Genomic DNA, 100,993 nt, shown 5'->3' with positions numbered 1-100,993 from the left:
GTCTGCTCGACGGCCTGCGCGGCGACCTCGGAGAGATCGACCGGTTTCTTGTCCACGACCTTGTTCTCACTGCGGGCGAGCAGCAGCAGCCCCTCCACCAGCTGCTCGCTGCGCTCGTTCGTCGCCAGCAGCGTCTTGCCGAACTGTTTCATCTCGGACGACGCGTCCGGGTCGGCGAGTTGAACCTCCAGCAGCGTGCGGTTGATCGCCAGCGGGGTACGCAACTCGTGCGAGGCATTGGCGACGAACCGCCGCTGCGACTCGAAGGCCCGGTCCAGCCGGTCCAGCATCTCGTCGAAGGTGTCGGCCAGCTCCTTGAGCTCATCGTCCGGGCCGCCCAGCTCGATCCGACGGTGCAGATCCGAACCGGCCACCCGCTGCGCGGTACGCGTGATCCGGCCCAGCGGCGACAGCACCCGCCCCGCCATCGCGTAACCGACGGCGAATGCGACGACGGTCAGGCCCATCAACGCCATCAGGGAACGATTCCAAAGAGTGTGCAGAGCAGCAGCGCGATGCTGCTCGAAGCAGCCGTTCAGGGCGACGTTGATGTCAGGGAGGGAAGCAGGTGAAGACCTCGGTGGGCATCCGCCGACGCTCACCGTGATGCCCCTACCGGAGACGCCGAGAGGCGGGACGCCGTCCTCAAGGGCGCTCGCAGCCGACATGTAGATGATCACGAGCAGCACGATGCCGGCCATCAGGAACATGCCGCCGTACAACATCGTGAGCCGCATCCGAATCGTCGGGCGCAGCCAGCGAGCCGCCCGGTCAGATGGTTTGGGATCCCATGTCGGTTTCGCAGGCGCAGTCAACGGTGGTGCAGATGGGGAGGATACAGCCATCGCCGGTCAGCCTCGGCAATCCGAGCCGGGTGCGATGACCAAAACCGGGATGATACGTGAACGCACTACTGATCCTCTCTCATGCGCCTTGCAGCAGAATGGCGTTATTTGCCCTCCATCCTGCTCAGACCAGCCGTAAACCGACGGTAAGAAGCCCCGTCAGCAAGACACCGACCGCCGGTTCACGGTCACGGATGTCCGACCACTGCGCCGGGCCTGCACCTCATACTGGGGCCACCAGTCCCGCACTTCCGGGCTGGCCTCGTTCAGTTCCTCGATCAGTCGGGTGTACCGCGGGTCCCCCCGGCGCCTTCACCGGTCTGGGAGACATCGCTCTCATGGAGCGCCCAGAGCAGTCCGGGACGCTGACGGGGGTGGAGGCCAGTCCAGTTCGGATACGGGCTGCGATGCTGGCCCAGCGGTGGCCGCCCCGCCGTCCGGCGCGGCCACAGCAGGATTCCTGCACACCTGCCTCAGGGCGTACGGTCCAGGACGCGGACGCAGGCCGTCCTCAGCCCTCCTCCAGTACCGCCATCGCCGCGTTGTGCCCGGGGATCCCGCTCACTCCCCCGCCGCGCACCGCTCCCGCCCCGCACAGCAGGACGTTGGCGTGCCCGGTCGCCACGCCCCACCGGCCTGGAACGGTCGCCCGGACGCCGTCGCCGTCGGTGTCGTCGTCCGCGTACGGGAATGCCAGGTCGCGGTGGAAGATGTTGCCGCCCGGCAGCCCCAGCTCGCGGTCCAGGTCCAGGGGGCTGCGGGCCTCGATGCACGGGCGGCCGTCGGCGTCCCGGGCCAGGCAGTCGGCGAGCGGTTCGGCGAGGTGGGTGTCCAGCTCGGCGAGGGTGGCGGTGAGCAGCCGTTCGCGGGTGGTGTCGTTGTCGGCGGTGAACAGTCTCGCCGGGGTGTGCAGCCCGAAGAGGGTGAGCGTCTGGTAGCCCTGGCGGACCAGTTCCGCGCCGAGGATGGAGGGGTCGGTCAGGGAGTGGCAGTAGATCTCGGAGGGTGGGGCGGTGGGCAGTTCGCCGGATGCTGCCTGCTGGTAGGCGGTCTCCAATTGGCGGTAGCCCTCGGCGATGTGGAAGGTGCCGGAGAATGCCTCCCGTGGGTCCACCCGGGTGTCCCGGAGCCGCGGCAGCCGGGTCAGCAGCATGTTGACCTTGAGCTGGGCGCCTTCCGCGGGCGGCGGCGGGTCCTCGCCGAGCAGCCGGGACAGTTCCCGTGGCGCGGCGTTGACCAGGACCCGGCGGGCGCCGACCGCGCCGTGGTCGGAGGTCACCTCGGCATGGCGGCCGTCGGTGGCGATGGCGTTCACCGCGCAGTTGGTGACGATCTCCGCGCCGGCGCGGCGGGCGGCATCGGCCAGGGCGTCGGTGAGCGCGCCCATGCCGCCGATCGGGACGTCCCAGTCTCCGGTGCCGCCGCCGATGACGTGGTAGAGGAAGCAGCGGTTCTGGCGCAGGGACGGGTCGTGGGCAGTGGCGAAGGTGCCGATGAGGGCGTCGGTGAGGACCACTCCGCGGACCAGGTCGTCGGCGAAGGCCGCCTCGACCGCCTCGCCCAGGGGGCGTTCGAAGAGCGCGTGCCAGGTGGCGTCGTCGTCGATCCTGGCGCGCAGCTCGGCGCGGGTGGGCAGCGGCTCGGTGAGGGTCGGGAAGACGCGTTCCGCGAGCCGGTGCGTGCTGCCGTAGAAGCGCTGCCAGGCGGTGAACTCCCGGTCGGAGCCGGTGAGTTCGGCGAACGCCTTTCGGGTGCGGTACGGGCCGCCGCCCACCAGCAGGCCGGTGGGGCGGCCCTCTCGTACGACGGGGGTGTAGGAGGAGACGGTGCGTTTGCGGACCGCGAAGCGCAGCCCGAGGTCCCGCACGATCTTGGGCGGCAGCAGGCTGACGAGGTAGGAGTAGCGGGACAGCCGGGCGTCGACGCCGGCGAACGCCCGGGTCGACACGGCGGCACCACCGGTGTGGTCCAGCCGCTCCAGCACCAGCACGCTGCGCCCGGCGCGTGCGAGATAGGCGGCGGCGACCAGTCCGTTGTGCCCGCCGCCGACGATGACCACGTCGTACGAAGTCCGTTCCGGCATGCCTCTTCGTAGCACGCGGTGATCGTGCTTGCCAGGTGCAGGCGGCTGAAACCTCCGGCGCGGCCGGTGGGGCTTCTTGACCGGGCAGGGGCCGGATCCTAGCGTCCGGCCGGTGCGTCGTTGCGGCACCGCCCGTGGTGCGGCGCTCAGGCCGTCCCGCCCCTCCGTGAGGTGACCCGTGTCCCACCCGTCGGTACCCCGCATCGGCCGCACTTTCGCCGGACTGACCGCCGTCGCCGCCTGCTCGGCGGCGCTCCTCGCGGCGACCGGCCCCGCGTCCGCCGCCCCCGAACCGGCCCGTGCACCGGGCGCCAAACACGCGGACCTGTACCGGAAGGCCCATCCACAGGCCCATCCACAGGCCCATCCGAAGGCATATCCGCAGGCACATCCGCAGGCGTATCCGAATCTTGCCCCGACACCCCCGATGGGGTGGAACAACTGGTCGTTCTACATGTGCGACGTCAACGAGAAGGTCGTCCTGGACAACGCGCGGGCGCTGGTGAGCACCGGCCTCGCGGACAAGGGCTACGACACCGTCACCGTCGACGACTGCTGGATGGCCAAGGAGCGCGGCCCGGACGGCGAACTGGTGGCGGACCCGGCGAAATTCCCGCACGGAATGGCGTACATCGGCCGGCAGCTGCACAGGATGGGGCTGCAGTTCGGCATCTACGAGGACGTCGGCACCCTCACCTGCGGGAAGTACCCGGGCAGCCTCGGTCATTTCCAGCAGGACGCCGATCAGTTCGCGCGCTGGAAGGTGGACTACCTCAAGGCCGACGGCTGCAATGTGCCCCTCGCCCCGGGGCGCACCAAGGAGGAGACCTACCACGACCTGTACCAGCAGCAGAGCCGTGCGCTGGCGGCCACCGGCCGGGACATCACCTTCTCGGTGTCCGCGCCCGCCTATTTCCAGTACTCCGGCGACCGCGTCTGGCACAAGGTCATCCGCTGGTCCGGCGAGCTCGGCAACCTGTGGCGGGGCGGCCGGGACATCGCGCTGGAGAAGCAGTCACGGGCCACGAAGTGGTCCTCGATCGTCTACAACTTCGGCTACAACGCGGGGCTGGCCGGTCTTCAGCGGCCCGGCCGCTGGAACGACCCCGACTTCCTGCTGGCCGGTGACTCGGGGCTGACCCGGGACGAGATCCAGAGCCAGATGTCGCTGTGGGCGGTGATGGCCGCGCCGCTGATCTCCAGTACGGATCTGAGCGGCCTCTCGCCCGCGGCGCGCAAGGTGCTGGGCAACAAGCGGGTCATCGCCGTCGACCAGGACCCGCTCGGCGTCCAGGGGGAGGTCGTACGGCAGGGCGAGGGCTTCGCGGTGCTGTCCAAGCCGCTGGCGAACGGCGACCGGGCCGTCGCCCTGTTCAACTCGGGCGACGCGCCGCGCACGCTGTCCACGTCGGCAGAGGCGGCCGGGCTGCCGGACGCCGGTAGGTACTGGATGCGCGATCTGGTGACCGGGCGCACCCGCCACAGCGAAGGGGACATCGTCGCGAAGGACGTGCCGCCGCACGCCACGCTGCTCTACCGGGTCGGCGCGGACTGAACCGGGCGTCCTGCCGGGCGCTTCACCGGGCGTCTTGCTGCCGCCCGTTACCGCCGTCCCGCGGCGCGCTCCCGGCGCAGCGCCGCGACCCGGCGGTAGAGGGCGGCAGCGTCGGCCGCGCGGCCGAGCTGGTCCAGGCACTGGGCCTCGTCGCTGCGGCTGGCGAGCGCGTCCAGATGCGCAGCGCCCAGGACCCGTTCGCGGGCGTCGGCGACCTGGCGGTAGATGCCCAGTGCGTCCGCCCAGCGGCCCAGCCAGCCGAGCGCCACGGCGATCTCGCGGCGGCTGACCAGGGTGTCGGGGTGGTCGGCGCCCAGCACCCGCTCGCGCGCCGCGGCCACCTCGCGGGCCTCGACGAGCGCCTCCTCCCAGCGGCGGAGCCGCCCGAGGTTGACGCCCAGGCCGTGCCGGGCGCGCAGCGTCTCGGGGTGGTCGGCGCCCTGTGCGCGGGTACGGGCCGCCACCAGGTCGCGGTAGACGGTCAGGGCCTCGGCGCCGCGGCCCAGCCGGCCGAGGCTGATGCCGACCTCGTAGCGGGCGGCGAGGGTGTCGGGGTGGCCGGCGCCGAGCGTCTCGGTACGTGCCGCGGCAACCTCCTGGTACGACCACAGCGCCTCCGTCCACCTCCCCAACTGGCCCTGCACGAAAGCGAGTTCATAGCGGGTGGCGAGGGTGTCGGGATGGTGTGCGCCGAGCACCCGGGCGCGCGCCTCGGCCACCTCCCGGGCCATGGCGCAGCAGTCCTCCAGCCGCCCCAGCCGGCCGAGGTTGCACGCGAGATGGTGACGGCAGCTCAAGGTGTCGGGGTGGTCGGGGCCCAGCGCCCGCTCGCGTCCGGCGAGCACCTCGGCGGCGATCTGGTGTGCCTCGAAGTGGCGGCCGAGCCTGCCCAGTGCGTAGCTGGTGTCCAGGCGGGCGGTGAGGGCTGCCGGGTCATCGGGGACGTCGGGTGCGTCGGCGGACGGTGCGGGGCGGGCGGTTCCGGCGACCGGGGACGCCTCGCGGCGCTGTGTGCCGGGGCCGCCGGTCCAGGCGTCGGTGAGGACGGTGGCGGCCCGGTCCGGCAGGGTCCGGCGGGGCGGCCGGGCGCCGCTCGCCGGCGAGCCGCTGGTCATCCCCCGGGTCCAGGACGGCAGCCGCACGGTGGGCGCCGTCGCTTCCGCAGCGCCACGGCCGCCCTGCCGGTGCCGTGCGTCGGCGAGGCGTTTACCCAGCTCATCGGCGTCCCTTGGCCGGTCGTCCGGGTCCTTGGCCAGCAGGTCGAGCATGATCCGCTGGTAGGCCTCGGGCAGGTCGGGGCGCTGTGAACGCGGGGGTTCCGGGGCGGTGTCGCGGTGTCCGACGAGCACCGACCAGGCGTCGTCCTGGTTGAACGGCGGGGCCCCGGTGGCGATCTCGTACAGCACACAGCCGAGGGAGTAGAGGTCGCTACGGTGGTCGACGGAGCCGGCGCCGATCTGCTCGGGCGACATGTAGTGCGGGGTGCCCATGGCGACGCCGGTGCCGGTCAGCCGGGCGGTGAAACCGATGTCGTGGTTGAGGCGGGCGATGCCGAAGTCGCAGATCTTGACCGTGCCGTCGGTGGTCCGCACGATGTTCGCCGGCTTGAGATCGCGGTGCACGATGGCTTGTTCGTGGGTGTAGGCGAGCGCGGCGGTGAGCTGCTCGGCGATCTCGATGACGTCGGGGACGGGCAGCGGCGCGCGCCGGTTGTCGTCCATCAGCTGGCTGAGGTTACGGCCGCTGAGCAGCTCCATGACGATGAACAGGGTGCCGTCGTCCTCGCCGAAGTCATGGACGACGGTGATGCCGCGGTGCTGGAGGGCGGCCGCGACCCGGGCCTCGCGGCGGAAGCGCTCGCGCAGTACCCGCAGGAACCCCGGTTCGTGCCGCGGCCCCATGGGCTTGAGGCATTTGACGGCGACCTGGCGGCCCAGCGATTCATCGAGGGCCCGCCACACCTCGCCCATGCCGCCGCGCCCGATGGTGTCGAGCAGCCGGTAACGCCCTTGTACCAGCCTGTTTTCCGCCATCGCGTTTCCCCGCCCCCGTCCCCGTGTTCAGTCGCGCAGCTCCCCCTGCGTGTCCTGCCCGCCCAGTATGGCGGCGGAACGGCGCAGCTTGTAGGGCGCTGGGCGGGTGCCGGGGCCGAGTCGCGCCACCGCGCGCAGGATGTGCCGGGGCGGGAGCTGCCAGCGGAGGGTGGGGGGAACGGCCCGCAGGATGCTGCCGGTGTCGCGCAGCCTGCGGGTGACGGTGGCGGGCGGGGGCGCCGGGCGCCCGTACAGCTCATGTGCGGACGGGGGCAGTGCGCCGTAGGCGAGCTCCGCCACCCGCCGCCACAGCAGCTCCCGCGCCGGGACGAGCGGGGCGGGGGTCGGCGGGCTGCGGAGGAAGTCGTCGACCTGGCGGGCCTCGGGGGTGAGCGCGAGCTGGGGCCGTACGCGCGCGAAGTAGGCGGCGAGCGCGGCCCGGTCGCCGGGGACCTCGGCCGGGTCGAGGCCGACGAGCCGGGCACTCTCGCGCTGCTCGTCGAGATACGCGTCGGCCTGGGCGTCGCTGACGGGGAAGCCGGAGCGGCGCAGTACGTGCAGGTAGGAGTCCACCTCCGCGCAGTGCACCCACAACAGCAGCGCCGGCTCGTCCACGCCGTAGCGTTCGCCGGTGGCCGGGTCGGTGGCGGACAGCCGGCGGTGGATGCCGCGGACCGTGGCGCCGGCCCGCTCGGCGGCCTCGGTCGTGCCGTAGGTGAGGGTGCCGACGAAGTTGGCGGTGCGCATCAGCCGGCCCCAGGCATCTCTCCTGAAGTCGGAGTTCTGCATCACGCCGCGCATGGCCCGCGGATGCAGCGCCTGGTAATACAGCGCGCGGACGCCCGCGATCCACATCATCGGATCGCCGTGCATCTGCCAGGTCACCGAGCGGGGGCCGAAGAGCCCTGGGTCGCCTGCCATCACCGCACCTCCCGAAGCCGTCTCAGCGCCGTACGCGGGGCATCCCGAGGCCGATCCAGGAGATGATCTCGCGCTGGATCTCATTGTTGCCGCCACCGAAGGTGAAGATGACGGCCGAGCGGTAGCCGCGCTCCAGTTCGCCGTGCAGCACGGCGCCCACCGAGCCCTCCTTCAGCGGGCCGGCCGAGCCGACGACCTCCATCAGCCAGGCGTAGGCGTCCCGCCGGGCCTCGGAGCCGTAGACCTTGACCGCGGAGGCGTCCTGCGGGGTGAGCGTGCCCTGCTGGAGCGCGTCGACCATCTGCCAGTTCAGCAGCTTCATGGCGTCCAGTCTGGCGTGGGTACGGGCCAGCCGTCCACGGACCCAGCCGAGGTCGATGACTCGGCGGCCGTCGGCGAGCTTGGTGTCGGCGGCCCAGCGCTGGACGTTGTGCAGCGCGCGGATGGCCATGGTGCCGTGGGCGGCGAGGGTGACGCGCTCGTGGTTGAGCTGGTTGGTGATGATCCGCCAGCCCTTGTTCTCCTGGCCGACGCGGCGGGAGGCGGGGACGGTGATGTTCTCGTAGTAGCTGGCGGTGGTGTCGTGCGAGGCGAGGGTGTTGATCAGGGTGCAGGAGTAGCCGGGGTCGCTGGTGGGGACCAGGAGCATGGTGATGCCCTTGTGGGGCGGGGCCCCCTCTTCTACGGGGTCGGTGCGGACCGCCAGCCACACCCAGTCCGCGGTGTCGCCGTTGGTCGTCCAGATCTTCTGGCCGTTGACGACGTAGTGGCCGGTCTCCTCGTCGCCCACCCGTACGGCGCGGGTCTTGAGGGCGGCCAGGTCGGTGCCGGCGTCGGGTTCGCTGTAGCCGATGGCGAAGTCGATCTCGCCGGAGAGGATTCTGGGCAGGAAGTACGCCTTCTGCTCGCCGGTGCCGAACTGCATGATCGTCGGGCCGACGGTGTTCAGCGCCATCAGCGGCAGCGGCACTCCCGCCTGCGCCGCCTCGTCGAAGAAGATGAACTGTTCCATCGGGCTCATGCCCCGGCCGCCGAACTCCTTGGGCCAGCCGACCCCGAGCCAGCCGTCGGCGCCGAGCCGGCGCACGGTCTCGCGGTAGAAGCGCTTCTGGGAGGCGGGGTCGGCATACCGGGCGTAGGCGTTGTCCGGCACCAGTCCGTCGAAGTACGTCCGCAGCTCGGCGCGCAACTGCTGCTGTCCGGGGGTGTATTCGAGGTGCACGGCCCCTCCAGTTCGTCCGGTCCGAATCGCCCGGCCTCCCCTGACCGCTGACCGCCGGGTTTCTGACGGGCCGTCGGGTGCCGGATCGAAGGCACAGTAGAACTTGTTCCAGAAATACGGAAGGGTGCGGGCCGTGGGCCGTACCGAACGCACACAGGACCCGGCCCCGGTACCCAGAGGTATCGAGGCCGGGCCCTGCATCCATGCCACGAGCGCGCCGACGGCTCCCCGGCCGCCAATCGGGACCGCGGGTCAGCCCTTGGCGTTCTTCGCGACGCCGCTGGGCTCCACCCGGTTGCGCGACAGGTCCTTGCAGTACTTGACGAATCCCGTATTGGTCATGTACTTCGCCGAGACCCAGCTCTTACGGTCACGGGTCAGGTACCAGACGGTGTTGCCCATGACGTTCTGGGCGCGGACCTTACACGCCAGACCGACCTGCGCACGATGGGGCAGGAAGCCCTTCACGGAGGAGTCCGTGCTGGGGTACTGACGCTCATTCATGCCACCCTTGGCCGCGACGGTGCCGTACGGCTTCGACTTCGAGGGAGTGGCCTGGGCCGGCGCCGCGGCGAGCAGCGTCGCACCGAGGGTGACAGCCGTGGTCAGCGCGCCCGCTCCGGCGGCGAGCCGCTTGCCTCGGGCCACGAGGATGTCGGTCGTGGACATAGGGGTCTCCTGTTCTCGACGCACAATGGCCACCCATCGGCGCGAAATGGACATTACACCCATATCAACAGATAAGCGTGACGACCCTTCGACCGGGCGGCCAAGAGTGTGACGGAGGGTCAACCCTCGCCGTCGGCGCTGTGGATACCGAACACGGCGCCCTGGGGGTCGCGGATCATGGCGATCCGCGGGCCGTCGGGTACGTCCGTCGGGGGCCCCAGCAGCATGCCGCCCGACTCGATGGCGCGGGCCGCCGTCCCGTCGACGTCGGAGACCGCAAAATACGGCAGCCAGTGCGCGGGGACATCGTCCGGATTGCGCTCGTCCAGGGAGCGCATACCGCCGAAGTCGGCGCCGTCGACGGCCCACTGCGTGTAGGAGCCGTGCACGCCGGCCGTCCAGCCGAAGACCCGAGGGTAGAAGGACGTCGCGCGCTCGGGGTCCCGGGTGGCGAGTTCGACCCAGCCGAGCGAGCCCGGAGCGTTGAACAGGGCTGCCCCGGGGAAGGAGCGGGCCTGCCAGAGGGAGAAGACGGCACCCTCCGCGTCGGCGGCGACGGCGAAGCGGCCCACGTCGAAGACGTCCCTGGGCTCCACCAGCAGCTTCCCGCCCGCTTCGGTGACCGCGGCGGCGAGTGCGTCGGCGTCACGGACCGCGAACGACACGGTCCAGGCGGTCGGCTGCCCCGGTGCGTAGAGAGGAGTGACCGCGGCGACCGGGGCAGCGCCCAGGGACATGACGGTGTAGCCGCCGGCTTCCGAACGCGGGTCGGTCTCGGCGCGCCAGCCGAAGACCTCGCGGTAGTACACGAGGGCGGCTGCCACGTCCGAGGTGCCCAGCTCCACCCAGCACGGCGCTCCGGGCGTGGGCTCAGTGATCTTCACCTGTGGTCCGTCCCTCCGCGCCGAGCCGCCTTCGTACACCGTGGTCGGACGCCGTTGATCGTTTCCGTACGGTGCCGATCGTGCGACGGGCGCGACGGGCCCGCAACCGGAGGGGCGGACGGGTGCCGGGGTGTCAGGCCCCGAAGTCGCCCCAGCCGTCCTTCAGGAGCGCGAAGATCCGGTCCACCGCGCGGCCGGGGTCGTCGCTGCCGCCGGCCAGTCGCGGGGCGACCAGTGCGTAGTGGGCCAGCGCGCGCACCGTCACATCGTCCGCGGTGGTGCCGGTCTCCTCGGCGATCGCCTCGGCCAGGGCGGATTCATGCCGCATCCACATCCGGTGCGCGTACTCACTGAGCGCCGGCGTGCCGTCGACCAGTTCGCGGAACGTCCGGAACTCCGCCGCCTCGTGGACGGTGACCAGCAGCCCCCGGAGGTGGGCGTGCAGCCCGTCCAGGACCGACCGGCCCGGTTCGCGGTCGCGCACCGCCGCGACCAGATCCGCGCCGTGCTCGGTCTCCCGGTCGAACACCAGCGCCTCTTTGCTGGGGAAGTGCTTGAACAGCGTGGTCACCGACACATCTGCGGCGTCGGCGACGTCCTTGACGCCCACGTGGTCGTAGCCGCGCTCCAGGAACAGCCGGAGCGCGGCGTCGGCCAGCGCTTGGCGGGTCTGGGCCTTCTTGCGTTCGCGGCGGCCGGTTGCCGGAGTCGTCGGAGTCGTCGGACGGGTCATGACGTCAGATTATCTTTCACGGGTGAACGAGCTGCCGGCGGCTCCTGCCATACAGTTCCTTCAACTCGTGGTGTTGGCACGGGAGTTGGGTCGGTCAGCGGTGACGGAGACGGTGGCGCAGGTGGTGCAGGGCGCCGCGCGGTGCGTCGTGGGCGAAAGCGTTGTCCAGACCGCGGGCGGAGCCCTCGGCGGCCTTGGCGGAGCGGGGCAGCATCGCCGCCTCGTACGCGCGCACCGCCGCGTCCAGGTCGGCGACGGGGGCGCCTCCCGCGCCCTTGAGGCTACGGGGGAGGGCAAGGGCACGGGCGAGTTCGCAGCCGTCGAGCATGGCGAGGTTGGCACCCATGCCGGAGAACGGCGTCATCAGGTGCGCGGCGTCCCCGAGCAGCGTCAGGCCGGGGGTGTGGGGCCAGGCGTGGGGCACCGGCAGGGCGAACAGCGGCCGGTTGATGAACCCGCCGTCGTTGTCCTGGAGCAGGGCCAGCAGTTGACCGTCCCAGCCGGTGAACGTTTCGAGCAGCGCGGCGCGGACGGCCTCGGTGTCGTCGAGGTTCAAGCCGCGCTCCGCCGCCCAGTCCTGGGAACCACGGAACGCGGCGTACACACGGATGCGGCCGCCGCTGTTGCGCTGGGCGATCAGCCCCTTGCCGCCGGACAGGGCCATCATGCTGCCGTCGCCGACCAGCCGGGCGACGGCCGGGTGGCGGGTGTCGGCGTCGTCGAATCCGGTCTCCACGAAGGTGACGCCGGAGTAGTGGGGCGTGGCGTCGGACAGCAGGGGCCGCACCCTGGACCAGGCGCCGTCGGCGCCGATGACCAGGTCGAATGTCGCGGTGTGGCCGTCGTCGAACTCGGCCTTGTGGGTGCCGTCGCCGATGGGGTGGAGGGTGCGGAGGTAGTGGCCCCAGCGCACGGTGCCGGGGGCGAGGGAGTCCAGCAGCAGGCGCCGTAGTTCTCCCCGGTCGATCTCGGGGCTCTGCTCCTCGTCGGGAGCCGGTGTGCGCTGGAGGAGCACGGTGCCGGTGCGGTCCAGCAGACGCATCTCCTGGCCCTCGGGGCGGGCGAGGGCGCGGAACCCCTCGTCGAGACCCGCCTCTTGCAGCGCCACCTGCCCGGAGTGCGGCTGCATGTCGAGCGTGCCGCCTTGCGGGCGGGCGCCGGCGGAGGTGTCGCGGTCGAAGAGGGTGACCGGCATGCCGTGCCGCTGGAGGACGCGGGCACAGGTCAGCCCGCCGGGGCCGGCGCCGATGATCGCGATACGCGGGGTGGTGGGCTGCATGACGCTCCTCAAGTCGGCCTCGCTTCCAGACTCCCTCCAACCAGAAGAGCACACCCACTACGAAAGTGCAATCACTACACTTTCTTAGTTGGTTAACCCATGCGCACGAGAGTCGCCGCGGCCGCGATCACCCCGCCAACAGCCCCCGCTCGCAACAGCTCAGCAGGTGGGCGGCCGTAACTGACCCCAGGGTCGACAAAAGGGAATTGTTGATCGTTTCACGGACTCGGACTTGCAGATTTAGGTATGCCTAACCTAATGTCACGACGCGTGTCGACGACCAAGCCACCTGCCACCGCACCCCCTGTGCCCGGCGCACGCCCCGCCGCGAAAGCCTCGCGGAGCATCCCGCTGTTCGCGGCCGGGCTCTGCGCGCTGGCGGTCTGTGCGGCCCTGAGCCTCGCTCTGGGCGCCCGATCCGTGCCGCTGTCCACCGTGCTTGACGCACTGTCAGGCGACGCCCACGGGCGGGACGCCATTGTGGTCACCGGACTCCGGGTGCCGCGCACCGTCGTCGCGCTCGCGGTCGGCGCGGCGCTCGGCGTCGCCGGCGCGGTCGTCCAGGGCATCACCCGCAACCCACTCGCCTCGCCGACCACGCTCGGCATCAACCATGGCGCCGGATTCGCAGTCGTCATCGCCATCTTCGCGCTGGATCTGACCCGCCCGGTCGAATACCTCTGGTTCGCGTTCGCGGGAGCGGCGGGCGCCGCGCTGTTCGCCCAGGCGCTGGCCCGGCGGGCCGGCGACCTCGACCCGGTACGCCTCGCCCTGGGCGGCACCGTCCTCCAACTCGTGCTGCTGTCCTGGACCTCGACCGTGATGCTGGCCAGCAAGCGCTCGCTGGACGAGGCCCGCTTCTGGCTGGCCGGCTCGCTGGCCGAACGTCCCCTCGACGTGCTCTACCCGGTGCTGCCGACCCTGGTGATCGGCCTGGTCGTCGCGCTGGCCATCACCCCCGCACTCAACGCGCTCGCCCTGGGCGACGATTCCGCGCTGGCGCTCGGGGTGCCGGTGTCCCGGATCCGGGCGGCCGGCGGCCTCGCGGTGATCCTGCTCGCCGGTTCCGCGGTGGCCGTGGCCGGTCCGCTCGCCTTCATCGGCCTGGCCGCACCCCACCTGGTCCGACAGCTGTTCCGCTCCTCCGACCACCGCATCGTGGTGCCCGGCTGTCTGATCGCGGGACCGCTGCTGCTGCTCACCGCCGACATCCTCGGACGGGTCGTCATCCGGCCGTCCGAGCTGCAGGTCGGCATCATCAGCGCGTTCCTCGGTGCGCCGCTGCTGGCCGTGCTGGCCCGGAAGGTGGCCCGATGAACAACACAGCCGACGACACAGCCAACAAGACCGTGGACGGCACCGTACGGGCCAGGAAGCCGCTCGGCGGCGGATCCCCGACGGCCTCGCGGCGCCCCGCGGGACGCCGCACTCCGATGCTCGCCATCGGCGGCGTCCTGGTGCTCCTCACCCTCGTCACGGTGTCCGTGGCCAACGGCGAGATGCCGCTGCCGCCGGCCGACGCCCTCAAGGGCCTCATCGGGCTCGGCGATCCGGGCACGGTGCTCGTGGTCCAGGAGTTCCGGGCCCCGCGGATGGTCGCGGCGGTCGTCGCCGGCACCGGGCTGGCGGTGGCCGGCGCCCTGCTGCAACGGCTGTTCCGCAATCCGCTTGCCTCCCCCGACGTGATGGGAGTGACCGGCGGCGCCTCGTTCGGCGCGGTCGCGATGCTCGCCATGGGTGCCTCGCAGGCGCTGATTCCGCTGGCCGCGCTCGGCGGCGGGCTGTTCGCCGCGGTACTGCTGGGGGTGTTCGGCTGGCGCGCCGGCGTCAGCGTCACCCGGCTCGTACTGGTCGGCCTGGCCGTGCAGGCGGGCCTGACCGCCGCGGTGAACTTCATGGTCGTCAGCTTCCCCACCGAACTGGCCGGCTCGGCCCTGCAGTGGACCACCGGCTCGGTGTACGGACGGACCTGGACCGAAGTGTGGGCCGCGGGCGGGGCGGTGGTGGTGGCGCTCGCCGTCGCCTTCACGCTGCACCGCCGGCTGGCCGTCCTGGACCTGGGCGACGACTCGGCCGGCGCGCTCGGCCTGAACACCAACACCGCCCGCCTCCAGGTCCTGGTGACCGCCGTCGTGCTGGCCTCACTGGGCGCCGCGCTCACCGGCCCGGTCGCCTTCGTCGCACTGGCCGTCCCGCACATCGTCCGGTTCCTGGCCGGTCCGCCGACGGCCGGGACGCTGGCCCTCTCCGGCCTCGCCGGTGCCGTACTGCTGCTCGCCTCCGATCTGGTGGCGCAGTATCTGCTGCCGGTCAGCGGGCTGCCGGTCGGGGTGGTCACCGCCACCCTGGGCGCGCCCTGGCTGCTGGCACTGATGATCCGTCAGAGCAGTTCCGTGAACAGGAGTGTCCGATGACCGCCAACCAGCTCTCCACGCACGGACTCGATCTGCGCTACGGCGACCGGCTGATCGTCGGCGGACTCGACCTGGTACTGCCCGGCGGCGCCGTCACCGCCGTCGTCGGCCCCAACGCCTGCGGCAAGTCCACCCTGCTGCGCGGTCTGACCCGGCTGCTGGCGCCGGCCGCCGGCACCGTCACCCTGGACGGCTCCGACATCCACCGGATGCCGGCCCGTGCCCTCGCCCTGCGGATGGGCCTGCTGCCCCAGCAGCCGGTCACCCCCGACGCGATCACCGTCGAGGCGCTCGTCCGGCTCGGCCGCTATCCGCACCAGCGGCTGCTGACCCCGTGGTCGGAGACCGACCAGCAGGCCGTCGAGGAGGCGCTGCGGCGCACCGGCACCGCCGAACTGCGCGACCAGCCGGTGGACCAGCTCTCCGGCGGCCAGCGGCAACGCGCCTGGATCGCCCTCGCGCTGGCGCAGGACACCGACCTGCTGCTGCTCGACGAGCCCACCACCTTCCTCGACCTGCGGCATCAGCTCGACGTCCTCGACCTGGTGGCCGCGCTGCATGCCGAGGCGGGCCGCACCGTGGTGATGGTGCTGCACGATCTCGGGCAGGCCGCCCGGTACGCGGACCACCTCGTGGTCCTCAAGGACGGGCAGCTGGCCGCGGCCGGCGCCCCGGCGGAGGTCCTCGACGCGGAGCTGGTCAAGTCCGTGTTCGACGTGGACTGCCGGGTGATCCCCGACCCGGAGACCGGCACCCCGCTGGTCATCCCCAAGGGCAGCGCGCTACGGCACACCGCCGTCTCCGCCTGACCCCCGAAGCCCCCACAAGCGCCACCCCCCGCTCCGTCAGGAGCATCAGTCCTCGCCCCCGTTAAGGAAGTCGAACGCTCATGTTCAGCAGATTCACCCTGCGCGGCGTCAGCCGGCTGCTCGCCGCGCTGCTCGCCGTCGTGCTGGGCACCGCCGCCCTCGCCGCCTGTGGCGACAAGAAGTCCTCGGCCGACGACGCGTCGAAGGCCGGTGCCTCCGGCGCCTTCCCGCGCACCGTCAAGACCGTCAAGGGCGACGTGAAGATACCCGCGCAGCCCAAGCGCGTCGTCGTCCTGGACACCGGCGAGCTCGATGACGTCACCATGCTCGGCATCAAGCCGGTCGGCGCGGTCTCCCCGCACATGAAGACCGAGGGCGGCTTCCCGGCGTACCTCAAGGACAAGGTCAAGGACGTCACGGACGTCGGCCCGCTGCTGGAGCCGAACCTGGAGAAGATCGCCTCCCTCCGGCCCGACCTGATCCTGTCCTCCAAGGTCCGGCACGACAAGGTCTACGACAAGCTCCAGAAGCTCGCGCCGACCGTCTTCACCGAGACCACCGGCGGGCCCTGGAAGGCCAACCTGAAGGTGCACGCCGAGGCCCTGGGCCTGGAGAAGCAGGCCGCCAAGCAGCTCAAGGCGTACGAGTCGCAGGCCAAGGCCCTGGGTGAGGTCATCAAGAAGAAGTACGACGGCAAGATGCCGTCCGCCTCGGTGGTCCGCTTCGTCGCCGGCCCGACCCGCCTGTACCAGAAGTCGTCCTTCAGCGGCGTCGTCCTGAACGACATCGGCCTGGCCCGTCCGAAGTCGCAGAGCTCCACGGACCCGGTCAATCCGATGCTCAACGTCAGCCCGGAGGAGATCGACAAGGCCGAGGCCGACCTGGTCTTCGTGACCGTCGCGGACGAGCCCGACAAGACCCAGAAGAAGGACGTCACCTCCAACCCGGTCTGGAAGGACCTGGGCGCGGTCAAGAACGACAAGGTCTTCGACGTGCCGGACGAGACCTGGATGTCCGGCATCGGTGTCCAGGCCGCCAAGCACATGCTCGCCGACGTGGCCAAGGCCGCCGGTGTGAAGCTGCCCAAGGCCTGACCGACCGTCACAGGGGGTGGGCCGCCGGAGAGCCTCCGACGTGCGCCTCCGCTTCCTTGGGCGCCGGCCCACCCCCGCCCCGCTGTCCCCCGCACCACCCCCGATCCCGAAGGGGCCCCCGCTCATGCGGATGTACCTGCTCGCGCTCAATCCCACCGACTCGGTCACCGATGGATTCCTGCCCGCCGCCGCCCGCCTCGGCCTCGATGTCACGGTCCTGACGGACCAGCCCGAGGCACACCGGCGCGTCTCCCCTCAGACCGAGGTCCTGGAGTGCGACGTCCACGACTTCCGCGCCGTCATCACCCGCATCGCGAACCACCACCCGGCCGCCGCTGTCTTCACCAACAGCGACCACCTCCAGACGCAAGCCGCCCTGGCCGCCGAGTACTTCGGCCTGCCCGGCAAGGACTGGCGGGCCGCGCTGCGCACCAAGAACAAGGCCGAGATGCGACGTCAGCTGACCGCCACGGGAATCGACCCGGTGCGGTCCGCGGAACTCGCAGTCGGCCAGGACCCGTCCGCGCTCGCCGCCGCCGGCCTGCCCTTCCCCTGCGTCGTCAAACCCCGCGAGGGTGTGGCGAGCGAGGACGTGGTGCTCGCGGCGGACCCGGATGAGCTGGTGATGCGCGCCAAGGAGATCCAGGCGCGGCGCCCCCAAGCGGCCCTGGTCGCCGAGGAGTTCCTCGCCGGTGAGCTGTACACCCTGGAGACCTTGGGCGACGGCCGCACACGGCATGTCCTGGGCGGATTCCACACCACCGTCTCCGCCCCGCCGACCTTCATCGAGGAGCGGCACGAATTCGTCGCCGCCCACCCCGAGCCCGTGGTCGCGCAGGTACTGGCCCAACTCGACGCGCTGGGCGTCGGGTTCGGCGCCTGCCACACGGAGTTCGTGGTGCACGAGGGACGCGCACGGCTCATCGAGGTGAACTACCGCGTCATCGGCGACCAGTGCGATCTGCTGCTGGCGCAGGTCCTGGACATCCCCCTCTTCGAGCACATTCTGCGGACGCATCTGGGCGAGCCGCTGCCCGCCGACCTCGGCGCGCGACGCGACGGGGCGGGGCGGCTGGAGTACGCCCGCGCCGACCGGGCCGGGACGCTGACCGCGGCGCCCGCCGCCTCGGACCGGACGGTGGACGGCGTGCGGCTCTCCTACCGGCCGCTGCGTGCGGTCGGCACCGAGCACCCCTACTACCGCACCAACCGCGACTACCTCGGCGTCCTGCGGGCCACCGGCACCGACCAGGGCGCCGTGGACCGGGTGTCGGACGGCTTCTTCGCCACTGAGCGCTGGGAGATATCGTCATGACCGTCGCACTCGACACGGCGGAGAGTGCCGGCACCGGCACCGGCACCGGTCAGGCCGGAGCCACCGAGGAATCCGGGCTGCTGCTGCGCGTCCTGGGCGCGCTGCTGCGTGAGGACGTCGTCGGCCTGCGCACCCGCGGCACGCTGCTGGAGCGGCCGGACGGCCCCTGGCTGCGGCTGCCCGCCGACGAGGCCGCCGGTGCGCTGCTGCTGCCCCTCGGCGAGGACGGCTACCAGAGCGAGTACGCGGCCCGGCTGCCGCTGCTCGTCCGCGAGTCCGACGGCGCCCGGCTGACCACGATCGACGAGGTCCTCACGGCGCTCCGTGCGCTCGCCGACCCCGTCGACCATGAGGGCTTCGACGCCTTCGCCGAGGAGTGCCACCAGACCCTGGCGACGATGCGGCTGCACGCCCGGACCCAGGACGAGGTCGATACCGAGCTGACCCGCCGTCATGGTGCCGAGCCCGGCGACTGGTCGGGGCTCGACGGCGGTCTGGCGTACGACACGCTCGCCGCCCGGCTCGACCACCCCGTCTACCCGACGGCCCGTGGCCGGTCCGGCCTGGACGAGGACCAACTGCGCGCGTACGCACCCGAGTTCCGGCCGGACTTCGCGCTGCGCTGGCTGGCTCTGCCGCGCGCCGCGGTCACCGTGCCGGGCGGCGAAGCGACGCTGCCCGAGTGCTGGCCGAAGCCCGCCGACCTGGGACTCGGCCATCTCGACGGCAGTCATCTCGCCCTGCCCGTCCACCCGTTGACGCTCGGCGACCCGCTGCACGGCGCGCTGCGCGAGACCGGCCTGGAGGGCGATGCGGTGCTGTCCGAGCACGCGGTGCTCGACGCGGTGCCGACGCTGTCGATGCGTACCGTGGCGCTCGACGGCGACCCGCGGCTGCATCTGAAGCTGCCGCTGGCCACCGCGACGCTGGGCCTGCGCAACCGGCGCACCATCAAGCCCCGTACGCTCATCGACGGCGCCGAGGGCCAGCGGCTGCTGGACGTCGTGATCGCCCGCGAACCGCGCTTTGCCGCATCGATTCTGCAGGCCGACGAGACGGTCTACGCGCACGCCGGCCACGAGCTGCTGGCCGTGCTGTGCCGCCGCTACCCCGCGGGGCTGGACGGCAGTGCCGTGGTGCCGATGGCCGCGCTGCTGAGCCGGGCGCCCGGCGGGCGGCTGGTGATCGACCACCTCGCGGACCGCTTCTACGGCGGCGACCCGCTCGCGCTGCTGGACGCCTGCCTCGCCCTGCTCTTCGACTGGCAGACCACCCTCTTCGGCTACGGCATCGCGCTGGAGTCCCACCAGCAGAACATCTCGCTGGTGCTGGACGGGACGGCGGACGGCACCCGGCTGCGGCTGCTGTTCAAGGACAACGACGCGCCGCGCATCAACACCGTCCGGCTGCGCGACACACTGGGCGACGACGCCCCGGACCCCGAGGTCTTCGCCGACCCGCGGATCTTCGCCGGGAGCGACCGGCCGGTGCTGGACCTGTTCGCCACCATCACCGTCCACCTGTGCGCCGGTTCGTACGCCTTCGGGCTCGCCCGGCACGGCCGCGCGCCGCTCGCCCGGCTGCTGGACCTGGTCCGCGGCCGGCTCGCCGAGGCCGTCGAGCGGCTGGGCACCGCCCCGGGCGACCCGGGAGCCGCGCTGCGCGCGTACGTCCTGGACGCCCCGCATCTCCCGATCAAGGCGATGGTCAGCGCCGGAACCCTGCTCTCCAAGGAGCGTTCGGGTGCGGCCGACATCAACAAGCACTACGCGACAGGCCCCAACTACCTGCAACGAATCGGGGCCCACCGGTGAAGACCCTGAGGACCCGCACCACTCGGCAGTTCGAGCCGGCCGCCATCGAGTCCAAGGACCGCCCGGGGCTCGCCCGCCGCCAGGTGCACGCCGTGGCCGGCTGCTACTTCGTGGCGTCGTTCGCCGCCCTCGGCCTGCCGCCGTACCTCACCGAGATCCTGCCCGAGCTGGGCGACGGCGCCGCCCGCTGGGCCGGTCTGCTCTACATCGTGCCGACCATCTTCGGGGCCATCGGCGCCCCGCTGTGGGGACGGCTCGCGGACCGCTTCGGACGCAAACGGCTGCTGTTGCGCGCCCAGTTGGGGCTCGCGGCGGCGTTCCTGCTGGCCGGCTGGGCCGACTCGATCGGCACGTTCGCCGCGGCACTGGTCCTCCAGGGCGTGCTCGGCGGCACCTTCGCCGCGTCGAACGGCTATCTGGGTGCGGCACTTGAGGGCAATGCGCTGTCCCGGGCGCTGACGCTGATGCAGGGCAGCGCCCGTGCGGCCCTGGTCTTCGCACCGATCGTCGTCGGCGCGCTGACGCCCTGGCTGTCGCCGCACCGCCAGTACGCCCTGCTGGCCGTGCTGCCGCTGACCGCGGCCCTGATGCTCGCGGCGCTCCCGGAGCCGCCGAGCGCCCCGGCCGCCGCGGCGAAGAAGGCCGAGGCCGCTCGCGAGATCGATGTCACTAAGACGCCGGAGGCGGCGACGGACGCGGCGGAGACGGCCGGGCGTACCCCGCTCGGGTCCCTGCGCGCCCTCTACGCCCTGGAGTTCGCCTTCGTCTTCGCCACCGTCATCTCCTTCCCGTACCTGATCTCCCTGATCAAGGAACGGATCCCCGGCACAGGACCGCTGGTGTCCGGCGTCCTGTTCGCCCTGCCCCACATGTGCTACCTGGTCGCGGCGATGGCGGTGCACGCCGGCTTCCGCACCCGCCCCCGGCTCGGCATCGCGCTCGGCTTCGGCTGTATCGCGCTGGGTCTGGCCGGACACGGCCTCGCCGACTCGCTGACCGGCTTCATCGCGGTCCGTCTGGTGCTCGGCGCCGGGCTCACCCTCGGCCTGGTCTGTCTGTCGGTGCTGGCCGCGGCCTGCGCCAAGGGCCGGGCCCCCGGTGGGCTGTTCGGCTCGATCGAATTCTTCTCCAAGGCCGGCGCGGTCGCCGCCGGCTTGGCCGCCGCGGCCGGAAACGACTGGTTCGGCCCGGCCGCGCCCGTCCTGACCGGCACCGCGATCGCCCTGGCCACCGTCCTGGCGACGACCGCCCCTGTTCTGCTCGCCCGTCTCCCCCGCACCCGCTGGAGCCCTCGATGCCCCCGCTGACCAACACCCCCGGCACCGCCACGCGCCACCCCGGGCATGCCGCCCCCGCCGGTCTGCCCACCGCCGACCAGGCCGTGGCGCACACCCTCCTGAACTGCCTGCTCCGCGAGGTCTCCGGCCCCGAGCACCAGACCGCCGTCGACAACGGCCATCTGCTGCTCCGGCTGCCGCGCCGCGGTGTGCTGCTGCGCGTCGCGCTGCGCCGTACCTCCCTGCTCGGCGCGCACCGGTTCACCGGCCCGGTGACCGAGCAGTCCGCGGACGGCTGGGCCGAGGTCGGCCGGCACCGGCTGGCCGAGTATGTGCATGCCGAGCTGTCGCTGCGGACCGGGGTGGACAACGAGGAGTTCCTGGCGCAGATCGAGTCCAGCCACCAGGCCGTCTCGGCCGCGCTCGCCGCCCGTACGGCGTCCGGCCCGGCGACCCCTGACGACGGCGTGGACGGTGACGACTGGCAGGCCCGCTACGTGGCGTCCGAGCAGTCGCTGATCCTCGGCCACCGCTTCCACCCCACGCCCAAGGCCCGCACCGGCGACCCCGCCGACTGGCAGTCGTACGCGCCGGAGACCGGGGCGTCCTTCCCGCTGCTGCTGCTCGCCGTCCGCGACGGTCTGATCGCCGAGGAAGCCGCCGTACCCGGCGCCACGGCTCCCCTGGACGCGCTGCACGCCGATGTCCCGGACGGCTACCGGCTGCTGCCGGTCCACCCCTGGCAGTACGAGCTGCTGCGCGACCACGCGGGCCTCCAGGAGGCGCTGGACCGCGGCGACATCCTCGTCCTGGGCCACAGCGAGACCCCGTTCGCGGCGACCGCCTCCGTCCGCACGCTCTACGACGGCGAGTCGTTCCTGAAGTTCAGCCTGAACGTCCGGATCACCAACTGCCTCCGTAAGAACGCGAGTTACGAGCTTTCCGGTGCGGTCGCCCTCACCCGGCTGCTGGAGCCGGTCCTCGCCGACCTGGCGACCCGCTTCCCCGGCAGCGCGGTGCTGCGCGAGCCCGCCTACCGCAGCCTCGCGCTGCCCGCCGCCGACGGGCGGCCGGACAACGAGCTGCTCGAAGGGTTCGGCGTGATCATCCGCGAGGGGCTGTCGCAGCGGCTGCTGCCCGGCACCACCCCGCTGCTGGCGGCCGCCGTCGCCGACGAGTACCCGACCAGCGCGGCCCACGTCTCCCGCCTCCTGGGCGGCACCGGACCGCAGGCCGCGCTGGAGTGGTGGGCGGCGTACCTCAATCTGCTGCTCCCGCCGGTGCTCGCCGCGTACTTCGACCACGGCATGGTGCTGGAACCGCATCTGCAGAACGTGCTGGTCTGCGTCGACGGCGACGGCATGCCCGCCCAGGTCCTCTTCCGCGACCTGGAGGGCACCAAGCTCGTCCCCGAACACCACACCGACCTGCTCGCCTCACTGCCCGCCGCGATCGCCGGGCCGATGACGTACGACGCGCAGCGCGGCTGGGACCGCGTGGTGTACTGCCTGCTGGTCAACCACGTGGCGGAGATGCTGGCCGCGCTCGCCGACCTGCACCCGGACACCGAGGCGGAGCTGTGGGCGCAGGTCCGCCGCACCCTGCAGACATACGCGGACCGCTACGGCTGCCCACCGCGGCTGGCCGCCCTGCTGGCCGGAGTGCCGCTGCCCGCCAAGGCCAACCTCCAGACCCGCTGGGAGCGCAAGGCCGACCGCGAGGCCGGCTATGTCCTGCTGCCCTCACCGCTGGCCGAGTCCGTCCTGTCGGGCGCCGTGCGCGCCGACGACACCGCCCCCTGGAGCGCACGATGACCCACCCCACCCCCGCGGTCCGCGAGCACGCCCGCTCGCTCCGCCCCGAGGAACTCCCCGCGTACCTCTACGACATGACGGCGCTGCGCGCCCACATGGCCGAGGTACGGGCCGCGCTGCCCGAGCGCGTGGAGCTGTACTACGCGGCCAAGGCCAACCCGGAGGCGGAGGTACTCGCCGCGCTGCGCCCGTACGTCGACGGCTACGAGGTCTCCTCGGGCGGCGAACTGGCACACGTCGGCAAGGCCGTACCCGGCGCGCCGCTGGCCTTCGGCGGTCCGGGCAAGACCCCCGCGGAGATCACCCAGGCACTCGAAACCGGCGTACAGCGCTTCCACGTGGAGAGCGTGTACGAGCTCCACATGCTCGCGAGCCTCGCCGCCGACCTCGCCCCGGAACGCCGTATCGCCGTACTCGCACGCTTCAACCTGCCCGTCGACGACGGTTCCCTGGACGGCAGTTCGCTCGCCATGGGCGGCCGCCCCACCCCCTTCGGGCTGGACCCGGACCAGGCGGACGAGGTCGTCGCGCTGCTCACCGACGGCACCTACCCGAACCTCGAACTCGTGGGCGTCCACGCCCACTTGGCGAGCGGCCTGGAGGCACCCGAGCAGCTGGCCGTCTCCCGGGCCATCGTGACCTGGGCCGCGCAGCTCGCCTGGCGGCACCGGGTCAGCCTCTCCGAGGTGACCATCGGCGGCGGTATGGCCGTGGACTACGCCGCCCCGGAACGCCGCTTCGACTGGGCGGCGTACGGCGAGGGCCTGGCCCGGCTGGCCGCCGCCCACCCCGGTCTGACGCTGCGCATCGAGCCGGGTCGTGCACTCACCGCGTACTGCGGCTGGTACGCCACCGAGGTGCTGGATGTGAAGCACAGCCACGGCGAGGAGTTCGCCGTGGTCCGCGGCGGCACCCACCACCTGCGCACCCCCGCGACCAAGGGCCACGACCAGCCCTGCACGGTCCTGCCGTCGGACGAGCCCTGGCCGCACCCCTGGCCCCGCTCCGCGGCGCAGGGCGACCGGGTCACGCTCACCGGCCAGCTGTGCACACCCAAGGACGTGCTCTCCCGCAATGTCCCGGCGCCGGGGCTGCGGGCCGGTGACCGGGTGGTGTTCGGTGTGGCCGGGGCGTACGCCTGGAACATCTCGCACCATGACTTCCTGATGCACCCCCGACCCGGCTTCCACTTCCTCGGCACGGCGGAGGAAGGCTGATGCTCCGCCCCAACGAGGTCAGACGGAAACTCGCCGCGGGCGAGGAAGTCCACGGCCTGTTCAGCACGCTCCCCGAGCCCGCCATGATCGAGATGATCGGCTGCGCCGGCTACGACTTCGTCATCCTCGACACCGAACACACCCTCGTCGACCCGCAACGACTCGAAAACCTGATCCGGGCGGCCGAGACGACCGGGCTGACCCCGTTCGTCCGCGTCCCGGAGGCCGACCCGGGCGCCGTGCTGCGCGCCCTGGACGCCGGGGCGATGGGCATCGTCGTCCCCCACGTACGGCAGCGCGCGGACGTGGACGCCACGATCCGCGCCGCCCGTTACGCCCCCGAGGGCATGCGCTCCCTCAACGGCGGCCGCGGCCCCGGCTTCGGCCGTATCGACCCGGCCGACTACATCCGGCAGGCCAACGCCGAGATCATGGTCATCCCGCTGATCGAGGACGTGGAGGGCGTGGACGCGATCGACGAGATCCTCGCCCCGGGCGGCATCGACCTGGTCCTGCCCGGCCCCGGCGATCTCTCCCAGTCCTACGGGGTCCCCTGGCAGGTCCGCCACCCCCGCGTGCAGGAGGCGGTCCGCACCCTCCGCGCCGCCTGCGGCCGCCACACCGTCCCCTTCTGCGCCATGTCCACCACCCCGGAACGCCGGGCCGAGTGGCGCGCCGACGGCGTCACGGCCTTTGTCCTCGGCGAGGACCGCGACCTGACGGCGCGGGCGCTGCGCGGGCATCTGGAGCGGGCGGTGGGGCAAGGGTGACGAGGCACTTCACCGCCTGAGGCACTGCCGGCACCGGCCGGCCCCACCTCCGACCACACCGCCGGCCCCACCTCCGACCACACCGCCGGCCCCACCTCCGACCACACCGCCGGCCCCACCTCCGACCACGCTTCCGCCCCCTTCCGGCCCCTTCTGCCCCCTTCCAGCCACTTCCGACCACACCTTCGGCGGTACCTGCCCGGCAGGCCGGCGGGTACTTGATGAGCTGGACGTACCCGGGGTCGCGTACGGCGGCATGGTCCACGTGGGCTCCGGACAGGGCAGACAGGGAGCTGAGCGGGCATGGCCGGGAACACAGCATTCATGATCGTCGGAGCGGGCCTGGCCGGTGCGAAGGCCGCGGAAACACTGCGGGCGGAGGGCTTCGACGACCCGATCGTCCTGCTGGGTGACGAGCGCGAGCGCCCCTACGAGCGCCCGCCGCTGTCGAAGAGCTACCTCCTGGGCACGTCCGAGAAGGAACAGGCCTTCGTCCATCCGCCCGAGTGGTACGCCGACCACCGGGTCGACCTGCGGCTGGGCACCACGGTCACCGGTATCGACCCGGACGGCCACCGGCTGACCCTCGCGGACGGCAGCCACCTCGGCTACGCGAAGCTGCTGCTCACCACCGGCTCCGCGCCGCGCCCGCTGCCGGTGCCGGGCGCGGATCTCGACGGGGTGGTCTATCTGCGGCGCCTCGCGGACAGCGACCGGCTCAAGGAGACGTTTCGCGCCGCGTCCCGGGTGGTGGTGATCGGCGCCGGCTGGATCGGCCTGGAGACGACGGCCGCGGCCCGCACCGCCGGCGTCGAGGTGACCGTGCTGGAGACGGCCCAGGTGCCGCTGCAGCGGGTGCTCGGCCGCGAGGCCGGCCGGATCTTCGCCGAGCTGCACACCGATCACGGGGTCGATCTCCGCTGCGACACCCAGGTCGCGCAGATCACCGGCAGCGACGGCCGCGCGGACGGGGTGCGGCTGGCCGACGGCACCCGTATCGAGGCGGACGCGGTGATCATCGGTGTCGGCGTCACGCCCAACAGCGGGCTGGCCGCGGCCGCCGGCCTCGACGTCGGCAACGGTGTCCACGTCGACGCGCGGCTGTGCACGTCCCACCCGGACATCTACGCCGCGGGGGATGTCGCCAGCGCCTTCCACCCGCTGCTGGGCAAGCACATCCGCGTCGAGCACTGGGCCAACGCCCTCAACCAGCCGCAGACCGCGGCCAGGGCCATGCTGGGCCAGGACGTGGTCTACGACCGGCTGCCGTACTTCTTCACCGACCAGTACGACCTGGGGATGGAGTACACGGGCTATGTCGACCCCGACGCCTACGACCGGGTCGTCTTCCGCGGCAGCACCGGGACCCGGGAGTTCATCGCGTTCTGGCTCGCCGGCCGACGGGTCCTGGCCGGTATGAACGTCAACGTCTGGGACGTCACCGACCCGATCCGCGCGCTCGTGGCCTCCGGGCAGACGGTCGACGAGGCCGCCCTCGCGGATCCGGATGTGCCGCTGGCCGAGCTCCTCGTGTCGCCGTAGACCTGGACCGAGCTCCACAGGCCCGGCGGTATGGCCTGATCCGGATCTCACGTCGGGGTGCGGGCGAGTGTGTGACCGACGTAACGGCCGATGATCGCCCGGTGTGACACAGGGGAAACGGGCGATTCGTACCGTCGTGTGCGGAGCACCGACACGAAGGGACCGCCCGTGACCGCACCGGAACCGCAGACAGACAGCGCCGGCACCACCGCCCAGGTGCGGACGGCGTGCTCGTACTGCGGTGTCGGCTGCGGGATCGTCCTCGATGTCGAGACCGGCGCGGACGGGCGGCGTACGGTCCGCAAGGCGTCCGGCGACAAGGCGCACCCGGCGAATGCCGGCCGCTTGTGCACCAAGGGCGCGACCAGCGCCGATCTGCTGGCCGCGCCGGGGCGGCTGGATACCGCGCTGGTGCGGGCCGAGCGGGGCGATGAACCGGCGGCCCGTGCGATGGACGCGGCGGTCAAGGAGACCGCACGGCGGCTGCGCGCGATCATCGATGAGCACGGCCCGGACGCCCTGGCCTTCTACGTGTCCGGCCAAATGACCCTGGAAGCCCAGTACTTGGCGAACAAGCTCGCCAAGGGCTTTGTGCGCACCAACCAGATCGAGTCCAATTCGCGGTTGTGCATGGCGAGTGCGGGCACCGGCTACAAGCTGTCGCTGGGCGCGGACGGCCCGCCCGGCTCGTATGAGGACTTCGAGCACGCGAATGTCTTCTTCGTCATCGGCTCCAACATGGCCGACTGCCACCCGATCCTGTTCCTGCGGCTCATGGAGCGGGTCAAGGCGGGCGCGAAGCTGATCGTGGTCGATCCCCGGCGCTCCGCCACCGCGGCCAAGGCCGATCTGTTTCTGCAGATCGAACCGGGTACGGATCTGGCGCTGCTGAACGGTCTGCTGCATCTGCTGGTGGAGAACGGCCACACCGATCCGGAGTTCATCGCCGAGCACACCGAGGGCTGGGAGGCAATGCCGGGCTTCCTCCGGGACTACCCGCCCGCCAGGGTCGCCGAGATCACCGGTATCCCGGAGGCGGACATCCGCCGGGCCGCCGAGCTGATCGGCGCGGCGGGTGAGTGGATGAGCTGCTGGACCATGGGCCTGAACCAGAGCACGCACGGCACGTGGAACACCAATGCGCTGGTCAATCTGCATCTGGCGACGGGGGCGATCTGCCGCCCGGGGAGCGGCCCGTTCTCGCTCACCGGTCAGCCCAATGCGATGGGCGGCCGCGAGATGGGCTACATGGGGCCGGGTCTGCCCGGTCAGCGGTCGGTGCTGGTGGCCGAGGACCGCGCGTTCGTCGAGGAGTTGTGGGGTGTCGGGCCGGGGACGCTGCGGGCGGACGGGACCGGCAAGGGGACCGTGGAGATGTTCCAGCGGATGGCGGACGGGGAGATCAGGGCCTGCTGGATCATCTGCACCAATCCCGTCGCCTCGGTCGCCAACCGGAAGACCGTCATCGAGGGGCTGGAGGCGGCGGAGTTCGTCGTGTCGCAGGATGTCTTCGCCGAGACCGAGACCAATGCGTACGCGGATATGGTCCTGCCGGCCGCCATGTGGGCGGAGTCCGAGGGGGTGATGGTCAATTCGGAACGCAATCTCACGCTGGTGCGGCAGGCCGCCGATCCGCCGGGCGAGGCGTGGCCGGACTGGCGGATCATCGCGCGGATCGCCTGCGAGATGGGGTACGAGGACGCCTTCGGCTACCGCAGCGCCGAGGAGATCTTCGAGGAGATCAAGCGTGCCTGGAATCCGCAGACCGGCTATGACCTGCGGGGTGTGACGTATGAGCGGTTGCGGCGCACTCCCGTGCAGTGGCCCAGCGCGTCCGCCGACGGGCCCGACCGCAATCCGGTGCGCTATGTCAACGACGGTGTCAGCCAGGCGGTGGCCGAGCGGCCGGACGGTACGCGGCCCCGGCTGTCCTTCCCCAGGGCCGGCGGCCGGGCGGCGTTCTTTGCCCGTCCGCACCTTCCCGCGGCCGAAATGCCCGACGACGACTATCCGTTCGTCCTGAACACCGGCCGTCTTCAGCACCAGTGGCACACGCTTACCAAGACCGGCAAGGTCGCCAAGCTGAACAAGCTCAACCCTGGCCCGTTCGTGGAGATCCATCCTCGGGACGCGCAGGGTCTGGGCATCACGGAGGGCGACGCAGTGGAGGTCGCCTCCCGGCGTGGCCGGGCGGTTCTGCCGGCGGTGGTGACCGACCGGGTACGGCCCGGGGGCTGCTTTGCGCCGTTCCACTGGAACGACCTGTTCGGCGAGTACCTCAGCGTGAACGCGGTCACCAACGATGCGGTGGATCCGGTGTCGTTCCAGCCCGAGTTCAAGGTGTGTGCGGTGTCGCTGGCCAGGGTGGCCGCGGGGGCAGGGGGTGGCGGCGAGCAGGGTGAACGTGCGGGGGCCGTTGCCGGTGGTGGCGGGGCGGCGGGGTCCGCGGTGGCCGGTGCGGTGACGGTGCTGGCCGATGTGTTCCAACTCGGCGGAGTCGCCCCGCCGGTGCTGACCGACCACGAGCGGCGCTATCTCGCCGGTTTTCTCGCCGGGCTCGGATCCGGCGGCTCCGGGACGGCGGGCACGCCCGTACTGCCGTCCCACGCGCCGTTCGGCTCCGAGAGCACGCTGTGGGTCAACGGGGTGCTGGCGGGGATGTTTTCCCGCGCACCAGGCACCGTGGCGGCGTCGCCGGTGGCGGACGTGGTGACGGACCTGGTGACGGACGTGGTGGCGGCGCCCGCCGGTCCACATGCCGCTACGGAGCCCTCCCCCGGACGTGAGGTCATCGTCCTCTGGGCGTCGCAGACCGGGAACGCCGAGGAGGTCGCCGCGACAGCAGCCCGGCGGCTGACCGACACCGGACGGACCGCGAAGCTCCTCGGCATGGACGACAGTTCGCTGGCCGCGCTGCCGCGCACCGCCGATCTGCTCATCGTCACCAGCACCTTCGGTGACGGCGACGCCCCCGACAACGGATCGGGGTTCTGGGAGACCCTCAGCGCGCCCGACACACCGCGCCTGGACGGAGTGCGGTACTCCGTCCTCGCGCTCGGCGACTCCTCGTACGACGATTTCTGCGGCCATGGCCGCCGTCTCGACCAGCGGCTCGACGAGCTGGGCGCGGTCTGCCTGGTCCCGCGTACCGATTGCGAGCCGGACTACGAGCAGCCCGCGGAGCAGTGGCTCGATCAAGTGCTCAGCGCGCTGGGTGCCCCCGCGGTTCCGGACGCCGCGGCACCGGCCGCTACTGCCACGGCACACCCCGGTGCGGGCGCCGCGCCGCCGGCGGATGCCCGCCCCTCCAAGGCCGCGCCCGCCACCGCCCGTCTGGTGGGGAATCAGCTGCTCAGCCGTCCCGGATCGGCCAAGGAGGTCCGCCGCTTCACGTTCGACACCCGCGACGGGGAGGGCGCGCCGCTGGTGTACGAGGCCGGTGACGCGCTCGGCGTCCGGCCGCTGAACTGCCCGGATCTCGTGGCGGAGTGGCTGGCCGTCACCGGTCTCGATGCGGGCGCCACCGTGGATGTCGCGGGGGTCGGGGCGGTGCCGCTCGGCGAGGCCCTGTACCGCCATCTGGATATCTCCAGGGTTACCCCGGGTCTGCTCCGGCTCGTCGCGGAACGTACCCAGGACCGTGTCCTGAAGAAGCTGCTGCGCCCGGACAACAAGGGCGAACTGGCCCAGTGGACGTGGGGCCGGCAGGCCGTCGACGTCATCGCGGAGCATCCTGTCCGGGCCGGTGCCTCGGAGTGGGCCGCCGTGCTCCCCCGCCTGCAGCCGCGTCTGTATTCCATATCGTCGAGTCCTCTGGCCGACCCGCACCTGATCGGTCTGACCGTCTCCGTCGTCCGGTTCGACAACCGGCACGGCCGCCCGCGCAAGGGTGTGGCGTCCGCCTTTCTGGCCGACGCGGATCCCGGCCGTCCGGTGCCGGTGTTCGTGCAGCGTGCCGCGCACTTCCGTCCACCGTCCGATCCCGCCACTCCGATGGTGATGGTGGGCCCCGGTACGGGCGTCGCCCCGTTCGTCGGCTTCCTCCAGGAGCGCCGCGCGCTCGGCCACCGCGCCCCCAACTGGCTCTTCTTCGGTGAGCAGCGCCGCGCCACGGACTTCTACTACGAGGACGAACTCGACGAGTTGCGCCGTGCCGGGTTGCTCAGTCGGCTGGACACGGCTTTCTCCCGTGATCAGCGCGCCAAGGTCTACGTCCAGGACCGGATGCGTGAGCACGGCGCTCAGCTGTGGTCGTGGCTCCAGGACGGCGCCCACTTCTATGTGTGCGGCGATGCGTCCCGTATGGCGAAGGATGTCGACCGTGCGCTGCGCGATATCGCGGTCGCGCATGGCGGCTTGGAGGAGGAGGCTGCCGCCACGTACGTCAAGCAACTCGCCGCCGACAAGCGCTATGTGCGTGATGTGTACTGACCGGCCGTTTCCTCGCCAGTTACGACATGGACACGCCACTGAACTTCCCGCGGTTGTCGTTTTGACTTGAACGGCGGCGTTTATGGCGCCCGGCCGTCGGTTAGCCAGCAGGAGGACAAGAGGAGGGAAGTCCCGTGGCCGCCACACCGAAGCCCAACGGACCGGGCCCTGTACCCAGCGGACCGGAGCCCGTGCCACGTGATCCGCATCCGCCCGAGCCGGAACCGGAAGAGCCGGAACCACCCGGGACGAAACCGCCCGAGCCGGAGCCGTCCCCGGAAGAACCACCCGACTGACCTACGCGCACGGCGGGCGGACAGGCCCGGGATCCGTGCGCCGTATGTGTCCGGTTGCAGGCGCCGCGTGACCGTCGCAAGGTGGGAGCCACTCGGTTCGGGCGCGATCTCCACGCGCCGTCGTAGCTCCCCCGGTCACCCGGGCTGATGTCGGGAGATGACGGCATGCTGCTGCCGGACAAGAATGAGCTCGCTGCACTCCTGCGGCGGTACCGGGTGTGGGAGCACCTGGTCCACACACAGCCCCGTGATCCGGCGCGGCGCCGCGGGCTGGAGGACGTCGCGTACACCCTGTGTGTGCTGATGGGCCGCCGCACCGTCCGCGAGGCGGTGATCGCCGCGGAGCTCTATCTCGAAACGGCCCAGGTGTCCGCCCGGCCTCCCGCCGAACGGTCCGGTGACGGCTGACCCGGTGTCCGGGGGCCGGGGGCCGGGCCGGAGACGAAGCTGCTGAGGAGATGCGCATGCGCGACGCGGGCACACCGGCGACACCGTCAGGGCCCGGCCACCTCGACCCCGCGGAGCTCCGGACGCTGGACGCGCACTGGCGGGCCGCCAACTACCTCTCCGTCGGGCAGATCTATCTGATGGCGAACCCGCTCCTGGAGGAGCCGCTGCGGCCCGAGCACGTCAAGCCGCGGCTGCTGGGCCATTGGGGTACCTCGCCCGGTCTGAATCTCGTCCATACGCACCTCAACCGCGTCGTCAAGGCCCGTGATCTGGATGCGCTGTGTGTCTGGGGTCCGGGTCACGGGGGCCCCGCCGTGGTGGCGAACTCCTGGCTCGACGGCACCTACGCCGACACCTATCCGGACGTGAGCCGGGACCGGGAGGGCATGGCGAAGCTCTTCCGGCAGTTCTCGTTCCCCGGCGGGGTGCCCAGCCATGTCTCGCCGGAGACGCCGGGCTCCATCCATGAGGGCGGCGAGCTGGGCTACTCCCTGGCGCATGCATACGGCGCGGCGTTCGACAACCCGCAGCTGCTCGTCGCCTGTGTGGTCGGTGACGGTGAGGCGGAGACGGGGCCGCTCGCCGCGTCCTGGCACGCCACGAAGTTCCTCGACCCGGTGTACGACGGTGCCGTGCTGCCGATCCTGCATCTCAACGGCTACAAGATCGCCAATCCGACGGTGCTCGCCCGGATCCCGCAGGACGAGCTGGACGCCCTGCTGCGCGGCTACGGCCACAACCCGATCCATGTCGGCGGCGACGATCCGGTGGCCGTGCACCAGGCGCTGGCCGCCGCCATGGACCGGTCGCTGGACCGGATCGCCGACATCCAGCGCCGGGCCCGCGCCGAGGGCGAGGTGGACCGGCCGCGCTGGCCGGTGATCGTGCTGCGGACGCCCAAGGGCTGGACCGGTCCGCATGACGTGGACGGACTGGCCGTCGAGGGGACCTGGCGTGCCCACCAGGTGCCGCTGTCCGGCGTACGGGAGAACCGGGACCATCTCCACCAGTTGGAGGAGTGGCTGCGCTCGTACCGGCCGGACGAGCTGTTCGACGCGACGGGCCGACCGCGGCCCGAGGTCCTCGCCTGTGTACCGGAGGGGCCGCGGCGGCTGGGCGCCTCACCGCACGCCAATGGCGGTCTGCTGCTGCGGGACCTGCCGGTGCCTCCCCTGGAGCGGCACGCGGTGCACATCGACAAGCCGGGCGGTGCCCTGCACGAGCCCACCCGGGTGCTCGGGGGGCTGCTGGAAGCCGTCATGAAGGCCACCGCGGAGCGCCGGGACTTCCGGGTGTTCGGGCCGGACGAAACCGACTCCAACCGTCTGGAGGCCCTCTATGAAGCGACCGGGAAGGCCTGGCAGGCCGAGACGGCCGGCGGTGACGAGCATCTGGCGCGCCACGGCCGGATCTTGGAGGTGCTCTCCGAGCACATGTGCCAGGGGTGGCTGGAGGGCTATCTGCTCACCGGGCGGCATGGCCTCTTCTCCTGCTACGAGGCGTTCGCGCACATCGTCGACTCGATGGTCGGCCAGCACATCAAGTGGCTGCGGACCACGCGCCGGCTGCCCTGGCGGCGCCCCGTCGCCTCTCTCAACTATCTGCTGACGTCGCACGTGTGGCGGCAGGACCACAACGGTTTCTCGCACCAGGATCCCGGTTTCGTCGACCATGTCCTCAACAAGAGCCCCGAGGTCGTGCGGGTCTACCTGCCGCCGGACACCAACACCCTGCTCGTGGTGGCCGATCATGCGCTGCGCAGCCGCGACCACGTCAATGTGATCGTGGCCGGCAAGCAGCCGGGCTTCGACTGGCTCTCGCTCGACGACGCCCGCGCCCATTGCGCGCGCGGCGCGGGCGTCTGGGGGTGGGCGGGCACCGAGGTGAGCAGCCGTGACCCGGATGTCGTGCTGGCCTGTGCGGGGGACGTCCCCACCCAGGAGACGCTGGCCGCGGCGGATCTGCTGCGGCGGCATCTGCCGGAGCTGGCGGTGCGGGTCGTCAATGTCGTCGACATGGCCCGGCTGCTGCCTCCCGGTGAACACCCGCACGGCATGCCGGACTTCGAGTACGACGCACTGTTCACCCGCGACAAGCCGGTGATCTTCGCGTATCACGGCTACCCCTGGCTGATCCACCGGCTCTGCTACCGCCGCGCGGGGCACGGGAACCTGCACGTCCGCGGTTACAAGGAGGAGGGCACCACCACCACGCCCTTCGACATGGTCGTCCGCAACGATCTCGACCGGTACCGGCTGGTGATGGATGTCGTGGACCGGGTGCCCGGCCTCGCGGTGCACGGCGTTGCGCTGCGCCAGGCGATGGCGGATGTCCGTACCCGTCACCACGCGTGGATCCAGGAGCACGGCACGGATCTGCCCGAGGTCGCCGAATGGACGTGGACGGGCTGACGGTGCGGTGGGGCGTGTCCGCAAAGGCCCGTCGTTCGGGGCCGCACCGGATCCGGTGCCCCCTTTGCCTGCCCATCGGACAGACCCTTAGCACCATGAGCACCACGAATGTGCGCTAACTCCCGCTATGACCAGGTCAATTGACAACAACATCGGCATCACGCGATCCTCTCCCACCATGGGATGGCACACCTCGGCGCTCTTCGTACGCAACCGCTCGATCGGCGATGTCGTGGGATTTCTCCCGGACGTGTTTACCTACGAACCCACGTCCGAGCAGGTGAGTGGCGACTGGGGATGGGGGTGCCATTCCGGTGACCGGCTCTATCTCGCGGAGAAAGGCGGCTGGGCCCAGTTGTGGGATCCGGACTGCCGGTTCGTGCCCCGGCTGGAATCTCTGATCGCCACCGACGGGCCGGGCCCGCTGAAGGAAACCCAGGCGCTTGCCGTCGCATTCTCCGATGTCGCCTTCTCGCTCTACGACGACGGCGAACTGATTCGGCACGTCGCTTTCAGCGGCAGGGAAACGGTGGCCGATCACGGAGCGCCCTTACCCGTCGAAGGGCGGATCGCACTGCCCAGCTGGGGGCCGGACGAAAGCTTCCTGTGGTCCGTGATCGAGGATGTGACCGGGGTGGAAGGCGATTTCGACCAGCTATTTGATGTGTATGACGTGGTCGTGGGCCAGGAATAGGGGCAGGAGCGGCGGCAGGTCCAGAGCCGGAAGTGATGAGCGGGTAGCTCCGATCGCGGAATTCGGGCACCCCGCTTAGCATGGTTTTCGTCATTCGCCCTACGCCGGTTCGCACCATGAAGGCGGCCCCTCATGCGCCCCACGGCGAAGTTCTCCATCAGCTTCGGCCTGGTCACGATCCCGGTGGCCGCCTACACCGCCACGGACAGTTCCGCGTCGGTCAGCTTTGTGCGGATCCACACGGCGGACGGCGGACGGGTGCGCAATCAGCCCGTCTGCTCCCTGGAAGGCGCCGAGGTCGCAACGGACGAGATCGGCCGGGGCTACAAGGCCGGCGGCGACACCGTCGTACCGCTGAGCGACAACGATCTTGACGCGCTGCCGCTGCCGACCGCGAAGACGCTGACGATTCTCGCGTTCGTCGCCGGCGGCGACATCGACCCGTTGCAGCTGGACAAGGGCTACTACCTGGGCATCGACGGGCCTGCCGCGGCCAAGCCGTACGCCCTGCTGCGGGACGCGATGGAGCGGCACCAGCGCGTGGGACTCGGCAAGATCGCGCTGCACGGGCGGGAGACGCTGGCGATGCTGCGTCCGGTCGGGGACACACTCGTGATGCAGGTCCTGCTGTGGCCGCACCAGATCCGGCCGATGGACGGGGTGCTCCCCGAGCGGGAGACGAAGGTCGCCTCCAATGAGGTGGCGGCCGCCGAGGCACTGATGGATTCCTTCGGTGCGCTCTCGGAGGACGACGTCCACGATCATTACCGCGAGGCGCTCGAAGAGATCGTGGCGGCGAAGCTGGCGGACCGCGAGCCGGAATTCGAGGCCGGCGAGGAGCGGCCCGCCGGTGAGGTGATGGACCTGATGGCGGCCCTCCAGGACAGTGTCCGCGCCGCGAAACGGTCGCGCGGCGAATCCGGTGAAGGTGGCGAAACAGAAGCGAAGAAGACCACCGGGTCCACAGCGAAGAAGACGGCCCGAACGCCGAAGGCCACCGGCGGCAAGAAGTCCACCAGCACTGCTAAGAAAACCGCCGCGAGGGCCGGAGAAAAGTCTGCTGCAAAGACCGACGAAAAGACGGGCACGAAGACCGCGGCCAAGAGCACCGCCAAGAAGACGGCCGCTACGAAGAAGACCGCGGGCAGGGCACGCCGGGCGGGCTGAGCAATTTCCGTGCCGACGTCACGTCACGGTCACTGACGCGTGGAACCGTCCCCGACCGGCAGTTCATGCAATGTGTCGCACGCGACTTGCGCGGACGCGACAATTCCCGTGATGAGGGAGGTCAGTTCGGCCAGGGACGCGGGCGGCAGCCCTCCGGGAGACGAGGTCCGCAAGGCCACCGTCTCCACCTTCCCGCGGCGCAATTCCTTGAGGGTTTCCAGTTCGGAATTGACCTCCCCGAAAACCCGCTCGTCGAGAAAGTACGCCCAGCGCTGGATGCCCAGGCTGTGCGCCACCTTCACCAGTGTCCCGATGGTCAGATTCGTGCCGTCCGACGATTCGGCCGATGCCAGCGTGCGTTTGGAGACGCCGGCCCGTTCCGCGAGCTTGGCCAGGTGAACGGGCCTTCCGGATGGTGCTGCCGGATGCACCGGAGCCTCGCGGCGATGGCGGTCTTGGCTGCGCGCACCTGGCCGTCAAGGGAGTGGGCCGTCGACCCGGGGGATGCATCGTGCTGATGGTCCATGGGTCACCCACCTCTCATCGCAGAATACTGCGATGAGACGCAGCATGCCGCAACGATGCATTGCGATGCCAACTGTGCAGCAGGTGTTGCTGAGGGCCCGTCAGTGAGCTGACGGACCCTCCCAGTTGGCAGGACCCGCTGCCGCGCGGCCCTGCGGCGCCCACGCCCGGACGCCCCGGCCGGTGTTGGCCCGGGACGCCGCGACGGCCCTGCCCGCCGCCGAAGCGTTCCGCAGTTTCTGCGGCACCCGGTCGAGCCCCTGACGGATCCGGTCGCGGACGTCCTTCGCCGTGGCGACCGCGATACCCGCCAGCGCGGCGATGTCCCGCAGCGAGGCGTCGGGTTTCTCGGCCACCAGCCGGCCTGCCAGCTCACGGCCGGCGGCCGCGTTGAGCGGACGTACCCGGCCGTCGCGTCCCATGCGGGTGTTCAACTGCGGCCCGGCGTCAGTTGAACCATCGCGCAAGGCGGCCACCGTCCTGGTGGACAGGCCCGTCGCCGAGGCCACCATCCGGTCGGACCACTGCGGGTGGGAGCCGATGATCCGGGCGGCGGCGGCCGCGCGGTCGGCCGAGGACAGCGGCAGCCCGTGCGCGCTGTTCAACCCGACGGCGAGCACGAACGCGTCGACCGCACTGCCTTCGAAGAACGTGGCGCCACATACTCCTCGCCGCGGAGGACGGCCGCGCGCACCCGGTGCATTCCGTCGACCACGCGCATCGTCGGCCGGTGCACCACGATCGGGGGCAGCGGAGTGGTCAGCTCGGCGAGCTTGCGTACATGGTCGCTGCTCTCACCGGCGGTCCGCGGCGAATCGGCGGGCCGCAGGGCAATGATGGGGACCATTGCCGTCGGCCCCTGACCCTGGTTTCCCTCGCGGTCGGCGGTCCGCTGCGTCGCAGCCGCCGCGAGGCCGTCATCCAGAGTCGTCACAACTTCCCCTGATCGCAGACAGCTCGGCGGCCGTTCCTCATCTCGCTGGGGCCCCCGGACCCACCGGACTACACGCACGACGCTAATGGCTCGCTGTGCGCGTTGCAGTAACATGCGCACAGCGTGCAACATGCTGCACTCGGCGCGGGGTGGCGCCTCCGGGCGACCTTGATGAAGGCATGAAGCAGCGGACCCTCACCGGGCGGTGAGCATGATCCAGACCTGCCCCCGGGCGAAGTTCAGGGGCTCCCCGGACGGTGTGGTGAACGTCGTGCCGCCCCGCTCCCCGTCCCGGCTCCACCGGGCGTCGTACGCCTTGCCGTCACGCAGGACCAGGGCCTGGCCGGAGCCCACCGTCTCCGTGAACGGCGAGACGCTGCCCCACCGGTCCCGGAACTCCGAGTCGCGTACGTTCACCTGCTGGACGACGACCGTCGAGGCGGCGGTCCGGCCGCCGTCGGTGGTACGCGCCGCCGCACCGTCCATCGCCACCAGCCACTTCTTGTCGGCGGGCGACCAGGTGAAGTCGAACCTGGAGGCCGGGTAGCGCACGGTGTGCTCCGTCTCCTGCCGCCCGCCCGCAGGCGCCGCCCCGAACCGGAACCCGATGTCCGCCGCCTCGGACGCCTCCGGTGCGTGGCCCAGGAGCCGTTCGGGCCGCAGGTAGAGATTGTGCGGCGCGGACCGGCTGCCGTCGCGGAAGTACGCGTCGGAGGCCTGCCCCGGCGGCACGGCGTACAGCGGCGCGGCCGTGAGCAGCGGTGTCAGCCTGGACTGCACCCCGGAGTACGCGAGCGCGGGTCTGCCGAACTGCCCCAGCAGCTCGACATCCGATTCGCGGGCACTGCGTACCGGCCCCAGCTTCGGGGGCAGCCGGGACGAGAGAACGGCGAGTATCCGGGTCTGACCGCCCTCCACCTGCTCCACGTAGCAGATGTCCGCCGCACCGAGACCGGTGTGCGGCCGCGCCGGGCCGACATTGTCGATCTTGACGGCGAGCACCGGTCCGGACTCCGCCGGAAGCCCCGTGAACGGGGAGGCGGCCCTCCCTCCGGGCTTGGGACCGGTCTCCTCCCCGGAGCCGGAATCCGTACAGCCGGCGAGGCCGAGAGCCATCACGGCCAAGGCCGGCACGGTCACGGCAGTACGCCGCGCCACGGTCACGATCAGCTGCAGGACGTCGGCGAGTTGACGGCCCGGCCGGAAACGAAGGTGCACCACCGATTCGTCCACATGTCCAGGATGCCACCGCGGCCCGGGAACATACCCGGACGTGTGCGCCCCGCCCGTCCCCTGGTTGGATCCCTCCGGCCGGATCCCTCCGGCTAGATCCCTCCGGGCGTCTCCCAGATCTCGAAGCCCCGCAGCCCTTCCGGGTCTTCCTCCCGCACGTACACGGCGTCGACGATCGCCGTGGGCGGGCCGTCATGCGCCCAGTCCACCAGCTCCGCCACCCGCTCGGGGTCCCCCTCGAACACGGCCTCCACCGTCCCGTCCAGAAGATTCCGCACCCAGCCGGCCACTCCGTGCTCCCCCGCCGTGCGCCGGCAGGTGTCGCGGAAGAACACGCCGTGCACGTCTCCGGAGACCACCACCCGTCTGCGGATCATCCGTGCCTCACCTCGTTCGCTCGCCGGGGCGGTACGAGCGCAGATATATCCCGGTCCCGCGGTCAGCAGGCGTTGCCACGCCCGGACGGCGTACGGCTCACGGAGCGGCCCGCGGCCGAGGCGGCGCGGGCGAAGCCGGTGGCGTCGAGGACGGCCGCCCCGCCCAGGTCGTTGTTGAAGTACGTGTGGACATCGGCCTGGTCCGGCCAGGTGTCGGCGATCCGCCGCGCCCAGGTGGTGAGCGCCTGCCTGCCGTAGCGCGGCCAGGGTTCGGCACGGCCCCCGTGGAAGCGCAGATACCCCCAGTCGGCGGTCCGCCAGAGGGGCGTCACGGGCCGGGACTCCCGGTCCGCCCAGCACAGCGCGGCGCCCCGGCGCTCCAACACGGTACGCGTCTCCGCGGTCCACCACGATGCGTGGCGGGGCTCGACTGCGACTCGCGTGCCGGCGGGGAAGCAACCGAGGCAGGCGTCCAGTAGCGCGGCGTCCGCGTGCAGTGTGGGCGGCAGTTGGAGCAGGACGGGCCCGAGCCGGGAGCCGAGGGCGGCGGCTCGCGACATCAGCCGCGCGACCGGCTCCTGCGGATCGCGCAGTCGCTTGATGTGCGTCAGATAGCGGCTGGCCTTGACGGCCATCACAAAATCGTCGGGGGTCCGGTCCCGCCAGTCGGCGAAGGTCTTCTCCTCGGGCAGCCGGTAGAAGGCGGCGTTGCTCTCGACGGTGGCGAACTGCCGCGCGTACTCCTCCAGCCACAGCCGCTGCGGCCGGTCCCGCGGGTAGAGGACATCGCGCCAGTCTTTGTACTGCCAGCCGGAGGTTCCGACGAGGACGGTCATGCCGGGATCCCTGCCCGCCGGGGGGCGAGCCGTATCAGCCGCCGCTCGTGGCACGGTGAACGAGCGTCCTGGTCCCCCGCCCTCCGCAGGGGCACCGAGGGAGAATCACGCCATGGAACTCATCGTCTGGGTGGACAACTGGCAGATGCAGTGCTGCGGCGACCCGTTCAGCATCGGGTCGCGGGTGTCCTGGAAACTCATCGACGCCGACAAGGAGTGGCTCGCCGACGTGGTGGGCGCCCACGTCGCCGACCGGATAGACGGCGCCGAGGAGCACCACGGCGGGTCCGCTGACGACGCGATCACGGAGGGGACCGTCACCGGGATCAGCGCGGTGCACTGCCGGTACGCGCCGCGCCCCGGGAGCGCCGACCGGACCCGCTGTCCGGTGCCGGGCTCGGGCACACGTACCGCGCTGACCTCGGCGGACGGATGGACGCCCGACCACGGCGAGCTGCAGTTCGCCGGCTACCTCGTCGAACTCACCGGCGTGCGCGGGTGACACCGGACCATCCGCTCCCCGCCCTCGGGGAGCGGATGGTCGGCCGAGACCGGCGAGGTGGGGTCAGTTCAGTCCGAGGGACTTGCAGGCGGCGGCGAGCTCCTTGGTGCAGATCCAGTTGGCGGGGGCCACGCCGTCGCGGATGACGGTGTCCTCCATGTTGTCCTTGGTGACGATCTGCGCGTTGAAGAGCCTGGCGGGGATGCCGGTCTTGCTCTTGCTGTCAGCGGTTTCCGGCGTCAGGGACTTGATGCTCTTGCCCCGGAGAAGACGGAAGGCGATCTCGGCGGCGGTTTCGGCCTCCGGCCTGACCTGCTTGTAAATCGTGAACGTCTGAGCGCCGCTCACCAGGCGCTGCAGAGCCGGTAGTTCGGCGTCCTGGCCACCGAGCGGAACATTCTTGAGGCCGGCCGACTTGAGCGCTTCGGCGGCTCCGCCGGCCATGCCGTCATTTGCCGAGTAGACGGCTTCGAAACCCGCCGCACCGAGGTCCTTGATGGCCTCGGCCATCTTCTTCCGGGCTTCCGCCTCGGTCCACCCGGGGATGTCCTGCTCGTAGACAATCTTGTGGACCTTGCCGTCCAGGACTTCGTGGGCGCCCTTCTTGAAGGACGGGGCATTCGGGTCGGTCGGCGAGCCGTTCAGCATGACGACATCGGCAGTGGCCGCTCGGGAGCCGAGGGCGTCGAGGATTCCCTTGCCCTGGAGCCGGCCGATCTTCTCGTTGTCGTAGGAGACATAGGCCGCGACATCCCCCTCCGCGAGCCGGTCGTACGCGATGACCTGCACGCCCTTCTCGGCGGCCGCGTCCACCCAGCTCCTGGCGGCGTGGGCGTCGACCGGGTCCAGGATGATGACCTTGACGCCCTTGTTCACCAGGGCCTCGAACTGCCTTTTCTGGATGTCGGACCGGGCGCCGGCGTTGCGGTACTCCAATTTGCATTCCAGGCAGAGCGTCGAGAGTCGGCTCGAAATGATGCGGCGATCGAATGCCTCATAGCGGCCCGCCTTGTTCTCCGGCAGGAGCAGACCTATGGACTCCTGATCGGCACCTGAGTCGTCGGATCCGCCTCCGCAGGCAGCCAAAGGTGCCGCAAGGGCAAGTGCCATTGCCCCGGTGATTATACGACGCAGCTTTGCATTCATTTTCAGGTACCTCCGCATGGGGCCGCCCTGACCGGCCCGGAACGGCTGAAAGTGAACGTCACCGTCACCCTCATCGTCAAGAATCGAACCAATCAGCATGAAATCACGCTGTGCGCGTTGATGCTCCAAACACAGACGGCGGCCTCAGGCCTTTGCCCATGAGGCCCGGCCCGCAGTCCGTGACCCGGGGCGGCGTTGGCTCGATACTGAGTCGGACCGACGGTTCCTCGCCCGGATTTGCCTGACACTTCATCAGCAAGGTCGGACCAGGTTGGCGCCGGACTCGTCGGAGCCCGCTCCGGAACCGCTGCGAAAAGGCAAGATCAATAATCCACCAAACCTAACCTGACCTGCGTATATTCAGGGCCCAGGCCCACCTGCTAACCTCGCCGGGAGGTACCGATGAAGATGCTGATCAATGTCGCCGAGACGGTCGTGACGGACGCGCTGCGCGGAATGGCGGCGGCGCACCCCGATCTGGTGGTGGACACAGAGAACCGGGTGATCGTGCGGCGGGACGCGCCGGTCGCCGACAAGGTGGCGCTGGTGTCCGGCGGTGGCAGCGGGCATGAGCCGCTGCACGGTGGGTTCGTCGGGCCCGGGATGCTGGACGCCGCCTGCCCCGGTGAGGTCTTCACCTCTCCCGTGCCGGATCAGATGGTGCGGGCCGCCGCTGCCGTGGACAGCGGCAACGGCGTGCTGTTCGTCGTGAAGAACTACACCGGCGATGTGCTCAACTTCCAGATGGCGGCCGAGCTCGCGGAGGACGAGGGGGTGCAGGTCGCCAGCGTGCTCGTCAACGACGATGTGGCGGTGACCGACTCGACGTTCACGGCCGGGCGGCGCGGCACCGGGGCGACGCTCTTCGTCGAGAAGATCGCGGGGGCCGCGGCCGAGGAGGGGGCACCGCTGGAGCGGGTCGAGGCGCTGGCCCGGCAGGTCGTCGACAGCTCACGCAGTTTCGGCGTGGCGCTCGGCGCCTGTACGACACCCGCCAAGGGCAGCCCGACCTTTGAACTTCCGGCCGGGGAGCTGGAGTTGGGGGTCGGCATCCATGGCGAGCCGGGGCGGGAACGCCGGGCGATGATGACCTCGCACGAGATCGCGGACTTCGCGGTGCACGCGATCCTGGAGGACCTTCAGCCGAGGTTGCCGGTGCTGCTGCTGGTCAATGGCATGGGTGCGACGCCGCTGCTGGAGCTGTACGGCTTCACCGCGGAGGTGAAGCGGGTGCTCGACGAGCGCCAGGTGCCGGTGGCCCGTACGCTCGTCGGCAACTATGTGACGTCCCTGGACATGGCGGGCTGCTCGGTGACGCTGTGCCAGGTGGACGGGGAGCTGCTGCGGCTGTGGGACGCGCCGGTGGAGACGCCGGGGCTGCGTTGGGGGCGCTGAACCCGGACAGATCCGCTTCGGGACCTGCGGCAGGCCCTCCTTCCAGGCCCCGCTTCCAGGCCTCCTCAGGGCCTACACCACGGGCCTACACCACGGGCCTACTCCAGATCCCGTCTTCCGGGGCCCGCTTCGCCCCCTTCCTGCCCGAATTGAACGAACCAAAGGAGCAGCCCATGTCCGGAACGGCCCTGGATGCCGCGTTCTTCGTCCGCTGGATGACGGTGTCGGCCGCGGCCGTCGACCGGGAGGCCGACCGGCTCACCGAGCTGGACTCGGCCATCGGCGACGCCGACCACGGCAGCAACATGCAGCGCGGTTTCGCCGCCGTCACCAAGGTGCTGGAAGCGGAGCAGCCGGCCACACCCGGTGCCGTACTGATGACCGCCGGACGGCAGTTGATCTCGACCGTCGGCGGCGCGTCCGGGCCGCTGTACGGGACGCTGCTGCGGCGTAGCGGCAAGGCGCTCGGCGACGCGCCGCAGGTGACGGCTGAGGAGCTGCGGGCGGGCCTGAGCGCGGGCGTGGACGCGGTGGCCAAGCTCGGTGGCGCGGCCCCCGGCGACAAGACGATGCTCGATGCCCTGGTGCCGGCCGTCGAGGCACTGGCCGGTACCTCGGGGTCTTTCGACGCGGCGGCCGATGCCGCCGGCAAGGGCGCGCTGGCGACCGTACCGCTGCTCGCGAAGAAGGGCCGGGCGAGCTATCTGGGGGAACGCAGCATCGGGCACCAGGATCCGGGGGCGACGTCCTCGGCGCTGCTGTTCACGGCCCTGGCAGAGGTGGCGAAGTGAGCGCGACGAACACGCCGGCGGCCGACGGGACGGCGCTGGTCGGAATTGTGCTGGTGTCGCACAGCGCGGCGGTCGCCGAGGCTGTCGCGGAGCTGGCAGTCGGGCTGGCCGGGGGCGGCGCCAAGGCGCCGGTCGCCGCCGCGGGCGGTACGCCGGACGGCGGGCTCGGTACGAGCGCGGAGCTGATCGCCGAGGCGGCGCGGTCGGTGGACCACGGCGCGGGCGTGGCGCTGCTGGTCGACCTCGGCAGCGCCGTACTGACCGTCAAGGCCCTGATCGCCGAGGGGGACGAACTCCCCGAGGGCGCACGGCTGGTGGACGCGCCGTTCGTGGAGGGCGCGGTGGCCGCCGTCGTCACCGCCTCGGCCGGCGCGGATCTGGCCGCGGTCGCGGCGGCGGCCGAGGAGGCGCACGGCTATCGCAAGGAGTGAGGGCGGGGAGGTGCTGGGGCGGGGCGGTGAGGGGCCCGGCCCGCACCGGTCCGCCCGTGTGACGGGCCCCTTCTGACACTGCCCCGGCCCCTCGTCAGGGCTTGCGGGCCATCCCCGCGTAGCAGCCGGCCTCGGCGTCGGTGACATGGGTGGCGTCCTCCGGGTGGTCGGGGCGCCACTGGTGGGGGAGCGTGACGCCCGGCGCCAGCAGCTCCCAGCCGTCGAAGAAGCGGAGGAACTCCGCGCGCGAGCGGAACTGGAGGCTGGTCCCGGCGTCCCGGTAGATCTTGATGATCTTGCGCATCGCCTCGGGGTCGAAGTCCGGCGTCGCATGCGTCATGGCCAGGACGCTGCCGCTGGGCAGCGCGTCCTTGAGGGCCTCGACGATGGCGCGGGCGCGGTCCCGGCCGTCGTCGGTGACAAAGTGCATCAGGGCGTTCAGGCTGAGGGCGACCGGCCGGCTCAGATCGAGGGCGTCGAGGAGCTGCGGCGCCTCAAGGATGCTCGCGGGGTCGTTGACATCGGCCTGGAGGTACGCGGTACGGCCCTCGGGGGTGCTGCGCAGCAGGGCGGCCGCGTGCGCCAGGACGATCGGATCGTTGTCGGTGTAGAGCACCCGGGCGTCGGGGACGATTCCCTGGGCGATGTCGTGGAGGTTCGGCGGGGTGGGGATGCCGGTGCCGATGTCTAGGTACTGCCGCATTCCCGACTCCGCGAGGAAGCGGGTGGCGCGGTGCATGAACTCCCGGTTGATGCGGGCGGCGACCAGGGCGGACGGGAGGACGCCCAGCACGCTTCCGGCGGCCATCCGGTCGGCCAGGAAATTGGTCTTGCCGCCGAGGAAGTAGTCATAGATACGGGACGAGTGGGCCCGGTCCAGCCGCAGGTCCACCACGGGCTCGTGGTCGCTCATCGTGCGATGCCTCCCCGGTAGGACCTGCCGCGCTTGGGGCCCCCAGTGTGGGCCTGGGGAGCGTCCCGGCTTCCGTCGGCGCTCCGCGTGCGCCCCGCGGCGCGCCGTATGCCGTCGCCCGCCGGGCTGTTGGTGCACTTCCCCGTCCGGTCCGGATCATGCGGAAAGCGCACCCGGCGCCCCGGCGCTGACCGGCCGCGCGCACCTTGGGCGCATACGCCCGGCGGTGCCGGGGCGCACGGCCGGAAATCCTGACTATGCCCGAGTCATGAGTAGTCATATGAATACACAGAGCAAGATTTCTTGCGGCCAGGTGCCACAAAAGGGCCCGGTTTCCGGTTCATTGGTAGGGAGGGCAAACCGTCCTCCTGCTGCCGGTGGTCCCGATGCCCCGGCGGCGGTGCACGGCGAACGGAACGAGGACGGCTCGTGAGCTCAGACCGGGACCGAATCCTGCCGGCGTGCGCGAAGGCGCGCGTCATCCCCACGGACTTAGGTCCGGTCCGGCTGATCCACCCGGGCCCACGTGGTGGAGCCCCCGGTCCACGGCGGCTCCCAGATCCACGGCACACCACCGGCAGCACGTTCCGGCCCCACGGCCTCCGCGGTGGTGAGGGACGGACATGACGCGGTCCGGCACCTCCCGCGCGGTGGTAGCGCCGCCGTCACAGCCCGGCCATACGGGATCGGAACGGTCCGGCCCGTCGAGCCACCACCCCTCCAGCCATCTGTCACCTCACCACCCAACCAGTCGCGACCTGTCCAGTCACCACCCGTCACCTCACCACCCGACACCTAACCACCCGTCACCTCGCCACCCGTCGAGCCGCGACCCGTCGAGTCATCACTTGTCGATAACCTTCGAGGCCTTCCACGCGACGCACTCCCGGAAGTGGCTGACATACGCCTATCTGCACACCGGCAGCGAGGCGGCGGCCCGCGAGGTCACCCGCGCCGCCTACCGCCGGCTGTTCCGCCTCTGGCCGCATGCGCTGCGCCAGGCATCCGTCGAGGCGTTCGCCTGGTCGGTGCTCAAGGAACGCGTCGTGGAGTGGCTGTACGACCACCAGCAACCCACCGCGCTCACCGAAACCGCCGCCTTCGCCGTCGTCACCCAGGCCCTGCTGCGTGAATGCCAGCAACAATTCGCCCTGCTGGAAAGCCAGTTAGGACTCTACGCGGCCATTTCGCGGCTCCCGGAGCGGCAGTGCGATGTGATCGTGCTGCGGCATGTCATCGGGTACGGCGACGGACAGATAGCGGCACTTCTCGGTGTGGACGAAGCCACCGTCCGCTCCCACGCCAGCCGGGGCAAGCGCAAGCTCGCCGCCGCGCTCGGCATCGACCAAGGAACCACAAGGGGGAAATGACCATGACGTACACCCATCACGCGGACCGCCGGGACACCGTCGAAACGCTGCTCAGCGCCGCCGCCGATGTGGCCGGAATCAACGGCCTCGCCGCCTTCGGCGACCTCGATGACGCGGGCACGCTCGACGGCCTCGGCTGCTTCGACGATCCCCCCGGGGCAGGGTGGGGAGCAGGCCCCTCCCCCAGGCCGATGCCGGTCCGCGCGGACCGTGGCGCGCCCAGCTCCTACCCCAGCGCCCGCGACGAAGCGACCCGTGAACTCGAACTCGCCTGTGCACTGGTCGTCAACGCCGCGGCCGCCGCCGCCAGCCTCGACCGACTGGTCAATGACCACCACATCGACCCCGAGGGCGCCCTGGTCTTCGCGTGTCTGCTGCACATCACCGGGCGGCACGACGCGGCGCAATTCTGGTGGCACTTCGGCGCGGGCGCCGGCAGCCGGACCGCCGCCTACTGCCTGTATCTCTCGCACCGCCGCAACGGCGAGTACCGCGACGCCGCCTTCTGGCGCGGGCAGGCCGCGCACGCGCCCGACGAGGAATGCCGGGCGGAGTCTGCGTTCGAGGTCGACGACAATCAGCTGCTGCCGGACGCGGCCCGGCACAACCTCCTCGTCCAGTGGCACAGCGGGCTGGCCCCGACGCTGCCCGCCGCCCTGGAGAACGTGATCAACCGTCTTGTCGTGGACAGCGATGACGAGGACTTCGGCGAGATCCCCCGCCCGTCGCCCACGCTCGTCCAGGACCTCGGGCGCGCCCGATGAGGCGGCGCGCGTACCGCCCGGCCATGACCCATCGGACAGACCCCAGTGCCCCCCGGCTCACAGGAAGCTGACGCCCTGGGCCAGTGGCAGGTCCGCGGAGTAGTTCACGGTGTTGGTGGCGCGTCGCATATAGGCACGCCAGGCGTCGGAGCCGGACTCACGACCGCCCCCGGTCTCCTTCTCGCCGCCGAACGCGCCGCCGATCTCCGCCCCTGACGTGCCGATATTGACGTTGGCGATACCGCAGTCGGACCCGTCGGCGGCGAGGAACCGCTCGGCCTCCCGCTGGTCCCTGGTGAAGATGCTGGAGGACAGTCCCTGGGGGACGCCGTTGTGCAGGGCGATGGCTTCTTCGAGGGTGCGGTAGGTCAGGACGTACAGGATCGGTGCGAAGGTCTCGGTGCGGACGATCTCGGTCTGTTCCGGCATCCGGACGACCGCCGGCCGGACGTAGGCGGCGTCCGGTGCCTCCGCCGCGAAGCACCGGTCGCCGCCGGCCAGCAGCTTCCCGCCGGCGCGCTGCGCGGTGGCCAGCGCGGCGGTCATCGCCGTATGGGCGGCGGTGTTGATGAGCGGGCCGACCAGCGTCGCGTCGTCGAACGGGTCGCCGAGGGGCAGTTGGCCGTACGCGTGCGTGATCCGCTCGATGAGGTGGTCGGCGATGTCGTCGTGGACGATCAGCCGGCGCAGCGTCGTACAGCGCTGGCCCGCGGTGCCGGCGGCGGAGAAGACGATGCCGCGGACGGTGAGTTCGAGGTCCGCCGAGGGTGTGACGACGGCGGCGTTGTTGCCGCCGAGTTCCAGCAGGCAGCGGCCGAACCGGGCGGCCACCCGCGGGCCGACCTGCCGCCCCATGCGTACCGAACCGGTCGCGCTGACCAGCGCCACCCGCGGGTCGTCGACCAGCCGCTCACCGCACTCCCGCGCGCCGAGCAGCAGCCGGTGCACGCCGGGCGGCGCGTCCGCCTCCGCGGCCGCCCTGGCGAGCAGCCCGGCACAGGCGAGGGCGGTGAGCGGGGTGAGCTCGGACGGCTTCCAGACGACGGTGTCGCCGCAGACCAGAGCGATGGCGGTGTTCCAGGACCAGACGGCCACGGGGAAGTTGAAGGCGGAGATCACGCCGACGACGCCGAGCGGGTGCCAGCTTTCGGAGAGCCGGTGGCCCGGGCGTTCACCGGCGATGGTGCGGCCGTAGAGCTGCCGGGAGAGGCCGACGGCGAAGTCGCAGATATCGATCATCTCCTGGACTTCGCCGAGTGCCTCGGAGCGGATCTTGCCCGCTTCGATGGTGACCAGGTCGGCGAGATCGTCCTTGTGTGCGGTGAGGAGTTCCCCGAGCCGCTTCACCAGGGCCCCGCGCTTCGGGGCGGGGACGGTGCGCCACTGCTGGAACGTCCGGTGGGCGTCATCGACGGCCGCGTCGACCTGTTCCGCGGTGGCGGCGGGCAGCAGGGCGAGCGTGCCGCCGGTGAGCGGCGTACGGGCGAGGATGACGTCGGGTTCCGCCGGCCCGGAAGCGGCGTATGCACCGAGGTCGGCGCCGCAGCGGCGCAGGGCTGCCGTCGCACGGGCGCGCAACGAGTCGGTGTCGGGCAGGCGGGGGCCGGCGGAAGGTGCGGCGGGCATGGCGGGGCTCCTTGGAGAGTGGGGTGGGTGGGGTGGTCAGGGGGCCGGTTGACCGGCGTCCAGGGCCCGTAGCGCCGCGCCGGCCTCCAGGGAGGACAGCGCCCGGCGCAGCGAGCGGTCCTGTTGGGTCGCGTAGAGGGCGAACGGGTCGTGCACCGGCCGGCCGATCGCTTCGGAGAGGCGGTGGGCGTCGAAGGGGGTGCCGGCCAGGTCCGCGTCGCGGGTGCCTTCGCCGGTGAGGTTGGACCGGAAGATGCCGGCGGCGGACCGGGGCAGGAAGTCCTCGTAGACGAGGGGGTGGGCGGTGAGCCAGCCCTGTTCCAGGAGGCCCGCGAGGCCGGCGGGCGGGTGCTGTCCGTCGCGGGGCCGTCCGGTTGCGGGGCGGTAGGTGAAGAACGCCTGCTGTCCGGCGGCGAGTTGGTGTTCGGTGCGCGGGAAGCCGGCGTCCCAAAGCGCGCGGGCCGTCTCCTGCCGGTCCGCTTCGGGGTGCTGCGCCGCCTGCCGTTCCGCCTCGGCCGTCAGCTCGTCGTAGCGGGCCCGGCCCGCGCGGGTCAGGGCGATGCCGCGGGCCTCGACCTCGCCGAACCGGACGCGCAGCGAGCCTGCGGTGACGCTGCCGTCGGCCTCGCGGAACGTCCGCGGCTCGGCCAGCGCCCGGAAGGACGTCTGGCGCAGCAGCACATCCGGTCCGTCCCAGCGGGGCGGCCCCTGGATCCGGTCGATCATGGTGATGTCGCGCTCCCCCATCCGCCGGTAGAGGGCGTCGATGTCCAGGACCCGCGGCGTGAGGTGGTTGATGTGGGTGGCCGCCACCCCGCCGATGTCGGCGGCGACGGCGGAGACCCGTTCCAGCTCGGCGTACCAGGCGCGGTCGACCGGCTCGGGGGACAGTTCGAACGCGGCGACCGCGAGGGTGAGGAAGCGCTCGGCCTGCGGTTCCTCAAGTCCGCCCGACTCCTCGGCGTGTTGGGCGAGCCGGAGGAGCTCCGGTGGGAAGAGGCGTCGGCGGCCGAGGAAGGATTCGAGCCGGGATTCCAGGTCCGCGTCGAAGAAGCGGCGGTCGGAGGTGGTCAGGAGCGAGGTGAAGACCCGGAAGGGGTTGCGTTCCAGTTCTTCGGTGCCGGTCGGCCGGAAGGCGGTGGAGACGACGGGGACGGCGCCGACATCGCCGTCCCGCAGGTCGTAGAAGCCGACCGGGTGCATGCCGAGGGCGGCGAAGATCTGGGCGGCACACCGGAGTTCCTCCGCGGTGCCGACGCGGATGGCACCGTGGCGTTCGGCGGTGACCCGGGCGATGCCGCCGAGCCGCCCGGCGTCCGGGTCCCGGCCCGCGACCTCGTCGTTGATCTGCCCGGTCACCTCCAGCAGCGTGGTGTAGGCGGGGACTTCGGTGCCGTACATGCCGGACAGCCGGCGGGCGAACGCGGCGCGCAGCCGCCAGGTGGGGACCATGCGGGACTCCAGGGGGAAGGGGGCGGCGGTCAGATGATGTGGGCCTCCGGGCGGATGGCGCGCCCGTCGAAGCGGGTGGCGGCGAGCGGGCCGACGTCGAGGAACGGTTCCCGGCGGAGGTAGAGGTCGCGGACGATCTCGCCGACGGCGGGTGCCTGGAGAAAGCCGTGGCCGGAGAACCCGGTCGCGTACAGGAACCGGCCGAGGTGTCCGGCTTCGCCGATGAGCGCATTGCGGTCGGGGGTCATCTCGTACAGTCCGGCCCAGCCGCCGACGACGGGTATCCGGGCGAGCCGGGGCGCGCGGCGGGCTGCGGCCGTACGGAACGGCGGTAGCCATTCGCGGGTGAACCGCCGTCCGAATCCCGGCTGTTGGGCCGGATCGGACAGGCCCATGAGCAGGCCGCCCGCTGCGTCGTTGTGGAAGTAGAGGGTGGAGGCGAAGTCGAGGGTGAAGGGGATACGGGGCGGTGCCGGGTCCAGCGGTCCGGTGAAGGCGATCTGGCGGCGCAGGGGTGTGACGGGGAGGTCGACCCCGGCCATCGCGCCGATGGCGCCGGACCAGGCGCCCGCGCAGCAGACCACGGTATGCGTGCGCACGGTGCCATGCGGGGTGCGGACCGCCTGGAGGGTGCCGTCCGCGGTGTCGATGGCGGTGACCGGGCAGCGGGTCCGTACGGTCGCGCCGAGCCGGCGGGCCGCGCGCAGATAGCCGGTCACCGCGGCCTTGGGCAGTGCGTAGCCGTCGGTGGGCGAGAATGCGGCGGCGACGATGCCGCGCGGGTCGAGGTACGGGCACAGGTCCCGGGCCGCGCGCGGGCCGATGATGCGGCTCGGCACACCGAGCGCGTTCTGGACTTCAACTCCCCTTGTGAAGGTGGCGAGTTCACTGTCGTCGCCGAGCAGGAAGAGATAGCCGACGGATTCCAGTCCGACATCCGCGCCGGGGCGGCGGGCGAAGTTCCGCCAGGCGTCCAGGCTGCGCAGCCCGAGCCGGATGTTGAGCGGGTCGGAGAACTGTGCGCGGACACCGCCGATGGGTTTGCCGGACGATCCGGACGCGGGCCGGTCGCGCTCCAGAAGGAGCACCCGGCCGGCGCCCGCCTCGGCCAGGTGGAACGCGATACTCGCCCCGATGGCACCGCCGCCGATGATCACGACATCGGCCTGCTCGGGGAGGGGGACAGAAACCGCAGTGGGAGCCATCGAGCCGCCTTCCGGTCTCCACGGGTGGCCGGGCGGAGTTCCGTCCACCCGTGGTTGAGATGGTGACGGCCGGGCGGTCGTGCGTCCATGCACAGTTACTCAACGCGATCTATGAGGACTTCTGGGGGTTCGGGCATGGAATTGCCGGCGGTGCAGCTCAGGACGCTGCTGGAACTGACCCGGAGCGGCACGATGACCGCGGCGGCCGCGGCCCTGGGTTATACGCCGGGCGCCGTGTCACAGCACATCGCCGCGCTGGAGCGGGCCACGGGGACGGAGCTGGTACGGCGGACGGGGCGCCGGGTGGAACTGACGGACGCCGGGCACACCCTCGTCACGCACGCCGTGCGGATTCTGGCCGCGCAGGACGAGGCCATGGCGGCGCTGGAGCACAGTCGTGGCGAGGTCTCCGGGCGGCTGCGGCTGGGTGTCTTCGGTACGGCGGCGGCCGTGCTGCTCCCGCCGGCGCTGCGTCGGCTGCGCGCGCGGCACCCGGGTGTGTGCGTGGTGAGCCGTGAGGTGGATGTGGACCAGGCGTATGCGGAGGTCTGCGCCGGTCGGGTGAATCTGGCGCTCGGCCTGGACTATCCGGACGCGCCCCTCGCCCGGGACGACGCGGTGGAGCTGGTGCGGCTGCGCTCCGAACGCTTCTCGCTGGCGGTACCGGCCGGGCAGCCACCGTGGTTCCCGTCGGCCGGACCGGCGCCGCGCCCAGGGTGCCTGCGGCTGGCCGACGCCGCCGGGTCCGGCTGGATCCTGCCCGCTCCCGGCTCGTACTACGGGCGGGCGATCCGCGTCGTCTGCCGCCGGGCCGGCTTCGAACCGCGGGTCGTCCACGAGGTGACCGACACCGCGACCTCGCTGGCGATGGTCGGGGCGGGGCTGGGTGTCGCACCGGTGACGGAGTTGATGCTGCGGCTGCGTTCCGAGGGCATCGCGCCGCTGCCGCTGGATGACCTCGTCGAGCGGCACATCGTGGTCGCCGTGGCCGCCGCCGCGCGCCACCGGCCGTCGGTCGAGGCCCTCATCGACGCGCTGCGCGAGGGTGCCACGCCCTAACGGGCGCGCCCGGCGTGCCCCAGGGGCGGACGAACGTACCGTCAGGAAGACATACAGGTACGACGTATGGGGGCATGGAGGTATTGGTGAAACCCGCCCGTCGCGTGGTGCTGGCCGCCGTGCTGCTCTCCTCGGGCGCCGGTCTGCTGACCGCCCCCGCCGCCCCTGCCGCTCCCGCCTCGCCCGCCGCCGAACCGCGCGCCGCGCGGCCCCGTCCGGATGTCCGGTCGCCCCTGTACGAGTCCACCGATCTGGCGGTGTCCGGGCAGGGGGCGCACACCTACCGCATCCCGGCCCTGGGCACGCTGCCGGACGGCACCCTCCTCGCGGCCTACGACCGGCGCAATGACAGCGCGGCCGATCTGCCCGGCAATCTGGATGTGATGGTCCGGCGCAGCACCGACAACGGCCGGTCCTGGAGCGCCCCGCGGGCGGTCGTCGACCACGACGGCGGTGCAGGCGCGGGTGACCCGAGTCTGCTGGTCGACCGGGACACCGGCCGGGTCTTCCTCTTCCACGCGTACGGCCCCAAGGGCATCGGCTTCGCCAACGCGGGCGCGGGCAACGCCCATGACAGCACCACCGTCCTGCACACCGACTACAGCTATTCGGACGACGGTGGCCGCAGCTGGCGGACCCGGCGCGGCACAAAGGACCTCAAGGACCCGTCCTGGCACGGCATCTTCGCGTCGTCCGGCACCGGCATCCAGCTCTCCACCGGGCGGCTGCTCCAGCAGTACGCGTTCCGTAAGGCCGACGGCAGTATGTGGGCGGCCAGCGCGTACAGCGACGACCACGGGGAGAGCTGGCGCATGGGGAAGCCGGTCGGGCCGCGGATGGACGAGAACAAGACCGTTGAGCTGGCCGATGGCCGGGTGATGCTCAACAGCCGCACCAGTAGCACCAAGAAGCGGCTGGTGGCCCATTCGAGGGACGGCGGGCTGAGCTACAGCACCCCCGTCGCGGACGGCACACTGATCGACCCGGTCAACAATGCGTCGATCCTGCGCTACGACCCGGCGGCGGGGCCGGACCGTGCGCGCTCGCACTGGCTGCTCTTCAGCAATACGGCGAGCACGAAGGCGCGCGAGAACCTCACCGTCCGGCTGTCCTGCGACGACGGCCGGAGCTGGCCGGTATCCCGGGTCGTCACACCGGGCGCGGCGGCCTACTCGACGCTGACCCGGCTGAAGGACGGCACCTTCGGGCTGCTTTATGAATCCGGCCCGTACAAGAAGCTCGTCTTCGCCCGTTTCGACGACGCCTGGCTGGGGGTGCGCTGCCCGGCCGGGCGCACGTCACCCGGATGAGGCGCCCCGTCACACGGACGGGTCCCCCGCCACGGGCGGCCATTCCGGGCGCGCGGCGTCGGGGACGGCGGCCAGCGCATGGCCGACCGTGGGAAAGCACGAGAAGACGCCGAGGGACTGCGTACCGACCAGCAGCCGCAGCATCCGTACGCCGAGCGAGGCCAGCAGCAGCCGGCCCTCCAGGCGCCGGCACAGCCACTCCAGGGCGAGCAGGCAGCTCAGTCCCCGCGAGTCGCAGAAGCGCAGCGCCGTCAGATCGAGCACGAGGAAGCGGTGGCCGGCCGAGACGACCGACCGCGCCTCCGCGAGAAAGGCCTGCTCGGTGCGGAGATCCAGCTCTCCGCTGACCCGCAGGACAGCGCACTCTTCCTCCTGCACGATCGCAGTGACCGCCAACGACCGCATCTCCGAGCTCATGGCGTCCAGACTAAGCGGCCTTTTCGACCTGTGCGGGCAAGGGGACGGGCCGTTACGGAGGGACGTACGGGCATCGCCGGGGCCTGTCGGCCGGTGCGGCCCGGTCCCGGAGCGGGCAGAAACGGTCAGGTTTTCTCGCATTACGGGCAGTCGTCCGCCCTCGTACGGTTGCTATAAACCTCAGGCGGGCAGAAACGGGCAGCCCCGTGACCGAACAGAACCGAACGAACACCGCAGTGGGCAGGAGGCAGCCATGAGGGCCGAGGAACGCCAACACCGCATCCTCGCGCTCGTCCGGCAGTCCGGGCGGGTCGAGGTCGCCGATGCCGCGGCGGAGTTCGACGTCTCGCGGGAGACCGTGCGACGCGATCTGAGCGAGCTGGAGCGCCGCGGCCTGGTCCGGCGTACGCACGGCGCGGCGTACCCCGTCGAGAGCGCCGGTTTCGAGACCACGCTGGCCCGGCGTGAGACCCAGCAGGTGGCGGAGAAACGGAGGATCGCCGCGGCCGCGGCACAGCTGGTCGGCGAGGCGGAGACGGTGTTCGTGGACGAGGGGTACACACCCGAGCTGGTCGCCATGCAACTGCCCACCGACCGTCCGCTGACCGTGATCACCGCCTCGCTGCGGACCGCGTCCCTGGTCTCCGCGTCCGAGTTCACCACCGTCCTGCTGGCCGGCGGCCGGGTCCGCTCCCGGACGCAGGCGACGGTGGGCTCCTGGGCCCGGGACATGGTCGCGCGGTTCGTGATCGACCTCGCGTTCCTGGGTGCCAACGGCGTCTCCCGGGAGCACGGACTGACCACTCCCGATCCGGCCGTCGCCGATGTGAAGGCGCAGGCCGTCCGCTCCTCGCGGCGGCGGGTGCTGGTCGGCGTGCACAACAAATTCGGCGCCAGCAGCTTCTGCAAGTTCGCCGAGGTGAGCGATCTCGACACGATCGTCACCGACGCCGGGCTCTCCGCACCGGAAGCACACCGCTACTCGCTCCTGGGGCCGCAGGTGCTCCGGGTCTGACCGGGCGGGGCCGCCCGGACGACCGGCCCCGCAGGAACCACCGCCAAACCACCACCGCACCGCCGAAGGCCACACCCCGGCCCTCGGACGGTCCCCCGAGCCTGCCCGCGGCCAACCGCACCGCACATCCGGCACTCCCCGCACCAGCCATCAGCGCACCACCCCCGCTCCCGACGTCCCCCTCCCCCAGACGTCCTCAGAAAGGCAAGAGCCATGAGAGCACGATCCCCCAGGCAAGGCCGTACCGGCCGCGCCATAGGGCTGACCTCGGTCGCCCTGGCCCTGTCGCTGTCCATCGCCGGCTGCTCCGGCGCCGGAAACGTGGGCAAGGGCGACGCCAACGCCATCAACGTGCTGATGGTGAACAACCCGCAGATGGTGGACCTCCAGCGGCTCACCGCCAAGCACTTCACCAAGGACACCGGCATCAAGGTGAACTTCACCGTGCTGCCGGAGGACGATCTGCGCGACAAGATGAGCCAGGACTTCTCCAGCCAGGCCGGGCAGTACGACGTGGCCAGTCTCAGCAATTACGAGACGCCCATCTACGCCCGCAACGGATGGCTCGCCCCGCTCGACGAACGGGCCGACAAGGACCCGGAGTTCAACTCGAGCGACATTCTCGCTCCGGTCCAGAAATCACTCACCGCAGCCGACGACAAGGTCTACGCGGAGCCGTTCTACGGCGAATCATCGTTCCTGATGTACCGCAAGGACCTCGTCGAGGCCGCGGGGCTGACCATGCCCAAGAACCCCACATGGCACCAAGTCGCCGACATCGCTGGCAAGTTGGACGGCTACCGCAAGGGCATGAAGGGCATCTGCCTGCGCGGCCAGGTCGGTTGGGGACAGGTGGTCGCCCCGCTGAGCACCGTCGTCAACACCTTCGGCGGGACCTGGTTCACCAAGGACTGGCAGGCGAAGCTGGACAGCCCGGAATTCACCAAGGCCACCCAGTTCTACGTCGATCTGGTCCGCAAGCACGGCGAGGCGGGCGCGCCGCAGGCCGGCTACGCCGAGTGCCTCAACAACATGCAGCAGGGCAAGGTCGCCATGTGGTACGACGCCACCGCCGGCGCCGGCTCGCTGGAGAGCTCCGATTCGAAGGTCGCCGGGAAGATCGGCTACGCGCCCGCGCCGGTCGAGCGGACGGACAGCTCGGGCTGGCTCTACACCTGGGCGTGGGGCCTGCAGAAGGCCAGTACGCACCAGGACGCGGCCTGGAAGTTCATCCGTTGGGCCTCCAGCAAGGAGTACGAGCAGCTGGTGGGCCGCACCCTGGGCTGGGAGAAGGTGCCCGGCGGCAAGCGGGCCTCCCTCTACCGGAACCCGCAGTACCTGAAGGAGGCCGGAGCCTTCGCCCACGCGACCCAGCACGCGATCAGCTCCGCGCGGCCCAACGACCCCGGCGTGCAGCCACGCCCGGCCCCCGGGATCCAGTTCGTCGGCATCCCCGAGTTCGCCGACCTGGGAACCAAGGTCTCCAACGAGATCAGCTCGGCGATCGCCGGCAAGCAGACCGTGCCCGAGGCCCTCAAGAAGAGCCAGCGACTGGCACAGGAAGTGTCCGATGCATATGCAAACCGCTGAGAAGCCCCGGCCCGTCGAGGCCGTCGTCCCCGCTCCCGGCCGTCAGGCGGCCCGCGCCCGGCGCGCACAGCGGACGAAGGACTGGGTGCGGCGCGCGCCCCTGCTGCCCGCCCTGGTCTTCATGATCGTCGTGACCCAACTGCCGTTCCTGGCAACCGTGGTGATCTCCTTCACCAAGTGGAACGCGCTGGCTCCCGACAGCCGCGGCTTCGCCGCCTTCGACAACTACACCGCCGTCTTCACCGACCCCGCGATGCGGACGTCGGTCGTCACGACCGTGCTTCTGACGGTGACCGTGGTGCTGGTCAGCCTGCTGATGGGGCTGGGCCTCGCATTGCTGCTGGACCGCAGCTTCCGCGGCCGCGGCATCGTCCGCACCCTGCTCATCACCCCGTTCCTGGTGGTGCCCGTCGCATCCGCCCTGCTGTGGAAGCACGCCCTCTACAACGCCTCGTACGGGCTGCTCAACGGCACGCTGACGTGGATATGGGGGCTGTTCGGCAGCGACAATCCGCCGCAGCCGGACTGGATGACCGACTCCCCGCTCGCCGCGGTGGAGATGTCGCTGATCTGGCAGTGGACACCGTTCATGATGCTGATCCTGCTGGCCGGGCTGCAGAGCCGGCCGACGGACGCCATCGAGGCGGCCCGGATGGACGGCGCCACCCCGTTCGACATCTTCCGCTATCTGACCCTGCCGCATCTGCGCCGCTACCTCGAACTGGCCGCGCTGCTGGGCACCATCTACGTCGTCCAGAACTTCGACGCGGTGTTCACCATCACCTCGGGCGGACTCGGCACCGCGAACCTCCCCTACACCATCTACCAGACCTTCTACCAGGCCCATGACTACGGACAGGCCTCCGCGCAAGGCGTCATCGTCGTGCTGTGTTCGCTGGTGGTGGCGACCTTCGCGCTGCGCTCCGTCTCGTCCCTGCTGCGCGAGGAGGTCACCCGATGAACAACGCACCCCTGACCCGCCGGCGACGCACCGGCAGCCTGCTGGGCCTGGTGGCCTGGCTGTGCGGGATCGCCTTCTTCCTGCCGGTCGCGTGGATGGTGCTGACGTCCTTCCACAGCGAGACGGACGCGGCGACCAACCCGCCGAGCCTCGGTGCCCCGCTCAGCCTGAACGGCTACCGCGAGTTCTTCGGCGAGGGCACCGGCATCAGCCCCTGGCCGCCGCTGATCAACTCGTTCACCGCCTCCGTCGTCTCCACGCTGCTGGTCCTTGCGCTGGCCGTACCGGCGGCGTACGCGCTGTCGATCAAGCCGGTGCGCAAGTGGTCCGACGTGATGTTCTTCTTCCTCTCCACGAAGATGCTGCCGCTGGTGGCCGGTCTGCTGCCGATCTATCTCGTCGCGCAGAACACCGGGATGCTGGACAACACCTGGCTGCTGGTCATCCTCTACACCTCGATGAATCTGCCGATCGCGGTGTGGATGATGCGCTCGTTCCTCTCCGAGGTCCCGGTCGAGATGCTGGAGGCCGCGTCGATCGACGGCGCGGGGCTGCACACCACCCTGATCCGGATCGTCGCGCCGGTGGCCATGCCGGGAATCGCCGCGACGGCGCTCATCTCCTTCATCTTCAGCTGGAACGAGCTGCTGTTCGCCCGGGTCCTGACGGGCATCGTGGCCGGTACGTCGCCGGTGTTCCTGACCGGCTTCGTCACCAGCCAGGGACTGTTCCTGGCCAAGGTGTGCGCCGCCGCCACCGTTGTCTCCCTCCCGGTGCTCATCGCCGGATTCGCCGCCCAGGACAAGCTCGTCCAGGGCCTCTCGCTCGGAGCCGTGAAATGAAAGCCGCAGTGATCAGCGCACCCGGCAAGGTCGAGGTCACCACCGTCGAGGATCCGACGCCCGGTCCCCGCGATGTCGTCGTCTCCGTCGCCGCCTGCGGGCTGTGCGGCACCGATCTGCACATCCTCCAGGGCGAGTTCGCGCCCAGCCTGCCCGTCATCCCCGGGCACGAGTTCGCCGGTACCGTCGTCGCGACCGGCAGTGCCGTCACCGAACTGACCGAGGGCGACCGGGTCGCCGTCGACCCGTCCCTCTACTGCTTCGAATGCCACTACTGCCGCATCGGGCGCAACAACCTCTGTGAGCGCTGGGCCGCGATCGGGGTGTCCACGGCCGGCGGCGCAGCAGAATTCGCCGTCGCACCCGTGGCCAACTGCATCAAGCTGCCGGACCATGTCCGCACCGAGGACGCGGCACTGATCGAACCGCTCTCCTGTGCCGTACGCGGCTATGACGTGCTGCGCTCCCAGCAGCTGGGCACCCAGGTCCTGATCTACGGCTCCGGCACGATGGGCCTGATGATGCTCGAACTGGCCAAGCGCACCGGGGCCGCGGGCGTCGACGTCGTCGACATCAACCCGGATCGGCTGGCGACCGCCCGCACCCTCGGCTGCACCAACGCGGCCGGGTCCGCCGACGAGCTCGACCGCCCGCGCGGCTGGGACGTGGTCATCGACGCCACCGGCAATGAACGCGCCATCCAGGACGCCCTGGCGCGGGTCGGCAAGGGCGGCACCTTCCTCCAGTTCGGCGTCGCCGACTACGCCGCCCGCGCCGTCATCGAGCCGTACCGGATCTACAACCAGGAGATCACCATCACCGGCTCGATGGCCGTGCTGCACAGCTACGAACGCGCCGCCGAACTCTTCGCGGCCGGCGTCCTGGACCCGGATGTCTTCATCAGCGACCGGCTGCCGCTGGACCGGTACACCGAGGCGCTGGACCGCTTCTCGGCAGGGCAGGGAAGGAAGATCCAGGTCCGGCCGTGAGGCCGGCGGCCCGCAGCCCGCGACACCCCGGGGAGCGCCGTGTCGTACTCCCAGCCCTCAGTTCGGCAGCCGTACCGGCGCCAGTTCGCCGTGCAGCAGTGCCGTGCCGAGGGGGGTGAGGGCGTGCACGACGTATCCGCCGTCGCGTCGGCTGCGGGCCAGGTTCGCCTCGCGCAGGGCGCTCACATGCTCGCTGGCCGAGGGGGCGGAGACCCGTAGCCGGCGGGCCAGCTCGCCGGTGGTGGTCGGGTCGTCCAGGGCGGCGAGGATACGGGCCCGGGTGCGGCCGAGCAGGACGGCGAGCGCCTGCGGGTGGCAGGTGCGGGACGCGGCCGGGGCCCAGGACGTGGCGTGTTCGACGGGATGGACCAGGACCGGCGGGAGGCCGGGGTCGGCGAGTGCGATGGGCCGGCGCCAGCAGAAGTACGACGGGATCAGCCGGAGTCCGCGTCCGTGCAGACGCAGGTCGCGGTCAGCGGGATAGTCCACATGCAGCACCGGCGGCTCCCAGCGGGCCATGGGTCGCAAGGTGTTGAGCATGACGTCGACGCCACCCCGGGACAGGGTGCGGACGCGCGCGGCGCGGTCGGTGTCGACCGCCGCGGTCACCTCCGTCCAGTCGGGGGCGATCACCGCCCGGTGCACCTCCCGGAACGCGGCGGCCAGTTCGTCGAGGGGCTGCCGGCTGCCCGTGGCCAGCGCGCCGGCCCAGTGCGGCAGCCGCGCCGGCAGCCCGGCCCGCTCCGCTTCGGCGGTCAGCCGCGCCCCGGGGGTGTCCCGCAGCGCCTCCAGCCCGGCGGCCAGGCCGTCGCGGGCCGCATCGGGTGTCAGGAAGTCGGGAAAGTAGCCGGCGTCGGACGGGGCGAGCGCGCTGATCAGCCGGGCCGGACGGGTCAGGCCGCGCTGGGCCAGCTCGACGCGGGCGCGGGCGCGCCAGGCCGCGTACACCGGCACCCCGCGGCCCGTCGCCGCCAGCTGGTGTATGGCGAGCACCGTTTCCCAGAGCGGATCGGGTTCGGCGGCAATCTGTACGCGCGCGACATCCCGGGCGTCGAAATGGATTCGCAACATGCGGCCCCCGCGGCATGCTCATGACCCCGTCCCCAGGGCCCCCCGTGTGAAATCCCCGTACTCAGACTGCCCGTTGGACAAATAGGTGTCCAGGGCGAGTCCGGACCGGAGCATGTGAGCTTCGCATCGCTTCCCTTTCGCTCACCGTCGTTCCGTTCGCCCTCCACCGTTCTTCGTTCGCCGTTCTTTCGTTCCTGCTCCCTGGCCGTGCGCGGGACTGCCCACAGAGAACAAAACGGTAAAAGCAGGGAGGCCGGAGAACCGAATGGGTCACTCGGGCGCCTTGCCCTGAAGATGGGCGGCCAACCGCTCCAGGAACACCCGCTGGCCCGCGACCATGCGTTCCGCGGCTTCTTCGGGCGCGCACCACGCCACCCGGTCGATCTCAGGAAAAGCGCGGGTCGCTCCGGACCCTCTCGGCCATTCCATCTCGAAGGTGCCGGGCACGATCCGGTCCGGGTCGAGGTCGCTCTCGACGGCCCAGACCGTCACCACCTTGCCGCCGGACTGCCGGATGTCGCCCAGCGGAACATAGCGGCCGTCCGGGGGCGGCAGCCCCAGCTCCTCCTCGAACTCCCGGCGGGCGGCGTCCCAGGCCTCCTCCGGCGGGACGTACTCACCCTTGGGCACCGACCAGGCACCCGCGTCACGCCGGGCCCACAACGGCCCGCCCATATGGGCCAGCAGCACCTCGACGGCCGCGCCGCTGCCGCGGAACAGCAGCAGTCCGGCACTCCGTTTCCCTGCCATGAGCCGGGCTATCCTCCGTCCCCGGCATGGGCCGCGAGGACCGTCTCGACCGTGTCCGCCTCGGCAGCCGTCTTGTCCTCGCGGTAGCGCACCACCCTGGCGAAGCGCAGCGTCACGCCGGCCGGGTAGCGCGACGACGTCTGGAGACCGTCGTAGGCGATCTCGACAACGAGTTCCGGACGCACCGTCACGACATGACCGCCCTCGTCGACGGCGAGCTCCCGCAGCCGCTCGGTCTGCCAGGTGAGCATGGCGTCGGTGAGCCCCTTGAAGGTCTTGCCGAGCATGACGAACCCGCCGTCCGGCCCGCGCGCTCCGAGGTGGAGGTTGGACAGCTTGCCGGTGCGCCGTCCGTGCCCCCACTCCGCCGCCAGCACCACCAGGTCGAGGGTGTGCACCGGCTTCACCTTCAGCCACGAGGCGCCCCGTCGGCCCGCGCTGTACGGCGCGTCCAGGGACTTGATCACGACGCCCTCGTGGCCCTGGCGCAGGGTCCGGGACCAGAAGTCCCCGGCGGCGGCGCGGGCGGCCGGATCGGCCGGGTCGTGGACCACGTAGCGGCCCACCCGCGCAGGCTCCGGAACCAGCCCTGCCAGCTCCGCATGCCGCTGCTCGCAGGACCGTTCCAGCAGGTCGCGGTCGTCGACCGACAGCGCGTCGAAGAAGACCGGGGACAGCGGCAGCGCGGCCCTCGCGGTGGCGACGTCCACCCGCGAACCGAACCGGCCCGCTACCCGCTGGAACGGCACCGGCCGGCCGTCGCCGTCCAGGGCGATCACCTCGCCGTCCAGGATGAAGCGCGCCGCGGGCAGGCCGAGGGCGAGGGCGGTGACCTCGGGCAGACGGTCGGTGACCTCGTCCAGGGTGCGGGTGTAGATCCGTACATCCGGCCCGTCCCGGTGCACCTGCACCCGGATGCCGTCGAGTTTCTGCTCCACGGCACACGCGCCGAGCTTGTCGATGGCTTCGTCCAGCGACGTGGCGCTGTGCGCGAGCATCGGTCCGACGGGCCGCCCGACGGTGAGCCGGAATTCCGCCAGCGCCGGCGACCCCCCGGACAGTACGTCCCGCGCGACGTCCGGCAGCGATCCGGCCAGCATCACGGCCCGCCGGACCTCCGCCGCCGGCACCTCCGCCGCGGCGGCCAGCCCCTCGACGGCGAGGGCGTCCAGCGCGCCCTGCCGTACCTCTCCGGTCAGCAGGCCGACCAGGAACCGCTGCTCCTCCCCGGTCGCGGCGGCCATCAGCTCCCGGACCAGACGCCGGCGCTCGCCCTGCGCGCCGGCCCCCGCGACCCGGGCCAGGCCGGTCAGCGCCGCGTCGGCATCGCGCACGGTCAGCGTGGCGCGGCCGGCCGGCGGTACGGGCTCGCGCAGGACGCTCCAGCCGACCCCGATCCGCCCCTGCGGCAGCCGTCCGGCCAGGTACGGGATGGCCACCGGTACGTCCTCCGGGGCGGCGGCCCGGAACAGCCCGGCCAGCAGCGCGGTCTTCCGGGAACGCGCCGATGCCGCGGCGACGTCCGCCGACACCCGCGCCAGATCGGCCAGCAACATACGGACATCCTGCCCCCGGGAGACCGTCCCCGCGCTCCAAAGGCCCCACCGGAGCGACATTCGTGCTAGGTTCTTGTCAATTGCAGTTTTGGTACCCATGACATTGTGTGCGCCTGACGGGCAGTGACCCGCAGGCGCATTTTTATTGTCAAATAACGAAAAGAGACGCACATGGCAACTGGCACCGTGAAGTGGTTCAACGCGGAAAAGGGCTTCGGCTTCATCGAGCAGGACGGCGGCGGCGCTGACGTCTTCGCCCACTACTCCAACATCAACGCCCAGGGCTTCCGCGAGCTTCAGGAAGGCCAGAAGGTCAGCTTCGACGTCACGCAGGGCCAGAAGGGCCCGCAGGCGGAGAACATCCAGCCGGTCTGACCCGACCGGTAGTACCCCTAGCAGTACCGGCCGGCACCACCGGCCGCTCCACGGCCGGCGTTCGCCTGTGTCACCTGATGCGCTTGTTCCAGGCTTTTCCCGGCGAGCGCCGGCCGTTTTCGAGGCTCCGGGGCGACGGGCTTTCCGTCCCGCCCCGGTCTCCACTTTTTCCGGCTCGTTCTTGCGATTCATCGTGCGGCATATGTCCCGCCGGGTCTCCCTCGATACGCGCCGCATCGAGGAAGGTTCCGCTTGAACCGCACCACCCGTTCCAATGACCGCTACGGCCGCTCCGGCGGCGGCGCCGCCGGCCGTTCCGGCGGCTCCGGCTCCGGCTCCCGTTCCGGCGGCCGCAACGCAGGCTCCGGCGGCCGCTTCCGCTCGCAGGGACCGCGCCGCCCGAAGTCCGCGGCCCCGCAGGGCGAGTTCGCCCTCCCGGTGAGCACCACCCCGGCACTGCCCGCCGCCGAGACGTTCGCCGAGCTGGACATGCCCGCGCCGCTGCTCGCGACGCTCACCCGGCTCGGTGTGACCGAGCCGTTCCCCATCCAGGCCGCGACGCTGCCCAACTCCCTGGCCGGCCGCGACGTCCTCGGCCGCGGGCGCACCGGATCGGGCAAGACCCTCGCCTTCGGCCTGGCCCTGCTGGCCCGTACCGCCGGGCAGCGCGCCGAGCCGCGCCAGCCGCTCGCGCTGGTCCTCGTGCCGACCCGTGAACTGGCCCAGCAGGTCACCGACGCGCTCACCCCGTACGCCCAGGCCCTGAACCTGCGGACGGCCACCGTCGTCGGCGGTATGTCGATCGGCCGCCAGGCCGGCGCGCTGCGCAACGGCGCCGAGGTCGTCGTCGCCACCCCCGGGCGGCTCAAGGACCTCATCGAGCGCCGCGACTGCCGCCTGGACGAGGTGCGGATCACCGTCCTGGACGAGGCCGACCAGATGGCCGACATGGGCTTCATGCCGCAGGTCACCGAGCTCCTCAACCAGGTGCGGGAGGACGGCCAGCGGATGCTCTTCTCGGCCACGCTGGACCGTAACGTCGACAAGCTGGTGCGGCGGTTCCTCAGCGACCCGGTCGTGCACTCCGTCGACCCGTCGGCCGGCGCGGTGACCACGATGGAGCACCACATCCTGCATGTGCACGGTACGGACAAGCACGCCACCACGGTCGAGATCGCGGCACGCGAGGGCCGGGTGATCATGTTCCTGGACACCAAGCACGCAGTCGACCGGCTCACCAAGGACCTGCTCGCCAGCGGGGTACGGGCGTCCGCGCTGCACGGCGGCAAGTCGCAGCCGCAGCGCAACCGCACCCTCCAGCAGTTCAAGTCCGGCCAGGTCACCGCGCTGGTCGCCACCAATGTCGCGGCCCGCGGCATCCACGTCGACAACCTCGACCTGGTCGTGAACGTCGACCCGCCGACCGACCACAAGGACTATCTCCACCGCGGCGGGCGCACCGCGCGGGCCGGCGAGTCCGGCAGCGTGGTGACACTGGTCCTGCCCAACCAGCGTCGCGAGATGACCCGGCTCATGGCGACGGCCGGCATAAGCCCGCAGGTCACCCAGGTCCGGGCCGGCGACGCCGAGCTCACCCGTATCACCGGCGCCCAGGCCCCCTCCGGTATCCCGGTCACCATCACCGCACCGGTCGCCGACCGCCCCAAGCGCAGCGCGTCCTCGTCCCGCGGCCGCCGCAGCCGCCCGGCCCAGGCCCGCCGCGCCGCGAACGCGGACCGTTCGGCACCGCGACGGAACGCCGCGTCCTAGCGGACTCAGCCCCCTCCAGCCCCCGAGTGCCGTGCGCCAGCCGCCGGCCTCGGGGGCTGTCGTATGGCAGCCGGGCGCCGGCGCCCGCTCACTCGTACATCACATACTCCGGCTCCGGCCGGAGTCTCAGGACCTCGTCCGGCGTCATCAGCCGGCTGCCCTGCGCGTCCTCCTCGTAGAACAGCTTGAAGCCGGTGTGGAGGCCGTCGGGCAGGCCGGAGACGAGGTGCCGCCAGGTGCGCCGCTTCATGGCGGGTGAGCCGATGCCGTCGACGCTCTTGATCAGGGCCACTCCGGGCTGCGGCAGCAGCGCCGACTCGTCGCGCACCACGGACGCGGCGACCTGATGGAAGACGAGCGCCTTCTCCGGCAGGCCGTGCTCATCGACCAGCGCGGACAGATAGCGGGCGACGCGGGTCAGCTCATGGCCGCTCGTACGGCCGAAGGTGCGGCCGGGCACCCCGTGGGGGCCCATCTCCCATTCCGGGTCGAGGGCGAGCCCCACATCGGGATGGACCAGCCAGTCGCGCAGCGCAGCCACCTCGTCGAGGACGTCCGCGCGGCCCGGCTGGATGTTCAGCAGCAGCAGCGCCCGGTGCTTGCGTGCGAGTGCGTGGAAGCGGCGGATGGTCGCGGCGCGCGTCCGCGAGCGGTACTTGCCGTCGTGCCCGGCATCGGCATTGGCGACCACCGCCAGGAGTTCGAGAACGGGCAGCGGTTCGCGCCCCGCGGCGTACACCTCCGCCACCTTCTCCAGCTCGGCGGCCCGCTTGCCCGGGGTGCCGATGCCGAGTCTGCCGAGCGCCACGGCACCGGGCAGGCCGCAGAAGCCGACGAGACGGTGACGGGGGAACAGTTCCCATCCGCCGCGCGGCAGTTCCAGCCGCTGTTTCGCCGGTCCGGCCGACGGGCTTGAGGCGGCGGTCGGGTCCGACGGGGCGCCTGAGCCCGGCGGGGCGGAAGGGTTCGGCATGCCGGGATTACCCGACGTCCCGGGATTGCTCGGCATGGCGGACGGGTCCGAAGTGGCGCCGGTGGACTGCTGCGGGCTGTCGGGCGGTGACGCCCCGGGGGCGGAGTCGGTGCGGTCGGTCGGTTTGCCGCAGCCGGAGAACAGGCCGAGACCTGCCGCCGCCGTGGCCGCGAGCACCACCCGGCGGCGTATTCCGCTCCGTCCCGGCGCCCCACCGTCCGGCTCGGCCCGGCCCGGGTTACCCGCCTCGTGTGCCTTGCCGGCCCTGCCCGCCTCGCCCGCCACCTTGCCTCCGTCCGCCGCCGTCCGTCAGCTCCCCGCCGGACGGGTGCACGACACATGAGGGCCCGGAACGCATCAGAGCCCGGAAGGTGCCACCCGCCGTGGAGATCTCCAGAACTCTCATTCCGCAACGCTACGCGGCGCCACACGGAAATCAGTCAACTCACACGAATGCCCTGCCCGTTCGGCAAAACCGCCACCCGCCACGTGCTACCCGTTCCGCGGGCCCGGACACCCCGGATCCACCGGACGGGCCGGGCGCCGTTCGGACATCGTCCGTCCGGTTCAGGAGAGTCCGACCGTCGCGAGATAGGCGGGCACATCCGCCGGGTCGTGGGTGGCCAGGCCGACGTACCCGTCCGGACGGACCAGGAACAGCCCTTCCCCGTAAGCCGCCGTGACGGCGCTGTCGTCCACCCGGTGGGCGCGCACGCCACGGGGCGCGGCAGGCAGGTCCATCGCCACGGCGAGCAGCGTGAACTGCGGCCCGCGCAGGAGGTCGAAGAGCCGCGTGCCCGGCGTACCGTCATCTGCCGGGCCGGGCCGGCCGACCGCGCACGGCAGGTCGGGAGCGCGGTCACCGGCGCTGAGCGCGGCCAGGTTCAGCCCCTTGCGGGCCTCCATCGACAGCGGGCTCTCCCGGTAGCCCACGTGCAGCTGGTTGGTCATCCGTCCGCGGTGCGCGGCCTGGCGGGCGCTGCCCACTTCCGGGGTGCGGCCGATGCGGTACAGCCGGGTGCTCAGCTGCAGCACCGCGGCGGCCACCGGCAGCCGCTCCGCCGCATAGCTCTCCAGCAGTTGCGGATCCGCGCCGTGCCGCAGCACCTGCCCCAGCTTCCAGCCCAGGTTGTAGGCGTCCTGAACGCTGGTGTTCAACCCCTGTCCGCCGCCTGGCGGGTGGACATGCGCGGCGTCGCCCGCGAGGAACACCCGGCCTCGCTTGAACCGGTGGGCGAGGGCGGCATGGGGCTGGTAGTACGAGGCGCACCGGACCTGCGTGACCGAGCTGGCAGGCAGATGACTCCGGGAGCTGATGATGGTGCGCACGTCATGGGAGGCGTGCGGCCGGTCGATGTCGAACTGCGCGGAGAACTGGAAGTCCTCGGTGCCGGGCAGCGGGCACAGGAGCATCGGGCCACCGGGCGCCTTGGGCCAGACATGCCATCTGTCGCGGTCAAGGCCGGGTATTCGGACGTCGGCGACGAGCGAGGGGCGAAGACGGGTGTCCGCGGCCGTCATCTTCAGCCCCAGGGCGTGCCGCACCGTGCTGTGACCGCCGTCGGCGCCCACGAGGTACCGGGCGGTGACCGTCCGGCTCGTCCTGTCGGGGTGCGCGAGTTCGACGGTGACCTGGTCGTCGGTCTGCTCGATATCGAGCAGCGTGGTCTCGAACTCGACGCTGCCGCCGAGCTGCCGCAGCCGGTCGTGGAGGATCCGCTGAGTGCGCCACTGCGGGATCATCCACACGCTCGGGTAGGCCGAGAGCGTACGGCCGGGGGCCTTGTCGATCAGGTCCCATTCGCCGCGGCGCTCACCGTCCTCCCAGGTCTGCATCGGGGGGAAGGGCGAACCGCCCGCCCGGATCGCGTCGATCACGCCGAGATCGTCGAAGACCTCCTGGGTGCGGGGCTGCAGCCCCTTGCCCCGCGATCCGGGGAACAGCCGGTCGGACTTCTCGATCAGATGAGCACGCACCCCCCGCCGGGCCAGATCGCAGGCGAGGGTGAGGCCGGTCGGTCCGGCGCCGACGATCAGGACCTCGATGGCGTCGGCACCCGTGCCGTCGAGCGGGACTTCAGCAGTCATACGCCGCACCCTTCGCCGTCACTCAGCGTAGCGATATCCTCACACCATACGACGGGTGCGGGCGGGCGCTCAACCGGAGGCGAGAACCGGCAGGCACGCCCGGGCCTGCGGAGATACGCCCACCGCCCGGCCCTCCCGCCGCACGGCCGGCTACCGTGCGCGACCCGACCCGCCCGCGAGCGTCGGTCAACTACCGCAGACAGAGCGGGCATCGGCCCGCCCAGGCGCCGGGCCGCCACGCAGTGCACCTGCGCGTGCGCCGGACGTCCACCCGCCGGTGGCCGGCGGCTGGGAGTCATCGCGACGGATGCCCCGGCCGCCCCGACGAAGGGCATCCGCTGAGGCGGCGGCCCTCCGGCCGGACGGCTTACTGACGCCGCCCCGGCCCCTGTCCTGGCACTGCCCGACATCACCCGAACAGTCGTTCCCGGATCGCCGCTCCCCCCGCGGGACTCCTAGGGTCTGTCCGATGGGTCATGGCCGGACAGGCCGCGGCGTCTGGCTCGGTACATCGCAAGGAACCGGAGCGGCCCGATAGCGGAGCTATCGGGACGGTTCGGCAACACCGCGAGGTGCCGTGCCAGACGCCGCGGGCCCGGCCATGACCCATCGGACAGGCCCTAGCGTCAGACGACGCAGCGCACCGCCGCCACAAGGGAGTCCGACCATGCGTAGGCTCATCGCCGTGCCGACCGTGCTGTTCGCGCTCGCCGCCGCGGGATGCGGGACCGACGATGACGGCGGGGAGGCGACGACCGCGTCGCCGTCCACCGGCACGGGTACCGGCCCCAGCCCGTCGCGTTCCACCGGCCAGGGCAGCACGCCGGGGCCGGACTCCTCGCCGCCCGCTGACCCCGGGCAGCCCGTGAGCTGCGGCGAGATCCCCGACGCGCTGGGCAACGCCAGGAACGTCACCCTGTTCGCGGACCCCGGCGCCGACGGCACGGTGGGCTGCGAAGAGGCCCACGACGTGATGTCCGAGTTCTTTGTGCGGGCCTCGCAGGAGGGCGACGGGAACCCGGGGTCGCTGGCCGTACGGGGCTGGTTCTGCCAGTACGAGAGCGGCCCCACCGGCACGTGGATCACCACCTGCCGGAAGGACAAGCTGGAGATGCACACGGAGGAGCCGCCCGGGTCCGGGCCGTCCGACCAGCCCGGCAGCCCGTACGGGCCGGACGAGTCCCAGCTGCCCCCGCTTCCCGAGGAGACCGGCGACCCGATGGAGGAGCCGTCCACGGAGGAGCTGTAGGCGTGAGCCCGGGGGGGTGCTCCCGGAGCTGTCCCTGAACCTCCGCGGGGCTACCCCTGGCGCTCTTCCGCCATCCCGTGGAACCACGTCGGCCCGGCCTCGACCGACCGCTTGATGCGGGTCAGGGCGTAGTCCGCCAGCTCCGGCAGCGCGTCCAGGGCGAACCAGCCCACCTCCAGCGACTCGTCGTCGTTGACCCTGGCCTCGCCGCCGACCGCCCGGCAGCGCAGCGTCACATCCATGAACTGGCACAGATCGCCGTTGGGGTACCGGACCGGCGGCACGGTCTCCACAAGGACGACGCGCTCGGGGACGACCCGCACCGCGGTCTCCTCGTACACCTCGCGTACCGCGGTCTCGGCGGGCTGCTCGCCGGGCTCGGGGATTCCGCCGATCACCGCCCAGCCGCCGGTGTCCGTCCGCTTGCCGAGCAGGACGCGGCCCTCGTCGTCGAAGACGACCGCACTCACCCCGGGCAGCCACAGGAGCTGGCTGCCGATGGAAGCCCGGATGTCACGGATGAAGTCGGGGGTTGCCATGCTGTGAACCATAAGGGAAGGGACAGACTCTCCCCTGATGCGAACGCGACCGCGTCCCCGAGGAGAAACCACCCAGGCCCCTGACGCGAACGCGCCCCGCCGCCCGACGCTCAGGCGCCCGCCGGTGTCCCGCCGCGCATGCGCAGCCGGCGGCGGATGCACCGCACCGCGGCCTCCGCGTCATCGACGGTGACGGTGAACGTGCGCCCGTCACCGAGCTGGAGCACCAGGCCCTCGCCCCGGCGTACGACGACGGCCGTGCCCTGTTCGGGGCGCCAGCGGTAGCCCCAGCCGCCCCAGTGCCGGGGTGTGACCCGTGGCGCGAAGTCGGCGCCGACCACGCTGTCGAGGGGGATCCGGCGGCGCGGCACTCCAATATGGCCGCAGCGCACTTCCAGGCACTCCATGTCCACGCGTACCGACACATGGACGTAGGCGAGCGTGCCGAAGAGGACCAGCAGGCCGACCGCGACACAGCCGACCACCGCCATCACCAGGGGCGCGAGGCTGGAGGTCCAGGCGCTGTCGACGGCCAGCTCGATGCCGAGCGCCAGGCAGGCCGCACCCACGGCGGCCAGCAGCCACTGGACGCGGTTGGTGGCGCTGCCGTGCCAGACCTCGGGAACGTCCGCATGCGAGCCGCCAACGGGGCGCGCGCCGCTGCCTGAGCCTTCGGTACTGCCGTGGTTTCCGGGGGCTGCTGCCCCCTCGTGGGGGTGGTCCCTCATGGAACGCAGCGTACGCGCCTTCGCACGCTATGGCAGTGCGTCGGCCGGGTCGTTCACCGCCCGGGGGCGGGTGCTCCGGCCGCCGAGGCGCCCGCCACCTCGCCCGTACCGCGCCCGCTTTCGGCGAGCAGCCGGCCCTCCGCGTACGCGAGCGCCACGGCCGGGAGCCCGGCCGGGCGGCCGCTGTGGATCACGCTCAGGCCGCCGGTCGGCGCGGCCGCCGGGGCCGGTTCGGCGCCGATGCGGCGGAGCGCCTGGGCGGCGACGGCCTCGGCGGAGCCGTGCAGGACGAGAGCCGGGGCGCCGGGCTGCTGGAGGGCGGCCCGGATGCGTTCGGCGACGAGTTCGTAGTGGGTGCAGCCGAGGACCACGGCCCGGATGTCCCGCGGGGTGAGGTGCGCGGCGGCCGAGATGGCGGCGTCGATGGCGGTCTCGTCCGCCTCCTCGACGGCATCGGCGAGGCCGGGGCACGGCACCCCGGTGGCGGCCACACCGCTCGCGAACCGCGCGATCAGATCCCGCTGGTAGGGGCTGCCGGTCGTGGCGGGGGTGGCCCAGATGGCGACGGGCCCGCCGCCGGCCGCGGCGGGCTTGATGGCCGGGACGGTGCCGATGACCGGCACGGCGGGTTCCAGTTCGGCGCGGAGCACCGGCAGCGCGTGCACGGACGCGGTGTTGCAGGCGACGATCAGGGCGTCGGGGCGGTGCGCGGCGGCGGCCCGCGCCACTGCCAGCGCGTGCGCGGCGACGTCGTCGGGCGTGCGCGGGCCCCAAGGCAGGCCGTCGGGATCAGTGGAGAGGACGAGATCGGCATCCGGCCGCAGTCGTCGCACGGCGGCGGCCGCCGCGAGCAGCCCGGTCCCGGAGTCCATGAGCGCGATCTTCACCCGGACACTTTACTCGGCCGCGCGCACTTCTTTTCCTACCGGACGCGGCACCGGGGCCCGCCCGGCCCCGGCGGCCCGGCCGCGGCACCCGTTCGGCCATCCCGGTACACCGTGCCGATCGCCGGTGTGCGGCGCGTGTGGTGCGGCAGACTGCGGCCGTGGGAGCGATGGAGTGGATCGGCGCCGGGTCGCTGCTGGCCTGGGTGTGGCTGTTGCTGGGGCAGGGCTTCTTCTGGCGGACGGACATACGGCTCCCGGCCCGCCGGGACCCGGAGCGCTGGCCATCGGTCGCGGTGGTGGTCCCGGCGCGGGACGAGGCCGCGGTGCTGCCGGACAGCCTGCCGTCGCTGCTCGCGCAGAAGTACCCGGGCCGGGCGGAGGTGTTTCTCGTCGACGACGGCAGTACGGACGGGACCGCCGCGCTCGCCCGGGCGCTGGCGGCCGAGCGCGGCGGGCTGCCGCTGACCGTCTCCTCGCCCGGTGAGCCGGAGGCGGGGTGGACAGGGAAACTGTGGGCCGTGCGGCAGGGGATCGCGCTGGCGCGGCTGCGGGTCGCGCCGGAGTATCTGCTGCTGACGGACGCGGACATCGCACATGATCCGGACAGTCTGCGGGAGTTGGTGGCGGCGGCGCGGTCGGCGGACCTGGACCTGGTGTCGCAGATGGCGCGGCTGCGGATCGTGACGTTCTGGGAGCGGCTGATCGTGCCGGCGTTCGTGTACTTCTTCGGGCAGCTCTACCCGTTCCGCTGGGTCAACCGCCCGGGGGCACGGACCGCGGCCGCGGCCGGCGGCTGTGTGCTGCTGAGGCTGGACGCCGCAGAGCGCGCGGGCATCCCGGAGTCGATCCGGCATGCGGTGATCGACGACGTGATGCTGGCGCGCGCCGTGCAACGGACCGGCGGCACCATCTGGCTGGGGCTCGCCGACCGGGTGGACAGCGTTCGCCCGTATCCGCGGCTGGCCGAGCTGTGGCGGATGGTCTCGCGCAGCGCGTACGCCCAGCTGCTGCACAAGCCGCTGCTGCTGGCGGCGACGGTCGCCGGTCTCGCGCTGGTGTATCTCGCGCCGCCGGTCACGCTGCTGACCGGGCTGGCCGGCGGCGATACGGCGACGGCGGCACTGGGCGGGCTGGCCTGGGCGGTGATGTGCGGGACGTATCTGCCGATGCTGCGCTACTACCGGCAGCCGCCGTGGACGGCACCGCTGCTGCCGTTCACCGCGCTGCTCTATCTGCTGATGACGGTGGACTCGGCCGTGCGGCACTACCGGGGGCGCGGGGCGGCGTGGAAGGGCCGGACGTATGGCGCGCCATGAGCACGGGGCCTACTCGTGCAGCCCCCGTCCGGCCCCCGGTGCTGCGGTCACTTCCTGGCCGGGGACCAGTCCAGGCCCCAGCCGTAGGCGTAGTCGACGGTGCGCTGCGGGCTGATGCCGGGCTCGGGGACGAGGTAGCGGGCCTCACGCTGGACGACGAGTTCGCTGCCGGTGTTGGTGATCAGGGCCAGCGCGCAGACGTTGGAGGGCACCGTGCAGGCGTCGAGCGTGAAGTCGACGGGTGCGCCGTGCTGTGGCTGGAGGGTGACCGTCGCCTTCAGGCCCTCGAAGCTGCGGGCGCCCGCATAGACGGTGACGAAGATCAGGATGCGTTTGATGCGCGCCTGATGGTCGAGATTGATGGTCATGTTCTCGCCGGCCGCGACGGACCCGGTGCGGTCGTCGCCGTCGAGCTGGATGAACGGCGGGCCGTGCAGCGCGCCGAAGTTGCCCCCGATGGGGTGCACCACCCCGGCGCTGCCGTCGGTCAGCTCGTACAGCGCGCACAGGTCGAGGTCGAGCTCGCCGGACGGGGGCAGCAGCGCGCCACGGGCGCCCATGGCCTCCATCGCCTTGCGGCCGAGTTTCTTCGTCAGCCGCTTGCCGGTGCCGCCGCTGTTCCAGTTGAGGTTCACCCGCATCGCACCGGAGGTGCCGCCCTGCTTCGTCAACGAGACGGCAGGGGCCTCCTTCGTGAGGGTGACTTTTGTCAGACGAACGGGAGCGGGCGCGGGCACCTGGGCGGGCGGGCCCGGCGGAGGCGGAATTGACGCCGCCGGTTGACCCGTTGGCAACGGGGGCGCGGCAGCCGGGGGCGGCGCCATGGGCGGAGCGGACGGCGGAGTCGGCATGGCGGCGGGCGCGGGAGCCGGGGGCGGTGCCGCGGCCGGCTCCTCCTCCACGCTGATGCCGAAGTCGGTGGCCAGGCCCGCGAGCCCGGTGTCATACCCCTGCCCCACCGCACGGAACTTCCAGGCGCCCTGGCGGCGGTAGAGCTCGCCGAGCACGAAGGCGGTCTCGGCGGTGGCGTCCTGGCTGTCAAAACGGGCCATTTCGGCGCCGCTCACCGCGTCCAGCACCCGGATGTGCAGACCGGGGACGCTCCCGAAAGTGCCACCGTCGGCGGAGGCGGCGAGCACCACCTTGTCGACGGCGGGCTCGACGGCGGCGAGATCGACGGCGAGGGTGTCGGTCATCGCGCCGCCGGCCGGCCGCTTGCCCTCGTGGCGTACCGCGCCCGAGGCGTGCGCCGCCTGGTTGTAGAAGACGAAGTCCGCGTCGTCGCGGACCTTTCCGGACACCAGCAGCAGAGCGGAGGCATCCACATCCGGAGCCCCCGGAGCGACCTGCCAGCCCAGTTCCACCCGCACCGCCGGCGCCGGGACCGGAACATTGCTGCCCTTGAGCATCGACATCGTGCGCCTTCCTCTCGTCCTCCGTGCCCCGTCAGCGGTGGCACCCTCCAACCTACTTGGCCGGGACTGTCCCGAACGCCCCCTGTTCACCTGCGAGAAGCGAGGTCTTTACACGATCCCTACGGGCGATCGCGACCGATTTCCACAAGTTCGCTCGCATTGGGGTTCCCCGGCCACTCCCAACTCGTAAAACAACCCTCTTTTCAGGCTCCCCAATCGGCACATCGTGGGCTTAACTTATGAGGCATGACCTCCCCCCGCTCTACCTACGGCGGCGGCTACTACGCTTCGCCGTCCTTCCCGGACACCCCGATCTACGACAGCCTGGTCGCGGAACGCGGCACGCCGCAGATCGCCCCGATCCGGGTCTCGCCTCCTCCTTATGACACCGGCTCGTCGTATCTGCCGGCGCTCCCCGCGGCGCTGCCCGCGCTCCCCGCCGCTCCTTCCCATCCCTCCGCGGGCCAGGGCTACCCCGGCGCCGCCGCGCAGCCGGTCGCCCCGCTGCAGCACGCTCCGGCGCCGTACATCCCGCAGCAGGCGGGCGCTCGCGGCTATCCCGGCCAGCAACCGCAGCAGCAGCAGCGTCCCGCCGCGCCCACCGGCACGGGGTACGAAGCGATGCGTCCGGCCGCTCCGATGGCGCCGCGGCCTGCCGCGCCCCGGCAGGCCGCGCCCTACGACGACCCGTACGGCCGCCAGTACCCGCGCGGGTACTGACCTGGCCCAACGGTCACGGTCCATCGGCCACTGACCCGTCGGTCAGCTGTCCGAGGCGACTGGCAGGATGGATCCATGCTCAAGCCTGCGCTGCAATCGATCCATCTCCACCCGGTCAAATCCATTGCGGGGTCCGGTCCCGGCGAGGCGGTCGTAGAGCCGTGGGGGCTCGCCGGGGACCGACGTTGGATGGTGGTGGACGGCGAGCGCAGGCTGCTGACCCAACGGCCGCAGCCGAAGTTGGCATTGGCGGCCGCCGAGGGGCTCCCGGGCGGCGCCCTCCGGCTGACCGCGCCCGGGATGCGGCCGCTGACGGTCGAGGTGCCCGATCCCGGCGAGACGATCCCGGTCGAGGTCTGGAAGGACAAGGTCGAGGCGGTGCCCGCGGGCCCGGCCGCGGCCGACTGGTTCCGCGCGTATCTGGGTGTCGAGGCCGAGCTGGTGCATCTCGACGCCCCGGAGACGCGCCGTCCCGTCGACCCGGCGTACTCCCGGCCCGGAGACACGGTCGCCTTCGCCGACGGCTTTCCGCTGCTGCTGACGACCACCTCGTCGCTGGACGCCCTCAATTCCCTCATCGCGCAGGGCGACCACGCCGATGAGGGCCCCCTCCCGATGAACCGTTTCCGGCCCAATGTGGTGATCGACGGCACCGCGCCCTGGGCAGAGGACGAGTGGCACAGCGTCCGCATCGGCGAGGTGGTCTTCGAGGTCGCGAAGCCCTGCGGCCGTTGCGTGGTGACCACCACCGACCAGCGCACCGCCGAGCGCGGCAAGGAGCCGCTGCGCACTCTCGCCCGCCATCGGCGCTTCGGTGACCGGCTGCTCTTCGGCCAGAATCTGATTCCTCGCGGGGTGGGCACGATCCGCATCGGCGACCGTTTCGAGATACTCGACTGACGGGCCGGCGCGGGGCCGCCCGTGATCGCGTCACGGCGCTCGCGGCGGCCGTCCGGACTCATTGCGGGCCGGTCACCTGCTGCCTACAGTGAGCGCACGGCGCCGCCGACGGGAGAGACCGACGGGGGGAGACAGAGAACTGCGTGTCGATACCTGCGAGGGACACCAGCAGCGACAATCTCATCCCTGTCCAGCATCTGCGGCCCGGGGACCACGCCTTTGTGAGCTACGGAAATGACGAGGTGCGCTGGGAGGTCGTCACGGCCTTCGTGCGGCTCGGGCTCGCCCGCGGCGAGAAGGTTCTGGTCCTCCCCTGCCCCGGCGTGCCCGAGGAAGAGGTGCTGGCCAGGATCGACTTCCCCAGCCGCAGCACGGCTCTGGCGCGCGAGCGCGGCCAGTTGGTGATGAGCAGCATGCGGGAGGTGATCCGGCCGGACGCGGAGTTCACCGCCACGCGGCAGATCGGCCGGCTCCGCACCGAGACCGACCGGGCGACGGCCGAGGGGTACACCGGGCTGCGCGCGTTCATCGACATGGGATGGGTGCGCGCGCTCGGCGCGGACGTCGGCGCGATGGCCCACCGCGAGATCCACGCGGACGCGCTCTTCACCGGCCGGCCGTACACCGAGATCTGCGCCTACGACCGCCGCCGATTCGACCGCGCGCTGGTCAGCGCCATGGAGCGGGCCCATCCGCGTGCCCTCCTGGAGCGGCTGGGCAGTCTGCGCTCGGTGCGCGACGCGGACGACGCGCTGCGGTTCATCGGCGAGGCGGACGCCGCGAACCAGGCCGCGTTCTCCAGATCGCTGGAGATCGCGCTGGCCCGTACGGCACCGGCCCGGCAGCTGACCGTCGATCTGACCCGGCTGCACTTCCTGTCGGTCGGCTGCGCCACCAGCCTGCTCGCCCTGGTCAGCGGCGCCGTGGGACACGAACGGGTCGAGGTGCGCTGCGACCGCGGGCAGGCCCGGATGCTGCGGCGGCTGGGCGCCGAGGCGGTTCCGCGGCTGACGGCGACGGAGGCGGTGCGCCCGTGGTGAATCCCGAGTCGGCCCGTACGGCCGGTGCACCGCCCGAGGAGTCCGGCCGCCGGCTGCTGCAACGCCGCTTCACCGCCCGCCTGCTGCCGCAGCTGCGGCTGCTGGTGGAGGAGTGCGCGGCCCGCGAGGGGCTGCGCGAGCCGCGGCGCGGCGAGTTCGTGCTGGCCGTGGACGAGATCGCCGGGAACGCCGTGGAACACGCGGGCGGCTCCGGGCGGCTGGTGCTGCGGCGGGTGGGCGATGAGCTGGAGTGCCGGATCAGCGACGCGGGGCCCGGGTTCAGCGAGGCGGTGATCCCCGAGCTGCTGCCGGGTCTTGACGGGGCGACAAAGGGGCGCGGGCTTTGGCTGGCGCGGCTGGTGGCGGACCGGTTCGCGGTCGCCGCCGGACCGGGCACGGCGGGGACGGCAGACAGAGCGACGCCGGCCACCGGCACGGCCGACGCACCGGGCGCGGCCCACGCGTCGGGCACCCCGAGCACCACCCCAGGCACCGTGGTGACGTTGGCCGTACGGCTGTGCTGACCGCCCGGCGCAGGAGTCGTCGAGGGACACCACCACGACGAGCCACAGTGCGTTATGCAGTGATCTACACACCGGCATTGATGCACCGAGGGCCCACATACCGGGCAGGGGTGCAGCATTGGCGTTCCGGCCAGTCGACCCCGAATGGCGTGATGTTGCTCTCTCTTCTCCGAACTCGCCCGTAGGTGCCGCGCGATGCGGTATTTACGGACACGGAGAGGGGGAGCGGCGATGCGAGCGATGCGAGGTGTGTGGCGCTGGCGGCGCAATCCGCTGCGGCGCGGGACCGATCGGATCGAGGCATGGGCGGCGCTGGCCGCCGCCCTCTTGATCGCTCTCGGCGCGACCTCCGTCGGGTGGATCACCGGCCAGGCCGCGCACGGCGCGCTCCTGACCACCGTACGGCTCCAGCACGAGCAGCGGCATCTGGTGTGGGTCACGGTTGACCGGCTGGTCTCCCGCGCCCCGCTCGACCCCGATCCGGAGACCTCTTCGCAGCGTGACGCGCACCGCCGGGTCATCGCCCGGTGGACGGCGTGGGACGGCAGCGAGCACACGGGACAGATCTCCACGCCGCGTCCCGTGGAGCCCGGTGAGCACTTCCGGATCTGGACCGACGACCGTGGCCGGGTGACGCCCCGGCCGATGGACGCCGGCACAGCCGGTACGCATGCGGTGCTGGCCGGGCTGGGTTCGGCGGCCGCCACCGGGGCGCTGATCGAGGGCGGCCGGCGGCTGTTCGTCTGGCGTCTGATGGTGCGTCGCTTCCACGCCTGGGACGTGGCGTGGCAGCGCGCGGGCCAGGACTGGGGACGGGCCGACGCGGGCAGCTGAGGGGGAGCCGTCCGGGCGGCTGACCATGTCAACTGCCGCTCGCCCGGCGCGCTACGGTGGTGCAGCCAGCCTCTCGGCTGGGGCCTCGCAGACCCCGAATGCGGACATCCGCGGACGGATGTGGCTGTCGGGCCGACAACAGCCGCACGAGGTGGGGGCACGACAGCGCCATGGCACAGGGCTCGGTCCAGGTGACGCACTCCGGAACGTCCCGTTGGCGGCGCCGTACAGGGGAGTACAGCTCGCTCGCCGCCGCCCTGGAAGCCGCAGGGGACGGTGATGTGCTGACCGTGCCGGCCGGTACGTACCGGGAGAATCTGGTGCTGGTGCGCGCGGTGACGCTGCGCGGCCCCGAAGGTGCTCGCGGTTCGGTGCGGATCGCCCCGGCCGATGGCGTGGCGCTGACCATACGGGCCTCGGCGACCGTCCACGACCTGCATCTGGAGGCGACGGATTCGGCCTCGCCCGCGCTACTGGTGGAGGACGGCTCCCCGGAGCTGGCCGATCTGCGGGTGGTGACCCGGTCCGCGTCCGGCATCGAGGTCCGCGGCGGTGCCCGCCCGACGGTGCGCCGCTGCACGGTCGACAACGCGGGCGGTGTGGGCATCAGTGTCCTGGACGGGGCCGGCGGGATCTTCGAGGAGTGCGAGGTGGTGGCCGCCGGGCAGGCCGGCGTGGCGGTGCGCGGCGGGGGCCATCCGCGGCTGGAGAACTGCCGGATCCACCATGCCTCGGGTGCCGGGCTGTCGATCAACGGCGAGGGCAGCGCGGTCGAGGCGATGGGCTGCGAGCTGTACGAGATCAAGGGCGCCGGGATCCAGGTGGCCGCGCGGGCCACCGGCCATCTCACCGACTGCACGGTGCACCGCACCTCGGCGGACGGCGTCACGCTGGACACCGATGCGGTCCTCACGCTCGCCGACTGCGACATCCACGACATCCCGGAGAACGCGGTCGATCTGCGGTCCCGGTCGGTGCTGACGCTGACCCGCAGCACGGTGCGGCACTTCGGCCGCAACGGTCTGTCCGTGTGGGACCCGGGCACCCGGGTGGACGCCAACCAGTGCGAGATCCACGACAGTACGGGTGATTATCCGGCGGTGTGGGTGAGCGACGGGGCGACGGCCGTACTGGACGCGACGCGGGTGCACGATGTGCCGGACGCGCTGTTCGTGCTGGACCGGGGCTCGCGCGCCGATGTGGTGGACTGCGATATCTCCCAGGTCCGTAACACCGCGGTGTCGGTGAGCGACGGGGCGACGGTGCAGCTGGACGACTGCCGGATCCGGGAGACGGCGACCGGCGCGTGGTTCCGTGATCACGGCAGCGGCGGCACGCTCGCCAACTGCACGATCGACGGTGCGCAGACCGGCGTGATCGTCACCAAGGGCGCGGACCCCACCATCGAGGGCTGCACGGTCAGTTCACCGGCCGAGGCCGGTTTCTATGTCTCCGCGGAGGGCCGGGGCACCTTCAACGGCTGCCGGGTCACGGGCAGTTCGGGCTTCGGCTTCCATGTGATCGACGGCTGCCGTACGGTGCTGTCGCGCTGCCGTACGGAGCGGTGTGCGCGCGGTGGCTACGAGTTCGCCGAGGGCGCGGCCGGGCAGGGCGACGGGCCGACGGTGACGGACTGCACGAGTGACGAGAGCCGGGCTGCGCAGGCGCCGAGCGTGGAAGCACCCGCCGTGCAGACGGCGAGCCAGACCGCCGGGCTGCTGGGCGGTGTTCCGGGGGTTCCCGCGCAGCGCGCCCCGCAGGCCGTCGTGGCCGCCGCCGTGCCGGCCGCCGTCGGCCGCCCCTCGGACGAGGTGCTGGGCGAGCTGGACACCCTCGTGGGGCTGGAGAGCGTCAAGCGTGAGGTGCGCAGCCTGATCAACATGATCGAGGTGGGGCGCAGGCGGCAGGAGGCGGGCCTGAAGGCCGCGTCGGTGCGCCGTCATCTGGTGTTCACCGGTTCTCCCGGGACGGGCAAGACGACGGTGGCCCGGTTGTACGGCGAGATCCTGGCGTCCTTGAAGGTGTTGGAGCGCGGGCATCTCGTCGAGGTGTCACGGGTGGACCTGGTGGGCGAGCACATCGGGTCGACGGCGATCCGTACGCAGGAGGCCTTCGACCGGGCGCGCGGCGGGGTGCTGTTCATCGACGAGGCGTACGCCCTGTCCCCCGAGGACTCCGGCCGGGACTTCGGCAAGGAGGCCATCGACACTCTGGTGAAGCTGATGGAGGACCACCGGGAGGCGGTGGTGGTGATCGTGGCGGGCTACACCGCGGAGATGGAGCGTTTCCTGTCCGTCAACCCCGGTGTGGCGTCCCGTTTCTCGCGGACCATCACGTTTGGCGACTATGCGCCGGAGGAGCTGCTGCGGATCGTCGAGCAGCAGGGCGAGGAGCATGAGTACCGTCTCGCCGAGGGAGCCGGCGAGGCGCTGCTCAAGTACTTCACGGAGCTGCCCAAGGGGCCGTCGTTCGGCAACGGCCGGACCGCGCGGCAGACGTTCGAGGCGATGGTCGAGCGGCACGCGGGCCGGGTCGCGCAGCTGGCCGACCCGAGTACCGACGACCTCACCTTGCTCTATGCGGAGGATCTGCCCGAACTGTCCTGAGGGGGCGGTGGGGTTGGGCCGGTCGGTGCGGGTTTCGTTTCCGGGCGCTGGGCGGGTAGGGCCGGGCCGAGCCGGGCGATGAGTTCGGCGCGCACGGTGTCGAAGACCGGGTCGGCCCGGTAGTCGCCGTGGCCCAGGATCTGGGCGGGCAGCGGGTTCTGGAGTGTGCGGCCGTAGGCGAGCGGGTCGCGGAGCGGCCCTTGGTCGATCTTGCGGCCGTCTTCGCAGGTGAGCCGGATGGGGCCGCCGATCGGGTCGGTGAAGCGCCACAGGTTGCGCCAGTCGTCCATCTGACGGTGCAGGCCGGTGAGGGCCGGCGGGCCGAAGAAGGCGGGGAACCAGCGTCCGTAGAGGCGCTCCAGTGGGCTGCCGTAGGTGAGCAGGGCGACCCGGCTGCGGGTCACCAGGTCCAGCTGCCATACGGCGGCGGCCGCCAGCACGCTGCCCTGGGAGTGCCCGGAGATCACCAGGCGCCCGTCGAACCGCTCGGTCCAGGTGGCCATCCGCCAGGTGAGGTCGGGTACGGCGCGCTCGGCGTAGCAGGGCGGCGCGAAGGGGTGGGCGGCGCGCGGCCAGAAGGTGCCGACGTCCCAGAGGATGCCGATGGTGCGGCGGGCGGAGTGGTCGCGGTAGGCGCGCCGGCCCATGGCGATGAGGAGTATGACGCCGGCGCCCATCAGCCAGGAGCCGAGGGATTCGGCGGTCTCGGCGGCGGCGTGCACGAAGGGCAGGGCGCCCTCGGTGGCTCGGCCGGGGGCGCGGTCGGTGATCCAGGCGCCGGCCACCGCGCCGGCTCCCAGGACGAGGGTGACGACCGAGGTGGCCGCGACCAGGACGGGCGCCGCGTCGGTCAGTCCGGCGCGGGCGATGGTGCCGGCGATGCGCTTCGTACGGCGCGCATCGGGGCGCTCGCGCGGGTCGTAGAGGCCGGGGACGTCCTTGGTGATCCGGCCGCGGACGAGCACCACACGGATGGCGGCGAGCACCGCGACGATGGCGACCACGACGAACAGGAGGGGCAGGACGGATGCCTGCCAGGACATCAGGACGGGCGGGCCGTCGATGGGCGCGTGCTCCTGGCCCGGGGTGGCGCCGCCGTCGATCCAGTCCGCGAACCGCTGGGCCACTCCCCCGGACAGCACCCCGCCGACCGCGCAGGCCAGCAGGGCGACGGCGGGGCCGCCCATGCCGCGCAGGGCGGTGCGCTGCTCGGTGCGGACGGCGCGCTGCAGGACCCAGGCGGTCACGGCCAGCGCGAGGATCACGACGCCCTGGAAGACGGCGATACCGCCGAAGGCCGCGGCGCCGGGCAGGGGGCCGTAGCTGTGCGCTCCGGGGCGGGCCCAGGCGGTGTGTAGGGCGATGAGCGCCAGCGCGCCGAGCGAGGCGTACGGCAGCGCCCGCACCACCAGGCGGTCGGACTGGTCGTCCGGGGCGGCCTCGCTGCGGGCGGTGCGCCAGACGATGACCAGAGTGGCGGCGGCGAGCAGCACGACCACGGCGGTCAGGGCCTGGCCGGAGAAGGTGAGGAAGGCGTCCGCGCCGCCGCGCCGGTCGGTCTTCGCGGTGGCGACGCGCAAGGTGGCGGCGATGGTCAGCACGCCCGCCGTGGCGTGCGCGGCGCGCAGCCGGGCGACGAGCCGGCGGCCGTACCAGAAGCCGTGCATGCTGAGCGCGGTGCGTTCGTCGGCCGGGGTGTCGCGGGACGTGCCGGGGCTGCGGGGCGGCGGCGAGGCGGATTCGTACGCGCTCCACGTGCGGTGCGAGAGCCACCACAGGAAGCCGATGACCAGCAGGGGCACCACTGAGGCGAGCACGAGACGGCGGCCCGGGGCGCTCCACCAGCCGTGGTCGGCCGGGCTGAGGAAGCCCATCCAGGACTTGCCGGCGGCGCAGGCCCGGGTGCCGGCGCACTGCCAGGCCGTGAGGTCGAGGGCGACCTCGCAGGCCGCGGCGGCCAGCAGGATGGTGAGGGTGAGCGCGAGGACGCGTACGAGGAGGTCGTAGATCCGGTGCGCCTTGTGGGCGGGCGGTGCGGCCGGGCGCATCCAGTGGGCGAGGTTGGCGACCATGAAGGGCACCAGGATCAGCCAGAGGGCGCGGGCGCCGTTGCCGGACGTGAGGTTGGACCAGCAGTACGCCTCGCGGACCGCCCGGCCGTGGTAGTCGCCGGGGCGTTCCTCGGCGTCCGCGTCGTCGGTGCGGCGGTAGCAGGCGGCGGTGTCGTCGCCGGTGATCAGCTGGACGCGTGGGTCGCCGAGCATCTCCTGGGGTGTGGTGCCGCCGACGCCGTGGACCAGGAGTTCCAGGGCCAGCTGCGGGCGGTCGGTCCGCGGGTCGTCTGTCTGCGGGTTGCCTGCCGGTCGTTCATCTGTCGTTGTTTCCGGTCCCGTTGGGCGGGCGTGCGGTGTCGGTTCCGCGGTCTCCACTGGTCTCCCCCGTTGTCCGTGTGGCTCCGTGCGGTGCGGTGCCTTCAGGATTCTCTCTTTCCGGCGCGGGCGCATCCATCCGGGTCGGGGTTGTGTCCGTACGTGTCGCTCCGTACGTGTCGCTCCGTCAGCCATGGCGGCGCCGGTGCCGGCACCGGTCTGGCTGTCAGTGCCTCGTGCGAGGATGAGGGAAACCAGTGATCGTAGGCAGTAGCCAGCGCGGATGGCCCGAGGCGGCGAGCGGGCGGAAGGGACGGGCCGGGGTGAGCGACAACCAGAATCTCCTCGCGGAGCAGCGGCGTGCCCTGATTCTTGACGAGGTCAGGCGGCGTGGCGGGGTGCGGGTCAATGAGCTCACCCGCAGGCTCGGTGTGTCGGATATGACGGTCCGCCGCGATCTGGACGCGCTGGCCCGCCAGGGCATGGTGGAGAAGGTGCACGGCGGCGCGGTGCCGGTCAGTGAGCCGAGCGCGCATGAGCCGGGTTTCGAGGCGAAGTCGGCGCTGGAGCTGAGCGCCAAGGAAGACATCGCGAAGGCCGCGGCCGAGATGGCGGCGCCGGGCAGCGCCATCGCGCTCGCGGGTGGCACGACCGCGTTCGCGCTGGCGCAGCAGCTGCTGGATGTTCCGGATCTGACGGTCGTGACGAATTCGGTGCGGGTGGCCGATGTGTTCTACACCGCGCAGCGGGCGGCGGCGAGCGGCGGCACGGGGCCGCGCGCGGGGGCTGCGACGGTTGTGCTGACGGGCGGGGTGCGTACGCCGTCGGACACCCTGGTGGGTCCGGTGGCGGATGCCGCGATCCGGTCGCTGCATTTCGATGTGCTGTTCCTCGGGGTGCACGGCATATCGGTGGAGGCGGGTCTGTCGACGCCGAATCTGGCGGAGGCGGAGACCAATCGGCATTTCGTGCGGTCCGCGCGGCGGGTGGTGGTGGTCGCCGACCACACCAAGTGGGGCACGGTCGGGCTGAGTTCGTTCGCCTCGTTGGAGGAGGTGGATGTGCTGGTGACGGATGCCGGGCTGTCCGCGGGGGCGCGCGCGGAGTTCGCGGAGCTGCCGCCGGAGCTGTTGGTGGCGGGCGAGCAGCCGGACGACACAGACATCTGACGGGTCGCCAGCTATGGTGTGCGGCGCAGGCCGCCGCCGATCCCGTAGGGGGTGCTCGTCCCATGGCACGCCGTCTTCGCCCCGTCGAGCTCGACTTCGCCGAGTCCGCTCCGCTGCGGCTGGTGTTCGTGGCGGAGGCCGCCGCGCCGCCGAAGGCCGTGTATGCGGCGCTGGCGGACGATGTCGAGGGCTGGTCCTGCTGGTTCTCCGGGGTGTCGCGGTCGGCGCCGACGGACGGCGGCCGGGGCCGTGACGTACGTCTTGCGGGCGGCACCCGCTTCGCCGAGACGGTGCTGGCGGCCGAGCCGGACGAGCGTTACGCCTACCGGGTCGACGCCACCAACGCTCCTGGTGTGCGTGCCCTGTTGGAGGACTGGCGGCTGACGCCGGCCGGTACCGGGACCCGGGTGCGGTGGACGTTCGCGGCGGACGGCCCGGCGCCGTTCCGCCTTGTGCTGACGCTGGCCCGGCCGGGCCTGGGCCGCGCCTTCCGGAAGTCGGTGCGGGCCCTGGACCGCCGGCTCGCCGACAGCTGAGCCGCGGTGCCGCCCGGCCCGCCCGCGCGGCGGCCCGGAACGTCGGCTCAGCCGCTCCAGGAGCCGGTCGACAGGAAGCTTTCGATGGTCCGGGCGTAGGGCGCGATGTCCAGGCCCTGGGCGGCCAGCCAGTCGTCGGAATAGTACTTGTCGAGGTAGCGGTCCCCCGGGTCGCACAGCAGGGTGACGACGGATCCCGTACGGCCCTCGGCGACCATCTCCGAGACGATCTTCAGGGCGCTCCACAGTCCGGTGCCGGTCGAGCCGCCGGCCTTGCGGCCGATCGCCGTTTCCAGGGCGCGCACGGCGGCCACGCTGGCGGCGTCCGGGACCTTCATCATCCGGTCTATGGCACCGGGCACGAAGCTCGGCTCCATCCGGGGCCGTCCGATGCCTTCGATGCGTGAGGCGGTGGCGCAGTGGGTCTCGGCGTCGCCGGTGAGCCAGCCGTCGAAGAAGCAGGAGTTCTCCGGGTCGGGGACGCAGAGGCGGGTGTCGTACTGCATGTAGTGGACGTAGCGGGCGATGGTTGCGGAGGTGCCGCCGGTACCGGCGGTGGCCACGATCCAGGCGGGTTCGGGATAGCGTTCCAGGCGCAGCTGCTGGTAGATCGACTCGGCGATGTTGTTGTTGCCGCGCCAGTCCGTTGCCCGTTCGGCATAGGTGAACTGGTCCATGTAGTGGCCGCCGGACTCCGCGGCGAGCCGGGCGGAGACCTCGTAGACGGTCCGCGGATCCTGCACCAGATGGCAGCTGCCGCCGTGGAACTCGATCAGCCGGGTCTTCTCGCGGCTGGTGGTCGCCGGCATCACGGCGATGAACGGCACCCCGATGAGGGACGCGAAGTACGCCTCGGAGACGGCTGTGGAGCCGCTGGAGGACTCGATGACGGGTTTGCCGGGCCGGATCCAGCCGTTGCACAGGCCGTAGAGGAACAGCGAGCGGGCCAGCCGGTGCTTGAGGCTGCCGGTGGGGTGCGTCGACTCGTCCTTGAGGTAGAGGTCGATGCCCCAGCGCTCGGGCAGCGGGAAGCGCAGGAGGTGGGTGTCCGCGGTGCGGTTGGCGTCCGCCTGGACCTTGCGGACGGCTTCTTTGAGCCAGCTTCGGTAGTCCGGATCGGTGTGGTCGACGTCGACGGTCGGCATCGGTGCCGTGGCCGCTGTCTCGCGGTCCGGCTGGCTCTGCGGCTGCTGTGCGGTGCTCACCGGCGCGCTCCTCAAGGGTTTCGAGGCCCGCGCGGAACGCCGGGCCGCTACCGACTATAACCAGCCAACGCACGCTTCTCACCTGCATAAACATCACTTTGAGGCACCCCAAGGCAGGCCTGGGAGGCGGCTGTTGCGGGTGTCGGGGGCCCGGCCGGTACTGGTGCGGGCGGCGCCGTACGGGCACACTCCCCACAGGGGGCGGTGGAGGGCACCTGCCCGATGTACCGAGGAGGTGGTGGCCATGGCGGAGCCGGAATTCAACGCGACCGGCGTACGGATCGAGCGATGGCTGCGGTCCCTGACCCGCGCCGGACAGATCGTCATCCGGGACGGCCGGCTGGCACTGCTGACGAGCTACGGCACGGAGATCGACAGCGCGCCACTGCAGGCCGTGCAGGCGCATAAGCCGCTGTTCGCGGCGCGGGACCGGGCGCTCGCCACGATCAACGGCCATCGCTATTCGCTCACTCTGGGGGCCCCGGAACTCTTCCTGAAAGCCGTGGAGGCGGCGCGTCCGCCACGCCCCTGATCCCCTGCCGCGGCCGAGGCGGTGCGGTTGCGGGACGGCACCCGCTGGATGAACCTGGAGTTGTATCACTGAGGGTTCACCAGCGGTGACGCTGAGGCGCAGCCGACATCGCTGGATCCGATCTTCGGATCCGATCTTCGCCCCTGCCAGGCATGAGGGGCGCCCGGCCTCATCAGGGAGTCGCGGTCGTGATCAGGCAGCCCAGCAGGCACTGCACGGTGGAGCTCCAGGCCCTTCCGGCCCGCATCCGGCATGTGCGCAGAATCGTCTCCGCGCAGCTGCGGTACTGGCGTCTCGACGCCTTGGTCGATCCGGCGACGCTCGGTGTGACCGAACTGCTGGCGAACGTCCACCGGCACGCCCGTCCCAGCAAGCAGTGCACGCTGGAACTGTGCGCGCTCCTCGATCAGTTGACGGTCTCGGTGCATGATCTGGATCCGACACTGCCGCAGATCCGGGTGGCCGACACCTGGGAAACCTGCGGGCGCGGCCTGTCGCTGATCGCGGCGCTCAGCGAGAGCTGGGGGGTGCGTCCGGACGGTTCGGGCAAGGTCGTGTGGTTCACGCTGCCGGTCCTCGCCCCCGTCCTCGGTGAGGCCCGTCCGGTGCCCGCGTGCTGGGACACCATGCCGCTGGAGGCGGCCCGCATGACGGACGGCTCCCGCGCCCGGGTACGGAGCGCGAGAGCCGGCTGAGGTGAGGTCGGGCTGTTCGTAGACGGCGCGGACGGTGAAGGGCCCGGTCCCGCTGTCGGGGAAGGTCAGTTCGGCGGTGCCGCCGACCGTCCAGCCCTGTTTGCCTGCCTCCTCCTTGGCGACAGCCGGTCCGTTCCGCCGAGGCCGTTCAACGAGCCCTGCACGGCGCCCGGATCGAGGACCCCTGGTGAGGGCGCCCGGGTCGGTGATGGCCAGCTGCCGCCCGCCGTCCGCCGTGGCGGGGCAGGAGCTGCGGTGTCGCCCATGGCGGGCAGGGGCCTGGAAGGTTGGCGGTCACGCCGCGCTCCCCTTGGGGCCGGTGCCGAAGTGCTCCTCCAGGACGGAGAGCCGGCGCCAGTACTCCTCCTCGTCGATCTCGCCTGCCGCGAAGCGGCGGCCGAGTACGGCGAGGGGCGAGGGGGTGTCGCTACGGGCCGCGGACTGCGGGCCGCGGAACGGCCGGCCGGGTCCGCCGTGGCGCCAGACGGTGCGGCGCAGCAGGCTCACCACGCCGAAGATGACCAGCGCCCAGATGACGGGAACGAAGAGGATCCAGGGGCCGGGGCCGCCGCCGGACCACGGGTGTGCGAGTTCGAACACGGGACTCAGCTCCTTGATGGACGGTCGTGATTGGACGGGTCGTGATTGGACGGGTCGCGAATAGACGGGTCGCGAATAGACGGGTCGCGACAGGTCTTGCCGTCCCTTACGAGCCTCGTCTTCCGGGGACCGCGAGTCGTCGTACGGCCAGCGGCTACGCCGGTACGACCTCGGGAGTACGCGCGGGCCGCGGCGCTGCTCCGCCCCTCTCGATCTCTGCGATCCGCCCGTTCCCGACCTGTGTGAGCCGCCCATTCCCCACCCGCGCCAGCCGCCCGTTCCAGATCTCCGTGCTCCCTGTTCCAGATCTCCACGCTCCCCGTTCTTGATCTCCGTGAGCCACTCGCCTTGATCTCTGTAACTACTGGTATGTACAGTGCGATCATGAGCACTCAGGAACGACTCGTCCAGAGCACCCAGGAGCTCCTGTGGGAGCGGGGATACGTCGGCACCAGCCCCAAGGCGATCCTGGAGCGCGCGGGCGTCGGCCAGGGCAGCATGTACCACCACTTCACGGGCAAGTCCGATCTCGCGCTGGCAGCGATCCGGCGCACCGCGGAGGGCATGAAGGAGACCGCGGAGACCTGTCTGGGCGGCCCGGGGACGTCGTACGAACGGGTCGCGGCCTATCTCCTGCGCGAGCGGCGGGTGCTGCGCGGCTGCCCGATCGGCCGGATGACGCAGGACCGCGATGTCGTGCAGAACCGGGAGCTGCGGCAGCCGCTGGACGAGATGTTCGACTGGCTCCAGGGCCGGATCACCGAGGTGCTCGCCGAGGGGCAGCGGCGCGGCGAGCTGGCCGCGGGCCTGGATCCGGCGGCCATCGCCGCGACCGTCGCCGCGGTCGTCCAGGGCGGCTATGTGCTCGCACGGGCGGCCGATGACACCGCGCCGTTCGACGCGGCGGTACGGGGGGCGTTGTCGCTGCTCGCGGCCCAGGTCACGCCGGGCGCGTCCGCCCAGCCCGCCGCCGGCTGACGCCATTTGGTCGCCGCCGACTGACCGTCACCTGACCACAGGCGGTGCCCCGAAGTCACCGCGCAATCCAAGGAGTTCACTTCCGCATGCAGATCACCCGAGAGCGCCCGGCTAGCCAGGTGGGCCTTGCGGCGTATTTCACCGGCACCGTGTGGCTCGACGAGATCGCCGCGCCACCCGCGCCCTCCCGTCTGCGGATGTTCAGCGTCCATTTCGCGCCCGGCGCGCACACTGCCTGGCATACGCATCCGCACGGCCAGATCCTGCATGTCACCGAGGGCGCCGGACTGGTGCAGCGCGCGGGCGGCCCCGTGGAGCCGATCCGCGCCGGGGACACGGTCTGGATCGCGCCGGGCGAGCGGCACTGGCACGGCGCGGCGCCGGACACGTTCATGACCCACCTGGCGACGGTTGAGGCCGCCGACGACGGCACCACGGCCGAATGGGCGGATCTGGTCGGCCCGGAGGAGTACCCGGGCACGTAACGGCTCCTCGCCAGTCGCCCTGCCTGTCCCCGTCCCTCCCCGCCTCCCCCCGGCTCTCGCTATCTCTGGCCATCTCTCCCTGCTCTCCCTGCCCCTCTCCGTCTCTCCATGCCTGGAGCCCATCCATGCACGCCATGCAGTACGCGATCACCCTGCCCGCCGACTACGACATGGAGATCATCCGGCACCGTGTGCAGTCCAAGGGTCATCTCCTGGACGACTTCGAGGGGCTCGGCCTGAAGGCGTACGGAATCCGCGAGCGCGGGGTCGACGGCTCGCCCGTCAACCAGTACGCGCCGTTCTACCTCTGGGCCGACCCGGAGGCCATGAACCGCTTTCTCACGGGCGACGGATTCCGGGGCGTGATCCGCGACTTCGGGCGGCCGGTCGTCCAGCACTGGCAAGGGCTGTTCCACCGGCCGGGCCCGGCTTCCGGCGGCGCCCCCCGGGCCTTCTCCCGGCGGACCGAGACGCTCCCCGAGAGCGCCGATCCGGCCACCGTCATCGCGCAAGCGCTCGCCGCACACGAGGAGCTGGCCACGACGGACGGTGTGCACTCCACCGCGCTGGCCCTCGACCCTCGGCACTGGGAACTCGTCCATTTCACGCTCTGGGCCGACGCCGTCCCCGAGCCCGCCGCGGGTGACCGCTATCAGGTGCTGCATCTGTCCGCGCCGGGAGCCGACCGGCTCGGGGCGGGGCGGCAGTGGTGAGCCGGGAGGCCCACCCGTCATCCGCCGCCGCGCCGGAGCGAGTCGCTTCGCGACGGGGTGACACGCCCGGCCGGGCCATCCGTACCGTCCTCGGCGATATCGCCCCCGCCGAGCTGGGCGTCTGCGACGCACACGACCATCTCTTCCTCCGCAGCCCCCAACTGCCGGGCCAGGAGCTCGACGAGGCCGGGCCCGCGGCGGCCGAGCTGGGCGCGTTCCGGGCGGCCGGCGGCGCGACGGTGGTCCAGTGGACGCCGTACGGCATGGGCCGCGGCGCCGCCGAACTGCCGTGGCTGGCAAGGGAGTCGGGGGTAGGGATCGTCGCCGCGACCGGGCTGCACCAGGCGGCGCACTACGCTCCCGAGGTCCTGGAGCGGGTGCGCGCGGATCTTGCCGGGCTGTTCGTGGCCGAGCTGACCGAGGGCATCGGCGGCACCGGCCCGCGAGCCGGGATGATCAAGGTGGCGGGGGGTTTCCACGGTCTGGACGGGCATGCCCGGCACACCATGGCCGCGGCCGCCGAGGCCCACCACGCCACCGGCGCCGTCATCGGCGTCCACCTGGAGCTGGGTACCGGGGCGCTGGACGTACTCGACCTGCTCTGCGGCGAGCTGGCGGTCCCGCCGGACCAGGTGATCCTGGGCCACCTCAACCGTTCGCCGGACCTGACCGTGCACCGGCTGGCCGCCGAGGCGGGCGCGTATCTGGCCTTCGACGGGCCCTCCCGTGCCCATCACGCCACGGACTGGCGGCTGCCCGACGCACTGGCCGCGCTCGCCGACGCGGGCTACGGGGACCGGATCCTGCTCGGCGGCGACACCACCACGGCCGGTGCGCGATCGGTGAACGGCGGCCCCGGGATGCCGTATCTGCTGCGCCGCCACCGGCCTCGGCTCGAACTCTCCCTGGGCGAGGATCTGGTGACGCGCTTTCTGACCGCCAACCCGGCGCGCGCGTTCGCCGCCGAATGGAGACGGACGGCTGACGGCAAGGCGGACGGCTGACGACTGGCGGCGGACGGCGGACGGCGTCTAGTGAACTGAGCTAGCAGTTCCTTTGTCGATTTCGCCCTACGGGACGACCAGTAAGCGGCCCAGCTGTGCACGGCTCTCCGGCAGCCGGTGCACCTCGCTGGTCTCGGAACTTCTGGCCCAGGTCACTCGCCCAGGTCACTCGCCCAGGTCACTCGGGGCATCTTGCCGAGCACGTTGTGAGCCACGGGAATACGCCCACCGCCCCCTGCGTTGTGGCCCCGCAGGGGGCTCTTGCATCCCCTACGGGATCTGTTCGCCCACGCCCCAGGGTGCGGCCAGCCGTTCACAGGGTGACGGAGATCCCCACATGCGGCCGCCTGCCTCGTCGGAGAAGCGCACCGCCGGTGTCCATCAGCCGGAACCGCAGCCCGTATTTGCCCGCCATCGCCTTACGGACGCGGCCGAGTCCGGCGGCGCCCTCCAGCAGGCGGGCGGTGCCCTCGGCGGTCTGCGCGTCCTCGGCGATCCGGCCGCGCACATCGCACGGGGTGACCGTCACCCGGGTGTCCTTGCGCAGCCGCTTCACCTTCCAGCTGTCGTCCCGCGTCCACACCAGCAGTTCCTCCCCTTCGGCCACCGCCCATACGGGGGTGGCCACCGGGGTGCCGTTCTTGCGGTAGGTGACCAGGCTGACGTAGGGGCTGCGGGCGATCGCGTCGGGAATCATGCGCCGCAGCCTAGGCCGTGGCCGTAGCCCGGCGACGTGCCCGTACCCGGCGTGTGCCACGCGCCCGTCACCGGTCGACCAGGGCCCGTCCGATGGGTCAGGCGCGGCCCCGGCCCTGACCCATCGGACAAGCCCTAGGTCCGCTACCGCTCGACGACGACCAGCGGATCGTCCAGCACCGGCTGCCAGGCCAGTTCCGCCGCGCCGACCAGGCTGTTGTGGTCGAGACTGCACGGCAGAATCGGCACGCCGCCGCTGCGCCCCCAGAGGCTGCGGTCGGCGACCACCGCCCGCAGCCGCTCCGGGTCGGCCTCCAAGAGTGCTCGGTGCAGGCCGCCGAGGATGATGCGGTCGGGGTTGAGGATGTTGACGAGACCTGCGATGCCGAGCCCGAGCCGGTCGATGAGGAGGTCGGCGGCGCCGCGTACGCCCGGGTCGGCGTACTCGTCCCGGAGCAGGTCGGCGGCCTGCTGGAGCAGGGAGACCTCAGGGCCCGGCGCGCGGCCCGCGGCGCTGAGGAAGGCGAGCGGGTCCGCCTCGACGTCCAGGCAGCCACGGCTGCCGCAGTGGCAGGGCGCGCCCTCGGGGTTCACCGTCAGATGGCCGACCTCCAGGGCCAGGCCCGAACTACCGCTGTGCAACCGGCCGTCGAGCACCAGCGCCCCGCCGACACCTCGGTGACCGGAGGCCACACAGAGCAGGTCGCGGGCGCCCCGGCCGGCACCGTGCCGGTGTTCGGCGAGCGCCATGAGGTTGACATCGTTGCCCGTGAAGCCGATCTCCTCGGTCACCCCGGGGATGCCGGCGTCGGCGAGCGCGCGCAGGAAGAGGGCGCGTACCGGTGCGCCTGAAGGCCAGGCGAGGTGCAGCGGGTTGAGGGCCTCGCCGTCCGGTTCGGCGACGGCGGAGGGCACCGCGAGGCCGGCGCCGAGGCAGCGCCGGCCGGTCTCGCGCAGCAGGGCGGAGCCGGCCTCGACGGCGTCGGCGAGGACATGCGTCGGGTCCGCGGGGATGGTGCCGCTGCCGGTCGCGGTCGCCACGATGCGGCCGCCGAGGCCGACCAGGGCGACGCGGAACCCGTCCGCGTGGATCTGTGCGGCGAGCACGACGGGGCCGCTCTCATCGACGAACAGCCGGTGGGAGGGGCGCCCTTGGGAGCCGGCGGAGGCGGTCGGCCGGGAGTCGACGGTGATCAGGCCGAGCGCTTCGAGCTCGGCGGCCACCGCCCCGGCGGTCGCGCGGGTCACGCCGAGTTCCGAGGTGAGGACGGCGCGGGTGGGTGCGCGTCCGGTGTGTACGAGCTCCAGTGCGGGTCCGAGGGCACCACGGCCCCGCTCCAGCCTGGTTGTCCGAGTCTGGGTCACGCCCCTATTCTGACTTTGTGCCGACACTAAACAAAATGCGGACGGCCCTTTCGGGGGCCGTGAGCCGAAAGACGCGCCCCTGGCCCCTGGATTCCACCGACCCGCACCTTGTCCGTCTGCGCATCGCCATCACAGCATTCTTCGCCATGGACGGCTTCCTCTTCGCCGGATGGGTCGTCCGTATCCCCGCCATCAAGGCGCAGACCGGCGCCGGTGCGGGCACGCTCGGGCTCGCGCTGCTCGGCGTGTCGGCGGGCGCGGTCGCCTTCATGATCGTCACCGGACGGCTGTGCCGGAGGTTCGGCACCCATCCCGTCACGGTCGCCTCCGGCGCCGCCCTCTCACTGAGCATCCTGCTGCCGCCGCTCACCCACTCGGCGACCGCACTGGGCCTGGTCCTGCTGGTCTTCGGCGCCGCGTACGGCTCGCTCAACGTCGCCATGAACAGCGCCGCCGTGGATCTGATCGGCGCGCTGCGGCGCCCGGTGATGTCCAGCTTCCATGCCGCCTTCAGCCTCGGCGGGATGCTCGGCGCAGGGCTGGGCGGGCTGATCGCGGGCAGTCTCTCCCCCACCGTCCATCTGCTGTTGCTCGCTGCGATCGGCCTGCTGGTGACGGCCGTCGCGGGACGCTCACTGCGCGCGCAGCCGACGCCGGTGGCCGCCGAGCGGCTGCCCGCTTCCGGGGGCCGCGGCGAGGAGACGCAGTCCGGACCGCGGACCGGAGGGGTGGGCCGCTCGCGCCGTCCCGGCCGCCTGGTTCTCGTGTTCGGGCTGATCGCGCTCTGCACCGCGTACGGCGAAGGCGCGATGGCCGATTGGGGCGCGCTGCACCTCACCCAGGACCTGGCCGCCGGTCCCGGGGCGGCCGCCGCCGGGTACGCGGTGTTCGCGCTGGCGATGACCGCCGGACGGCTGTCCGGAACCGCCGTCGTACAGCGCTTCGGACCGGCCCGGGCGCTGATCGCGGGCGGTACGACGGCGACGGCCGGCATGCTGCTCGGCGCCCTCGCACCGACCGTCTGGGCGGCCTGCGCCGGCTTCGCGGTGGCCGGCCTCGGCCTCGCCAACATCTTCCCCATCGCCATCGCACGGGCCGGCGAGACCGGCGGCCCCGACGGAGTCGCCGCGGCATCCACGATCGGATACGGCGGCATGCTCCTCGGCCCGCCCGCCATCGGCTTCCTCGCCGAGGCGTTCACCCTGCCCGCCGCCCTGACGACGGTCGCACTGCTCGCCGCGGTCGCGGTGGTCATCGCGTATGCGACACGTGGGGCGCACCGGAGCTGACGCACTTGGACCCGCGTCGCTGCACCCGGCCCGCGTCGCCCAGGACGGCCGTGGCCGGGATCGTCGATGCGCTGCTGTTGGAGCCGATGTACCGGAGCGCTCCGCGTCCGCCCGGCCCGCTTCGGTCCGTTGTCAGTGGTGGCTGCCACACTCGAAGGCATGGAGATCACTGAGTTCGTCGAAACGCTGCGACTGGACGGGGCGTTGCTCGCCGACGCCGCGGAGGAAGCCGGGCCCGATGCCCGGATTCCGGCCTGCCCGGACTGGCAGATGCGTGATCTGGTCACCCACATAGGACGAGTCCACCGCTGGGCGACGGAGGTGGTGATCGAGGGAGTCGAGCAGCCCAGCCGTCCCCCGGCCGCTCCGGAGCTGACCGACGAGGAGTTGGTGCCCTGGCTCCGGGACGCCCATCACCGCCTCGTGGTGGCGCTGCACTCGGCCCCGCAGGACCTGACCGCCTGGACGTTCCTGCCCGCATCCTCCCCGCTGGCTTTCTGGGCGCGACGCCAGGCCCATGAGACGTCGGTGCACCGCGTGGACGCACAGCAGGCCGCCGGTGCCTCGCTCACCCCTCTGCCGTCCGCCTTCGCCGCCGACGGCATCGACGAGCTCCTGACGGACATCCACGCCCTGGAGCGCAGCCGCCTCCGTACGGACCGACCTCGGACGCTACGAGTGCGCGCGACGGACACACCCGGCGCGGACTGGACGGTGCACCTCTCCGACGCGCCGCCGCGCGCTGTGCGTACGACCGCCCCGGCGGCCGGCGCCGACCTGCAAGTGCCCGGTGCAGCGGTGGACTGCACGATCGAAGGCCCGGCCGAAGAGCTGTATCTCGCGCTGTGGAACCGCCTGCCGTGGGACTCGGTGAAGATCAGCGGCGATGACACGCTGCCCGAGCTGTGGCGGGAGCGGTCCGGCATCTGAGCACGGGGCTCGGGTACGGGAGGGCAGGCGGGCGGGGGAGGTTGCAGGCCGGGACACATCGCAGACGGCGACAGGTCGCACCACGCGATACCCCTGCCCCTGCCCCGCGCCATCCGGGCTCCCTGGTTCCCCGCCCGCCAACTCCTATGGCAATCGGCCGGCACCTGGCAGACTCGCTCCATGTCACCTACCCGTACTCAGGACGAGCGGGACGCGATCACGGTCGAGATCGTGTTCGCACTGGTCAGCGCCGCGTTCGTGGGCGGCATCGTGATTCTCGGGCTGGGTAGCCCGGTCCTGTGGGCCGGGCTGCCGTGGTCCTGGGAAGGCCCGTGGCTGGCGGTGAGCGGCTTCTTCGGGCTGACGGCGTTCGTCGTCCGGCTGTTGTGGGTGCTGCGGTGGCATCGCCGGCCGGGCCTGCCGGGGCGTCAGCCCAGCCAGCCGGGGCGGACCAACCCCGACTCGTAGGCCAGCACGACCAGTTGTGCGCGGTCGCGCGCGCCCAGTTTCACCATCGTGCGGCTGACGTGCGTCTTGGCGGTCAGCGGGCTGACGACCAGCCGGCGGGCGATCTCCTCGTTGGAGAGCCCGATGCCGACCAGCGCCATCACCTCGCGCTCCCGCTCGGTCAGTTCGGACAGCGCGTCGGCCGCGGCCGGCTCCTTGGAGCGGGCCGCGAACTCAGCGATCAGCCGACGGGTGACGCCCGGCGAGAGCAGCGCGTCGCCGTCGACGACCGCGCGCACGGCCCGTAGCAGCTCCTCCGGTTCGGTGTCCTTGACGAGGAAGCCGGAGGCACCGGAGCGGATCGCCTCGAAGACGTACTCGTCCAGCTCGAAGGTGGTCAGCATGACGACCTTGACGCCGGACAACTGCGGGTCCTCGGTGATCCGGCGGGTGGCGACCAGGCCGTCCGTCACCGGCATCCGGATGTCCATCAGGACGACGTCCGGACGGTGCGCGCGAACCGCGGTCAGCGCCTCCTGCCCGTCGGCGGCCTCGCCGACCACCTCGATGTCGGGCTGAGCATCCAGCAGCACCTTGAAACCGGCCCGGACCAGCAGCTGGTCGTCGGCGAGCAGTACCCGGATCACGACTCCTCCTCGGTGGCGGTCGGGGTCACCGTATCGGCACCCGCCGACCGGTCATGATCTTCCACCCCGACCTGATCTTCCACCCCGGCCTGGCCTTCCACGCCGGCCTGCCCTTCCGCCCCGGCCAGCGGGATGCGTGCTGACACCCGGAAGCCGCCGTCGTCGCGCGGGCCTGCCTCCACAGTGCCGCCGAGCGCCGCGGCCCGCTCCCGCATCCCCACCAGGCCGTTGCCGCCGCCGGTCGGTTCCCCCGTGCCGGAGGTCGCCGGACCGTCGTCGTCGATCCGGATCTCCAGGGACCCGGGGGCGTAGGCGAGCAGGACGCGCGCGGTGCGCGAGCCGGAGTGGCGGACGATGTTGGTGAGTGCTTCCTGGACGATCCGGAAGGCGGCGAGGTCGGCGCCGGGCGGCAGGGCGGTGCGGGCGCCCTCGGTGGTGACGTCCACCGTGAGGCCCGCGCCCTTGGCCTGGTCGGTGAGTTCGGGCAGCCGGTCCAGGCCAGGGGCCGGAGAGCGCGGGGCGTCGCCGCGGGTGCGGAGCGTGTCGAGGACCTGCCGGACCTCGCCGAGCGCTTCCTTGCTCGCGGCCTTGATGGTCGTCAGCGCGGTCCGCGCCTGCTCGGGGTCGCTGTCCAGCAGGGCCAGGCCCACGCCCGCCTGAACGTTGATGACGGAGATGCTGTGCGCGAGGACGTCGTGCAGTTCGCGGGCGATCCGCAGCCGCTCCTCGTCGGCCCTGCGCCGTTCGGCGGCGGCCCGTTCGGCGCGGACCTTGGCGAGCTGTTCGCGGCGCACCCGCACCAGCTCCGAGACGGCCACCACGGCCACCACCACGGCGGTGACGAACAGCTCCTGCCCCCAGGGGGCGCCCTTGTACGGCGGCAGCCAGCGGTAGAGCCAGTGGGCGACGAGGATATGGCTGGCCCACAGTCCGCCGATCGCGCACCAGGCGACCGTGCGGTACCCGGCGACGATCGCGGCGAAGGTACCGAGCGCGATGGTGAGGAAGATCGGCCCGTACGGATAGCCGGCCGCGAAGTAGACGGCGGCGGAGGCGGCGGTGCCGATGGCGACGGTCCGCGGGTAGCGGTGCCGGAAGAGCAACTGGGCCGCGCCGACGAACAGCAGGGCGCGTGCGAAGGTGTCGAGCGGGACGCTGTCCAGCTGCTCCCGTGCGGCGAAGTTGGAGCCGGCCATGACGAAGACCGTCACCGCGAGCGTCGAGAGCCAGGGCAGCCGGGTGCCCGCCCGGCTCTTCGGTTCCGCACCGGCGGACGGCAACCTCCGCGCCCGGACGGGGCCGAGGCAGCGCCGCGCCCACGGCGGCCGTGCGTTCTCCATGCCCGTAACGCTAGACCGCGGTGGCGCCGCGCGGCGTCAGCCCTGCGCAGTGATCAGCGGTACTCCCGCGGGAGTAGCCGACGGACGGAAAAGGGGGACCTGGGGCCGACAACACCCTGCCCGGCAGCTCCACTCCCGGCTCCACGGCGCGCCGCAGCGCATCGCCCGCCACCGCGTCGGGCAGCGGCTCCGCCGGCCCCAGGTCCCCGCTGGTCATCCCCTGACCCCGCCGGCAGTCCCGGTCCCGTCGGTCATCCCCGGTCGAACGCCTCCAGCGCCCGGCGCGCCACCGAGTGCGTACGCACGATCTCGCCCAGCGTCGTCGTACCGCGGGTGATCTTCGCGAAGGCGTGCCAGGCGGGCCGGAAGCCGGTGACCGCGGCATGCACCAGACCGGGCCGCCGGGAGAAGACACTCAGCATCCGCCGCCCCACGCCCATTTCCACGCCGAGGCCCGCCTTGATGGCGAAGGCGTAGTTCAGGGCCTGGCGCCGCGCGTCCACCGCGTCATGCGCCTCGGCGACGCGGACCGCCCACTCCCCCGCGAGCCGCCCGGACCGCAGCGCGAACGAGATGCCCTCCCGCGTCCACGGCTCCAGCAGCCCCGCCGCGTCGCCGCACACCAGCACCCGGCCACGCGACAGCGGCGAGTCATCGGCGCGGCAGCGCGTCAGATGCCCCGACGAGACACTGGGCTCGAAGCCCGCGAGGCCCAGCCGCCCGATGAAGTCCTCCAGATAGCGCTTGGTGGCCGCGCCTTCGCCGCGCGCGGAGATGACGCCGACGGTGAGGGTGTCCCCCTTCGGGAAGACCCAGCCGTAGCTGCCGGGCATCGGGCCCCAGTCGAGGAGCACCCGGCCCGCCCAGTCCTCGGCGACCGTCGCGGGCACCGGGATCTCCGACTCCAGTCCGAGGTCGACCTGGTCGAGCTTGACGCCGACATGCGCGCCTATCCGGCCGGAGCTGCCGTCCGCGCCCACCACCGCGCGCGCCAGCACCACTTCGCCGTCGCCCAGCACCACGGCGACGGTCCGCCGGTCCGGGACCTCGGTGCCGTGCTGTTCCACGCGCGAGACCGTGACGCCCGTACGGACCGTCGCGCCCGCGTCCTTGGCCGACTCGACCAGCCCGGCGTCGAACTCGGGGCGGTTGATCAGCCCGAAGAGCATGTTCTTGGAGCGGCGGGTGCGGGTCAGCCGGCCGTTCAGCGTGAACGTCACGGCATGTACGCGGTCGCGCAGCGGGAGTTCGAAGCCGGGCGGGAGGGCGTCCCGCGAGGGGCCGATGATGCCGCCGCCGCAGGTTTTGTACCGCGGCAGTTCCGCTTTCTCCAGGAGCAGGACCCGGCGTCCCGTGCACGCCGCGGCATGTGCGGCGGAGGCGCCGGCGGGCCCGGCGCCCACCACCACGACGTCCCACACCGGCCGGTGGTCCTCGGCTGCCTGCTGGTTGTCCTCGGCTGCCCGCTCGCTGCTCACCTGTGCGTCTGCTCCTGTTCGATGGCTGGCTGCGCGTCCCGCCCGCATCCTACGGGCCGCTGTCGGGCGGACCGCCTGTGGGAAGATCGGGGACACTCATCCCGTACGTCCGGCCCGTCCGGCTCACGAGGACGGACGGCCCTACGTACTTAACGCCGCGCCCACAAGGAGCGTTCCATGTCTGATAGCCCGCTCGCGCATACCGTCGCCGCGCTGCAGTCCCGTGCCAGGACCGAGCTGGCCGAGCTGGTGGCCTTCAAGTCGGTGGCGGACCCGGCGCAGTTCCCCAAGAGCGAGTGTGAGGCGGCCGCGAATTGGATTGTCGGTGCGCTGCGGGCCGAGGGCTTTGAGGACGTCGCGCTGCTGGACACCCCGGACGGCACCCAGTCCGTGTACGGCTTTCTGCCCGGTCCTGAGGGCGCGCCGACGGTCCTGCTGTACGCGCACTACGACGTGCAGCCGCCGCTGGACGAGGCCGCCTGGGACTCGCCGCCGTTCGAGCTGACCGAGCGCGACGGCCGCTGGTACGGCCGCGGTGCCGCCGACTGCAAGGGCGGCCTGATCATGCATCTGACGGCGCTGCGGGCGCTGAAGGAGCACGGCGGTGTCCCGGTCAACGTCAAGGTGATCGTGGAGGGTTCGGAGGAGCAGGGCACCGGCGGCCTGGAGCGGTACGCCGAGGCGCATCCCGCACTGCTGGCCGCCGACACCATCGTCATCGGTGACGCCGGCAACTTCCGGGTGGGGCTGCCGACGGTGACCGCGACGCTGCGCGGGATGACGCTGGTGCGGGTGCAGGTGGACGCGCTGGAGGGCAATCTGCACTCCGGCCTGTTCGGTGGCGCGGCGCCCGATGCGCTGGCGGCGCTGATCCGGATTCTGGACTCGCTGCGCGCCGAGGACGGTTCGACGACCGTGAACGGGCTGGCTGCGGACGCGACCTGGGAGGGTCTGCAGTACCCGGAGGAGGACTTCCGCAAGGACGCCAAGGTCCTGGACGGCGTCGGGCTGCTCGGCAGCGGCTCGATCGCGGACCGGATCTGGGCGCGCCCGGCCGTCACCGTGCTCGGCATCGACTGCCCGCCGGTGGTCGGCGCCACTCCGTCCGTGCACGCGGGCGCGCGGGCGCTGGTGAGTCTGCGGGTGCCGCCGGGCACCGACGCCGTCGAGGCGACGAAGCTGCTGGCCGCCCATCTGGAGGGCGCCGCTCCGTGGGGCGCGCGGGTCGCGGTCGAGCAGATCGGCCAGGGCCAGGCGTTCCGTGCGGACACCAGCAGCCCGGCGTATGCGTCGATGGCGTCCGCGATGCGTGAGGCGTACGACGGTGCCGAGATGCAGACGGCCGGCATGGGCGGGTCCATCCCGCTGTGCAACACACTGGCCGGGCTCTACCCGGACACGGAGATCCTGCTGATCGGGCTGAGCGAGCCCGAGGCGAAGATCCATGCGGTCAACGAGAGCGTTTCGCCGCAGGAGCTGGAGCGGCTTTCGCTCGCCGAGGCGCTGTTCCTGCAGCGGTATTCGCTGCGCTGAGCTTGGCCGGCTTGGTTGCGCGCCGTTTTCGGCCGTCCCGCCGTGGTGGTGTCTCGCCGTTGCGCCTGCGGCGGGCCGGTCCGCTGCGCTTTGCCCAGGCCGTTTTTGGTTGTCCCGCTGTGGTGGTTGCTCGCCGTTGCGCCTGCGGCGGGCGTGGTTTTGTCGGGTGCGGTGACAGCCCTCCGGACTCCGTCCTGCGGGCTGTCCCCTCCCGTGGGT

Annotated in this window: 91 protein-coding genes and 1 pseudogene; 52 read left to right on the top strand and 40 right to left on the bottom strand. The window is 71.8% G+C overall.

What is annotated here, in order from left to right; all coding sequences use genetic code 11:
* From AB0I10_RS20350 to AB0I10_RS20340, 3 genes and pseudogenes are all read right to left on the bottom strand, one after another.
* Nucleotides 1–845 (bottom strand): histidine kinase dimerization/phospho-acceptor domain-containing protein (locus AB0I10_RS20350; RefSeq protein WP_363153905.1); only part of this gene is annotated, 845 nt, incomplete at its 3' end.
* Nucleotides 846–1,043: 198 nt separating this feature from the next.
* Nucleotides 1,044–1,148, bottom strand: a pseudogene (locus AB0I10_RS20345) (transcriptional regulator); the annotation flags it as partial.
* 208 nt (nucleotides 1,149–1,356) lie between these two features.
* Nucleotides 1,357–2,928: an NAD(P)/FAD-dependent oxidoreductase gene (locus AB0I10_RS20340; RefSeq protein ID WP_363153904.1), complete on the bottom strand. Its 1,572-nt coding sequence runs from the start codon at nucleotides 2,926–2,928 to the stop codon at nucleotides 1,357–1,359.
* Between the two features lie 178 nt (nucleotides 2,929–3,106).
* On the opposite strand from AB0I10_RS20340, the gene AB0I10_RS20335 reads away from it, so the two are divergent.
* The gene (locus AB0I10_RS20335; protein WP_363153903.1) at nucleotides 3,107–4,483 is read left to right on the top strand and encodes a glycoside hydrolase family 27 protein; all 1,377 of its coding nucleotides are present in this window, start codon (nucleotides 3,107–3,109) and stop codon (nucleotides 4,481–4,483) included.
* A gap of 47 nt (nucleotides 4,484–4,530) precedes the next feature.
* On the opposite strand, the gene AB0I10_RS20330 is transcribed toward AB0I10_RS20335, so the two are convergent.
* The 7 genes from AB0I10_RS20330 to AB0I10_RS20300 form a co-directional block, all read right to left on the bottom strand.
* Complete coding sequence (locus AB0I10_RS20330) at nucleotides 4,531–6,516, bottom strand: tetratricopeptide repeat protein (protein WP_363153902.1); 1,986 nt, start codon at nucleotides 6,514–6,516, stop codon at nucleotides 4,531–4,533.
* A gap of 27 nt (nucleotides 6,517–6,543) precedes the next feature.
* On the bottom strand, nucleotides 6,544–7,437 hold the full coding sequence (locus AB0I10_RS20325; RefSeq protein ID WP_363153901.1) for an oxygenase MpaB family protein: 894 nt from the start codon (nucleotides 7,435–7,437) through the stop codon (nucleotides 6,544–6,546).
* A gap of 22 nt (nucleotides 7,438–7,459) precedes the next feature.
* A complete protein-coding gene (locus tag AB0I10_RS20320; protein ID WP_363153900.1) occupies nucleotides 7,460–8,659 on the bottom strand; it encodes an acyl-CoA dehydrogenase family protein in 1,200 nt (399 codons plus the stop codon).
* A gap of 252 nt (nucleotides 8,660–8,911) precedes the next feature.
* The gene (locus AB0I10_RS20315; protein ID WP_363153899.1) at nucleotides 8,912–9,328 is read right to left on the bottom strand and encodes an SH3 domain-containing protein; all 417 of its coding nucleotides are present in this window, start codon (nucleotides 9,326–9,328) and stop codon (nucleotides 8,912–8,914) included.
* 119 nt (nucleotides 9,329–9,447) lie between these two features.
* Complete coding sequence (locus tag AB0I10_RS20310; RefSeq protein ID WP_363153898.1) at nucleotides 9,448–10,212, bottom strand: VOC family protein; 765 nt, start codon at nucleotides 10,210–10,212, stop codon at nucleotides 9,448–9,450.
* Nucleotides 10,213–10,345: 133 nt separating this feature from the next.
* Entirely contained in the window at nucleotides 10,346–10,945 is a 600-nt protein-coding gene (locus tag AB0I10_RS20305; protein WP_363153897.1) for a TetR family transcriptional regulator, read from the bottom strand.
* 94 nt (nucleotides 10,946–11,039) lie between these two features.
* Nucleotides 11,040–12,224 carry an NAD(P)/FAD-dependent oxidoreductase gene (locus AB0I10_RS20300; protein ID WP_363153896.1) on the bottom strand — a complete coding sequence of 395 codons (1,185 nt, stop codon included), beginning with the start codon at nucleotides 12,222–12,224 and terminating at the stop codon, nucleotides 11,040–11,042.
* Between the two features lie 306 nt (nucleotides 12,225–12,530).
* Here AB0I10_RS20300 and AB0I10_RS20295 point away from each other — a divergent pair, with 306 nt between their 5' ends.
* The 16 genes from AB0I10_RS20295 to AB0I10_RS20220 all read left to right on the top strand — a co-directional run bounded on the left by AB0I10_RS20295 (nucleotide 12,531) and on the right by AB0I10_RS20220 (nucleotide 35,739).
* The gene (locus tag AB0I10_RS20295) at nucleotides 12,531–13,541 is read left to right on the top strand and encodes an iron ABC transporter permease (protein WP_363153916.1); all 1,011 of its coding nucleotides are present in this window, start codon (nucleotides 12,531–12,533) and stop codon (nucleotides 13,539–13,541) included.
* A 116-nt stretch (nucleotides 13,542–13,657) separates the two neighbouring features.
* Entirely contained in the window at nucleotides 13,658–14,638 is a 981-nt protein-coding gene (locus AB0I10_RS20290) for an iron ABC transporter permease (RefSeq protein ID WP_363153915.1), read from the top strand.
* Nucleotides 14,635–15,447, top strand: a complete 813-nt coding sequence (locus AB0I10_RS20285) for an ABC transporter ATP-binding protein (protein ID WP_363153894.1) — start codon at nucleotides 14,635–14,637, stop codon at nucleotides 15,445–15,447. Before AB0I10_RS20290 ends, AB0I10_RS20285 begins: the two co-directional genes overlap by 4 nt.
* A gap of 80 nt (nucleotides 15,448–15,527) precedes the next feature.
* Nucleotides 15,528–16,541: an iron-siderophore ABC transporter substrate-binding protein gene (locus AB0I10_RS20280; protein ID WP_363153893.1), complete on the top strand. Its 1,014-nt coding sequence runs from the start codon at nucleotides 15,528–15,530 to the stop codon at nucleotides 16,539–16,541.
* 124 nt (nucleotides 16,542–16,665) lie between these two features.
* On the top strand, nucleotides 16,666–17,856 hold the full coding sequence (locus tag AB0I10_RS20275; RefSeq protein WP_363153892.1) for an ATP-grasp domain-containing protein: 1,191 nt from the start codon (nucleotides 16,666–16,668) through the stop codon (nucleotides 17,854–17,856).
* On the top strand, nucleotides 17,853–19,670 hold the full coding sequence (locus tag AB0I10_RS20270; protein WP_363153891.1) for an IucA/IucC family protein: 1,818 nt from the start codon (nucleotides 17,853–17,855) through the stop codon (nucleotides 19,668–19,670). The genes AB0I10_RS20275 and AB0I10_RS20270 overlap by 4 nt, the downstream gene beginning before the upstream one ends.
* A gap of 5 nt (nucleotides 19,671–19,675) precedes the next feature.
* Nucleotides 19,676–20,977 (top strand): MFS transporter, encoded by a 1,302-nt coding sequence (locus AB0I10_RS20265; protein ID WP_363153914.1) that lies wholly within the window; start codon nucleotides 19,676–19,678, stop codon nucleotides 20,975–20,977.
* Nucleotides 20,965–22,761, top strand: coding sequence for an IucA/IucC family protein (locus AB0I10_RS20260; RefSeq protein ID WP_363153890.1), 1,797 nt, complete (start codon nucleotides 20,965–20,967; stop codon nucleotides 22,759–22,761). The genes AB0I10_RS20265 and AB0I10_RS20260 overlap by 13 nt, the downstream gene beginning before the upstream one ends.
* Nucleotides 22,758–23,978 carry a type III PLP-dependent enzyme gene (locus AB0I10_RS20255; protein ID WP_363153889.1) on the top strand — a complete coding sequence of 407 codons (1,221 nt, stop codon included), beginning with the start codon at nucleotides 22,758–22,760 and terminating at the stop codon, nucleotides 23,976–23,978. Before AB0I10_RS20260 ends, AB0I10_RS20255 begins: the two co-directional genes overlap by 4 nt.
* On the top strand, nucleotides 23,978–24,748 hold the full coding sequence (locus AB0I10_RS20250; RefSeq protein ID WP_363153888.1) for an aldolase/citrate lyase family protein: 771 nt from the start codon (nucleotides 23,978–23,980) through the stop codon (nucleotides 24,746–24,748). Before AB0I10_RS20255 ends, AB0I10_RS20250 begins: the two co-directional genes overlap by 1 nt.
* A 303-nt stretch (nucleotides 24,749–25,051) precedes the next feature.
* Nucleotides 25,052–26,290, top strand: coding sequence for an FAD-dependent oxidoreductase (locus AB0I10_RS20245; RefSeq protein ID WP_363153887.1), 1,239 nt, complete (start codon nucleotides 25,052–25,054; stop codon nucleotides 26,288–26,290).
* A gap of 168 nt (nucleotides 26,291–26,458) precedes the next feature.
* The gene (locus tag AB0I10_RS20240; protein ID WP_363153886.1) at nucleotides 26,459–30,721 is read left to right on the top strand and encodes a bifunctional nitrate reductase/sulfite reductase flavoprotein subunit alpha; all 4,263 of its coding nucleotides are present in this window, start codon (nucleotides 26,459–26,461) and stop codon (nucleotides 30,719–30,721) included.
* Nucleotides 30,722–31,182: 461 nt separating this feature from the next.
* Nucleotides 31,183–31,425 carry a DUF5133 domain-containing protein gene (locus AB0I10_RS20235; protein ID WP_363153885.1) on the top strand — a complete coding sequence of 81 codons (243 nt, stop codon included), beginning with the start codon at nucleotides 31,183–31,185 and terminating at the stop codon, nucleotides 31,423–31,425.
* Between the two features lie 56 nt (nucleotides 31,426–31,481).
* The gene (locus AB0I10_RS20230) at nucleotides 31,482–33,878 is read left to right on the top strand and encodes a phosphoketolase family protein (RefSeq protein WP_363153884.1); all 2,397 of its coding nucleotides are present in this window, start codon (nucleotides 31,482–31,484) and stop codon (nucleotides 33,876–33,878) included.
* A 127-nt stretch (nucleotides 33,879–34,005) separates the two neighbouring features.
* A complete protein-coding gene (locus AB0I10_RS20225; RefSeq protein WP_363153883.1) occupies nucleotides 34,006–34,572 on the top strand; it encodes a hypothetical protein in 567 nt (188 codons plus the stop codon).
* 132 nt (nucleotides 34,573–34,704) lie between these two features.
* A complete protein-coding gene (locus AB0I10_RS20220) occupies nucleotides 34,705–35,739 on the top strand; it encodes a Ku protein (protein WP_363153882.1) in 1,035 nt (344 codons plus the stop codon).
* A 29-nt stretch (nucleotides 35,740–35,768) separates the two neighbouring features.
* On the opposite strand, the gene AB0I10_RS20215 is transcribed toward AB0I10_RS20220, so the two are convergent.
* The 6 genes from AB0I10_RS20215 to AB0I10_RS20190 all read right to left on the bottom strand — a co-directional run bounded on the left by AB0I10_RS20215 (nucleotide 35,769) and on the right by AB0I10_RS20190 (nucleotide 39,644).
* Nucleotides 35,769–36,170 (bottom strand): helix-turn-helix domain-containing protein, encoded by a 402-nt coding sequence (locus AB0I10_RS20215; RefSeq protein ID WP_363153881.1) that lies wholly within the window; start codon nucleotides 36,168–36,170, stop codon nucleotides 35,769–35,771.
* Between the two features lie 195 nt (nucleotides 36,171–36,365).
* Nucleotides 36,366–36,869: a hypothetical protein gene (locus tag AB0I10_RS20210; RefSeq protein WP_363153880.1), complete on the bottom strand. Its 504-nt coding sequence runs from the start codon at nucleotides 36,867–36,869 to the stop codon at nucleotides 36,366–36,368.
* Complete coding sequence (locus tag AB0I10_RS20205) at nucleotides 36,866–37,198, bottom strand: hypothetical protein (protein WP_363153879.1); 333 nt, start codon at nucleotides 37,196–37,198, stop codon at nucleotides 36,866–36,868. The genes AB0I10_RS20210 and AB0I10_RS20205 overlap by 4 nt, the downstream gene beginning before the upstream one ends.
* A 195-nt stretch (nucleotides 37,199–37,393) precedes the next feature.
* The gene (locus AB0I10_RS20200; RefSeq protein ID WP_363153913.1) at nucleotides 37,394–38,314 is read right to left on the bottom strand and encodes a DUF3048 domain-containing protein; all 921 of its coding nucleotides are present in this window, start codon (nucleotides 38,312–38,314) and stop codon (nucleotides 37,394–37,396) included.
* A gap of 209 nt (nucleotides 38,315–38,523) precedes the next feature.
* Nucleotides 38,524–38,808, bottom strand: a complete 285-nt coding sequence (locus tag AB0I10_RS20195; protein ID WP_363153878.1) for an acylphosphatase — start codon at nucleotides 38,806–38,808, stop codon at nucleotides 38,524–38,526.
* A gap of 62 nt (nucleotides 38,809–38,870) precedes the next feature.
* Nucleotides 38,871–39,644, bottom strand: a complete 774-nt coding sequence (locus tag AB0I10_RS20190; RefSeq protein ID WP_363153877.1) for a DUF72 domain-containing protein — start codon at nucleotides 39,642–39,644, stop codon at nucleotides 38,871–38,873.
* Nucleotides 39,645–39,756: 112 nt separating this feature from the next.
* Between AB0I10_RS20190 and AB0I10_RS20185 the strand changes: the two genes are divergently transcribed.
* Nucleotides 39,757–40,146 carry a DUF6578 domain-containing protein gene (locus tag AB0I10_RS20185; RefSeq protein WP_363153876.1) on the top strand — a complete coding sequence of 130 codons (390 nt, stop codon included), beginning with the start codon at nucleotides 39,757–39,759 and terminating at the stop codon, nucleotides 40,144–40,146.
* 63 nt (nucleotides 40,147–40,209) lie between these two features.
* Here the strand turns inward: AB0I10_RS20185 and AB0I10_RS20180 are convergent, their stop codons facing one another.
* Nucleotides 40,210–41,256 (bottom strand): substrate-binding domain-containing protein, encoded by a 1,047-nt coding sequence (locus tag AB0I10_RS20180; RefSeq protein ID WP_363153912.1) that lies wholly within the window; start codon nucleotides 41,254–41,256, stop codon nucleotides 40,210–40,212.
* 438 nt (nucleotides 41,257–41,694) lie between these two features.
* Between AB0I10_RS20180 and dhaK the strand changes: the two genes are divergently transcribed.
* The 3 genes from dhaK (at nucleotide 41,695) to AB0I10_RS20165 (ending at nucleotide 43,909) form a co-directional block, all read left to right on the top strand.
* The gene (gene dhaK / locus AB0I10_RS20175; protein ID WP_363153875.1) at nucleotides 41,695–42,687 is read left to right on the top strand and encodes a dihydroxyacetone kinase subunit DhaK; all 993 of its coding nucleotides are present in this window, start codon (nucleotides 41,695–41,697) and stop codon (nucleotides 42,685–42,687) included.
* A 173-nt stretch (nucleotides 42,688–42,860) separates the two neighbouring features.
* Nucleotides 42,861–43,478: a dihydroxyacetone kinase subunit DhaL gene (gene dhaL / locus AB0I10_RS20170; protein WP_363153874.1), complete on the top strand. Its 618-nt coding sequence runs from the start codon at nucleotides 42,861–42,863 to the stop codon at nucleotides 43,476–43,478.
* The gene (locus AB0I10_RS20165) at nucleotides 43,475–43,909 is read left to right on the top strand and encodes a PTS fructose transporter subunit IIA (protein WP_363153873.1); all 435 of its coding nucleotides are present in this window, start codon (nucleotides 43,475–43,477) and stop codon (nucleotides 43,907–43,909) included. Before dhaL ends, AB0I10_RS20165 begins: the two co-directional genes overlap by 4 nt.
* 94 nt (nucleotides 43,910–44,003) lie before the next feature.
* Here AB0I10_RS20165 and AB0I10_RS20160 read toward each other — a convergent pair whose 3' ends face one another.
* Nucleotides 44,004–44,822: an SAM-dependent methyltransferase gene (locus AB0I10_RS20160; protein ID WP_363153872.1), complete on the bottom strand. Its 819-nt coding sequence runs from the start codon at nucleotides 44,820–44,822 to the stop codon at nucleotides 44,004–44,006.
* An 848-nt stretch (nucleotides 44,823–45,670) separates the two neighbouring features.
* Between AB0I10_RS20160 and AB0I10_RS20155 the strand changes: the two genes are divergently transcribed.
* Together AB0I10_RS20155 and AB0I10_RS20150 are read left to right on the top strand one after the other, a co-directional pair.
* Nucleotides 45,671–46,192, top strand: coding sequence for a sigma-70 family RNA polymerase sigma factor (locus tag AB0I10_RS20155; protein WP_363153871.1), 522 nt, complete (start codon nucleotides 45,671–45,673; stop codon nucleotides 46,190–46,192).
* 2 nt (nucleotides 46,193–46,194) lie between these two features.
* Nucleotides 46,195–46,956: a hypothetical protein gene (locus AB0I10_RS20150; protein WP_363153870.1), complete on the top strand. Its 762-nt coding sequence runs from the start codon at nucleotides 46,195–46,197 to the stop codon at nucleotides 46,954–46,956.
* 57 nt (nucleotides 46,957–47,013) lie between these two features.
* Here AB0I10_RS20150 and AB0I10_RS20145 read toward each other — a convergent pair whose 3' ends face one another.
* The 3 genes from AB0I10_RS20145 to AB0I10_RS20135 are packed head-to-tail and all read right to left on the bottom strand — an operon-like array spanning nucleotide 47,014 to nucleotide 51,239.
* Nucleotides 47,014–48,582 (bottom strand): aldehyde dehydrogenase family protein, encoded by a 1,569-nt coding sequence (locus AB0I10_RS20145; RefSeq protein ID WP_363153868.1) that lies wholly within the window; start codon nucleotides 48,580–48,582, stop codon nucleotides 47,014–47,016.
* A 36-nt stretch (nucleotides 48,583–48,618) separates the two neighbouring features.
* Entirely contained in the window at nucleotides 48,619–50,034 is a 1,416-nt protein-coding gene (locus tag AB0I10_RS20140) for a VOC family protein (protein WP_363153866.1), read from the bottom strand.
* 29 nt (nucleotides 50,035–50,063) lie between these two features.
* Complete coding sequence (locus AB0I10_RS20135) at nucleotides 50,064–51,239, bottom strand: FAD-binding oxidoreductase (protein ID WP_363153865.1); 1,176 nt, start codon at nucleotides 51,237–51,239, stop codon at nucleotides 50,064–50,066.
* Between the two features lie 135 nt (nucleotides 51,240–51,374).
* On the opposite strand from AB0I10_RS20135, the gene AB0I10_RS20130 reads away from it, so the two are divergent.
* Together AB0I10_RS20130 and AB0I10_RS20125 are read left to right on the top strand one after the other, a co-directional pair.
* Nucleotides 51,375–52,298 (top strand): LysR family transcriptional regulator, encoded by a 924-nt coding sequence (locus AB0I10_RS20130; RefSeq protein ID WP_363153864.1) that lies wholly within the window; start codon nucleotides 51,375–51,377, stop codon nucleotides 52,296–52,298.
* 86 nt (nucleotides 52,299–52,384) lie between these two features.
* The gene (locus AB0I10_RS20125) at nucleotides 52,385–53,608 is read left to right on the top strand and encodes a sialidase family protein (RefSeq protein ID WP_363153863.1); all 1,224 of its coding nucleotides are present in this window, start codon (nucleotides 52,385–52,387) and stop codon (nucleotides 53,606–53,608) included.
* A 9-nt stretch (nucleotides 53,609–53,617) separates the two neighbouring features.
* Here the strand turns inward: AB0I10_RS20125 and AB0I10_RS20120 are convergent, their stop codons facing one another.
* Nucleotides 53,618–54,025, bottom strand: coding sequence for an STAS domain-containing protein (locus tag AB0I10_RS20120; protein ID WP_363153862.1), 408 nt, complete (start codon nucleotides 54,023–54,025; stop codon nucleotides 53,618–53,620).
* A 253-nt stretch (nucleotides 54,026–54,278) separates the two neighbouring features.
* Here AB0I10_RS20120 and AB0I10_RS20115 point away from each other — a divergent pair, with 253 nt between their 5' ends.
* From AB0I10_RS20115 to AB0I10_RS20095, 5 genes are all read left to right on the top strand, one after another.
* Nucleotides 54,279–55,040, top strand: coding sequence for a DeoR/GlpR family DNA-binding transcription regulator (locus AB0I10_RS20115; protein WP_363153861.1), 762 nt, complete (start codon nucleotides 54,279–54,281; stop codon nucleotides 55,038–55,040).
* Nucleotides 55,041–55,253: 213 nt separating this feature from the next.
* On the top strand, nucleotides 55,254–56,630 hold the full coding sequence (locus tag AB0I10_RS20110; protein ID WP_363153860.1) for a sugar ABC transporter substrate-binding protein: 1,377 nt from the start codon (nucleotides 55,254–55,256) through the stop codon (nucleotides 56,628–56,630).
* Nucleotides 56,631–56,751: 121 nt separating this feature from the next.
* A complete protein-coding gene (locus tag AB0I10_RS20105) occupies nucleotides 56,752–57,591 on the top strand; it encodes a sugar ABC transporter permease (RefSeq protein ID WP_363153911.1) in 840 nt (279 codons plus the stop codon).
* Nucleotides 57,588–58,433 (top strand): carbohydrate ABC transporter permease, encoded by an 846-nt coding sequence (locus AB0I10_RS20100; RefSeq protein ID WP_363153859.1) that lies wholly within the window; start codon nucleotides 57,588–57,590, stop codon nucleotides 58,431–58,433. The genes AB0I10_RS20105 and AB0I10_RS20100 overlap by 4 nt, the downstream gene beginning before the upstream one ends.
* Nucleotides 58,430–59,422, top strand: a complete 993-nt coding sequence (locus AB0I10_RS20095; RefSeq protein ID WP_363153857.1) for a zinc-dependent alcohol dehydrogenase family protein — start codon at nucleotides 58,430–58,432, stop codon at nucleotides 59,420–59,422. The genes AB0I10_RS20100 and AB0I10_RS20095 overlap by 4 nt, the downstream gene beginning before the upstream one ends.
* Before the next feature lie 57 nt (nucleotides 59,423–59,479).
* Here the strand turns inward: AB0I10_RS20095 and AB0I10_RS20090 are convergent, their stop codons facing one another.
* From AB0I10_RS20090 to AB0I10_RS20080, 3 genes are all read right to left on the bottom strand, one after another.
* Complete coding sequence (locus AB0I10_RS20090) at nucleotides 59,480–60,493, bottom strand: winged helix-turn-helix domain-containing protein (RefSeq protein WP_363153856.1); 1,014 nt, start codon at nucleotides 60,491–60,493, stop codon at nucleotides 59,480–59,482.
* A gap of 270 nt (nucleotides 60,494–60,763) precedes the next feature.
* The gene (locus AB0I10_RS20085; protein ID WP_363153855.1) at nucleotides 60,764–61,243 is read right to left on the bottom strand and encodes an NUDIX domain-containing protein; all 480 of its coding nucleotides are present in this window, start codon (nucleotides 61,241–61,243) and stop codon (nucleotides 60,764–60,766) included.
* An 8-nt stretch (nucleotides 61,244–61,251) separates the two neighbouring features.
* A complete protein-coding gene (locus AB0I10_RS20080; protein ID WP_363153854.1) occupies nucleotides 61,252–62,799 on the bottom strand; it encodes an ATP-dependent DNA ligase in 1,548 nt (515 codons plus the stop codon).
* Nucleotides 62,800–62,970: 171 nt separating this feature from the next.
* On the opposite strand from AB0I10_RS20080, the gene AB0I10_RS20075 reads away from it, so the two are divergent.
* The gene (locus AB0I10_RS20075) at nucleotides 62,971–63,174 is read left to right on the top strand and encodes a cold-shock protein (RefSeq protein WP_363153853.1); all 204 of its coding nucleotides are present in this window, start codon (nucleotides 62,971–62,973) and stop codon (nucleotides 63,172–63,174) included.
* 252 nt (nucleotides 63,175–63,426) lie between these two features.
* Nucleotides 63,427–64,944: a DEAD/DEAH box helicase gene (locus AB0I10_RS20070; RefSeq protein WP_363153852.1), complete on the top strand. Its 1,518-nt coding sequence runs from the start codon at nucleotides 63,427–63,429 to the stop codon at nucleotides 64,942–64,944.
* A gap of 88 nt (nucleotides 64,945–65,032) precedes the next feature.
* Here AB0I10_RS20070 and AB0I10_RS20065 read toward each other — a convergent pair whose 3' ends face one another.
* Both AB0I10_RS20065 and AB0I10_RS20060 read right to left on the bottom strand, forming a co-directional pair.
* Nucleotides 65,033–66,202: a hypothetical protein gene (locus AB0I10_RS20065; protein ID WP_363153851.1), complete on the bottom strand. Its 1,170-nt coding sequence runs from the start codon at nucleotides 66,200–66,202 to the stop codon at nucleotides 65,033–65,035.
* A gap of 282 nt (nucleotides 66,203–66,484) precedes the next feature.
* The gene (locus tag AB0I10_RS20060; protein WP_363153850.1) at nucleotides 66,485–68,005 is read right to left on the bottom strand and encodes an FAD-dependent monooxygenase; all 1,521 of its coding nucleotides are present in this window, start codon (nucleotides 68,003–68,005) and stop codon (nucleotides 66,485–66,487) included.
* A gap of 667 nt (nucleotides 68,006–68,672) precedes the next feature.
* Here AB0I10_RS20060 and AB0I10_RS20055 point away from each other — a divergent pair.
* Nucleotides 68,673–69,254, top strand: a complete 582-nt coding sequence (locus AB0I10_RS20055; RefSeq protein ID WP_363153849.1) for a hypothetical protein — start codon at nucleotides 68,673–68,675, stop codon at nucleotides 69,252–69,254.
* Between the two features lie 50 nt (nucleotides 69,255–69,304).
* On the opposite strand, the gene AB0I10_RS20050 is transcribed toward AB0I10_RS20055, so the two are convergent.
* The 3 genes from AB0I10_RS20050 to AB0I10_RS20040 form a co-directional block, all read right to left on the bottom strand.
* Complete coding sequence (locus AB0I10_RS20050; protein WP_363153848.1) at nucleotides 69,305–69,793, bottom strand: NUDIX domain-containing protein; 489 nt, start codon at nucleotides 69,791–69,793, stop codon at nucleotides 69,305–69,307.
* Between the two features lie 110 nt (nucleotides 69,794–69,903).
* On the bottom strand, nucleotides 69,904–70,521 hold the full coding sequence (locus AB0I10_RS20045; RefSeq protein ID WP_363153847.1) for a hypothetical protein: 618 nt from the start codon (nucleotides 70,519–70,521) through the stop codon (nucleotides 69,904–69,906).
* Nucleotides 70,522–70,574: 53 nt separating this feature from the next.
* The gene (locus AB0I10_RS20040; RefSeq protein WP_363153846.1) at nucleotides 70,575–71,408 is read right to left on the bottom strand and encodes an aspartate/glutamate racemase family protein; all 834 of its coding nucleotides are present in this window, start codon (nucleotides 71,406–71,408) and stop codon (nucleotides 70,575–70,577) included.
* A 167-nt stretch (nucleotides 71,409–71,575) separates the two neighbouring features.
* Here AB0I10_RS20040 and AB0I10_RS20035 point away from each other — a divergent pair, with 167 nt between their 5' ends.
* Nucleotides 71,576–72,724, top strand: coding sequence for a glycosyltransferase (locus AB0I10_RS20035; RefSeq protein ID WP_363153910.1), 1,149 nt, complete (start codon nucleotides 71,576–71,578; stop codon nucleotides 72,722–72,724).
* A gap of 47 nt (nucleotides 72,725–72,771) precedes the next feature.
* Here AB0I10_RS20035 and AB0I10_RS20030 read toward each other — a convergent pair whose 3' ends face one another.
* Nucleotides 72,772–74,139 carry a TerD family protein gene (locus AB0I10_RS20030; RefSeq protein ID WP_363153845.1) on the bottom strand — a complete coding sequence of 456 codons (1,368 nt, stop codon included), beginning with the start codon at nucleotides 74,137–74,139 and terminating at the stop codon, nucleotides 72,772–72,774.
* Between the two features lie 246 nt (nucleotides 74,140–74,385).
* Here AB0I10_RS20030 and AB0I10_RS20025 point away from each other — a divergent pair, with 246 nt between their 5' ends.
* The 6 genes from AB0I10_RS20025 to AB0I10_RS20000 all read left to right on the top strand — a co-directional run bounded on the left by AB0I10_RS20025 (nucleotide 74,386) and on the right by AB0I10_RS20000 (nucleotide 80,763).
* Nucleotides 74,386–74,859 (top strand): DUF6643 family protein, encoded by a 474-nt coding sequence (locus AB0I10_RS20025; protein WP_363153844.1) that lies wholly within the window; start codon nucleotides 74,386–74,388, stop codon nucleotides 74,857–74,859.
* 75 nt (nucleotides 74,860–74,934) lie between these two features.
* Nucleotides 74,935–75,759, top strand: a complete 825-nt coding sequence (locus tag AB0I10_RS20020) for an MOSC N-terminal beta barrel domain-containing protein (protein ID WP_363153843.1) — start codon at nucleotides 74,935–74,937, stop codon at nucleotides 75,757–75,759.
* Nucleotides 75,760–75,902: 143 nt separating this feature from the next.
* On the top strand, nucleotides 75,903–76,799 hold the full coding sequence (locus AB0I10_RS20015) for an MEDS domain-containing protein (RefSeq protein WP_363153842.1): 897 nt from the start codon (nucleotides 75,903–75,905) through the stop codon (nucleotides 76,797–76,799).
* Nucleotides 76,800–76,852: 53 nt separating this feature from the next.
* Nucleotides 76,853–77,323, top strand: a complete 471-nt coding sequence (locus AB0I10_RS20010; RefSeq protein WP_363153909.1) for an ATP-binding protein — start codon at nucleotides 76,853–76,855, stop codon at nucleotides 77,321–77,323.
* A 231-nt stretch (nucleotides 77,324–77,554) separates the two neighbouring features.
* A complete protein-coding gene (locus AB0I10_RS20005) occupies nucleotides 77,555–78,157 on the top strand; it encodes a hypothetical protein (protein ID WP_363153841.1) in 603 nt (200 codons plus the stop codon).
* A gap of 170 nt (nucleotides 78,158–78,327) precedes the next feature.
* A complete protein-coding gene (locus AB0I10_RS20000; protein ID WP_363153840.1) occupies nucleotides 78,328–80,763 on the top strand; it encodes a right-handed parallel beta-helix repeat-containing protein in 2,436 nt (811 codons plus the stop codon).
* Here the strand turns inward: AB0I10_RS20000 and AB0I10_RS19995 are convergent.
* The gene (locus tag AB0I10_RS19995) at nucleotides 80,733–83,027 is read right to left on the bottom strand and encodes a hypothetical protein (protein ID WP_363153908.1); all 2,295 of its coding nucleotides are present in this window, start codon (nucleotides 83,025–83,027) and stop codon (nucleotides 80,733–80,735) included. The two genes, AB0I10_RS20000 and AB0I10_RS19995, sit on opposite strands and share 31 nt — an antisense overlap.
* 428 nt (nucleotides 83,028–83,455) lie before the next feature.
* On the opposite strand from AB0I10_RS19995, the gene AB0I10_RS19990 reads away from it, so the two are divergent.
* Both AB0I10_RS19990 and AB0I10_RS19985 read left to right on the top strand, forming a co-directional pair.
* Entirely contained in the window at nucleotides 83,456–84,301 is an 846-nt protein-coding gene (locus AB0I10_RS19990; protein WP_363153839.1) for a DeoR/GlpR family DNA-binding transcription regulator, read from the top strand.
* Between the two features lie 62 nt (nucleotides 84,302–84,363).
* The gene (locus AB0I10_RS19985; protein ID WP_363153838.1) at nucleotides 84,364–84,837 is read left to right on the top strand and encodes an SRPBCC family protein; all 474 of its coding nucleotides are present in this window, start codon (nucleotides 84,364–84,366) and stop codon (nucleotides 84,835–84,837) included.
* Between the two features lie 47 nt (nucleotides 84,838–84,884).
* On the opposite strand, the gene AB0I10_RS19980 is transcribed toward AB0I10_RS19985, so the two are convergent.
* A complete protein-coding gene (locus AB0I10_RS19980; RefSeq protein WP_363153907.1) occupies nucleotides 84,885–85,982 on the bottom strand; it encodes a PLP-dependent cysteine synthase family protein in 1,098 nt (365 codons plus the stop codon).
* 304 nt (nucleotides 85,983–86,286) lie between these two features.
* On the opposite strand from AB0I10_RS19980, the gene AB0I10_RS19975 reads away from it, so the two are divergent.
* Nucleotides 86,287–86,574, top strand: a complete 288-nt coding sequence (locus AB0I10_RS19975; protein ID WP_363153837.1) for a hypothetical protein — start codon at nucleotides 86,287–86,289, stop codon at nucleotides 86,572–86,574.
* A 188-nt stretch (nucleotides 86,575–86,762) separates the two neighbouring features.
* The gene (locus AB0I10_RS19970) at nucleotides 86,763–87,269 is read left to right on the top strand and encodes an ATP-binding protein (RefSeq protein ID WP_363153836.1); all 507 of its coding nucleotides are present in this window, start codon (nucleotides 86,763–86,765) and stop codon (nucleotides 87,267–87,269) included.
* A 294-nt stretch (nucleotides 87,270–87,563) separates the two neighbouring features.
* Here AB0I10_RS19970 and AB0I10_RS19965 read toward each other — a convergent pair whose 3' ends face one another.
* On the bottom strand, nucleotides 87,564–87,869 hold the full coding sequence (locus tag AB0I10_RS19965; protein ID WP_363153835.1) for an SHOCT domain-containing protein: 306 nt from the start codon (nucleotides 87,867–87,869) through the stop codon (nucleotides 87,564–87,566).
* A 369-nt stretch (nucleotides 87,870–88,238) separates the two neighbouring features.
* On the opposite strand from AB0I10_RS19965, the gene AB0I10_RS19960 reads away from it, so the two are divergent.
* The 4 genes from AB0I10_RS19960 to AB0I10_RS19945 all read left to right on the top strand — a co-directional run bounded on the left by AB0I10_RS19960 (nucleotide 88,239) and on the right by AB0I10_RS19945 (nucleotide 91,049).
* Nucleotides 88,239–88,847, top strand: a complete 609-nt coding sequence (locus AB0I10_RS19960) for a TetR/AcrR family transcriptional regulator (RefSeq protein ID WP_363153834.1) — start codon at nucleotides 88,239–88,241, stop codon at nucleotides 88,845–88,847.
* A gap of 86 nt (nucleotides 88,848–88,933) precedes the next feature.
* Entirely contained in the window at nucleotides 88,934–89,332 is a 399-nt protein-coding gene (locus tag AB0I10_RS19955) for a cupin domain-containing protein (RefSeq protein ID WP_363153833.1), read from the top strand.
* 125 nt (nucleotides 89,333–89,457) lie between these two features.
* The gene (locus AB0I10_RS19950; RefSeq protein ID WP_363153832.1) at nucleotides 89,458–90,045 is read left to right on the top strand and encodes a DUF4865 family protein; all 588 of its coding nucleotides are present in this window, start codon (nucleotides 89,458–89,460) and stop codon (nucleotides 90,043–90,045) included.
* A 77-nt stretch (nucleotides 90,046–90,122) separates the two neighbouring features.
* Nucleotides 90,123–91,049, top strand: coding sequence for a phosphotriesterase (locus AB0I10_RS19945; RefSeq protein ID WP_363153906.1), 927 nt, complete (start codon nucleotides 90,123–90,125; stop codon nucleotides 91,047–91,049).
* Between the two features lie 313 nt (nucleotides 91,050–91,362).
* On the opposite strand, the gene AB0I10_RS19940 is transcribed toward AB0I10_RS19945, so the two are convergent.
* On the bottom strand, nucleotides 91,363–91,746 hold the full coding sequence (locus AB0I10_RS19940) for a PPOX class F420-dependent oxidoreductase (protein WP_363153831.1): 384 nt from the start codon (nucleotides 91,744–91,746) through the stop codon (nucleotides 91,363–91,365).
* Between the two features lie 143 nt (nucleotides 91,747–91,889).
* Nucleotides 91,890–93,110 carry an ROK family protein gene (locus AB0I10_RS19935; RefSeq protein ID WP_363153830.1) on the bottom strand — a complete coding sequence of 407 codons (1,221 nt, stop codon included), beginning with the start codon at nucleotides 93,108–93,110 and terminating at the stop codon, nucleotides 91,890–91,892.
* 17 nt (nucleotides 93,111–93,127) lie between these two features.
* On the opposite strand from AB0I10_RS19935, the gene AB0I10_RS19930 reads away from it, so the two are divergent.
* From AB0I10_RS19930 to AB0I10_RS19920, 3 genes are all read left to right on the top strand, one after another.
* Nucleotides 93,128–94,399: an MFS transporter gene (locus AB0I10_RS19930; RefSeq protein WP_363153829.1), complete on the top strand. Its 1,272-nt coding sequence runs from the start codon at nucleotides 93,128–93,130 to the stop codon at nucleotides 94,397–94,399.
* 159 nt (nucleotides 94,400–94,558) lie between these two features.
* Nucleotides 94,559–95,329 (top strand): maleylpyruvate isomerase family mycothiol-dependent enzyme, encoded by a 771-nt coding sequence (locus tag AB0I10_RS19925; RefSeq protein WP_363153828.1) that lies wholly within the window; start codon nucleotides 94,559–94,561, stop codon nucleotides 95,327–95,329.
* Nucleotides 95,330–95,509: 180 nt separating this feature from the next.
* Entirely contained in the window at nucleotides 95,510–95,797 is a 288-nt protein-coding gene (locus AB0I10_RS19920) for a DUF6332 family protein (RefSeq protein WP_363153827.1), read from the top strand.
* Here the strand turns inward: AB0I10_RS19920 and AB0I10_RS19915 are convergent.
* Genes AB0I10_RS19915 through AB0I10_RS19900 form a run of 4 tightly spaced genes read right to left on the bottom strand, consistent with a single transcriptional unit; the run spans nucleotide 95,758 to nucleotide 99,241 of the window.
* Entirely contained in the window at nucleotides 95,758–96,423 is a 666-nt protein-coding gene (locus AB0I10_RS19915) for a response regulator transcription factor (protein ID WP_363153826.1), read from the bottom strand. The two genes, AB0I10_RS19920 and AB0I10_RS19915, sit on opposite strands and share 40 nt — an antisense overlap.
* Nucleotides 96,420–97,763: a sensor histidine kinase gene (locus AB0I10_RS19910; RefSeq protein ID WP_363153825.1), complete on the bottom strand. Its 1,344-nt coding sequence runs from the start codon at nucleotides 97,761–97,763 to the stop codon at nucleotides 96,420–96,422. The genes AB0I10_RS19915 and AB0I10_RS19910 overlap by 4 nt, the downstream gene beginning before the upstream one ends.
* A 10-nt stretch (nucleotides 97,764–97,773) precedes the next feature.
* Nucleotides 97,774–97,980, bottom strand: coding sequence for a hypothetical protein (locus AB0I10_RS19905; RefSeq protein ID WP_363153824.1), 207 nt, complete (start codon nucleotides 97,978–97,980; stop codon nucleotides 97,774–97,776).
* A gap of 34 nt (nucleotides 97,981–98,014) precedes the next feature.
* A complete protein-coding gene (locus AB0I10_RS19900) occupies nucleotides 98,015–99,241 on the bottom strand; it encodes a geranylgeranyl reductase family protein (RefSeq protein ID WP_363153823.1) in 1,227 nt (408 codons plus the stop codon).
* Nucleotides 99,242–99,418: 177 nt separating this feature from the next.
* Here AB0I10_RS19900 and AB0I10_RS19895 point away from each other — a divergent pair, with 177 nt between their 5' ends.
* Complete coding sequence (locus tag AB0I10_RS19895) at nucleotides 99,419–100,774, top strand: dipeptidase (RefSeq protein WP_363153822.1); 1,356 nt, start codon at nucleotides 99,419–99,421, stop codon at nucleotides 100,772–100,774.
* The last annotated feature ends 219 nt before the right edge of the window (nucleotides 100,775–100,993 follow it).

Source organism: Streptomyces sp. NPDC050636 (assembly GCF_040654775.1).
In the GTDB taxonomy this organism is placed as follows: domain Bacteria; phylum Actinomycetota; class Actinomycetes; order Streptomycetales; family Streptomycetaceae; genus Streptomyces.
This window is presented reverse-complemented; position numbering and strand designations above follow the sequence as displayed.

What these genes read in the sequence shown, in the direction of transcription:
- AB0I10_RS20090 (WP_363153856.1), bottom strand. Translation starts at nt 60,493, where the DNA reads ATGTTGCGAATCCATTTCGACGCCCGGGATGTCGCGCGCGTACAGATT.
- AB0I10_RS20305 (WP_363153897.1), bottom strand. Translation starts at nt 10,945, where the DNA reads ATGACCCGTCCGACGACTCCGACGACTCCGGCAACCGGCCGCCGCGAA.
- AB0I10_RS20080 (WP_363153854.1), bottom strand. Translation starts at nt 62,799, where the DNA reads ATGTTGCTGGCCGATCTGGCGCGGGTGTCGGCGGACGTCGCCGCGGCA.
- AB0I10_RS20230 (WP_363153884.1), top strand. Translation starts at nt 31,482, where the DNA reads ATGCGCGACGCGGGCACACCGGCGACACCGTCAGGGCCCGGCCACCTC.
- AB0I10_RS20325 (WP_363153901.1), bottom strand. Translation starts at nt 7,437, where the DNA reads ATGGCAGGCGACCCAGGGCTCTTCGGCCCCCGCTCGGTGACCTGGCAG.
- dhaL (WP_363153874.1), top strand. Translation starts at nt 42,861, where the DNA reads ATGTCCGGAACGGCCCTGGATGCCGCGTTCTTCGTCCGCTGGATGACG.
- AB0I10_RS19925 (WP_363153828.1), top strand. Translation starts at nt 94,559, where the DNA reads ATGGAGATCACTGAGTTCGTCGAAACGCTGCGACTGGACGGGGCGTTG.
- AB0I10_RS20285 (WP_363153894.1), top strand. Translation starts at nt 14,635, where the DNA reads ATGACCGCCAACCAGCTCTCCACGCACGGACTCGATCTGCGCTACGGC.
- AB0I10_RS19995 (WP_363153908.1), bottom strand. Translation starts at nt 83,027, where the DNA reads ATGCTCGGCGACCCACGCGTCCAGCTGATCACCGGCGACGACACCGCC.
- AB0I10_RS20030 (WP_363153845.1), bottom strand. Translation starts at nt 74,139, where the DNA reads ATGTCGATGCTCAAGGGCAGCAATGTTCCGGTCCCGGCGCCGGCGGTG.
- AB0I10_RS19955 (WP_363153833.1), top strand. Translation starts at nt 88,934, where the DNA reads ATGCAGATCACCCGAGAGCGCCCGGCTAGCCAGGTGGGCCTTGCGGCG.
- AB0I10_RS20290 (WP_363153915.1), top strand. Translation starts at nt 13,658, where the DNA reads ATGCTCGCCATCGGCGGCGTCCTGGTGCTCCTCACCCTCGTCACGGTG.
- AB0I10_RS20270 (WP_363153891.1), top strand. Translation starts at nt 17,853, where the DNA reads ATGACCGTCGCACTCGACACGGCGGAGAGTGCCGGCACCGGCACCGGC.
- AB0I10_RS20060 (WP_363153850.1), bottom strand. Translation starts at nt 68,005, where the DNA reads ATGACTGCTGAAGTCCCGCTCGACGGCACGGGTGCCGACGCCATCGAG.
- AB0I10_RS20195 (WP_363153878.1), bottom strand. Translation starts at nt 38,808, where the DNA reads ATGATCCGCAGACGGGTGGTGGTCTCCGGAGACGTGCACGGCGTGTTC.
- AB0I10_RS19905 (WP_363153824.1), bottom strand. Translation starts at nt 97,980, where the DNA reads ATGACCAGCGGGGACCTGGGGCCGGCGGAGCCGCTGCCCGACGCGGTG.
- AB0I10_RS19950 (WP_363153832.1), top strand. Translation starts at nt 89,458, where the DNA reads ATGCACGCCATGCAGTACGCGATCACCCTGCCCGCCGACTACGACATG.
- AB0I10_RS19910 (WP_363153825.1), bottom strand. Translation starts at nt 97,763, where the DNA reads ATGGAGAACGCACGGCCGCCGTGGGCGCGGCGCTGCCTCGGCCCCGTC.
- AB0I10_RS20235 (WP_363153885.1), top strand. Translation starts at nt 31,183, where the DNA reads ATGCTGCTGCCGGACAAGAATGAGCTCGCTGCACTCCTGCGGCGGTAC.
- AB0I10_RS20130 (WP_363153864.1), top strand. Translation starts at nt 51,375, where the DNA reads ATGGAATTGCCGGCGGTGCAGCTCAGGACGCTGCTGGAACTGACCCGG.
- AB0I10_RS20150 (WP_363153870.1), top strand. Translation starts at nt 46,195, where the DNA reads ATGACGTACACCCATCACGCGGACCGCCGGGACACCGTCGAAACGCTG.
- AB0I10_RS20050 (WP_363153848.1), bottom strand. Translation starts at nt 69,793, where the DNA reads ATGGCAACCCCCGACTTCATCCGTGACATCCGGGCTTCCATCGGCAGC.
- AB0I10_RS20025 (WP_363153844.1), top strand. Translation starts at nt 74,386, where the DNA reads ATGACCTCCCCCCGCTCTACCTACGGCGGCGGCTACTACGCTTCGCCG.
- AB0I10_RS19920 (WP_363153827.1), top strand. Translation starts at nt 95,510, where the DNA reads ATGTCACCTACCCGTACTCAGGACGAGCGGGACGCGATCACGGTCGAG.
- AB0I10_RS20035 (WP_363153910.1), top strand. Translation starts at nt 71,576, where the DNA reads ATGGAGTGGATCGGCGCCGGGTCGCTGCTGGCCTGGGTGTGGCTGTTG.
- AB0I10_RS20185 (WP_363153876.1), top strand. Translation starts at nt 39,757, where the DNA reads ATGGAACTCATCGTCTGGGTGGACAACTGGCAGATGCAGTGCTGCGGC.
- AB0I10_RS20300 (WP_363153896.1), bottom strand. Translation starts at nt 12,224, where the DNA reads ATGCAGCCCACCACCCCGCGTATCGCGATCATCGGCGCCGGCCCCGGC.
- AB0I10_RS20260 (WP_363153890.1), top strand. Translation starts at nt 20,965, where the DNA reads ATGCCCCCGCTGACCAACACCCCCGGCACCGCCACGCGCCACCCCGGG.
- AB0I10_RS20220 (WP_363153882.1), top strand. Translation starts at nt 34,705, where the DNA reads ATGCGCCCCACGGCGAAGTTCTCCATCAGCTTCGGCCTGGTCACGATC.
- AB0I10_RS20280 (WP_363153893.1), top strand. Translation starts at nt 15,528, where the DNA reads ATGTTCAGCAGATTCACCCTGCGCGGCGTCAGCCGGCTGCTCGCCGCG.
- AB0I10_RS19985 (WP_363153838.1), top strand. Translation starts at nt 84,364, where the DNA reads ATGGCACGCCGTCTTCGCCCCGTCGAGCTCGACTTCGCCGAGTCCGCT.
- dhaK (WP_363153875.1), top strand. Translation starts at nt 41,695, where the DNA reads ATGAAGATGCTGATCAATGTCGCCGAGACGGTCGTGACGGACGCGCTG.
- AB0I10_RS20330 (WP_363153902.1), bottom strand. Translation starts at nt 6,516, where the DNA reads ATGGCGGAAAACAGGCTGGTACAAGGGCGTTACCGGCTGCTCGACACC.
- AB0I10_RS20135 (WP_363153865.1), bottom strand. Translation starts at nt 51,239, where the DNA reads ATGGCTCCCACTGCGGTTTCTGTCCCCCTCCCCGAGCAGGCCGATGTC.
- AB0I10_RS20180 (WP_363153912.1), bottom strand. Translation starts at nt 41,256, where the DNA reads ATGGCACTTGCCCTTGCGGCACCTTTGGCTGCCTGCGGAGGCGGATCC.
- AB0I10_RS20085 (WP_363153855.1), bottom strand. Translation starts at nt 61,243, where the DNA reads ATGGCAGGGAAACGGAGTGCCGGACTGCTGCTGTTCCGCGGCAGCGGC.
- AB0I10_RS20340 (WP_363153904.1), bottom strand. Translation starts at nt 2,928, where the DNA reads ATGCCGGAACGGACTTCGTACGACGTGGTCATCGTCGGCGGCGGGCAC.
- AB0I10_RS19895 (WP_363153822.1), top strand. Translation starts at nt 99,419, where the DNA reads ATGTCTGATAGCCCGCTCGCGCATACCGTCGCCGCGCTGCAGTCCCGT.
- AB0I10_RS20095 (WP_363153857.1), top strand. Translation starts at nt 58,430, where the DNA reads ATGAAAGCCGCAGTGATCAGCGCACCCGGCAAGGTCGAGGTCACCACC.
- AB0I10_RS19960 (WP_363153834.1), top strand. Translation starts at nt 88,239, where the DNA reads ATGTACAGTGCGATCATGAGCACTCAGGAACGACTCGTCCAGAGCACC.
- AB0I10_RS20145 (WP_363153868.1), bottom strand. Translation starts at nt 48,582, where the DNA reads ATGCCCGCCGCACCTTCCGCCGGCCCCCGCCTGCCCGACACCGACTCG.
- AB0I10_RS19975 (WP_363153837.1), top strand. Translation starts at nt 86,287, where the DNA reads ATGGCGGAGCCGGAATTCAACGCGACCGGCGTACGGATCGAGCGATGG.
- AB0I10_RS20255 (WP_363153889.1), top strand. Translation starts at nt 22,758, where the DNA reads ATGACCCACCCCACCCCCGCGGTCCGCGAGCACGCCCGCTCGCTCCGC.
- AB0I10_RS20245 (WP_363153887.1), top strand. Translation starts at nt 25,052, where the DNA reads ATGGCCGGGAACACAGCATTCATGATCGTCGGAGCGGGCCTGGCCGGT.
- AB0I10_RS20200 (WP_363153913.1), bottom strand. Translation starts at nt 38,314, where the DNA reads ATGGCTCTCGGCCTCGCCGGCTGTACGGATTCCGGCTCCGGGGAGGAG.
- AB0I10_RS20160 (WP_363153872.1), bottom strand. Translation starts at nt 44,822, where the DNA reads ATGAGCGACCACGAGCCCGTGGTGGACCTGCGGCTGGACCGGGCCCAC.
- AB0I10_RS20005 (WP_363153841.1), top strand. Translation starts at nt 77,555, where the DNA reads ATGCGAGCGATGCGAGGTGTGTGGCGCTGGCGGCGCAATCCGCTGCGG.
- AB0I10_RS20115 (WP_363153861.1), top strand. Translation starts at nt 54,279, where the DNA reads ATGAGGGCCGAGGAACGCCAACACCGCATCCTCGCGCTCGTCCGGCAG.
- AB0I10_RS20225 (WP_363153883.1), top strand. Translation starts at nt 34,006, where the DNA reads ATGACCAGGTCAATTGACAACAACATCGGCATCACGCGATCCTCTCCC.
- AB0I10_RS19980 (WP_363153907.1), bottom strand. Translation starts at nt 85,982, where the DNA reads ATGCCGACCGTCGACGTCGACCACACCGATCCGGACTACCGAAGCTGG.
- AB0I10_RS20315 (WP_363153899.1), bottom strand. Translation starts at nt 9,328, where the DNA reads ATGTCCACGACCGACATCCTCGTGGCCCGAGGCAAGCGGCTCGCCGCC.
- AB0I10_RS20100 (WP_363153859.1), top strand. Translation starts at nt 57,588, where the DNA reads ATGAACAACGCACCCCTGACCCGCCGGCGACGCACCGGCAGCCTGCTG.
- AB0I10_RS20275 (WP_363153892.1), top strand. Translation starts at nt 16,666, where the DNA reads ATGCGGATGTACCTGCTCGCGCTCAATCCCACCGACTCGGTCACCGAT.
- AB0I10_RS20075 (WP_363153853.1), top strand. Translation starts at nt 62,971, where the DNA reads ATGGCAACTGGCACCGTGAAGTGGTTCAACGCGGAAAAGGGCTTCGGC.
- AB0I10_RS20000 (WP_363153840.1), top strand. Translation starts at nt 78,328, where the DNA reads ATGGCACAGGGCTCGGTCCAGGTGACGCACTCCGGAACGTCCCGTTGG.
- AB0I10_RS20120 (WP_363153862.1), bottom strand. Translation starts at nt 54,025, where the DNA reads ATGAGCTCGGAGATGCGGTCGTTGGCGGTCACTGCGATCGTGCAGGAG.
- AB0I10_RS20110 (WP_363153860.1), top strand. Translation starts at nt 55,254, where the DNA reads ATGAGAGCACGATCCCCCAGGCAAGGCCGTACCGGCCGCGCCATAGGG.
- AB0I10_RS20020 (WP_363153843.1), top strand. Translation starts at nt 74,935, where the DNA reads ATGCTCAAGCCTGCGCTGCAATCGATCCATCTCCACCCGGTCAAATCC.
- AB0I10_RS20105 (WP_363153911.1), top strand. Translation starts at nt 56,752, where the DNA reads ATGATCGTCGTGACCCAACTGCCGTTCCTGGCAACCGTGGTGATCTCC.
- AB0I10_RS19940 (WP_363153831.1), bottom strand. Translation starts at nt 91,746, where the DNA reads ATGATTCCCGACGCGATCGCCCGCAGCCCCTACGTCAGCCTGGTCACC.
- AB0I10_RS20045 (WP_363153847.1), bottom strand. Translation starts at nt 70,521, where the DNA reads ATGAGGGACCACCCCCACGAGGGGGCAGCAGCCCCCGGAAACCACGGC.
- AB0I10_RS20140 (WP_363153866.1), bottom strand. Translation starts at nt 50,034, where the DNA reads ATGGTCCCCACCTGGCGGCTGCGCGCCGCGTTCGCCCGCCGGCTGTCC.
- AB0I10_RS20190 (WP_363153877.1), bottom strand. Translation starts at nt 39,644, where the DNA reads ATGACCGTCCTCGTCGGAACCTCCGGCTGGCAGTACAAAGACTGGCGC.
- AB0I10_RS20055 (WP_363153849.1), top strand. Translation starts at nt 68,673, where the DNA reads ATGCGTAGGCTCATCGCCGTGCCGACCGTGCTGTTCGCGCTCGCCGCC.
- AB0I10_RS20250 (WP_363153888.1), top strand. Translation starts at nt 23,978, where the DNA reads ATGCTCCGCCCCAACGAGGTCAGACGGAAACTCGCCGCGGGCGAGGAA.